The following is a 111732-nucleotide window of genomic DNA, read 5'->3' as shown; positions in this document are numbered from 1 at the left end:
CAAGAAGGCCCTTGTCGCTTCGAGGAGCGCCACCCACCGGCGCTGCTTCTTCTCCTTCGAGGACATGATCCGCGCCAACGACGCCGGCTATTTCCCCTACACGCCGGCGACGCAACTGCTGCGCGGCCTGCGCGCCTCGCTCGATCTGATCGCCGACGAAGGGCTCGACAACATTTTCGTCCGTCACCATCGCCTCGCCGAAGGCGTGCGCAAGGCGGTCGACGCCTGGGGCCTGAAGCTTTGCGCGAAGGCGCCGAAATGGCACTCCGACACCGTCAGCGCCATCCTCGTGCCGGAGGGCATCGACAGCGCCGAAATCGTCAAGCGCGCCTACCAGACGTACCGGACGTCGCTCGGCGGCGGTCTCAACAAGGTGTTCGGCAAGGTCTTCCGCATCGGCCATCTCGGTTGGCTGAACGAAGTCATGGTGCTCGCCTCGCTGTCGGCGGCGGAAATGGCGCTCCTCGATTGCGGTGTGCGGCTGGCGCCGGGCTCCGGCGTCGGCGCCGCCATCCAGCATTTTCGAGCCTCGGCCGCAGTGCCGGTCGCCGAAGCCGCATGAGGGGGAGCCGACCATGAGCCACACCATCAACCATCTGAAGAAACTGAGACTGCAGCGCAGCGAACTCGCGGTTCCCGGTTCAAGCCCGGAGATGATCGACAAGGCGGCAAACAGCGCCGCCGACTTCGTCTTCCTCGACATCGAGGACGCGGTGGCCCCGCCGGACAAGGAACGCGCCCGCAAGAACATCATCCAGGCGCTCAACGACATCGACTGGCGCGCCAAGGGCAAGACCGTTTCGGTGCGCATCAACGGCCTCGACACACACTACATGTACCGCGACGTGGTCGACGTGATGGAACAGGCCGGCGACCGGCTGGACACGATCCTGGTGCCGAAAGTCGGTGTGCCGGCCGACCTCTACATGGTCGAGGCCATGGTCAACCAGATCGAGATGGCCAAGGGCTACAAGACCCGCGTCGGCCTGGAAGCGCTCATCGAGACGGCACTCGGCATGGCCAATGTCGAGGCGATCGCCGCGACACCAGGCCGCCTGGAGGCAATGCATTTCGGCGTCGCCGACTATGCCGCGAGCTGCAAGGCGCGCACCGTCAACATTGGCGGGCTCAACCCGGACTATCCCGGCGACCAGTGGCATTTCGCTTTGTCGCGGATGACCGTAGCCTGCAGGGCCTACGGCCTGCGCGCCATTGACGGACCATTCGGCGATTTCTCCGATCCGGAAGGTTACATCGCCGGCGCCAAGCGCGCGGCTGCCCTTGGCATCGAAGGCAAATGGGCGATCCACCCCTCGCAGATCGAGCTTGCCAACAGCGTCTTCTCCCCGCCGGAAAAGGAGGTCACCCGCGCCAGGCGCATCCTCGAAGTGCTGAAGGAGGCCGAGGCGCAAGGCAAGGGAGCGGCCGCACTCGACGGCAAGATGATCGATGCCGCGTCGGAGCGCATGGCGAGGAACGTATTGGTGGTCAACGAAGCAATCGAACGCGCCGGCCAATCACGCGTCGCTACGCATTGACTGCTTAGGGAGGACAAAAATGGACATCCACGAGTATCAGGCCAAGGAACTGCTCGCCCGCCACGGGGTTCACGTCCCGCGCGGCGGCCTCGCCTACAGCCCCGAGCAGGCGACCTATCGCGCCCGCGAGATAGGCGGCGGCAAATGGGTGCTGAAGGCGCAGGTCCATTCCGGCGCCCGCGGCAAGGCCGGCGGCATCAAGCTCTGCGCCAATGACGAGGAAATCTCCGACGCGGCCGAAGCCATGCTCGGCCGCAAGCTGGTGACCCAGCAGACCGGCCCGCGCGGCAAGCTGATTTCGCGGCTCTATCTCGAGGAAGCCGTCGACATCGCCCAGGAACTGTATGTCGGCTTCGTCCTCGACCGGAAGGAGGAGCGCGTCATGATTGTGGCGTCGGCCGCCGGCGGCATGGAGATCGAGGATATCGTCGAGAGGGCGCCGGATTCCATCATCCGGACCACGGTCGATCCCGGCGTCGGCATGCAGCGCTTCCAGGCGCGAGAGATCGCCTTCGGGCTTGGCCTGGATCAGAGCCTGATCGGCAAGGCGACCGAAACCATCTTCAGCTGCTACCAGGTGTTCCGCGACTACGATGCCTCGATGCTGGAGATCAATCCGCTGGTGGTGACTCGCGATGGCAACCTCGTCGCGCTCGACGCCAAGATGTCGTTCGACGAGAACGCGTTGTACCGGCGGCCGGAAATCTCCGAACTGCGCGACAAGAGCCAGGAAGACCCGCGCGAAACCTTCGCCAGCGACCGCGGCCTCTCCTATGTCGGCCTCGATGGCAATATCGGCTGCATCATCAACGGCGCCGGCCTCGCCATGGCAACGATGGACATGATCAAGATCGCCGGCGGCGAGCCGGCGAACTTCCTGGACATCGGCGGCGGCGCCTCGCCGGAGCGGGTGGCGAAATCGTTCCGTGCCGTGCTTGGTGACAAGAATGTCGAGACCATCCTGGTCAACATCTTCGCCGGCATCAACCGATGCGACTGGGTCGCCGAGGGCGTCATCAAGGCGATCCGCGAAGTCGGCGTCAACGTACCATTGGTGGTGCGGCTTGCCGGCACCAAGGTCGAGGAAGGGCGCCGCATCCTGGCCGATTCCGGCGAGGCGGTGATCGTTGCCGAAACGCTGGCGGAAGCCGCCGAAAAGGCCGTCGCCGCCTGGCGCGCGGTGTCGCTCAAGAAAGCAAACTGAGGGAGTTCGAAATGGCAATCCTGCTCAACCGCGGTACGCGGGTCATCGTCCAGGGCTTCACCGGCAAGATCGGCAGCTTCCATGCCGAGGACATGAAGCGCTATGGCACCAAGCTCGTCGGCGGCGTGACGCCCGGCAAGGGCGGGCAGACGCATCTCGGCCTGCCCGTTTTCAACACCGTCAAGGGAGCCGTTCGCGAAACCCGCGCCGAGGCCAGCATCGTCTTCGTGCCGCCGCCTTTCGCCGCCGACTCCATCATGGAAGCCGCAGATGCTGGCATTAAGCTGTGCGTCTGCATCACCGACGGCATTCCCTCGCAGGACATGATGCAGGTCAAGCGCTATATGCGCCGCTACCGTTTTGAGGACCGCATGCGGCTGATCGGGCCTAACTGCGCCGGGGTGATTACGCCCGGACAGGCACTGATGGGCATCATGCCGGGCAGCATCTATCTCCCCGGCCGCGTCGGCATCGTCGGGCGCTCGGGCACGCTCGGCTATGAGGCCGCCTCGCAGATGAAGGCGCTTGGCATCGGCGTCTCGACCAGCGTCGGCATCGGCGGCGATCCGATCAACGGCTCGTCTTTCAAGGACATTCTGAAGCTGTTCGAGCAGGACGACGAAACCGACGCCGTGGTGATGATCGGCGAGATCGGCGGACCGCAGGAAGCGGAAGCAGCGATCTGGGCGCGCGACAACATGCGCAAGCCGCTGATCGCCTATATCGCCGGGCTTTCCGCGCCAAAAGGCCGGCGCATGGGCCATGCCGGCGCCATCATCTCGGCCTTCGGCGAATCGGCGCAGGAAAAGGTCGAAATCCTGAAAGAGGCCGGCGTCGCCATTGTGCCGACGCCATCGTCCTTCGGCGAGGTCGTGGCCGATACCCTGGCCCGGAAGAAGGCTGCCTGATTCCGATCGAGCCGGCTTTCGGGCTTACAGCTTAGTCAACAAACGAAACGGCGGCGTGGTCTGAATGACGCGCCGCCGCTGCCGTTTCGAGCCTCGAGAAGGCCGACCGCCGTGACGTGTCGCACCCGATCTCACCTCATCGACATCAAGTTCGTGATCAGACCCGCTTTGATTTCGAGCGTAGGCGCATCGACCACTGGATGGCCGATGTCCCTCAACTGATCGACGGTCAGACCTGCGATTGCTCTGCGTCGTGCAGCGGTACGCCGCCAGTTTCTGAAAGCTGCGATCGTTACTGCTATGCTTGCCGGCAGTGCCCTAAGGAGGCGACCTTTCCTCGGATAGCGACTGGCGCGAGTTCCCGTATGAGCCATTTTGGCCCTCCCATTTCCAGATTACGGCCAGAGCTTGCCATGCCTGTGCTTTGCGGCTGTTCGGCCGCGCGCGAAAAAAAGAGAAAAACCGGCCCGCCGCTGCTAAATCTGCGTTAAATCGACCGACGGAAATGCTATCCAGCCCACTGGGGTCGAAGTCTGGAGCCAATCGTGCGCATTCGGTTGCTTGGCGGTCTCGAAGTTATTTCCCTTGACGACCAGCCCGTCCGCTTCAGCACGCGCAAGTCCTCGCTTCTTTTTGCTGCTCTGGTCTTGGCAGGCCGCCGAGGACTCAGTCGAGAGCCGCTCTCCGAGGTCTTTTGGCCGGGACGGGACGGCGCGCAGGCACGCAACAGTCTACGGCAGGCGCTTGTCGACATCAGGCGGCCGTTTCCAACGCGCAGCGATGCAGCCATCTACATCGAGGGAGACCAGGAATCCGTCGCGCTGACAGCTGGTTCCGACGAAGCGGATATCTGGGTCTTCGAGCAGAAGCTCAAGCAAGGCCAAGTCATTGATCTTGCCGCCGCTGCCGACCTCTATCGCGGCGACGTCCTTGCCGGCGAAGTCATCCCGGACGAACTGGGCGAGTGGTTTGGATCGCATCAGAGCAGATATCAACGCAAAGCACGGCAATTGGTGGAACGGCTGAGCCTCGCGCCGCTCGCACCCGACTCGGCGGAAGAGGCAGCCTGCGAAGGACTTGCGGAAAGGCTGCTCGCTTCGGACCCAACCGCGGAAGAGGCCCATCGGGCGCTGATCCGGATCTATGTACATCGGGGTCACGAAAATGCAGCCCTGCGCCAGTTCGACCTTTGCCGAGCAGCCTTGACAAAGCATCTGGGCGTGGAACCCGAGGCGCAGACAGGTTCCCTTGCAGCTTCGCTGCGATCAAGGGAACGAGTCGAGTATCAGCAGACCAAGGCGGATCTTGAGGTTGCGTCGGTGCTGCAGTCCAACGGCGAGGCCGCGATAACGCTGCCGCCGCTTCCGATGAAACCGTCAGTCGCCGTGCTGCCCTTTCAGAACCTGAGCGGCGACCCCGAGCAAGACTATTTCGCGGACGGTGTCGTGGAGGACATCACCACTGCGCTGGCTCGCTTCCGCCATCTCTTTGTCATCGCGCGGAATTCGAGCTTCGCCTACAAGGGTCGAACCGCGGACGTGAAGCAGATCGGGCGCGAACTCGGCGTGCGCTACGTGGTTGAGGGCAGCGTGCGCCGAGCGGGCGATCGCCTGCGCATTGCCGGGCAGCTCATCGACACTTCGACAGGTGCCCACCTCTGGGCAGATCGCTTCGACGGAACTCTGGCGGATGTGTTCGATCTCCAGGATCAGGTCACGTCCAGCATAGTGGGCGCAATAACACCGAAAGTGGAAGAGGCTGAGATCGAGCGTGCCAAACGCAAGCCGACGGAGAGCCTCGACGCTTACGACTACTATCTCCGCGGGCTATCTGCCTTTGACCGCACGATCACCGACAGATTGGTCATCGACGATGCCTTGCGGCTCTTCATGAAGGCGATCGAGCGTGACCCGGAGTTCGCTCTGGCCCATGCCCGGGCGGCGCGGTGCTACGCCACGCGAAAGAGTAACGGCTGGATGGTCAACCGCGCGGAAGAGATTGCCGAAGCCACTCGACTGGCCAGAAGAGCAGTCGAATTCGGGAGGGACGATGCGATTGTGCTCTCCTACGCTGGATACGTCCTCGGCTACGTAGGCGGCGATCTGGAGGACAGTGCCGCCTGCATCGACCGTGCGCTCACTCTCAGCCCGAACTCGGCCATTGCCTTGGGCGTCAGCAGCTGGGTGAAGGCTTGCTTGGGCGAGCCAGACGAGGCCATCGAGCACGCCGCGCTTGCCATGCGCCTAAGCCCGCTGGATCCACGCCTGTTCGCCTGGCAGTTCAACACCGGGCTCGCTCATTTCTGTGCTGGCCACTACGATGACGCCGTCGCATGGGCGGGAAAATCGTTGCGCCTGCAGCCGAACTACCCGAGCGCTATGCGCGTGGTGGCAGCAGGTCATGCGCTTGCGGGGCGGCTTGCGGAAGCACGGGAAATGACCGCTCGCCTGTGCGAATTCGATGCTGCGCTCCGCCTTTCGAATCTCGCGGATGTGTTGCCGCCATTTCGTCGACAGGACGATCGCGCCAGGTATGTCGAAGCACTTCGGAAAGCAGGACTGCCGGAGTAATCCGGTATCACCGGCAGGCGTGTCGAGTTTGGCGTTGCCCTTGGGGCATCAAATTGGTGCGGTCGAGAAGACTCGAACTTCCACGGGTTGCCCCACAGCGACCTCAACGCTGCGCGTCTACCAATTCCGCCACGACCGCACGTGGTAGAGCCGGAACCGACCGGCTCGCGGCGTGTAGCAAATCGTTTCCGGCGAAACAAGTGCGCGACACGTAATAATCACCAGCCATTTTGGCATAACGGTCAAGAAGCTTGAAACGCCCCTCGAACTGGACGTTTTGCCCGATTGCCGCCATATGAAGGACCAGGCATGTCGTCCAAAAAGGCGCCGAGCGGTTTCGGGACTACGACATGAACAAGACAACACCCGGGGCATGTCGCATTTGAAATGACGCGCCGTGGACGAGAGCCGTGATGACAGAACGCAGCCAGATAGCCACGTCGTTCCTGCCCCTGCCCGGCTCAGCGCCGGTCGAGTGGCTGATCGAGCCCGGCCTCACCGCCTATCCCGATGCGCTTGCCTTCATGGAGGCGCGCGCCGAGGCGGTCCGCAGCGGGGCTGCCGGCGAAATGGTCTGGCTGGTCGAACATCCGCCGCTCTACACGGCCGGCACCAGCGCCCGGAGCGAGGACCTGATCGACGCCAACCGCTTCCCGGTCTTCGCGGCGGGACGCGGCGGCGAATACACCTATCATGGGCCGGGCCAGCGGGTCGCTTATGTCATGCTCGACCTGAAACGGCGGCGCGAGGATGTCCGCGCCTTTGTCGCCGCGCTCGAACAGTGGATCATCGGCACGCTCGCCGCTTTCAACGTGCAAGGCGAGCGTCGCGAGGACCGGGTCGGCGTCTGGGTGGTGCGGCCGGATCGCCCTTCACTGCCGGACGGCTCGCCGGCCGAGGACAAGATCGCGGCAATAGGCATCCGGCTGCGGCGCTGGGTGAGCTTTCACGGCATCGCCATCAATGTCGAGCCGGACCTCGACCATTTCAGCGGCATCGTGCCTTGCGGTGTGCAGGACCACGGCGTCACCAGCCTCGTCGACCTCGGCCTTCCCCTGACAATGGCCGACCTTGATCTCGCGCTGAAATCCGCCTTCGAGGACGTCTTCGGTCCCGCCACGGCCTTGCCTGCCGAAGCCGCGCGTAAGGCCGGTTGAACTTTTCGGTCCGGCAGCTGCTTGAGGTGTGTTGAGATTCAGGTCAGGCCGAGTCGAAAACGGTGGCTTCCGAGAACCGGAGCGGAGCGTACTTTTTGTACGTGAGCACAGTTCTACCGCGACGCGGTAGAACAGGGAAGCGCAGGAAGCCGCCGTTTGCAGGCCGGCATCACCTGAATCTCAACACACCTCAGATCAGCTGAGCGGAGGCCCACAAGACGCCGTATCCATGGATGGCGAACACCGCCAGCAACGCTGCCGCCATGGCCAAGCGGTCGACGGTGCGGATCGGCTTCAGCTCATGACGCGGCTTGACCCCGCTGCTCATCGTCAGCAGGCTGAGAATTGAAAACACCGCTCCTGTGGCGAGCAGGAAGTTGGAGGAAAAGCCGGCCTGCCAACCCACCGCCAGGAAGGCCGAGAGCAGGAAGAACGAGGCCAGCGCCAGCGCGACCGGCCCCGGACAGATCTGGCGCAGCACCTGGCCGCCGTCGAACTTCCACACCGGCACCAGATTGGCGAAGTTGAACAGGGCGGCGAAGCCCGCCAGTGTCGCCAGCAGCGCCGCCGCCAGCCGATGTCCATCAGCGCCGGCAAAGGTGCTGGCGGCGATAGCGATCGGCACCAGGAAGGCGGAAAAGCCGGCGCCCATCAGCGCCACGAAGGCGACCTCGAAGCGGCTGTCATAGGGCCGCCCGCCAATGGCGATGCCGCCGAGCAGCGGAATGAAGATCATTCGTGCCCTGTTGTGGCCCATCAGCCGGAACGCCGCTATGTGACCGAGTTCGTGCAGGGCCACAACCGATGTCAGGATCGCGGCCAATGCCAGCCCGCCGAAGTGAAGCCCGAAGAACGGCCACAGGATCAGCGCCGAAAGACCAGCGAAGCCGACCTGGCTGAGCGGATGCTCGAACCAGCCGCCCTTGCGATACTGCCCGGTCCGCGCCCAGCGCTGCAGCTTGGAGAGTTCGCGGCGCATGGCGAAATAGCGGAACACCAGGAAGGCAACGCCGCGGTAGCGATCGGTCTGGCTGAGCGTCACCCGCGTACCGTTGCCCTCGGAAACGAGTTCGGTGGTTTCGCCAAAATCCTTCCAGAACGAAGCGTCGAGCGCGGTGTCCTCGAGGACACGCATCGAGAAGCGGCTGCCCTCGACAATGTCTTCAAACCGCGACTTGCGCTCGATCGGCTTGCCGTCGCGTCCTTCCCAGGACAGCATGATGCGGGCCACGCCCTCGCCGTCCGGCGCCTCGGCGGAAAGGATCTCACCGGACCAGCCGGCATCGCTGCCAAGCGGCCACAGCGCCTGCCAGAGGCGCTGTCGGTCCATCGCCACCACACGGGTCAACCGGATCGTGCGCAAACCAAGCGGCACGGTCATCAAGAGAAAGATCAGCCCGAGATTGCTGGCCACGAGAATGGCCCTGACGATGGGCGACACTTGGACGTTGCTCCCTGTCTTCTATGCACCCTAACGTCGCGGCGGCAAGAAAAGCTTAACGCGGGAACGACTTTCGACCGCCAGTCCCCGCAGCGGCGAACGCCGCCAAATCACATGGCTCCGATCCAGATCGCCATGGAAACGAGAAACGTGCTCATGCAAACCAGTGAGATGACATCCTGAACCAGATCGGTCATAACTCTCTCCTGTTGTTGATATGTTCGTATTTTGTTCTAATTTTGTTCAAATGTCAAGGCGCGCAATACGGCTACGTCCGGAATTTTCGGGCGATCAAATCGGCAGGGTTAAGGAAAGGTTGACGGGCGTGCGACGGTTGCCCATCGCCCGTTGAGACTCAGGTCAGACCGGCTGAATATCGGCGTGCGTTAAAGCGGGACGACCTTGCCGTCGGCCAGCGTGACGCGCCGGTCCATGCGCGACGCCAGTTCGTGATTGTGGGTGGCGATCAGCGCCGCGAGGCCCGATTGCTTGACCAGCGCCGCCAGCGCCTCGAACACATAGGAGGCGGTGACCGGGTCGAGATTGCCGGTCGGCTCATCCGCCAGCAGCACCAGCGGCGCGTTGGCGACCGCACGGGCAATGGCGACGCGCTGCTGCTCGCCGCCGGAAAGCTCGGACGGCCGGTGCGACGCGCGCTTGCCGATCTGCATGTAGTCGAGCAGCTGTGCCGCGCGCTCGGCCGCGTCCTTGCGGCTCAGCCCTTTGATGAGCTGCGGCATCATGATGTTTTCCAGCGCCGAGAATTCCGGCAGCAGATGATGGAACTGGTAGACGAAGCCGACATCGTTGCGGCGGATCGCGGTGCGCTCGTCGTCGGAGAGCCGTCCGCAGGCACGGCCGGCGAGGATGACGTCGCCGGCGTCGGGACGCTCCAGCAGGCCGGCAGTGTGCAGCAGCGTCGACTTGCCGGTGCCCGACGGCGCCACCAGCGCCACCATCTCGCCGCGCTTCAGCGAGAAATCCGCGCCGTTGAGAATGGTGAGCTTGCGCGGCCCCTGCACATAGTGCCGCTCGACGCTCTTCAACTCGATAATGGCCTCGGCCATCACTCGTACCTCAAGGCTTCGACCGGATCGAGGCGCGCGGCCCGCCATGCTGGAAACACCGTTGCCAGGAACGACAGGCCGAGCGCCATCAGGATGACATAGGTCGTCTCGCGCGGATCCATCTTCGCCGGCAACTGGCTGAGGAAATAGAGCTCCGGGTTGAACAGCACCTTGCCGGTCATCCAGGAGAAGAACTGGCGGATGGATTCGATGTTGGTGCAGATCAGCACGCCGAGCAGCACGCCGGCGAGCGTGCCGGTCACGCCGATCGCCGCCCCCGTCATCAGGAAGATGCGCAGGATGGCGCCGCGCGACGCGCCCATGGTGCGCAGGATGGCGATGTCGTGGCCCTTGTCCTTCACCAGCATGATCAGGCCGGAGATGATGTTGAGCGCCGCCACCAGCACGATCAGGGTCAGGATCATGAACATGACATTGCGCTCGACCTGCAGGGCGGAGAAGAACGTCTCGTTGCGCTGGCGCCAGTCGACCATGTCGATCGGCCGCTGCGCCGCCGCCTCCACCTTCGGTTTCAGCGCATCGACATCGTCGGGATTGTCGACATAGATCTCGATCGTCTGCGCGCGGCCGTCCATGTTGAAATAAAGCTGCGCTTCGGAGAACGGCATGTAGACGATGGAAGTGTCATATTCCGACATGCCGACTTCGAAGATCGCCGCGATCTTGTAGCCCTTCATGCGCGGCGTCGTGCCGATCGGCGTCACGTCACCGTCCGGCGAAATCAAGGTGATGGTGTCACCAAGCGTCAAGCCGAGATTTTCGGCCATGCGCTTGCCGATGGCCACGCCCTCGCCGGTGTCGAAATCGGCGATCGAGCCCTGCTTGATGTTGCTGGCAACGATGGCGATCTTGCTGAGATCCTCGCCGCGGATGCCGCGCACCAGCGCTCCGGTTCCGCCGCCGACATTGCCTTGCGCCAGCACCTGGCCATCGATCAGCGGGATGGCATATTTGACGCCTGATACACCGTTGATGCGGTCGGCGACCTGCGCATAGTCCTCAAGCGGCGAATCGAGCGGCTGCACGATGAGGTGACCGTTGACGCCGAGGATGCGCGTCAGCAGCTCCGCTCGGAAGCCGTTCATCACCGCCATCACCACGATCAGCGTAGCGACCCCCAGCATGATGCCGAGGAAGGAGATCGAGGCGATCACCGAGATCACCGTCTCCTTGCGCCGCGAGCGCAAATAGCGCCAGGCGACCATGCGCTCGAAGATGGAAAAAGGCCCGGCGCCTGCCGATCTTGCCACCTCGCTCATGCAGCGGCACCGAAGCGTTTCTTCACGTCCGCGATCGGCAGCGTCTCGCGCTCACCGGTCCTGCGATTCTTGATCTCGATCTCGCCGGCAGCCACGCCGCGCGGTCCGACGATCACTTGCCACGGCAGGCCGATCAGGTCGGCGGTGGCGAACTTGCCGCCGGGCCGCTGGTCGGTGTCGTCATAGAGCACGTCCTTGCCGGCGGCGACGAAAGCGGCATGCAGCTCGTCGCAGACGCGGTCGCATTCGGCGTCGCCCGCCTTCATGTTGATCAGCCCGATGTCGAACGGCGCCACCGCCTCCGGCCAGATGATGCCGTTGTCGTCGTGGCTGGCTTCGATGATCGCCGCAACAAGGCGCGACGGACCGATGCCGTAGGAGCCGCCGGAGACGAAATGATCCTTGCCGTCGGGCCCGGTCACTTTGGCGCCCATCGGCTTGGAATATTTGTCACCGAAATGGAAGATGTGGCCGACCTCGATGCCGCGCGCCGAAACCTTGTCGGTGTCACCGATCTTTTCCCACGCCGCCTCGTCATGCATCTCGTCGGTGGCGGCGTAGGGCGTCGTCCATGTCTTGACGATGTCGCCGATCTCGGCGTCGTTGGCGAAGTCGGTCTTCTCTCCGGGCACATCAAGCGAAAGATAGTCGCGGTGGCAGTAGACCTGGCTCTCGCCGGTATCGGCCAGGATGATGAATTCATGGCTGAGATCGCCGCCGATCGGTCCGGTGTCGGCCCGCATCGGGATAGCTTGCAGCCCCATGCGCGTGAAAGTCCTGAGATAGGACACGAACATCCTGTTGTAGGCCGCCTTGGCGCCCTCGAAGTCGAGGTCGAATGAATAGGCGTCCTTCATCAGGAATTCCCTGCTGCGCATGACGCCGAAGCGCGGCCGCACCTCGTCGCGGAACTTCCACTGGATGTGGTAGAGATTGAGCGGCAGGTCCTTGTAGGATTTCACATAGGCGCGGACGATCTCGGTGACCACTTCCTCATTGGTCGGGCCGTAGAGCATGTCGCGGTCCTGCCGGTCCTTGATGCGCAGCATCTCCTTGCCGTAGTCGTCATAGCGGCCGCTTTCGCGCCACAGATCGGCCGACTGGATGGTCGGCATCAGGATTTCAAGCGCACCGGCGCGATTCTGCTCCTCGCGGATGATGCGGCAAACCTTGTCCAGCACCCGCTTGCCGAGCGGCAGCCAGGAGAAACTGCCCTGCCCCTGCTGGCGGATCATGCCGGCGCGCAGCATCAGCCGGTGCGAGACGATTTCAGCCTCGCGCGGATTTTCTTTGAGGATAGGCAGGAAATAGCGCGACAAACGCATGGACTGGTCCGTGAGTGAGAATGACCGCGCGGGAATCGGCGCGACGCAGGCTTGCTTGCCCCGGCTTCATAGCCATTTCATGGCGGAATGGAAACCCGGACGCACCGGCCCGAAAATCGGAAATTGATTTTCAAAAATACGGAGGCGCAGGGAGTAAAACTGTTGCAGTGTTCCTCGCGGGTCGGGCAAACGCGCGGCGTTCCAAGGCGCCGCGATTGCCCCGCGCGCCTTGCTGGTTGTTTCCCAAGCAACGCCTGCCGCACTATTGTGCAGTGCAGCACGAGAATGCCCGTTTCAAGGCAAAATTCTTCGTGACATTTTCATTCGCGTTAGGCTAATGTGCCCCGATAACCGAGAGGGTAGAAAAAAATCTGCTCTCCTACGCGGTCAAAGTCTTGGGAGGATGCGATCTAGGCGCGGTTACTCGCTGCCACCGGAAACCGGAAACAGATCGGACGCGTTTAAATTGCAAGGCCTTGTGCCTTGCATTTTTTTTGTGCAATCACCCGCTTAGCGCAACGAGTTGCCAAACCACCTTACCCTGCGTCAGCGCTCGACCAGCCGCAAAACGGCATGGCATTCCCTTCGGAAGCCGCCCAAGGTTCCAACGGACAAAAACGTCGTTGCGAGACAGTCTATTTGGCTGGCGTCTGGCCGAAATCCGGCACGATGTGTGGGATGTCGTTGAGGCTGTATCCCAGCCCATGCGTCAGGCCATAGAAAATGCCCATAAGGATCGCGGTGGCGATAGTGGTGCGGATCACGGCGCGCAGCATGTGCGGCCCGCGCGGCGCGCTCGGAACCGTGCCCAGCGTCACATCATGATCGTCATCCTGCGTCTTCACGCTGAACGGCAGCACGGCAAACAGCACCACCCACCAGGTCGCGAAAAACAGGGCGGTGAACGAAACCCAGCTCATGATTGCTCCAGTTCGATCAGCGTGCCGAAGAAATCCTTCGGATGCAGGAACAGCACCGGCTTGCCGTGCGCGCCGGTTTTCGGGTTGCCGTCTCCCAGCACGCGGGCGCCGGCAGCCTTGAGTTGATCGCGCGCGGCCAGGATGTCTTCGACTTCATAGCAAAGATGGTGCATGCCGCCCGAAGGGTTCTTCTCCAGGAAGGCAGCGATCGGCGACCCCTCGCCCAACGGCTCCAGAAGCTCGATCTTGGTGTTGCCGACATTGACGAACACCACCGTGACGCCATGCTCCGGCAGCGCCTGCGGTTCCGTCACGTCAGCGCCAAGCGTGTTGCGATAGGCGGCGACGGCAGCAGCCAGATCCGGCACGGCAAGCGCGACATGGTTCAGACGTCCGAGCATAGGGTGCTCCGAAAAATAGGGGAATAGGGGAGTAAGGCAGTATGGGAGTAGGGGAACCAAGTTGGGCGCAAAGCGAATTGCCCTTCCCCTACTGCCCTACCCCCATACTGCCCTACTCCCATACTGCCCTACTCCCTTCGTCACCTTGTGACGAATACAGTCACCAGCGGCTTCTTGCCCCAGGCTTCGTTGGCGGCGCCGCGCACGGCGCGCCTGACTGCTTCCTGCACAAGGTCGAGGTCTTTTCGGCGCTGACGGGGGATTGAGTCCACCGCGCCGATTGCCGCATCGATCATCAGGTCTTCGAGCGTCTCGCCTCGGCCGTCGGCCTCGGCGACGCCGATGGCGACCAGGTCGGGGTCACCGGCCAGCTCATATTTGTCGTCGAGCACGACATTGACCGCGACATGGCCGGCAAAGGACAATTTGCGCCGGTCGCGGATGCCCATCGCCTGATCGGTGCCGATCAGTCTGCCATCCTTGTAGACGCGGCCGAACGGCACCTGGTCGATGATGGTGGCAGGGCCAGGAGCAAGCCTGAGCATGTCGCCGTCGCGCACCTGCGCCACCTGGCCAATGCCCGACGTCGACATCAGCGATCCCTGCGCCACCAGATGCGCCGCCTCGCCATGCACGGGAACGCCGATCTGCGGACGCACCCACTCATACATCTTGCGCAATTCGCTGCGCCTCGGATGGCCGGAGACATGCACCAGCGCGTCGCCGTCCTCGATGATCTTGATGCCGAGGTCGATGAGGCGGTTCTTGATCTCGAGGATCGCCTTCTCGTTGCCCGGAATCGTGCGCGAGGAAAACACCACCGTGTCGCCGGCCGTAAATGATACCGATTTCATCTCGTCGCGCGACAGCTTGGCCAATGCAGCAAGCGGCTCACCCTGGCTGCCGGTGCAGATGATGACGAGGTTTTCGCGCGGGATGAAACCAAAATCCTCCTCGGCGATGAATTCCGGCAGCCCGTCCATGTAACCGAGTTCGCCCGCCACATCGATCACGCGCTTCAACGAGCGGCCGAGCACCAGGCACTGACGGCCGGCATCCCGAGCCGCCCTGGCGATCGAAACAATGCGTCCGACATTGGAGGAGAACGTGGTGACGGCGACGCGGCCCTTGGCAGCCTGGATGACGCCCTTGATGCCTTCGCCCACAGCCACTTCCGAAGGCGACTCGCCTTCGCGCAGCGCATTGGTCGAATCGCAGATCAGTGCCAGAACGCCCTTGTCGCCGTAGGCGCGGAAACGCCCCTCGTCGGTCTTCGGCCCGATCGTCGGCTCCGGGTCGATCTTCCAGTCACCGGTATGGATGACGGTGCCGGCCGGCGAGGTGATCGCCAGCGACATCGGCTCGGGAATGGAGTGCGCCACCGGAATGGCTTCGATCTCGAACGGACCGACGGTGAATTTCTCGCCTGCTCTGTAGATCGTCACCGGTATCTTCGGCGCCCCCTGCTCGCCTTGCCGCTTGGCTTCAAGCAGGCCGGCGCTGAACGGCGTCATCCACACCGGCGCCTTCAGCTTTGGCCAGGTGTCGAGCAACGCGCCATAATGGTCTTCATGCGCATGGGTGATGACGATGCCGCGCAGATTGGCAAGGTTCTCCTCGATGAAGCGCGTATCGGGCAAGATCAGATCGACGCCCGGATGCGCGGCATCGGGGAAGGTCACACCGACATCGATGATGATCCATTCGCGCGCGCTCGGCGGGCCGTAGCCGTAAAGAGCGAAGTTCATACCGATCTCGCCGACGCCGCCGAGTGGCACGAAGACGAGTTCGGCGTTTTCCGCTTTCGCCATGATTTTTCCCTTCCTGGCCCTCAGGCCAAGTCCATAAAGCAATTCCAGGAAAAGTGTCTAACGATTTTCCCACAGGACTTGCATGAAAACAAACACTTAGAGCCGTTAGCGAACGGCTCTAGACGCGGGCAGACGCGACCGCGCCGAAATGCACGTCGCCGGCGGCGATCGTCAGAACCGAACCTTCATCGTCGCGGATCACGAAACGGCAGTCCTCGTCAATGGTTTCAAACACCCCACGCACCACATTACCGTCAATTCTGACAGCAACCTGCCCGCCGAGCCCCGCTGCGCGAGCCAACCACCGTCGCCTGACGGCGGCAAGTCCGCGCCCTTCATCCCACAACCTGGCATTCTCGCTCCAGGCATCCGACAGCGCCAGAAACAGTGTTTCCGCATCGCATGTCGCGCCCAGCGCACGCAATGACGTTGCCGGATACGGCAAATCTTCTGGATAAGCCACCACATTGACGCCGATGCCGACTGCCACCGCGAAACGGCCGCCGTCCAGGATCGCCGATTCCAGCAGAATGCCGGCCAGCTTGGCGCCGGAGGCAAGCACGTCGTTCGGCCATTTCAGCTCGAAACGGTTCTTTCCCTCACTGCCGCCGTCGAGGCCGATGGCGATCCGGACCTTCGGCACCACGGCGTCGAGCGCATCGGCCAGCGCCAGGCCGGCGACGAAGCCCAGCGTTGCCGCAAGGCGAAGCTCGGTATTGGTGATGACGAGCAGCGTCGCCGCCAGATTGCCTTCGGGCGTTGCCCAGACGCGGCCACGCCGTCCGCGCCCGCTTTCCTGCTTCTTGGAAACGACCCACAATTTGCCGGAGTCGCCTGCCCTTGCGTGGTCCAGCGCCAGCGCATTGGTGGAGCCGACGCTGTCATGCGCCTCGAGCCGGAACCCTTCCGACGCCGAGGTTGGAGCCAGCCGAAATGCCATGCCGTCTAGAAAAACGTCTTGGCGGCGGCTTCGGCATAGGTGCCGATCGGTCCGCCGATCAGCACATAGAACAGCACGAAGGCGCCGGAGACGCCGAGCACGACACGCAATTCGCTCGCCATCGGCACGAAGCCGCCGACCGGTTCGTCGAACCACATGATCTTGATGATGCGCAGATAATAATAGGCGCCCACCACAGAGGCCAGCACGCCGATGATCGCCAGCGCGTAGAGATTGGCGTTGATGGCGGCGAGGAAGACGTACCATTTCCCCCAGAAGCCGGCGAGCGGCGGGATGCCGGCCAGTGAGAACATCAGGATGGTCAGGATCGTCGCCATGATCGGGTTGGTCGACGACAGGCCGGCCAGATCGCTGATCTGTTCGACATTACCTTCCTTGCGCCGCATGGCGAGGATGAAGGCAAAGGTGCCGAGCGTCATCACCAGGTAGATCAGCATGTAGATGGCAACGCCGCGCACGCCGGCCTGGCTGTTGGCGGCAAGGCCGACCAGCGCGTAGCCCATATGGCCGATCGAGGAATAGGCCATCAGGCGCTTGATGTTGGTCTGCCCGATCGCGGCGAAAGCGCCGAGCGCCATCGAGGCGATCGAGATGAAGACGATGATCTGCTGCCAGTCGGCGGCGATCGGCTTGAACGCGCCCATGGTGACGCGCACGATCAGCGCCATCGCCGCCATCTTGGGCGCGGCCGCCAGGAAGGCCGTCACCGGCGTCGGCGCGCCCTCATAGACGTCGGGCGTCCACATGTGGAACGGCACCGCCGAGATCTTGAAGGCAAGGCCGGCCAGCACGAAGACGAGACCGAAGACGAGGCCAAGCTGGCGCCCGCCGCTGCCCAGCGCCGAAGCGATCTCCTGGAAGCCGGTGTTGCCGGTGTAGCCATAGACCAGGCTGATGCCATAGAGCAGCATGCCCGACGACAGCGCGCCGAGGACGAAATATTTGAGGCCGGCTTCGGTCGAACGCAGATTGTCGCGGTTGATCGCGCATAGCACATAGATCGCCAGCGACTGCAGCTCGAGGCCGAGATAGAGCCCGATCATGCCGTTCGCGGAGATCATCAGCATCATGCCGAGCGTGCAAAGCAGGATCAGTACCGGGTATTCGAACTTATCGAACCGTTCCGCCTTGGCAAAGCGCATCGACATCACCAGCGTCACCGCCGAGCCGACCAGCGCCAGCACCTTCATGAAGTGGGCGAAGGTATCCTGGATGAAGGCGTTGCCATAGGCACTGCCCTGCCCGGTGTAAAAGATCAGCCAGGCGCCGGCGATCACCAGCACGGCCACCGCAAGGCCGGTCACCGTGTTGGCGGTGTTGGCGCGCGAATAGGCCCCGACCATCAGCAGCGCCAGCGCGCCGACGGCAAGGATCAGCTCTGGCGTCGAGAGCGACAGGCTGGAGAGAAGGTCCGGCGTCATGTTTCGCAAAACCTCTGGTCAGTTCGCCGCCGCGGTCTGCGCGGCGCCGATGGATGCAGTGACATTGGTGACGAGCGACTTGACCGATTCGGCCGTCGCGTCGAAGACGGGTGCGGGATAGACGCCGAAGAAGATGACCAGCACGACCAGCGGGTAGATGATCACCTTCTCGCGCGGCGACAGATCCAGCAGGTTTTTCAGGCTGTCCTTGGTCAGCGCGCCGAAGATCACCCGGCGATAGAGCCAGAGCGCGTAGGCGGCCGACAGGATCACACCGGTGGCGGCAAAGAACGCCACCCAGGTGTTGACCCGGAACACGCCGAGCATGGTCAGGAACTCGCCGACGAAACCGCTGGTGCCGGGCAGGCCGACATTGGCCATGGTGAAGATCATGAACACGGCGGCATATTTCGGCATGTTGTTAACTAGGCCGCCATAGGCGTCGATCTCACGCGTGTGCATGCGGTCGTAGATGACCCCGACGCACAGGAACAGCGCGCCGGAGACAAGGCCGTGGCTGAGCATCTGGAAGATGGCGCCCTGCACGCCTTCCTGGTTCATGGCGAAGATGCCCATGGTGACGAAGCCCATATGGGCGACGGACGAATAGGCGATCAGCTTCTTCATGTCCTCCTGCATCAGCGCCACCAGCGAGGTGTAGATGATGGCGACGACGGAGAGCACGAAGACCAGCGGCGCGAACATCTCGGACGCCAGCGGGAACATCGGCAAGGAGAAACGCAGGAACCCGTAACCGCCCATCTTCAAGAGGATAGCGGCCAGGACGACCGACCCCGCAGTCGGCGCCTCGACGTGCGCGTCCGGCAGCCAGGTGTGCACCGGCCACATCGGCATCTTCACCGCGAAGGAGGCGAAGAAGGCAAGCCATAGCCATGTCTGCATGTTGGCCGGGAAATTGTGCGTCAACAGCGTCGGGATGTCGGTCGTGCCGGACTGGTAGAACATCGCCATGATGGCGAGCAGCATCAGCACCGAGCCGGCCAGCGTGTAGAGGAAGAACTTGAACGAGGCGTAGACGCGCCGCTTGCCGCCCCAGACGCCGATGATGATGAACATCGGGATCAGACCGGCTTCGAAGAAGACGTAGAACAGCACGATATCGAGCGCGCAGAACACGCCGATCATCAATGTTTCGAGCAGCAGGAAGGCGATCATGTAGGCCTTGACGCGCTTCTCGATCGATTCCCACGACGCCAGGATGCAGAGCGGCATCAGGAAGGTCGTCAGGATGACGAACAGCATCGAAATGCCGTCGACGCCCATATGGTAGGAAATGCCGGAGTCGAGCCAGGCGGCCTTCTCGACGAACTGGAAGCCGGACTCCGAATTGTCAAAGCCGGTCCAGATGAACAGCGAGATGATGAACGTGAACGTCGTCGTCAACAGCGCGATGGCGCGGATGTTGCGGCGCGCGTTTTCACTGTCATCGTTGATGAACAGGATGAGCAGCACACCAACCAGCGGCAGGAAGGTGACCAGCGAGAGGATTGGCCAGGCGGTCATCAGAGCATCATCCAGGTGACGAGTGCGGCAACGCCGATCAGCATGGCGAAGGCATAGTGGTAGAGGTAGCCGGTCTGCAGCTTGACGACGCGGTTGGTGACATCGACGACGCGCGCCGAAATACCGTCCGGGCCGAGGCCGTCAATGACGGCGCCGTCGCCGGTCTTCCACAGGAAATGGCCGAGACGCTTGGCGGGCCGCACGAACAGGAAATCGTAGAGTTCGTCGAAATACCATTTGTTGAGCAGGAAGGCATAGAGCCCGCGATGGTGGGCAACCAGATTGACGGGCATTTCCGGCGAGCGGATGTAGAACTTCCAGGCCACCGCGAAACCGATCAGCATGGCGATGAACGGCGACAGCTCGACCCACAGCGGCAGTTCGTGGATCTCGTGCAATATGTGGTTGTCCGGCAGCGTGAACAGCGACGCCTTCCAGAACTCGGCATAGCCTTCACCGATGAAGGCCCCGTGGAAGATGATGCCGGCAAACAGCGCGCCCGCGGCCAGGATGAACAGCGGCACCAGCATAACCGGCGGCGATTCATGGACGTGGTGCATCACCTCATGGCTCGCCCGCGGCTGGCCGTGGAACGTCATGAAGATCAGCCGCCAGGAGTAGAAGGAGGTGAAGCAGGCGGCGATGACCAGAAGGATGAAGGCCATGCCGGCAACCGGATTGTGGCTGGCAAAGGCGCTCTCGATGATGGCGTCCTTGGAGAAGAAGCCGGCGGTGCCGATGACCGTCACCGGAATGCCGACGCCGGTCAGCGCCAGCGTGCCGATCACCATCATCCAGTAAGTTGTCGGAATCAGCGTCCGCAAGCCGCCCATCTTGCGCATGTCCTGCTCGTCGGAGACGGCATGGATGACCGAGCCCGAGCCGAGGAACAGCAGCGCCTTGAAGAAGGCATGCGTGAACAGATGGAAGATCGCCGCGCCATAGGCGCCGACGCCGAGCGCCACGAACATGTAGCCGAGCTGCGAACAGGTCGAATAGGCGATGACGCGCTTGATGTCGTTCTGCACGAGGCCGACCGTCGCCGCGAAAAAGGCGGTGAAGGCGCCGATGAAGGTGACAACCATCAGCGCCGAATGCGACAGTTCGAAAAGCGGCGACAGGCGCGCCAGCATGAACACGCCGGCCGTCACCATGGTGGCGGCATGGATCAGTGCCGAGACCGGTGTCGGGCCTTCCATGGCGTCCGGCAGCCAGGTGTGCAGCGGCACCTGCGCAGACTTGCCCATGGCACCCATGAACAGCAGCAGGCAGACGATCGTCATCGCCGCCTGCTTGTCCAGCGCATAGCCAAGGAAGGTCAGCACGGCGGCCCCCTGCGGCGCGCCTTCAGCCGGAATGAACGTCGCCGCATTGGCGAAGATAGTGCCGAGATTGACCGAGCCGAACAGCACGAACAGGCCGAAGATGCCGAGCGCGAAGCCGAAATCGCCGACGCGGTTGACGACGAAGGCCTTGATCGCCGCGGCATTGGCCGATGGCTTCTTGTACCAGAAGCCGATCAGTAGGTAGGAGGCGAGACCGACCCCTTCCCAGCCGAAGAACATCTGCACCAGATTGTCCGCCGTCACCAGCATCAGCATGGCGAAGGTGAACAGCGACAGATAGGCGAAGAACCGCGGCCGGTTCGGATCGTGGTGCATGTAGCCGATCGAATAGATGTGAACCAGCGCCGACACGGTGTTGACCACCACCAGCATCACCACCGTCAGCGTGTCGATGCGCAGCGCCCAGGACGCTTCCAGTCCACCCGACTGGATCCAGCGCAGCACCGGCACGGTGAACACCTCGCCATGGCCGAAGCCGACGGTGAAGAAAGCGACCCACGACAGCACGGCCGCGATCACCAGGAAACCGGAGGTGATGTATTCGGACGCCTTGGCGCCGAGCGACGTGCCGAACAGGCCGACGATCAGGAAGCCGAGCAGGGGAAGGAAGACGATGGCCTGATACATGGTGGTTCCGTCAACCCTTCATCATGTTCACGTCTTCGACCGCGATCGAGCCGCGGTTGCGGAAGAAGACGACGAGAATGGCAAGTCCGATGGCGGCTTCAGCCGCCGCGACCGTCAGCACGAACAGCGCGAACACCTGGCCGACCAGATCGCCGAGTGCTGCCGAAAAGGCGACGAAGTTGATGTTGACCGCGAGCAGGATCAGCTCGACCGACATCAGGATGACAATGACGTTCTTGCGGTTCAGGAAGATGCCGAACACGCCGAGGGTGAACAGAACAGCCGATACGGTCAGATAATGTGCGATGCCGACAACCATCTCAGAGTCCCTCGCCTGTCTTGACCTTGCGGATTTCCATGCCCGTCGCCGGCGTGCGGCCGACCTGGGCTGCTATCGACTGCCGCTTGATTCCCGGTTTGTGGCGCAGCGTCAGTACGATGGCGCCGATCATGGCAACCAGCAGGATGAGGCCCGAAATCTGGAAGTAGTAGAGGTAGTCGGTATAGAGGATGTCGCCGAGTGCGGCGGTATTTGTCCGCGCGGCGAGATCCGGGATGGGCTTCGAGACCGTCGAGGCAAGCTGCGGCGCGAATGTGTAGCCGCCGAGCACGATGATCAGCTCAGCCGCCAGGATCAGCCCGACCAGCGCGCCGATCGGCGCGTATTGCAGGGCGCCTTCCTTCATCTCGGCGAAATCGACGTCGAGCATCATGACGACGAACAGGAACAGCACCATGACCGCGCCGACATAGACGACGAGCAGGATCATCGCCAGGAATTCGGCCCCGGTCAGCATGAACAGGCCGGCGGCGTTGAAGAAGGTCAGGATCAGGAACAGCACCGAATGCACGGGGTTGCGCGACGAAATGACCATGAACGCCGACGCCACCGCGATAAAGGCGAAGAGGTAGAAAAAGGCCGCCTCTAGTCCACTCAACATGGGGTTCCCCCGGGGTTCCTGTACAAACAGGACGAACGTCCTGTTTGTTGTCTCTGGCTTCGTTCCGCCTTCGGTACCGAAGCCGCGTTGTCCTAGCCCATGTTCCGATCGGGTTGAAAGGCCCGATCGAAAGAAACATGGGCCACTCTGAATTCCGGAGGGCGATCTGGTCCGAAAGGTCTGCAACTTTTCGGGATCATCCTCTGGACGAGGCCCCTCGCCCCGTCCATGCGTCAAATATCAGCGGTAAGGCGAGTCCAGCGCGATGTTGCGCGCCAGTTCGCGCTCCCAGCGGTCGCCATTCGCCAACAGCTTGTCCTTGTCGTAGTAGAGTTCCTCGCGCGTCTCCGTCGCGAATTCGAAATTCGGCCCCTCGACGATGGCGTCGACCGGGCAGGCCTCCTGGCAAAAGCCGCAATAGATGCACTTCACCATGTCGATGTCGTAGCGCACGGTGCGGCGCGTGCCGTCATTGCGGCGCGGACCGGCCTCGATGGTGATGGCCTGCGCCGGGCAGATCGCTTCGCACAGCTTGCAGGCGATGCAGCGTTCCTCGCCATTGGGATAGCGGCGCAGCGCATGCTCGCCTCGGAAGCGCGGGCTGGTCGGCCCCTTCTCGTGCGGATAATTGATCGTCTCCTTCGGTGCGAAGAACTGGCGCATCGACAGGAAGAAAGCGCTGACGAAATCCTGCAGCAGCAGCGATTTTGCGGCTTGGGAAAGAGCGGACATCACGCAAACCCCGTGATCTTGAGGACGGCGGCGGTGGCGACCACCATGAACAGCGAAATCGGCAGGAACACCTTCCAGCCGAGCCGCATCAATTGGTCGTAGCGGTAGCGCGGCACGAAGGCCTTCACCATGGAGATGCCGAAGAAGACGAAGCAGACTTTCAGCACGAACCAGATGACGCCGGGCACCCAGGTGAACGGCGCGAAGTCGAAGGGCGGCAGCCAGCCGCCGAGGAACAGGATGGTGGCCAGCGCGCACATCAGCACGATGGCGACATACTCGCCGAGGAAGAACAGCAGGAACGGCGTCGACGAGTACTCGACCATGTGGCCGGCGACCAGTTCCGATTCGGCTTCCACCAGATCAAAAGGTGGCCGGTTCGTCTCGGCCAGCGCCGAGATGAAGAAGATGATGAACATCGGGAACAGTGCCAGCCAGTTCCAGTCGAGGAACGTATTGGGCAGGCCAAGCCGCGTACCAAGCCCGTCATGCTGCGACAGCACGATGTCGGACAGGTTGAGCGAGCCGGCGGTGAGCAGCACGGTGACGATGACAAAGCCGATCGAGACTTCGTAGGACACCATCTGAGCCGCCGAACGCAGCGCGCCGAGGAACGGATATTTCGAGTTCGACGCCCAGCCGCCCATGATCACGCCGTAGACTTCGAGCGAAGAGATGGCGAAGACATAGAGGATGCCGACATTGACGTTGGCGATCGCCCAGCCCTGGCTGACCGGGATGACCGCCCAAGCCGAGATCGCCAGCACAGCCGAGACCAGCGGCGCCAGCAGGAAGACGCCCTTGTTGGCGCCTGACGGGATCACCGGTTCCTTGAAGACGAATTTCAGCAGATCGGCGAAGGCCTGCAGCGTGCCCCAGGGGCCAACGACGTTCGGGCCACGGCGCAGCTGCACCGCCGCCCAGATCTTGCGGTCGGCGTAGAGTATGTAGGCGACGAAGATCAAAAGCACGACGATCAGCACGACTGACTTCAAGAGGATCAGCAGCGCCGGCAGCACGTAGAAGGAGAAGAAAGTGTCCATGCTTATTCCGCCGCCTGCTTGAAGCCGTTCCTGGCCAGCGCCGAGCATTCCGCCATTACGGCCGATGCCCGCGCGATCGGGTTGGTCAGGTAGAAATCCTTGACCGGCGAGGTGAAGGTGCCCTTGTTCAGCCGTCCGCCGAGCTTCGCCACCCCAGCGATGTCTTCGGCATTACCGGCCGCGACCTGATCGATGCGGGCCAGATGCGGGTATTCGCCATAGAGCTTGGCGCGCAGCTGCGGCAGCGAATCGAACGGCAGTTTCTTGCCCAGCACATCCGACAGTGCCCGCAGGATAGCCCAGTCCTCGCGGGCATCGCCCGGCGCGAAGCCGGCGCGGTTGGTCTGCTGGACGCGGCCCTCCGTGTTGACATAGGTGGCCGACTTTTCGGTATAGGCAGCCGCCGGCAGGATGACATTGGCGCGGTGCGCACCCTGGTCGCCATGCGTGCCGATATAGACGACGAAGGCGCCGCCGGTCTTGGCCATGTCGATCTCGTCGGCGCCAAGCAGGAACAACAGCTCCATGTCGCCCAGCATGCCGGCGACATTCTTGCCGCCCTCGCCCGGCACGAAGCCGAGATCGAGACCGCCGACGCGTCCGGCCGCATTATGCAGCACGGCAAAGCCGTTCCAGTCCGCGCGAGCAGCGTTCACAGCGGCGGCAAGCTTGGCCGCCTGGCCGAGCACGGCCGCGCCATCGGCGCGCGACAAAGCGCCTTGGCCAACGATGATCAGCGGATGCGTCGCCTTTTTCAGCACCTGGAAGAACTTGCCGTTGCCGTCGGCCAGATCCCTCAGCGAATCCGGCCCGGCGCCCAGCTGTTCGTAATCGTAGCGCGTATCGCCGACATCGCCGATGACGCCGACCGGCAGATTGCCGATCCGCCAGCGCTTGCGGATGCGGGCGTTGAGCACCGAGGCCTCATAGCGCGGGTTGGCGCCGATGATCAGCACCGCGTCGGCCTGCTCGATGCCTTCGATGGTCGGGTTGAAGATGTAGCTGGCGCGGCCAAGTGCCGGATCGAGTGCGGCGCCATCCTGGCGGCAGTCGGTGTTCTTCGAGCCGAGCGAAGCCATCAGCAGCTTCAGCGCGTAGATTTCCTCGACCGCGGCGAGATCGCCTGAAATGGCACCGATCTTCTCGGGTGCGGCCTTCGACACCGCGTCCTTGATCGCGGCGAACGCCTCGGCCCAGCTTGCCGGAACCAGCTTGCCGTCCTTGCGCACATAGGGGCGGTCGAGGCGCTGCGTGCGCAGGCCGTCCCAGATGAAGCGTGTCTTGTCGGAAATCCACTCCTCGTTCACCGCTTCGTTGACGCGCGGCAGGATGCGCATCACTTCGCGGCCACGGCTGTCGACGCGGATCGCCGAGCCGACGGCATCCATCACGTCGATGGATTCGGTCTTGGTCAGCTCCCACGGCCGCGCCTGGAAGGCGAAGGGTTTCGAGGTCAGCGCGCCGACCGGGCAGAGGTCGATGACATTGCCCTGAAGCTCCGAGGTCATTGCGCTTTCGAGATAGGTGGTGATCTCGGCATCCTCGCCGCGGCCGATCAGGCCGAGTTCGGAAATGCCGGCGACTTCCGTGGTGAAGCGGACGCAGCGCGTGCAATGGATGCAGCGGTTCATCACCGTCTTGACCAGCGGTCCGATATACTTGTCTTCGACCGCGCGCTTGTTCTCGTGATAGCGCGAGGAATCGACGCCGAAGGCCATCGCCTGGTCCTGCAGGTCGCATTCGCCGCCCTGGTCGCAGATCGGGCAATCCAGCGGATGGTTGATCAGCAGGAATTCCATCACGCCTTCCCTGGCCTTTTTGACCATCGGCGTGTTGGTGAAGATTTCCGGCGGCTCGCCATTCGGGCCCGGGCGCAGGTCGCGCACGCCCATGGCACAGGAAGCCTGCGGCTTGGGCGGTCCGCCCTTCACCTCGATCAGGCACATCCGGCAATTGCCGGCGATCGACAGCCGCTCATGGAAGCAGAAGCGCGGCACTTCCGCACCAGCGTCTTCCGCCGCCTGCAGCAGCGTGTAGTGGTCGGGTACAGTGATCTCTTTCCCGTCGACCTTGAGCTTTGCCATTCGCCTAAAACCCCTGCGGAGTTCCCGCAATCTCTTTTTCCGGACATGGTCGAGACCACGCCGTGCATTTCATTCACTTTTTGACGGCGAGCGCCGCCGCTTGGGCCGTCCAGTCGTCGCGGCCGATACGGCCGCCGAGCGACAGATAGTCCTCGACCCAGGCAACCTCTTGCGGCGTCCATGCCGCGATCTGGCCATACGTCCAGATACCCAGGCCGTTGAGTACCTTTTCCAGCTTGGGACCGATACCCGATATGGCCTTGAGATCCGCCGGTTTCGCCGGCTTTTCCATCGCCCTGGGCTGCCTGAAATCCTCTGGCATAAGCACATCGGCGGCGTCGCCGGCCGCTGGGACGGCATTCGCCGCCGGTGCTGCAGTGACGGCTTCCTTCGCGGCAATGTCCGTGACTTCCTGGGCAAAGGACTGCGCCTCGGCAATCATGGTTTTCGCCGTCGCCCGCGCCCTGGTGGAGGACGGGCTCGGATCGTCGAACTGCGCGACCCGCGCCTCGAAATCATCGACGATCGGCTGCAACAGCCGTTGCGAAGCCTCAGTCGCTCCCGAAAGCGCACCCAGCCAGACGCCGAAAGCGTGGTTGGCAAGCCCGAGGCTCAAGGCCGACATCGCCGCGGCACCCGCGACAGGATGCACGAGAAGGTTGACGGCACTGGCCATCTCCTTCGGCATCATCCTGGTCAGATCCTGGTTCATTTTCTCGAGCTGGTCCAAATTGGGCATCAATGGATTGGGTGTCGAATACGGCGCCATAGAGTTCTCCTGGTCGTTTCTTCGTTCGCCCGCCCCGGTTGTCTTAGATCGGGCACTTGCCCGTATCTCAAATCGGGCATTTGCCCGTATTTCCCTTCGGGCTTTCGCCCGCATTCAAGAAATTCTTCTATTCCGCCGCCACCATCACCGGTTCTGCCCGGTGCGCGTTGCGCGAAAACTCGTCGATGCGCCGCTCCACCTCGCCGCGGAAATGCCGCATCAGGCCCTGAATCGGCCATGCCGCCGCATCACCCAGCGCGCAGATCGTGTGACCCTCGACCTGCTTGGTGACGTCGAGCAGCATGTCGATCTCGCGCTTCTGTGCCTCGCCGCGCACCAGCCGCTCCATCACCCGCCACATCCAGCCGGTGCCTTCGCGGCACGGCGTGCACTGGCCGCAGCTCTCATGCTTGTAGAAGTAGGAAAGCCGCGCGATCGCCTTCACGATATCGGTCGACTTGTCCATGACGATGACAGCCGCCGTGCCAAGGCCGGATTTGAGGTCGCGCAGCGCGTCGAAATCCATCGGCGTGTCGATAATCTGCTCGGCCGGCACCAGCGGCACCGAGGCGCCGCCCGGAATGACCGCCAAAAGATTATCCCAGCCGCCGCGAATGCCGCCGCAATGCGTCTCGATCAGCTCGCGGAAAGGGATCGACATCGCCTCTTCGACCGTGCACGGGTTATTGACGTGGCCGGAGATGCAAAACAGCTTGGTGCCGACATTGTTGGGCCGGCCGAAGGACGAGAACCAGGCAGCACCGCGGCGCAGGATGGTCGGCGCGACCGCGATCGATTCGACATTGTTGACCGTGGTCGGGCAGCCATAGAGGCCGACATTGGCCGGGAATGGCGGCTTCAGCCTGGGCTGGCCCTTCTTGCCTTCGAGGCTTTCGAGCAGTGCCGTCTCCTCGCCGCAGATATAGGCGCCGGCGCCATGGTGCATGTAGATTTCGAAATCATAGCCGGAGGTGTTGTTCTTGCCGATCAGCTTGGCCTCATAGGCCTCGTCGATCGCCCGCTGCAGCGCCTCGCGCTCGCGGATGAACTCACCGCGTACATAGATGTAGGCGGCGATCGCGCCCATGGCGAAGCCGGCGAGGAATGCGCCCTCGACCAGCGTGTGCGGGTCGTTGCGCAGGATATCGCGGTCCTTGCAGGTGCCGGGCTCGGATTCGTCGGCATTGATGACGAGGTAGCTCGGCCGGCCATCGCTCTGCTTGGGCATGAACGACCATTTGAGGCCCGTCGGGAAGCCGGCGCCGCCGCGGCCGCGCAGGCCGGACGCCTTCATCTCGTTGACGATCCACTCGCGTCCCTTGGCGACGATGCCGGGTGTGTTGTCCCAGGCGCCGCGCGCCATCGCGCCGGCCAGCGACTTGTCGAAGAGGCCGTAGATGTTGGTGAAGATGCGGTCTTTGTCCTGAAGCATTTTTCGTCCCTCAGACCGGCTTCTTGCCGAAGACGCGGATGTATTCGGCGACGCCACCCTTGGCGAGCGCCTTGGCCTGCTTGACCCAGTCGTCGCGATCGATGCGGCCGTGGAAGGCGAGATAGCCGTCCACCCACTCGCGCTCGGCTTTCTTCCACGAAGCGACCTGGGCGAAAGTGAAGATGCCAAGGGAATGCAGGATGCCCTCGATCTTCGGCCCGACACCGGAAATCAGCTTGAGGTCGTCGACCAGCGCCGGTCTGTCGATGCCGGCTGGACGGTTCTTGTCTTCCAGCGACGGTTTGGCCGGCTTGGCTGGCTTCGCCGCCGGCACTTTGACTTCCGGCGATTTGAAGGCAGAAGCCGGCTCGGCCTTGTTCTTGGGGCCGCTGCGCTGCTTGGAAACCTGCTCGACCACGGGGTCCGCCTTGTTGGCATTGGCGGCCGAATGCAACGGTGCCGGAACGCTCGCCGCCTTTTCAACGGCCGGCGCCACCTTGACTGGCGAAGGCGATTTCAGCGCCGGGCTGGTTTCCGGCGCATCGGTTTTCGGCTTGCTGGCCTTCGAAGGTGCAACCGGAGCGTCGGCCGCTATCGGCGCGACCGTGGCGATGATCGCATCAGGCGCCGCCTTGGCGGCCTTGGCCGCCTCCCTGGCTTCCCTATCGCGGGTCGACTTGAGGATCGCCTTTTCGCTCTTCAGGGTTGTGAGGCCGGGGGCCGGCTCCGAGCCGGTGCGGCCGTTCTGCGGCCCGGGCGGCACCGAGGCGCCCTTGCCGGCGCCGTAGAGATCGATGATTTCGGCCAGCCGTTCCGGCGTCAGGTCTTCGAAAGTGTCCTTGAAGATCATGACCATCGGTGCGTTGACGCAGGCGCCGAGGCATTCGACCTCCTCCCATGACAAGGTGCCCTTGTCGTTGGTGTGGAACTGGTCGTGGTGGATTTTCGAGCGGCACACATCCATTAGCGCTTCCGAGCCGCGCAGCATGCAGGGCGTGGTGCCGCAGACCTGGATATGGGCCCGCGTGCCGACCGGGTTCAGCTGATACTGCGTGTAGAAGGTCGCGACCTCGAGACCACGAATCCGGGGCATGCCGAGCATGTCCGAGATCGTCTCGATGGCCGCCTTCGTCACCCAGCCTTCCTGCTCCTGTGCGATCATGAGAAGCGGGATGATCGCCGACTGTTCGCGGCCCTTGGGGTACTTCTTGATCCATTGCTTCGCAGTCGCGGCATTCGCCCGGTTGAAGGCGAAGGATGCTGGCTGGACGCTGGCTTCTGCGAGACGGCGGACTGACATTAGCGATCGACCTCACCAAACACGATGTCGAGGGAGCCGAGAACGGCGGTGACGTCGGCCAGCATGTGGCCACGACAGAGGAAATCCATGGCTTGCAGATGCGCAAAACCAGGCGCGCGCAGCTTGCAGCGGTAGGGCTTGTTCGAGCCGTCGGAGACCAGATAGACGCCGAACTCACCCTTCGGCGCTTCGACCGCCGCATAGACCTCGCCGGCCGGCACGCGATAACCCTCGGTGTAGAGCTTGAAGTGATGGATCAGCGCTTCCATCGAGCGCTTCATTGCCTGACGCTTGGGCGGCACCACCTTGCCGTCGAGGTTGGACACCGGGCCGGTGCTTTCCTTGCCGAGCAGAAGATCGACGCACTGGCGCATGATCTTCGCCGACTGGCGCATTTCTTCCATGCGCACGAGGTAGCGGTCGAAGCAGTCACCGTTCTTGCCGATCGGAATGTCGAAATCCATTTCCGAATAGCATTCATAGGGTTGCGACTTGCGCAGGTCCCAGGGCGCGCCCGAACCGCGCACCATGACGCCGGAAAAGCCCCAGGCCCAGGCGTCGGCCAATGTGACGATGCCGATATCGACATTGCGCTGCTTGAAGATGCGGTTGCCGGTCAGCAATTGATCGAGGTCGTCGATCGACTTGAGGAACGGGTCGATCCACTTGCCGATATCCTCGACCAGCTTCTGCGGCAGATCCTGGTGGACACCGCCGGGACGGAAATAGGCGGCATGCATGCGCGAACCGGAGGCGCGCTCATAGAACACCATCAGCTTTTCGCGCTCGACGAAGCCCCACAGCGGTGGCGTCAACGCGCCGACGTCCATCGCCTGCGTCGTCACATTGAGGATGTGCGACATGATGCGGCCGATTTCGCAGTAAAGCACGCGGATCAGCTGGCCGCGCTTCGGCACGTCGATACCGAGCAGGCGCTCGGCGGCCAGAGCAAAGGCGTGCTCCTGGTTCATCGGCGCGCAATAATCGAGCCGGTCGAGATAGGGGATCGCCTGCAGATAGGTCTTGGCCTCGATCAGCTTTTCCGTGCCGCGATGCAAGAGCCCGATATGCGGATCGACGCGATCGACGACTTCGCCGTCCAGCTCCAGCACGAGGCGCAAAACGCCATGCGCCGCAGGGTGTTGCGGGCCGAAATTGATGTTGAAATTGCGGACGGAGGTTTCAGCCATTTACTGCTTTGCCTTCTCGTCACCCGGCAGGACGTAATCAGTACCTTCCCACGGCGACAAAAAATCGAAATTGCGGAATTCCTGCTTGAGTTCCACAGGCTCGTAGATGACGCGCTTGGCTTCGTCGTCGTAGCGCACCTCGACGAAGCCGGTCAGCGGGAAATCCTTGCGCAGCGGGTGGCCTTCGAAACCGTAGTCGGTCAATAGGCGGCGCAGATCGGGATGGCCCGAGAACAGCACGCCGTAGAGATCGTAGGTCTCACGCTCGAACCAGTCCGCACCAGGGAACACGCCGGTGATCGACGGCACCATGGTTTCCTCGTCGGCCTGCACCTTGACGCGGATGCGCACATTCTGCTTCGGCGACAACAGATGGTAGACGACGTCGAAGCGCTTGGCGCGTGACGGATAGTCGGCGCCGCAGACGTCGATGATCGAGATGAACTGGCAGCGCGCATCGTCGCGCAGGAAGGTCATGACCTCGACCAGATCGCGCGGCTCGACGCCAATGGTAAGCTCGCCATAGGCGATATCAGCGTCATTCACGCGGTCGATCAGTTTCTCGCCGAGATAGGTCGACAGTTCGGTCAGGGATGCGGTCATGGATTTACCGTTCGATCGTGCCGGTGCGGCGGATCTTCTTCTGCAAGAGAAGAATGCCGTAAAGCAGCGCTTCGGCGCTCGGCGGGCAGCCGGGCACATAGATGTCGACCGGCACGATGCGGTCGCAGCCACGCACCACCGAATAGGAATAGTGGTAGTAGCCGCCGCCATTGGCGCAGGAGCCCATCGAGATGACGTAGCGCGGTTCCGGCATCTGGTCGTAGACCTTGCGCAACGCGGGCGCCATCTTGTTGGTCAGCGTGCCGGCGACGATCATGATGTCGGACTGGCGCGGAGACGCGCGCGGCGCGACACCGAAGCGCTCGCTGTCATAGCGCGGCATCGAGGTGTGGATCATCTCCACCGCGCAACAGGCGAGACCAAATGTCATGAACATCAGCGAACCGCTGCGTGCCCAGGTGATCAGCGCTTCCGTCGAGGTGACGAGAAAGCCCTTGTCGGCCAGCTCGTTGTTGATTTCGAGGAAGAAGGGATCGTCCTGCCCCACCGGCCTGCCGGTGTTGGGATCGATGATACCTTTGGGCTTCGGCGCGACGAGGGTGCCTGAACTGTCGTTCAATCCCATTCCAGCGCTCCTTTTTTCCATTCATAGGCAAAGCCGATGGTCAGCACCGCCAAAAATACCATCATCGACCAGAAGCCGAGCATGCCGATCTTCGAGAACGACACCGCCCACGGGAACAGGAAGGCTACTTCCAGGTCGAAGATGATGAACAGGATCGACACCAGGTAGAAGCGGATGTCGAATTTCATGCGGGCGTCGTCGAACGAGTTGAAACCGCACTCGTAGGCGGAAAGCTTTTCGGGATCGGGGTTGCGGTAAGCCACCAGGAAGGGTGCGGCCAGCAGCGCCAGGCCGACAACCAGCGCCACGCCGATGAACAGGACGATGGGCAGATACGAACTTAGAAGTGCGTTCATACTCGGCTTTCCGTTGGCGCCAATCCACGTTGATTACAGCACCGGACCCTAATGCGGAAGCGTGACAGTTTAACCGCTGAACCGTTTTAAGGGCCTATGCTGCAACGCGGCGAGGGTTAGCGCAGCACTTCCAGCGAAGCAAGTCAAACCTTGTTCAAAACACAGTGCTGGACGGCATATCGCGGCAAACTGGTCCGATCCGCTCCTGTTTGATTTCCTTCGCTTTTTACTCCACTTTTCTCTCCTGACATGGTTGCCGCCAAAACCCTGCTAGCATGAACCGGAATCACCCATCAAATCGCCCTCAGAGTGACGCCTGCATGAAGGAAAAGATCTCGCTCCCCATGGCCCGGCGCATTGCGCTTGCCGCCCAAGGGTTTCTCGATCCCCGCCCGACCGGCACACCGAACCGCCGGCACTTCGCCCGCGTATTGGCCCGCACCGGCCTGCTGCAGATCGATTCCGTCAGCGCGGTGGTGCGCGCTCATTATATGCCGCTCTATTCGCGCCTTGGCCCCTACCCGTTCGCTTTGCTCGACAATGCCGCGGTCACGCGCAAGCGCACGGTGTTCGAATATTGGGCGCACGAGGCTTCCTTTCTGCCGGTCGAGACTTACCCGCTGATGCGTTGGCGCATGCAACGCGCCGAGCGCGGCGACGAGATGTATCTGGGTCTCGCCAAATGGGGCCGCGAGCACGCAGCCTATATCGAAGAGATCTACCGCCAGGTCGCCGAGCGTGGCCCGATCGCCGCCTCCGCGCTCGAGGGCCAGAAGGGCTCGGGTGGTTGGTGGGGCTGGAGCCATGCCAAGCATGCCTTCGAATGGCTGTTCTGGGCCGGTCGCATCACCACGGCGCACCGTCGTGGTTTCGAGCGCTTCTATGACCTGCCCGAGCGCGTGCTGCCGCAGGCGATCCTCGATCTACCGATTCCCGCCGCCGAGGACGCGCACCGTGAATTGCTGCGCATTTCCGCCCGTGCCCACGGCATCGCGACATCAGGCGATTTGCGCGATTATTTCCGCCTGTCGCCGGCCGATATGAAAGGCCGGCTGGAGGAACTGGTTGAAACAGGCGAGTTGCTGCCGGTGCGCGTCGAAGGTTGGGACAAGCCGGCTTATCTTCATAGAGACGCCCGTGTGCCGCGCAAGATCGAGGCCCGCGCCCTGATGGCGCCGTTCGATCCGGTCGTCTTCGAGCGGTCGCGCACGGAGCGGCTGTTCGATTTCCACTACCGCATCGAGATCTACACGTCGGCCGACAAGCGGCAATACGGCTATTATGTCCTGCCGTTCCTGCTCGGCGACAGGATCGTGGCGCGCGTCGATCTGAAGGCCGACCGGCCTGCCGGCATCCTGCGCGTCCATGCGGCCTATGCCGAGCCCAAAGCGCCGCCACAGACTGCCGCTCAGCTCTACCAGGAACTGAAGCAGATGCAGGGCTGGCTCGGCCTCGAACGCATCGAGGTGACCCCGGCCGGTGACTTGGGTCCGGCGTTGGCCGACCTGACCGTGTCGTAAGCTCGCGTTGACACCGCCGCCTGCAAAAGCCTAAATCCGATACAGACGGTCTCTTCTCTTCAACGAGAGGAGCCAAGAGGGAATGCGGTGCGGGACGAAATCCCAAATCCGCGGCTGTCCCCGCAACTGTAAGCGAAGAGCCAAGGCCGAAAGCCACTGGGAGTTCCCGGGAAGGCGGCTACCCAAGGCGATGACCCGCGAGCCAGGAGACCTGCCGTCTGCGACTAAGAATCCGATCGCCCGGCGGGTTTCCGGGCAAGGAGCACGATCTTTGGACCATGACAGCAGTTTTTCGGCTGGCACAGCGGATGTTTCGTCCGGCCATGATGATGCGTTGGCCGGCGTCACCGTCATCGTCTGCGCCTCCTGCCGCGATGAAACCGGCTCCGACGCCCATCCCCGCGCCGGCGAACTGCTGGCGGACGACACGCGCCGCGCCGCATCGGGCGACAATATTCGCATCCGCAGCGTTGAATGCCTCGGCAATTGCAAGCGCCGTCTCAGCGCCGCCATCCTGCGCGACGGTTGCTGGAGCTACGTCTTTGGCGATCTGACCACGACCAGCGGCAGCGATCTCGTCACCGGCGCAAAACTCTTCGCCACCTCGACGGACGGTCTCATTCCATGGCGCGGCCGTCCCGATAGCCTGAAGCGCGGCCTTGTTGCCCGCATCCCTCCGCTCGACCTGTTGAAGGACTTGAAATGACCGCTCCAGATTCGTCTGCCAACCTCTCCCGCGTTCCCTGCACCGTCGTCACCGGTTTCCTCGGCGCCGGCAAGACGACGCTGGTCCGCCATCTCCTGGAAAACGCCGGCGGCAAGCGCATTGCCATCATCGTCAACGAATTCGGCGACATCGGCATCGACGGCGAGATCCTGAAAGGCTGCGGCATCGACACCTGTCCGGAGGAAAACATCGTCGAACTGGCCAATGGCTGCATCTGCTGCACCGTCGCCGATGATTTCGTCCCGGCGCTCGACCAGATCCTGTCGCTGACGCCAAAGGTCGACCACATCCTGATCGAGACTTCCGGCCTGGCTTTGCCCAAGCCGCTGGTCCAGGCTTTCCAGTGGCCGAGCGTGAAGAGCCGCGTCACCGTCGATGGCGTCATTGCCGTGGTCGACGGGCCGGCATTGGCCGAAGGACGCGTCGCCAACGACATGGACGCCTTGCAGGCGCAGCGCGCTCAGGATGAGACGCTCGACCACGACGATCCGGTCGAGGAGGTGTTCGAGGATCAGATCGCCTGCGCCGACCTGATCATCCTGTCCAAAAGCGACCTGATGGACGCCGCCGGCACTGCCCGCGCCAACGCCATCATTGGCGAACACTCCGCCCGCGCGGTGAAGATCGTGCCGACGTCGCATGGCAAGGTCGATCCTTCCGTACTGCTCGGGCTCGGTCTCGCAGTCGAGGACGACATCGAAAACCGCAAGTCCCATCATGACGGCGCCTTCGACCATGAGCATGACGACTTCGACACGTTCATCGTCGACATTGCCTCGATCGCCAATCCCGATGAGCTTGCAAAGCGCGTCGCCGCCGCCGCCGAAGAAGAGAACGTGCTGCGCGTAAAGGGCTTCGTCGAGGTCGGCGGCAAGCCGATGCGGCTCTTGCTGCAGGCCGTCGGGCCGCGCGTCAACCACTACTATGATCGCGCCTGGACGGCGCAGGACGACCGCCGCTCGCGCCTCGTTGTCATCGGCCTCAAGGGGCTGAACCGCCCGGCGATCGAGCGTATACTTGCCGGCTGATTTCGGACACGGGTTGCGATGCACATCCTAACCACGACATCCGCCTCGCTCGACGATCTCGCCGAGCCGGTCGATCTGCGGCAGACGCCGGCGGATATCGTGGCCCTGTCCTTCACCGACAGCGACCTCGCCGGCCTTGCGGCCGCGTGGAAGGCCGACGCCGGCCGGCTGCCCTCGATGCGGCTGGCCGCCCTGCGTGATCTGCGCCATCCCATGTCCGTCGACCTCTGGGTCGACAGCGTCGCCCGCCACGCCAAGATCATCCTCGTCCGCATCCTCGGCGGCTACGACTGGTGGCGCTACGGCTGCGACCAGCTTGCCTCGATCGCTCGCGAACGCGGCATAAAACTGGCTCTGCTGCCCGGCGAGAGCCATGACGAGGACCTAAGGCTGATCGAAGCCTCGACGCTGCCGCGCGAGGAGCTTGACGGCCTGCTCGATTATTTCCGCGAGGGCGGCCCGGCGAATATGAGCGCGCTGGTGCAAAGGTTGGCGCGGCTGGCGGGACAGGATGAGCCTGTCGTCGAGCCGGTCGCGGTCCCGAAGGCTGGGTTTTACGAGCCCGCACGCGGAGTCGTGGAGAAGGCGGACGCATCGAATGTTGGCGTTCCTTCACACCCCCCTCTGTCCTGCCGGACATCTCCCCCGCAAGGGGGGAGATCGGATTTCATCAAAGCCGGCGCTTCTCTCGCTGAGGCATCTACAACCTCGACAATTGGCGAAACCGCCGATGACAGAGCAATCTCCCCCCTTGCGGGGGAGATGTCCGGCAGGACAGAGGGGGGTGTGACGGAACTCGACGTTGACAACGTCAACGCCCCAGTCGTGCCCATCCTGTTCTACCGTTCGATGCTGCTGGCCGCCGATGTCGCGCCCATCGATGCGCTTTTTGAGGCGCTGCGGCAGCGTGGTCTACTCCCGGTCCCTATCTTCGTCTCCAGCCTCAAAGACCCAACGTCACTCGCCTTTGTCGAAACAGCGCTCGCCTCCCTAAAACCCGCCGCCATCATCACCGCGACCGCTTTCGCATCCGGCGCGGAGCCCGGCATCGAAACCTTGTTCGACCGCGCCGGCGTGCCTGTCTTCCAGGTCATCGTCGCCACCACCCGCCGCGATATCTGGGAAAACAACCAGCGCGGCCTGGCGCCCGCCGACCTCGCAATGCATGTCGTGCTGCCCGAGTTGGACGGCCGCATCCTCGCCGGCGCAATTTCCTTCAAGGGTGAGAGCGAGATCGACCCGGCACTTGGCCACCGCGCCTTCGCCAACCGGCCGGAAGCGGATCGTGTGGCGCAGGTGGCTGACCGTGTCGCGGCCTTCATCCGCCTGCAGCAGACGCCACGCGCGGGGCGCAAGCTCACCATCCTGATCCCGGATTATCCGAGCGCCCCCGGCCGCACCGGCTATGCCGTCGGCCTCGACGTGCCGTCCAGCGTGCTCGCGATGCTGCATGACCTGAGGGAACAGGGCTATGGTGTTGACGGGATTCCGGAGACGCCGCGTCGGTTGCTGGATTTGCTGGCGCGGAGCAATGATGGGCTGGGGCTGGATGACTATCTCGACTTCTCCAAGAGCCTGCCGGTTGCGGCTATCGCTGCCGTAGAAGCTGCATGGGGCAAGGCAGAAGAGACAGGTTTGCGCGAGGCGCCCCCCTCTGTCCTGCCGGACATCTCCCCCACTTGGGGGGAGATTGGCGGTTCAGTTGCCGGCTCCCTTCCTGCAACGTTTGAGATTGGCGAAAGCGCAGATGACCGCTCAATCTCCCTCCTTGTGGGGGAGATGTCCGGCAGGACAGAGGGGGGCGCCTCGCGCAAACCTTCGCTATCAAGCAAGAAACACTTCCCCTTCCGTGCCGCCACCTTCGGCAACGTCACCGTGGCACTTGCCCCCGATCGCGGCCGCTCCGCCGACCGCCGCGCCGACTACCACGACCCGACGCTACCGCCGCGCCATGCGCTGATCGCCTTCGGCCTATGGCTGCGCAAATTGCTGGGCATCCACGCGCTGGTCCATGTCGGCGCGCATGGCACGCTGGAATGGCTGCCGGGCAAGACGGTCGCGCTTTCGGAAAACTGCTTTCCCGAGATCGTCACCGGTCCCCTGCCCGTAATCTATCCCTTCATTGTCTCCAACCCCGGCGAAGCGGCGCAGGCCAAGCGGCGCATTGCCGCCGTCACCCTTGGCCATCTGCCGCCTCCGCTTACCGGCGCAGGGCTGGACGAGAACCAGCACAAGCTGGAACGGTTGGTCGACGAATACGCCCAGGCCGACGGGCTCGACCGCCGCCGCCGCGACCGTCTGGCCAAGCTGATCGTCGAAACCGCGCAAAAGACCGGCCTCGCTTCCGAAGCCGGCGTCGCCAGAACCGACGCGCCCGATGAAGCGTTGCGCCGCATTGACGCCTGGCTCTGCGACCTCAAGGATTTCGCCATCAAGGACGGATTGCATATCTACGGTCGCGCCCCCGATGAGGAGCCCGACGCCATGCGTCGCCAAAGCGCTGACGCCGAGAAGACGGCGCTACTTGCGGCGCTCGATGGCCGCCACATCAAGGCCGGTCCGGCAGGCGCGCCCGCGCGCGGCCGTTCCGACGTCCTGCCCACCGGCCGCAACCTCTTCACGTCGGACCCGCGCACCATGCCGACGCCGACCGCCTATGATCTCGGCAGGGTGGCGGCCGAAGAAGTCGTGCGCGGCTATATGCAGTCGCATGGCGACTGGCCGCGCTCGCTGGTCATCGACCTCTGGGGTTCGGCGTCGCTGCGCACCGGCGGCGAAGAGATCGCGCAAGGGTTGGCGCTGATGGGCTGCCGGCCGCAATGGGATTCTGCGACCGGCCGTATCACCGGCATCGAAGTTCTGCCGCCGGCCACGCTCGGCCGGCCGCGCGTCGACGTCACCTGGCGGATCTCCGGCCTGTTCCGCGACCTGTTCCCGACCCAGATCGCGCTGATCGATGCCGCCGCCAACGCCGTTGCCGCCCGCGACGAGGACGATTCGGAAAACCCGCTCGCGGCGAGGACCCGCACTGACGGCAAGGTCAGCCCGCGAATCTTCGGCACCTCGCCCGGCACGTACGGCGCCGGCGTCGAGTATCTCCTGTCCTCCGGCGACTGGGCGGCGCGCGAAGAAATCGGCCGCGCCTATCTCGACGCAACATCGCACGCCTATGGCGGCGCAGAGGGCGAAGGCGTCTCCGCGCCCGGCGCCTTCGAGGGCCGCATCGCCGAGGCCGATCTTCTCGTCCACACCGGCGACGACCCCGGCCGAGACATCCTCGAAGGCTCCGCCGACGTCGCCTTCATCGGCGGCTTTTCGGCAGCCCTGGCGGCGCTTGGCAGGAATGCCGACGTCATCGTGCTCGACACCACGGACCCGCAAAAGCCGAAGCCGCGCTCAGTCGGCGAGGCCGTATCGCGCGTGGTTCGAGCCCGCGCCGTCAATCCACGCTTCATTGCAGGCCAGATGCGCCACGGCCCGCGCGGCGCCTCCGAATTTGCCGAAACCGTCGACCGGCTGGTTGGCTTTGCCGAAACCACGCATGCGATATCGGGCACGCTGATCGAGGCCGTGCATGACGCCTATCTCGGCAATCCGGCTGTTCGCGCCTTCATCCTGCGCGAGAACCCCGCCGCTGCGAAAGTCATCGCCGAACGCTTCCTGTCCGCGCGCCGGCGTGGCCTCTGGCATCCCCTGCGCAATTCCATCGACGACGACCTCGCTGCCCTGATTGCTGAGGCAGAAGCGCTGGGGGTGGCGGCATGAACGCCTTCTCACGCCGCGGTGCCTGCCCGGCCCTGTCGGCACCGATGCAAACCGGCGATGGCCTGCTGGTGCGGCTCAACCCGGTCGCGGAAGGTCTATCTTCTGGAGGATTGTCGCCCAAGCTTCTGATCGGGATAGCCGAATCCGCTTTGCGGCATGGCAACGGCATCATGGAAGTGACAGCGCGCGGCAGCCTGCAGATACGCGGGCTGACGGCGGAAAGCGCGCCTCTGCTGGCAACAGAGGTCGACGCTCTGGGCATTGCGGTGCGCACCGGCGTGCCTGTAGAGACTGGGCCGCTGGCCGGCATCGATCCGCAGGAGGTAGCCGATCCCCGGCCGCTGGCGGAGCGGATCAGGGTGGCGGTCGAAGAGGCTGGGCTGACGGCAAGGCTGGGGCCGAAGGTTTCGGTCATTGTCGACGGCGGCGGGCAGCTTGGGCTGGATTCGGTGACGGCCGATATCAGGCTGAAGGCGGTGCGAGCCGACAACGACATCGTTTGGAGCGTATCGGTTGCCGGCGACGGCCGAAACGCGAAGGTGTTGGCAAAAGTCGATGCGGATACCGCGAGAGACATCGCCGTCGCTGCACTGAGGATGGTCGCCGAAAAAGGTCGCGAGGCGCATGCAAGGGATTTGTCGGAGAGGCAATTAATATCTCTCGAAGGTTGGCATTCTGTGGCGCCCCCCTCTGTCCTGCCGGACATCTCCCCCACAGGTGGGGAGATCGGCCGCTTCGGCGCTTCGCCCCCTCTCGCATCGTTTGAGATTGGCGAAAGCGGAGACAAGGGCGACATCTCCCCCCTTGTGGGGGAGATGTCCGGCAGGACAGAGGGGGGCGTCGTAGAGCGCAATCACCGGCCAATTGGCCTTTTCAATCTCAACGCCGCCATCGCCCTCGGCATCGCCCTCCCCTACGGCAGCATGCCGGCAGAGAAGATCATCGACCTCGCCCAAAGCGCTCTCGCTCTCGGCACAGCCGAAATCCGCCTCGCCCCCGGCCGCGCCTTGCTTCTCCTCGGCCAACCAGCAGCTGCCAGCCAGCCCCTCCAAGACGCCGCCGCCACCCTCGGCTTCGTCACCTCCTCCGCCGACCCACGCACGCGCATTGCCGCTTGTCCTGGCACGCCGGCCTGCGCCTCCGGGCGGATCGCCACGCGCGACATTGCCGAGACGATCGCCGCTGAAAACGCTGACATCCTCGACTTCACCCTGCACGTTTCCGGCTGCGCCAAGGGCTGCGCCCATCCAGGCAAGGCAGCCCTCACTCTGGTCGGCGGCGAAAACGGAGCCGGACTTGTCGTGAACGCGACGGCAAAGGCCCTTCCTGCCGGCTACAGGCCGGGCTATGACGCCGCGCGCGGCATCGGCCGCGTCGCGGCAATGATCCGCAGCGCACGATATCAAGGCGAAACCGCCGCCGCTTGCCTGACAAGGCTCGGGCCGGTCGCTATCGCCGAAGCTTACCGACAGGCCCGAACTTACCAACAGGCCCGAACTTACCAACAGGAATGAGCATGGCCGCCTACGACTATATCCATGACGGCACGGCGATCTACGAACGCTCCTTCGCCATCATCCGCGCCGAAGCTGATCTGTCGCGCTTCTCCGAAGCCGAGGCCGATGTCGCCGTCCGCATGATCCATGCCTGCGGCCAGGTCGAAGCATCAAGCCATTTCGTCTTCTCCGCCAATTTCGTTGCCGCCGCGCGCGCCGCTTTGGCGGCTGGCGCACCGATTTTCTGCGACGCGGAAATGGTCTCGCATGGCGTCACCCGCGCCCGGTTGCCGGCCGGCAACGAGGTGATCTGCACCTTGCGCAACCCGCGCACGCACGACATCGCCAAGGAGATCGGAAACACCCGTTCGGCCGCCGCGATCGAGCTGTGGGGCGACCGCATGGCTGGTTCGGTGGTCGCCATTGGCAATGCACCGACCGCACTGTTTTATCTCCTGGAAAAACTGCGCGACGGCGCGCCGAAGCCGGCGGCCATCATAGGCATGCCGGTCGGCTTCGTCGGTGCGGCCGAATCCAAGGATGCTTTGGCCGAGAATTCCTATGGCGTGCCCTACGCCATCGTCCGCGGCCGGCTTGGCGGCAGCGCCATGACTGCCGCAGCGCTCAATTCATTGGCGAGGCCGGGCCTGTGAACGCGCTTGTCAAAGGTCGTCTCTTCGGCGTCGGCACCGGTCCCGGCGACCCCGAACTGCTGACCCTGAAGGCCGCGCGGGCCTTGGCCGAGGCCGATGTCGTGGCCTATTTCGCCAAGCGCGGCAACAACAGCAACGCGCGCGCCATCGTCGAAGCGCAGTTTCGGCCCGAAATGACGGAGCTGCCGCTGCTCTATCCCGTCACCACCGAAATCGACAAGGATCATGACGACTACCGGTCGCAGATCACGGCCTTCTACGAGGAGTCCGCCGCGAAGGTCGCCGAACACCTTCAGGCAGGCAAAATGGTTGCCGTGCTGTCGGAAGGCGACCCGCTTTTCTACGGCTCCTACATGCATCTGCATGTGCGACTGGCTCATCGCTTCCCGACCGAAGTCATTCCCGGAATCACCGCCATGTCCGGCTGCTGGTCGCAGACTGGTGTTCCGATCGTCCAGGGCGACGACGTGCTGACGGTTCTGCCGGGCACGATGAGCGAGTTCGAGCTGACACGCCGGCTGGCCGACACCGATGCCGCCGTCATCATGAAGGTCGGCCGCAACCTGCCCAAGATCAGGCGGGCGCTGGAAGCGACCGGCAAGCTGACGCGCGCCGTCTACGTGGAGCGCGGCACCATGGCTGGCAGTGTGTCCATGAAGCTTGCCGACAAACAAGACGACAAGGCGCCCTATTTCGCCATCGTACTGGTCGCCGGCTGGTCGGGCCGCCCCGGCATCTTGGGAGGCGAAGCATGAGTGGCCGTCTCACCGTCATCGGCCTTGGCCCTGGCAATGCCGATCAGGTCACGCTGGAAGCCAGCCGCGCTATCGCCGAGGCCAAATTCTTCTACGGCTACAAACCCTATCTCGACCGGCTCGAGCTACGGCCGGACCAGACCCGCGTCGCTTCCGACAATCGCGAGGAACTTGCCCGCTCCAAGGACGCACTGGCCAAAGCCGCCGAAGGCCACGATGTCGCCGTCGTCTCTGGTGGCGATCCCGGCGTGTTCGCCATGGCGGCCGCCGTCTGCGAGGCGATCGAGGCCGGCCCGTCCGAATGGCGCACGGTCGATGTCGCTGTCGTGCCCGGCATCACCGCCATGCTGGCTGTCGCCGCCCGCATCGGCGCGCCGCTCGGCCATGATTTCTGTGCCATCTCGCTGTCCGACAATCTGAAGCCGTGGGAACTGATCGAATTGCGCCTGCTGGCGGCGGCCGGCGCCGGCTTCGTCATCGCGCTCTACAACCCGATCAGCAAGGCACGGCCCTGGCAGCTCGGCCGCGCCTTTGAATGCCTGACCGCGATCCTGCCGGGAACCACACCGGTGATTTTCGGCCGCGCCGCCGGCCGCCCGGACGAGCGTATCGAGGTCTACCTGCTGGCAGACGTCGACGCGCAAAAGGCCGACATGGCCACTTGTATCATCATCGGTTCGCCGGAAACCCGGATCATCAGGCGCGCAGAAAAGCCGGCGCTGGTCTACACGCCGCGTTCGGCAGCGGGCTCGACAAAATGATCGACCCCAAATTGATCGACAATCGCGGCGAGCTGTTCGACGGTTTCAGCCGAAGGCACATCCGGCAGATCAGGTCGTCGGATCATGACCACCTCGATGCCAAGTGCCCGCGCCGCGGCGATCTTGCCGTAGGTGGCCGCGCCGCCGCTGTTCTTGGACACGACGACATCGATGCGATGCTTTTCGAGCAGCGCGCGCTCATCGGGCTCGCGAAACGGGCCACGGGCCAACAGATATTCGGCATCAGGCACGGCCAGCGTGGGCTCGACCGGATCGACACTGCGAATGAGATAGTGGTGCTGGGGTGCGGCTTCGAAAGCCGCGACCTCTTGCCGGCCGAGCGCCAGAAAAACGCGGCGCGGCGCGGATCCAAGCGCTTGCGCGGCATCGCCAAACGTATCGACCAGCGTCCAGCGGTCGCCTTCGACAGGCTCCCAGCCAGGGCGCCGCAGGGCAAGGATCGGCACGCCGGCAACGCGCGCGGCTTGCGCGGCATTGGCGGATATCTGCGCCGCATAGGGGTGCGTGGCGTCGATCAGCAGGTCGGTGCCCGTCTCCCGCAGGTAAGCAGCCAGCCCGTCGGCGCCGCCAAAGCCTCCGGTTCGCACCGGCACGCCCTGTGCGACCGGGCTTTCGGTGCGCCCGGCCAGCGACAGCGTGATCGACAGATCGGCGCGCGCGGTCAGTTTTCCAGCCAGTTGCCGGGCTTCCGTGGTACCGCCGAGGATCAGAATGCGGTGGGTCATCATGCCTGCTAAGGGTCCGCGCGGCGCCAAGCTCACCTCAAGATGGCTCACCATCGTCGGCATCGGCGAGGACGGTTTAGCGGGTCTCGGCGACGAGGCCAAGCAGCGGATTGCGCAGGCGGAGATCATCTTCGGCGGCAAGCGGCACCTGGCGCTTGTTGCTTCCTTCGCCAAGGGCGAAGCGCGCCCCTGGCCGGTTCCATTCGATGCCGAGATGGCCGACGTGCTGGCACTCGCCGGCAGGCGCGTCTGCGTGCTGGCTTCCGGCGATCCCTTCTTCCACGGCGTCGGCGCCACCCTCGCCCGCAAGGTCAAGCCACAGGAGATGCATGTCATTCCCGCCCCGTCGGCCGTTTCACTGGCGGCCGCGCGGCTTGGCTGGGCGCTGCAGGACATCGAGATCGTGTCGCTGCATGGCCGGTCGATCGACCTGATCCGCCCGCTATTGCAGCCGAACGCCCGTATCCTGGCGTTGACCTCGGATGCCGAAGCCCCTGCGGCAATCGCCCGCCTGCTGACGGAACTCGACTTCGGCGCGTCGCGGCTGACTGTCCTGGAGGCGCTGGGCGGGCCAAACGAGAATCGGCGCACGGCCCACGCCGACGCCTTCGACCTCGAAAACATCAATCCGCTCAATGTTCTTGCGATCGAAATTGATCCTAGCCCACAAGCGCGCGTGCTGCCGCTCACATCAGGCCTTGCCGATCATATGTTCGACCATGACGGCCAGATCACCAAGCGCGAAATCCGTGCGATCACCCTGTCGGCGCTGGCTCCGAGGCGTGGCGAATTGCTGTGGGACATCGGCGCCGGCTCCGGGTCCATCGGCATCGAATGGATGCTGGCCCACCCTTCTATGCGCACCATTGCCATCGAGGCCGACCCGATCCGCGCCGCCCGCATTGGCCGCAACGCCACCGCCTGTGGCGTTCCCGGTCTCGTCGTGGTCGAAGGCAGCGCGCCCAAGGCGCTTGCCAGGCTGGACACGCCTGACGCGATCTTCATCGGCGGCGGCGGCAGCGATGCCGGCGTGTTGAACGCTGCCATCAAGGCCCTGCGCGCCGGCGGCCGCCTCGTTGCCAATGCGGTGACGTTGGAGATGGAAGCCCTGCTTCTCGCCCGCCATGTCTCGCTCGGCGGCGACCTTACCCGGATCGCGATATCCCGCGCGTCGCCCGTCGGCTCGATGCAGGCATGGCGGCCGGCCATGCCGGTCACCCAATGGAGCTGGGTCAAGCCATGATGGTCGCGGGCATCGGCAGCCGAAAAGGCGTGAGCGTCGGGGACGTGCTTGCCGCGATAGAAACCGCCCTGGAAGCGCATGGGCTGGCGATGACGGCTCTTTCGGCGCTGGCGACTGCCACGCTGAAGAAGAATGAAGAAGCGATCCCTGCCGCTGGCCGCGCGCTGCGTCTTCCAGTCATTGTCGTCGATGACTCAGCGCTCCAGGCCGCCTCGCCGGATACGCTCAGCCATTCCGACCTCTCGCAGGACCTGGCCGGCACGCCATCGGTTTCCGAGGCATCCGCTCTTGCCGTCGCCGGCAAAGGCGCCAGACTGCTCGGCCCCCGCACGGTGCTCGGCTCCGTCACCTGCGCCATCGCTGTCAGCGGAGATGCGCCATGACCGTCCATTTCATCGGTGCCGGTCCAGGTGCGGCCGACCTCATCACGCTGCGCGGCGCGAGGCTTTTGGCAAGTTGCCCGGTCTGCCTTCATGCCGGCTCGATCGTCGCGCCCGAATTGCTGCAGCACTGTGCGCCGGGGACGAAACTGATCGACACCGCGCCGATGTCACTCGACGAGATCGAAGCCGAGTATGTCGCGGCGCACAAGGCCGGCCATGATGTCGCCCGCCTGCATTCCGGCGACCTTTCGGTGTGGAGCGCCGTGGCCGAGCAGATCCGCCGGCTGGAAAAGCATGGCATCCCCTACACGCTGACACCGGGCGTCCCCTCCTTCGCCGCCGCTGCCGCCGCACTTCGCCGCGAACTGACAATTCCCGAAGTCGCGCAAAGCCTGGTGCTGACCCGCATCTCCGGCCGCGCCTCGAAGATGCCGCCCGGCGAAACGCTGGCCGGCTTCGGCCGCACCGGCGCCACGCTCGCCATTCATCTGGCCATCCACGCCATCGATCGCGTCGTCGCCGAACTGACGCCGCATTATGGCGGCGATTGCCCGGTGGCGATCGTCTTTCGCGCCTCCTGGCCGGACGAGCGCGTGCTGACCGGCACGCTGGAGACCATCGAAGCGCTGCTCGCTGCCAATCCGATGGAGCGCACGGCGATCATCTTCGTCGGCCGCTCGCTGGCGGCGGAAGGTTTTGGCGAAAGTTCATTGTACGACGCCCATTACCAGCGGCGTTTTCGCGGACGGGACGGATTGTGAGCGGCAGCACCAAAAATACCGGCGAAAATGCCACGCTCGAAAAGGCTTTGTCCCGGCTGAATTTCAAGCCGCGCCGGCTCGAGCCAGGCCATGTCTGGCTGGCTGGGGCCGGCCCCGGCGACCCCGGCTGCCTGACCCTGGAAGTGCTGGCTGCGTTGGCCGAGGCGGATGCTCTGGTCTACGATGCGCTGGTCTCATCAGATATCGTCGCCGTTGCCGAAAATGCCGAGCTTTTCTTTGCCGGCAAGCGCGGCGGCAAACCGTCGATGAAACAGGACGACATCACCGCCCTTTTGGTGCGGCTGGCGCGCGACGGCCGCCGCGTCGTCAGGCTGAAGGGCGGCGATCCCTATATTTTCGGCCGTGGCGGCGAAGAGGCTTTGGCGCTGGCGCGCGAAGCCATCCCGTTCCGTGTCCTGCCCGGCCTGACATCGGGCCTCAGCGCGCTGGCCGCCACCGGCATTCCGGCCACCATGCGCGGCATCAACAAGGCTGTGATCCTGGCCACTGGCCACGCCGCCGGCACCGATGACGATCTCGACTGGGCGGCAATCGCCCGCACCGGCCAGCCTGTCGTCGTCTATATGGGCATGGCCAATCTGCCGCTGATCGCCGCAGCGCTGCTCGATGGCGGGCTGGCCCCGTCGACGCCGGCGGCGGTGATCGTCGCCGCAACGACACCGCAGGAGCGAACTGTCGTCGCCACGCTCGCCACCATTGCCGAGGAAGCAGCCGCCGCCAGCCTTGCCTCGCCGGCGCTGAGCGTCGTCGGCGGCATCGTCGCCATGCGCGCGGCACTGGCGGGGAACGCATGACGGCTCGCGCGATCATCATTGGCGCGCCGCGCTCCGGCTCCGGCAAGACCAGCGTCACCATCGGCATCCTGCGCGCGTTGACCCGGCGCGGCCTGAAAGTGCGCGGCGCCAAATCCGGCCCCGACTATATCGACCCCGGCTTCCACACCGCAGCCACGGGACTGTCCGGCATCAATCTCGACAGCTGGGCGATGCCGCCGTCGCTGCTCAATGCGCTTGCCTCGCAAGCAGCTGACGATACCGATTTCGTCATCCTTGAAAGCGCCATGGGCCTGTTCGACGGCATTCCGGCCTCGCCGGGGCGCACCGGTTCGGCGGCCGACCTGGCGCGGCTCTACGGCCTCCCGGTGCTGCTGGTGCTCGACGTCTCCGGCCAGTCGACCACGGCAGCAGCTGTTGCCAAGGGTTTTGCCACCTATGATCCGGACGTGCGCATGGCGGGCGTCGTGCTCAACCGGCTGGGCAGCGAGCGGCACCGCCGGCTGTCCGGCGACGCCATCGAGGCGATCGGCCTGCCAGTCGTCGGCGCCATCCTGCGCGACCCCACGCTGAACCTGCCCGAGCGACATCTCGGCCTCGTCCAGGCCGGCGAATATGACGACCTGATGGCGCATCTCGACCGGCTTGCCGATATGGCGGAAAAGTCGCTCGATCTCGATGCCATCATGGCCCTGGCGACACCACTCACCCCGGCGCCCGGCGGCTTCGCCGACGCGCTGGCACCGCCCGGTCAACGCATCGCGCTGGCCGAGGATGCCGCCTTCACGTTCCTCTATCCGCATGTCGCCGCTTACTGGCGCAAGGCGGGTGCCGAAATCGTCCCGTTCTCGCCGCTCGCCGACGAAGCACCCGATGAGGATTGCGACGTCTGCTGGCTGCCCGGCGGCTATCCCGAGCTTCACGCTGGCCGGCTTGCTGCAGCGGAGACTTTCAAAGCCGGAATGGCAAGATTCGCAGCGACAAAGCCAATCCATGGCGAGTGCGGTGGCTTCATGGTGCTTGGCGACGCTTTGGAGGATGCCTCCGGCGAAACGCATGCGATGCTCGGCCTGCTCGGCCATTCCACCAGCTTCGCCAAGCGCAAGATGAACCTCGGCTATCGCGAAGCGCGGCTGCGTGCCGATTGTCCGCTGGGCGCACAGGGCGCCCTGATCCGTGGCCACGAATTCCACTATGCTCAGATGCTTGCTGCCGGTAACGACGAGCCGCTGGCCGACCTAGCCGACGGCCAAGGCAATCCGATCGGCGCCTCGGGCTATCGACGCGGCCATGTCAGCGGCACCTTCTTCCACGCCATTGCGAGGGGCTAGAGCATGAAGCTCAAGAACTTGATCCTTTCGCCCCGTCAGGTCGTCGACGACATCGCACTTTGTCTGGTCTTTTTCACCAGGCTGCCGCTGCCTGCCTTCGATTTTCGCGGCCGCAGCCTTGCCGCGGCGATCTGGGCCGCACCGGTCGCCGGCCTCGTCGTCGGCCTGATCGGCGCCATCGTCTTTGCCACGGCGGAACGGCTTGGCCTTGCCATGGGGCCGGCTGCCGCCCTTGCCCTGGTGGCTACCCTGCTCACCACCGGCTGCCTGCATGAAGATGGGCTGTCCGACGTCGCCGACGGCTTTGGCGGCGGCAAGTCGCGCGGCAAGAAACTCGAGATCATGCGCGACAGCCGCATCGGCGCCTATGGTGCCGCGGCGCTGGCTCTGTCGCTGCTGATCCGCTGGAGCGTCCTTTCGCAACTCGTCGACCCCACACAGGCGCTCTTCGCCCTCGTGGCCGCACACGCGGCCTCACGCGGTCTGCTCGGCGCCTTCATGCATCTCTTGCCGCCGGCGCGGATCGACGGCCTGTCGGCCGACGCTGGCACGGTTTCGCAGGAAACCGCCATCGCCGGCGCCGTGCTCGGCGCGATCCCGCTGCTCCTGCTCGGGCTGGGAGGTGCCGTTTTCGCGCTGATCCTGCTTGGCCTGCTGTTTGCCGCTTTTCGCGCCCTTTGCCTCAACCAGATCGGTGGCCAGACCGGCGACACGATCGGCGCCTTGCAGCAGGCGGGCGAAATCGCGGTGCTGCTCGTCGCTTCCGTAGCCCTCTCCTGACCCTTTTGGCCTGATTCCTTTTCGGAGACTTTGCCCCATGCCCTTCAAATTGCTCGATGAATTGCGCGTCGCCTGCCTCGACCTCCCGGCCGGCAGCGATGCCGCTGCCAATGCGGTCGCCCGTCGTCAGGACACGCTGACCAAGCCGCAGGGCAGCCTCGGGCGGCTGGAGACGATCGCAGCATGGCTGGCGCGCTGGCAGGGCCGCGACATGCCGAAGCTCGACCGCGTAAAAGTCTTCGTCTTCGCCGGCAACCACGGCGTCACCGCGCAAGGCGTGTCGGCCTATCCTTCTGAGGTCACCGTGCAGATGGTGGCGAATTTCGCCGGAGGAGGCGCCGCCATCAACCAGCTTGCCCGCATCGCCGGCGCCGAACTCGATGTCATTCCGCTCGATCTCGACCATCCGACCGGCGACTTCACGCAAGGCCCAGCGATGGACGAGAAGGCCTTCCTGACGGCAGTCTCGGCCGGCTATGACGCGGTGACGAAAGACCTCGATCTTATCTGCTTCGGCGAGATGGGCATCGGCAACACCACGCCAGCCGCCGCCATTTCAGCCGCGCTGTTCGGCGGTGGCGCGGAAAAATGGACCGGGCGCGGTACCGGCGTCGACGACGCCGGCCTCAAGCGCAAGGTGGTCGCCATCGAAGCCGGCCTGAAGCGCCATGCCTCCGCCCTTGCCGATCCGCTTGCTATCGCTGCCGCGCTTGGCGGACGCGAACTCGCCGCCATCTTCGGCGCCACGCTGGCCGCCCGCCATCTGGGCATACCTGTGCTGCTCGACGGCTTCGTCTGCACCGCCGCCGTAGCTCCGCTGGCCAAGCTGCATCCGACCGGGCTCGCCCACACAATTGCCGCGCACGTTTCGGCAGAATCCGGCCACCGTGGCCTGCTCGAAGCCCTCGGCCTGCCGCCGCTGCTCGATCTCGGCATGCGGCTCGGCGAAGGCTCCGGCGCCTGCCTCGCCGTCAACATCGTCCGTTCAGCACTGGAGTGCCATACCCGTATGGCGAGCTTTGCCGAGGCGGGTGTTTCGGAGAAGTAATCGTCGAATTCCCTGCTCAAGGCATACAAGCCACGGGAAAAGTAGCGTCGCCGGCGTCTTCCAATGGCCAGGATTCTCAAATATATCTTGCGGATGAAGAAACTTCATCCTGCCGCAGCTGCAGTGTTTATCGCCGGGGCGGTCGCCGCTGTACTCCGTCACAGCAGCTATTCAAGTCATGGCCCGATCGATACCGGCATTTTCGTTGTCTTCCTGGTCTTCTTCTGGTGGCTCATCAGCGATTTCTCAGGCGGGGAAAGTGGAGTTGATGTCAACGAAACTGCAAGCGCGAAAGAAAGTATTGCGTTTCGATTCGGCAGGTTTCTGAGCCGCATTTCTCGACGCGGTTAGATCGCTCGAGGCCCACCATTGCTGGTTAAACATCGAGGCCAGACCATTGGCCCGAGACGCGCCAAACGCATCCCGCCTTCAGGGTCTTTCCACCAAGTCTTTGAAGAATTTGGTGGGTGCGCACAGGATTGAACTGTGGACCCGCTGATTAAGAGTCAGCTGCTCTACCAACTGAGCTACGCACCCACTCGGCCGGCAAAAACCGGCGTTGGCGGGCATATAGCCGCCACCATCCGTCCTGTCCAGCCCTGCCGGAGTCATTTCCCGACAAATCGCCTGGAGCCTCGCTTTGGGCGTTGACGCAGGACGAAACCTTACGTTCTTTTGGCGGGACAGCGCCCCCCTCTGCCCTGCCGGGCATCTCCCCCTCCAGGGGGGAGATCGGAAGCTTCGTCGTCCCGCCTCTCCTTCTGCATTCGAGGTTTGGCGAAATCCGAAGTTACGGCCAATCTCCCCACTTGAGGGGGAGATGTCCGGCAGGACAGAGGGGGGCGGTCAAAGATCGCTAACAGCGACGGTCTTCCTCGATACATTAAGGCGCGATCAGACGAAAAGCCTGCCTTCCGCCACCTTAACCGCATTGCCGCCAATGCGCGCCGAGGCCAGTTTTCCGCCTTCCACGGTCAGTTCGAGGCGGATGCGCGATGGCCGGCCCATCTCCAGCCCCTGCTCGATCCACAGCTGCGAAACGCCGTCGGTCGGCGCGTCGAAATGCATGATGGCGCCGGCAAAGGCTGCTGCTGCCGAGCCGGTCGCCGGATCCTCATAGGAAGGCGTGCCGGGCACGATCATGCGCACGTGGAAGGCGCTCTCATGGTTCACCGTCTCGCGGCAATAGACATAGGGACTGGCGAAGGCCCAGTCGCTCTTGCGCGGCGCCAGTTCCGACCAGGCCTGGTTGTCCAGCCGGATTCGCCCCGCCGCCTCGAGATTGGCAACCGGAATGGTGACGTAGGGCACGCCAGCCGACCAAAACGAGACGCGGTGATTCTCGAAGCCGATCTCGTGCGGCGCCAGGCCAAGGGCAGCTCCAATCGCCTCCGGATCGGCCTCGAGCTTCAGCGGCTCCGGCAGCTTTGCCAGGTCGAACTCGGCAAAGGTCGCGCCATCGTGCTTGCTGACCGCGCAACGCACCGGGCCGATGTTTTCCTCCAGCACGAAGATGCCGGCGCCGCCCTCTTCCGCCAGTTCGGCCAGCGCGATCGCCGAACCGACTGTTGGGTGGCCAGCGAACGGCATTTCATAGTCGGGCGTGAAGATACGGATACGGTTTTTATGCTTGGGATTGTCCGGCGGCAGCACGAAAACCGATTCCGACAGGTTGAATTCGCGCGCGATGGCCTGCATCGCGGCCGTGTCCAATCCCTTGCTGTCCAGCACGACGGCCAAAGGATTGCCGGCCAGACGCTCGGTCGTAAACACATCGTAAAGCAAGTAATTCCTGGTTTTCATTCCTGCCTCAATCCCAACATGGGCGAAATTTAATTTGATATTTGAACCAGTAAGCCTGATCTGTGCACAGATAGGGACATTACGCATTATAGGGGTCCAGCGTGGACCAGATTGTCAATCTGCCAAAGACGGAATCGGATTCCGCCATCGAGACGGCGCTCGGGCTCGACAAGACGGGTCTGCGCAAGTCGCGTCGTCGCGGCTGGCTCTATGCGTTGCTGGCGCTGATCGTGCTCGCCGCCGGGCTTGGCGCCTATCAGTGGTATGCCGGCTCGCCGGCCAAGATTGATTACACCACAGTGCCTGCCGCCAGGGCCGACCTCACCGTCGCGGTGTCGGCGACCGGCACGCTGCAGCCGCTCACCCAGGTCGACATCTCCAGCCAGCTCTCCGGCATAATCCGTTCGGTGTCTGTCGAGGAGAACCAGCAGGTCAAGAAGGGCGACGTTCTGGCAGCCCTCGACACCGCCAAGCTGCAGGTCCAGATCGAACGCGCGGAGGCATCCGCAAAGGCAGCGGCCGCCAATGTCGAGGACGCCACGGTGACGCTCGCCGAAAACGAAAAGGCGCTTGTCCGCGCGGCGGCTTTGACCAAGCGCGGCATGGCGACCGACCAGTCGCTCGAAGCTGCGACCGCGACCCGCGACCGTTCCAAGGCGGCACTCGACAGCGCCACCGCCAATCTCGCCATCGCCAATGCCGATCTGAAAACGCAGCAGACCGACCTTGCCAACAGCACCATCTATGCGCCGATCGACGGCATCGTGCTGACGCGCTCGGTCGATCCCGGCCAGACGGTCGCCTCTTCCCTGCAGGCGCCGGTACTGTTCATCATCGCCGCCGATCTCAGAAACATGGAACTGGTGGCGGCAGTCGACGAGGCCGACATCGGCGCGGTCAAATCCGGCCAGCATGCCCGCTTCACGGTGGATGCCTTCCCCGAGCGGCCGTTCGATGCCGAGATCCGCGACATCTCCTATGCCTCGGTCACCACCGACGGCGTCGTCACCTACAATGCGCGGCTTGAGGTCGACAATAACGAGCTGTTGCTGCGGCCCGGCATGACCGCCACCGTTTCGGTCGTCACCAAACAGGCCAAGGGTGTGCTCACCGTGCCGGCCACAGCCTTCCGCTATCGGCCCACGTCGCCTGCCGCACGCGCGTGGAGCCTGAGCGACCTGTTCACCGGCCGCATGGGCCGCCCCGGCGGCAACCGCCAGCGCCAGGCCGCTACAGTGCCCACCGATGGCTCGCGCACGCTGTACGTGCTGGAGAACGGCCGTCCGCACCCGGTCAACGTCAAGATCGGTTCCACCGATGGCGAGCTGACCGAGATCATTTCGGGCCTGGATGAAGGTGCAGAGGTCATCACCGCGTCACAGCAGCGGAGCTGATACCGTGGCTGCGGGCGCGACCCTCATCACCTTCGACAAGGTCTGGAAAAGCTATGGCCAGGGCGAAGCCAAGGTGCATGCGCTGGCCGGCGTCGACCTTGCCATCCGCCGCGGCGAATTCGTCGCCATCATGGGACCGTCCGGCTCCGGCAAATCGACTGCGATGAACATCATCGGCTGCCTCGACACGCCGACGGCCGGAACCTATTCCTTCATGGGCATCGACGCCGGGCGGCTCGACCGCAACCGCCGCGCCATGCTGCGCAACCTCTATGTCGGTTTTGTCTTCCAGGGCTACAATCTGCTGGCCCGCACCACGGCGGCCGAAAACGTCGAACTGCCGCTGATTTATCGTGGCGTCGCCGCCCGCGAACGCCGCGACCTTGCCATGCAGGCGCTGGCAGAGGTCGGCCTTGTCGGCCGCGAGCACCACACGCCGGCCGAACTGTCCGGCGGCCAGCAGCAGCGCGTGGCGATCGCGCGCGCCATCGTCACCCGCCCGACCCTGCTCGTCGCTGACGAGCCGACCGGCAATCTCGACACCGCACGCACGCACGAGATCATGGAGTTGCTGACCCGGCTGAACACCCAGCTTGGCCTGACCATCGCCATGGTGACGCATGAGGCAGACGTCGCCGGCTATGCCGAACGCACCATCCGTTTCCTCGACGGTCATGTCGCCTCCGACACGATGAAGCTGGAGACGACGCAACCATGATCTGGGAAACCGTCCGCCTCTCGCTCCGCTCGATCCGGCGCAACGTGCTGCGCTCGTTCCTGACCTTGCTCGGCATCGTCATCGGCGTTGCCGCCGTCATTGCCATGCTCACCATTGGCTCCGGCACCACGCAAAAGGTCAAGGCCGACATCTCCAAGCTCGGCAGCAACCTGCTGGTCGTGCGCTCCGGCCGCCCGGCCGGTCCCGGCGGTCCGGGCGGGCTCGACCAGGTGGCGCGTCCGCTGGCCGAAAAGGACCTGGCCGCACTCGTTGCGCACCTGACCGGCGCGCGCGCCATTTCGCCGGCCTCGCAAAAACAGGTGCGTGTCATCTTCGGTACCGAGAGCCTGACTTCGGGCGTCACCGGCACCGACAGCGCCTATCTCGATGCGCGCGACTGGAAACTGGTGTCTGGCCGCCCGTTCAGCGATTCCGAAACCCGCTCGGGCACCGGCGTATGCCTGATCGGCGAGACGGTGCGCCAGCAATTCTTCGGCGCCGGCGACCCGGAGGGCGAGATCATCCGCGTCAACCGCACCTCCTGCAAGATCATCGGCCTGCTCGAGCCCAAGGGCTATACCGGCTTCGGCCAGGACCAGGACAATGTCGTGCTGATGCCGCTGCATGCCTATCAACGCCGCATCGCCGGCAACCGCGACATCGACAACATCTACATCGCCGCCGACGACCGCACGCCGACCAGCGAATTGCAGCCGCGCGTCGAGGACATCTTGCGCGACGCGCGCCGCATCACGCCGGACCGCGAAAGCGATTTCGCCATCCGCGACATGACCCAGATCGCCGACGCCATGGCCAGCGCCACCACCACCATGACCGGCATGCTGGGCGCGGTCGCCGGTGTCAGCCTGCTGGTCGGCGGCATCGGCATCATGAACATCATGCTGGTCTCGGTCACCGAGCGCACCCGCGAGATCGGCATCAGGCTTGCCATCGGCGCGCATGAAAAGCACATCCTCATCCAGTTCCTGGTCGAGGCGACGGTGCTGTCGCTGCTCGGCGGCATCATCGGCATCCTGATCGGCCTGGCGCTGGCCGGCCTCGCCGCGGTGACGCTGACCATCCCCTTCGCACCAAGCCCGGCGGTCATCCTGCTCGCCGTCGGCTTCTCAGCGCTGATCGGCATGGTGTTCGGCTTCTTCCCGGCGCTGCGCGGCGCCAGGCTCGACCCGATCGACGCGCTGCGGCACGAATAGGGCAACCCAGTCGGAAACGCGTCCAGCACTCAGACCGTTTTGCACAGCCTTCGACATTTCCACCCGGCCCACCACTGTCTCCGCACCGTTCGCGATGCTAGGGGAATTCACCTTGGGCGGAGGAATTGCGGATGAGCAAGAAGGCGCGACTGATCCTGGCGATGGTCATCATCGAGGCCTTCCTTGCAGGCATCTGGTGGTATCTCGCCCGCTATGGCATGGCCAATCCCGACCGCGTCACCTCAGATTTCCAGGCAGTCGTCGGCCAGACGATGGGAATGGCGATGGGCGGCTTGCTGGGCATCGGCATTATCCTGTTCCTCGTCGCCGCCCGCAACGATCGCAAGGCGGCACCGGACAAGACGCGCCCTTAATCCATGTTTGCGAAATGCCACTCGATCAGCGGTTTCATGTGCGGTGACAGCCCCTCCGGCAGGTCGACGGCATGACGGATGATCACCGGCCCCTCAATCTCCGGATCGGTCTCGGTGGCGACGAAGGCTGAGATGCGCCGGGCGAGTTCGTCGGCGGGCGCCGTCGCTTGGTAGCGGCGGAAGATCACCGTGCCGCTGTTGGTCGACAGGGCGTGCCAGCGCTTGCCCCGTTCGGCACCTGTCAGGTCGAGGCCGGTTTCCTCTCGCACCTCGCGGATCATGTTGAAATCAACATCGACCAGCCCGTCGCGAAAATCGAGCGGCTCGAATGAGCCGGCGGCGAAATAGACGCGGCCGGCGTTGACCGTGCGCGGTCCCATGCGGATCGCCACCAGCGCATTGTCGCCGGCCACCAGCATGGCATGCGCATAGGCGTGCTCGGCGCCCGAATTCTCGCGCCGTTTTCGCCATAGCATGAAAGTCGAATAGGTGACCGCATGACACCGGCCGACGAGACGGTTGTAGCGGTACGCGAGTTGCGACAGCAGCACCACCGTGCCGTCGAACAGCGCCGGATTGGCGGCGATTTCGCGTTGCCAGTTCTCGGCGATCGCCTCTGCGTTGTTCAAGGCGAACGGGTGCGGGTCAGGATCGAGCCGGACGTCGATAGCGTCGACCGGCAGGATGACATTGCGTGGCAGGTCGAAACTCATGTCGCTCAGGCCATGTCCAGCGTGATCGCCACCGGGCAATGGTCCGATGCCTTCGGCCGGTCCCAGCCGGCGCGCGGAAAGCGCTCGACCTCCTGGCCGGGCGGGAAAATGGTCCGCCAGGGCTGGCCGTTGCGGATGATGTCGGGAACCGCCGTCGCGTTGCTGGCGGCAAGCCCCTTCGACAGCAGGATGTAGTCGAGCTGGCACAGATGCCGCTCTTCCGGTCCGCGTGTGTGATAAAAACTCCAGCGGTTCATCTCCGGCCGCCGCTCGACGACGTTTTCGCAGAAGCCGCCTTCTGTCAGCACATTGATGCAGGACAAGGCCTCGTCGACCACCTCGAAGCGGTAGCCGTCGATCGCGTCGCCGGCTATCTTCACGCGCTGCCGGTAGTCGTTCATGTCGCCGCAGATCACCCAGCGTTTGTCCGCGGCGTGCTCCCCACCGAAACGCTCCTCGATGATGCGCCGCACGGCCTGCGCCTCCGCGATGCGCACCGGCATCGTCGCCTCGCGTCCGTCGAGCCCGTTGCGGGGCGAGCCCATCGATTTGAAATGCACGAGGTAAAGCGTCAGCGGCACGCCGCCCACGGTGAGGTCTATTTCCAGGCAGTCGCGCCGGAAGATGCGCTCATTGGCTTGATTGCCGAGTGCCGCCAACTCCGTCGTGTGCAGCCCGAACTGTTCATAGGTGACATAGGCGTGGCTGGTCATGCGCACGAATTCGATCGGCTGGCCTTTCGCGGTTTCGTTGCGCATCATCACGGCAACGTCGATGCCGCGCGAATCATTGCCTGATGTGGTGTATTTCTGCCGGTAACCCTGACCCACCATCTTGAACAGATAGCCGTGTTCGAAGGCCTTCAGCGCTTCGATGTTGTCGACCTCCTGCATACAGATGATATCGGCGCGGGTGGCCGCGATCGCCAACGCCGTCAACTGGCGCGTGTCATCGGACTGGGCGATGGCGCGGGCCTGCTCCAGCATCTTGTATTCCGCCTCGCTCTGGATATCGAACAGCGCCAGCGTTCGATCCTCGTTGAGCTGGTTGCGGTAACCGGAAAAATCGAACCTGTTCATCAGGTTCTCGACATTGAAGGTGGCAAGGCGCAGCGACATGCCATGACCTTTGCCCGCAAGTGCCGCAGAAAACAAGCAGGCAGGACCACCAGCGGAGATCGGTTGGTCCTCAGGCATTCGCGCCATGGTTGACGGAACCTTTCCGTTCATCCGCCGTTCAGATGCAAACATTCACATTAGGCCCATTCCTCGGGTAGGCGTGGGGCCTGTATCTCTTGGAGAGTGCAATGAATTCGCTCTTTTCTTCCACGGTAAAATCCGGGCTGATAGCCCTCGGTATCCTCTCCGGCATCACGGCACCGTCCGCTGCCGGCCCGATCATGCAGCCGACACTGTCGATTCCCACCAGCACGGCGGCGCCGACAGTCAGCCCGGTCCGCGACAGCTGGGCGGGCGGTAATGACCGGCGGTTCAATAATGACAATTGGAGGTGGCGCCGCCATGACGGGCGTCGCAATTGGAACCGCGGCAACTGGAATGGCGGAGATGACTGGCGTTGGCGTCAAGGTCGCCGCCATGGCCGCCATCACAATGATGGAGCGGCCGCACTCCTGGGCCTTGGGCTGGGGCTTGGCATCGGCAGCATGTACAACAACTACAACTACTACGATGCACCGCCGCCGCGCCGCTACTACCGTGCCGGCCGGCTTTCGAGCGCCCATGTCCAATGGTGCTACAACCGTTATCGGTCGTACCGGGCCTACGACAACACGTTCCAGCCCTACAACGGCCCACGTCAGCAGTGCTATTCGCCCTATTGATGAGCTAGGCTGTCGTTGAGTTCAGACGTGAAAAACGGCGCCACTTGGCGCCGTTTTTTGATTTTGATTTTTCGAGGCTGCGCGCCTTCGAACGTATAGGCTTCGTTCAGTTCTTGGCCTTGTCGACCAGCTTGTTCTTCGAAATCCAAGGCATCATCGCGCGTAGCTTGGCGCCGACTTCCTCGATCTGGTGGCTGTCATTGTTGCGGCGGATGCCCTTAAAGCGGGACATGCCGGCGCGGTATTCCTGCATCCATTCCGACGTGAACTTGCCGGTCTGGATGTCCTTCAGCACCCGCTTCATCTCGGCCTTGGTCTCGGCGGTGATGATGCGCGGACCCGAGACATACTCGCCCCATTCGGCGGTGTTCGAGATCGAGTAGTTCATGTTGGCGATACCGCCCTCATAGATCAGGTCGACGATCAGCTTGACCTCGTGCAGGCACTCGAAATAGGCCATCTCAGGCGCGTAGCCGGCTTCCACCAGCGTCTCGAAACCGGCACGGATCAGCTCGACCAGGCCGCCGCAAAGCACCACCTGCTCGCCGAACAGATCGGTCTCGCATTCCTCGCGGAAATTAGTCTCGATGATGCCGGAACGGCCCCCGCCGACGCCGCAGGCGTAGGACAGCGCCAGGTCGAGCGCATTGCCCGAAGCGTCCTGGTTGACGGCGACCAGGCACGGCACGCCGCCGCCCTTCTGGTATTCGCCGCGCACCGTGTGACCGGGGCCCTTCGGCGCGATCATGACGACGTCGACCGTCGACTTCGGCTCGATCAGGCCGAAATGCACATTGAGGCCGTGTGCGAAAGCGATTGCAGCGCCATCGCGGATGTTCGGCGCGATCTCGTTTTTGTAGATGTCGGCCTGCAGTTCGTCTGGCGTTGCCATCATCATCAGGTCGGCCCATTTGGCTGCGTCCGCCACGCTCATCACCTTGAGCCCATCGGCTTCGACCTTCTTGGCGGTCGCCGACCCGGCCTTGAGACCGATAGCGATCTCCTTGGCGCCGGAATCCTTGAGGTTGAGCGCATGCGCCCTGCCCTGGCTGCCATAGCCGATGATGGCGACCTTCTTGCCCTTGATCAGATTGAGATCGGCATCACGATCGTAATAGACGCGCATTTTGTCTTCCTTCCCGTTATGAATCAGAGGCCTTGCGGCCGGTTGTTGCTCCATGAAGAGCGAGAAACTGCTGCGTCGCCCGCGCGGCATCGCCGCCGATCGCCGCCTCAGTCAATTCCAGCCGGTCGCCGAGCAGCAGACGGATCTGCACGTCGCGGGCGACCAGCCCGAAAAAGGTGCGGAACGCCGTTTCGGCATCCGCAAAGTCGAGCAGCCCGGCCTGCCGACCGGCCTCGAGCACCGGCTTCAGGCGTTTGGCCAGTGCAAAGCGGCCATTCTCCAGCACGACGGCGCCGAGATCGTCCTTGCCCGAACCCGCGTGGCCGACCGCAACCCGGTTGAGCGCGATCGAGGTATCGCTGGAGATAACCTGGAGCCAGTCCGAGGCGAAGCGTTCGAGGCTGGCCGTCAGCGAGACAAGGTCGAGCCCCTTGCCGTCGACCTGCGCCACCCGCACTTTCGAGGCCTGCCATTGCACCGTCGCCGTCAGCAGCCCATCACGATCGCCGAACCATTTGTAGAGCGTTTCCTTGGAGCAGCTCGCCCGGCGCGCCACGGCGGTCATGGTCAGCTGATCGCCCTCCTCGACCAGCAGCCGCAACGCCGCGTCGAGCACGGCCTTCTGCCGCTCTGTCAGCGCTTCGCTGGTGTCGATCTCGGGCACGCTGTGCAACACGCTCTTCTCTCGGCAGGCAAGGCCGGCCGGTATTCCGGCAAGCCGTACCGTACGTTACGGTTCGCCTGATCTATGGCGTATTGTTTTGGGCCTTGCAAGTCCTATTTCTTTCTGGACGGCGGCGGCGCCGCACGGCTTGCGCGGGGAAAGAAGATGCTGATCGGATTGCTCGCCTTGACGGTTGCCGCCGCATTCTCCGGCGCCGCGATCTATGTCAGTGTCGCCGAGCAACCGGCGCGGCTTCGTCTCGACGACAAGGCACTGCTGCAGGAATGGCAGCCTTCCTACAAACGCGGCGCCGCCATGCAGGCGTCGATTGCCATTGTCGCCTGCGTTCTTGGTCTGGTTGCCTGGTGGCAGGCCGGCGGTCTCGCCTTTCTGGTTGGCGCGGTATTGATCATCCTGCCCTGGCCGTGGACGCTGATCGCCATGATGCCGACCAACAGAGTGCTGCAGGCGATGGACGCAAGCGCCGGCAATCCGCAAGCCAGGTCCCTGATCATCAAGTGGGGCAATCTGCATCTGGTTCGAACCGCACTTGGCGTACTGGCGACGCTGGCGTTTCTCTGGGGCAGCCATCTGGCCTGACCTCGCCAAGCCGGCTCAGCGCCATGGCGTCAGTCCGCGACGGGCGGATGACGTAACCGTCCGAGCAGTGCCGAGACCATGGTCAATTCATCCGCCGAGAGTTTGGCGCCAACCAGTTCGGCGATCGACCGTCCATAGACAGCCCACATCTGACGGCGCGTCTCGCGGCCCTTGAGGGTGATGCGGATGGTCTGGCCACGACCGTCATCGGCCGCCGGCAGCTTCTCCACCAGCCCATCGGCCTCGAGCCGCGCCAGCAGCCGCGATATGTTGTATTGCGCAAACAGTGTGCGCTCGATCAGCTGAAACGGCCGCAGCCCGCCCTCGCCCGCCTCGGCGAGCTCATGCAGCACGTCATACCAGGCAAGCGGCGGCAGGCCAGCGGCCTTCAACGCCTCTTCAGCGCTTTCCATCAGCTGGCGCGAAACCCGCATCAGGCGGGCCCAAGCCTTGATGGCTTCGGGCGAAGGCATGGCTTTCTCGGTCATGGCTCAGCATAGGCAATAGATGCAATTGCATCAAGCTTGACGATGGATGCACATGCATCTACATAGATGCAAGTGCATTAACTATGGAAAGCCAATCCGATGAAAACACGCCTTGAGTCTCGGGGAACCGAGATGACCGACAAACTCATTCTCGTCAGCCACCATCTCTGCCCCTATGTGCAGCGCGCGGCGATTTCGCTGGCCGAAAAGGGCGTGCCGTTCGAACGCGTCGACATCGACCTCGCCAACAAGCCGGACTGGTTCAATGCGATCTCGCCGCTCGGCAAGGTGCCGCTGCTGCGCGTGCTGCGAAATGGCGAGGAAACGGTAGTCTTCGAGTCGGCCGTCATCCTCGAATTCCTCGAAGAGACGCAGGCCAACCCCCTCCACCCCGCCGACCCCTATGCCCGCGCACGGCATCGTGCCTGGATAGAGTTCGGCTCGGCAACCCTCAACGCCATCGGCCGGTTCTATTCAGCATCGACCGAGGCCGGCTTCCTTGCCGAATCCAGCGCGCTGTCTGCCATGTTCGATCGACTCGAGGCCGAGCTGGCGGACGAGCCTGGCGGACGCTGGTTCGCCAGCGAGCACTTTTCGCTGGTCGACGCCGTTTACGGTCCGGTCTTCCGCTATCTGGACGCCTTCGACCGGATCGGTGATTTCGGCATTCTGGACGGCAAACCGCTCGTTCGGGCCTGGCGCAAGGCGTTAAGTGAACGGGCGTCGATCAAGCACGCCGTGGCGCCGGACTACCCACAAGGCCTGCATGCCTTCCTGCAAGCGAAGGGATCTTACCTTTCGAGCCTCATTGGCCGAAGCGAGCCGGCCACTTCGCCTCCGCAAGCCCGATCCGCCTGAACGGGTCGATCACGGTTCCGGCCACCATCGAGGCGAGGAATTGCGGCGCCGGCGGGATCTTTGCCACTGTCGCCACCAGCCTGTCGCGGATGAAGGGCAGCGCCACCGAATCTGACTGGTAGAACGGCGTGAATGCCAGCGACAGCGCCTGGAAGATCCGGACATGCCAGCGCCGTGCGCTCGCATAGGCTTCCAGTGCCGCTTCGACACTCGCCGTCCGTGCCAACGCATGGCTGAGCGCCGCGGCGTCAAGCAGCGCCATGTTGGCCCCTTGCCCGAGCTGCGGGCTGGTCGAGTGCGCCGCATCGCCGATGATGGCCAGCCGCCGCCCTGCTGGCCATTTCATCGTGTGGTGGTCATAGCGCGCCAGCGAGAACTGGTCGAAACTGTCGATCTGGCTGGTGAACGCCTCGCTCTCGGGCCACAGCCGAACCACCCTCTCCTTCCAGGCGTCGAGACCCACTGCCCGCAGCCGCTCGACATCAGCCGGTTTGAGGCTCCAGAAGAATGCCGCCATCTTTTCAGCGCCCGGCTCCGGCCGGCCGATCGGCAGCACGCCGATCATCACGCTCGCTTTGTCGTAGCGTTGCAGCAGCGCGTGCTCGTCGAAACCTTCGCCGCGCCAGCCGAGCGAGGCCCAGAACGCGCCATAGGTGAGTGGTCGTGGCGAGCCAGGATTACCCACGCCCTGCCGCAGTTTCGAGCGCGAACCGCTGGCGTCGACAACTAGATCGAATGGCCTTGCCTTTCGTCCGTTGCCACAGATCAGCGTCGCTTGTTCGCCGGCCTCCAGAGCCTCGATCTCGACGCCGGTTTCGATGGTGATTGCCTCGCGTTGCGCGGCGCGAAGAAGCACGCCGAACAAGGCCGCCCGGTGCACCGCCAGCCCGAAGCGGCCACCGCGTTGCGCATCATAGCGGACATCGAGCACGGTGCGGCCGGTGCGGGCGTCGGCGCCATGCAGCCGGTCGATGCGGCTGCCCAGAGCCAGGATGTCGTCGAGCAGTCCAAGATCGGCCAAAACCGTCAGCCCGGTCGGCTGCAGGATAAGCCCGGACCCGACCGGCTTCGGCTCCTCGAAGCGCTCGAACACGATGACCCGATGCCCGGCGCGCTTGAGATAGAGCGCCATGGCCAGCCCCGCCGGCCCGGCGCCCGCAATTGCGATATCGTAGGAAATGCCAATGCCCCCAAAGCCGAACTGGCCGGGACAATCCTTCAGCGGCCGGACGAAATCAAGCCGCCGCGTCAGGCTTTGGCCAGCTCACGGACCGGCTCACCCTTGGGCGGCATCAAAACCGGCGCGCGCGTCGCGCACCGCGTCATGATTGAGTTCGGCCCACAGGATCAGCTGATGCAAGGCGCCGAACATCGAACGTCCGAGGTCTGTCAGGCTGTATTCAACGCTCGGCGGCTTGGTCGGAAACACTTCGCGATGCACATAGCCGTCGCGCTGCAAATCGTAGAGCGTTTGCGTCAGCATGCGCTGTGAAATGTCGGGCACCAGCCGCCGCAACTCGCCGAAGCGATAGGGTTGCTCGGCCAGCGCCATCATCAGCAGCGAACTCCATTTGCCGCTTACCCCCTGGATGACATCGCGGACCGGACAATTGGCAAAATTGCCGCCGCCGGAGATCGCCCTGTAGACCTCCATCTTCGATCTCAGATTGACGATCTTGCTGTCCACCGCTGGTTCCCTGCGCGTGCCTACCTCCCGAAAAACTGCCTTCTTTACGGCAACAGGTCAATTCCTATTTTAGTGCTGGTCTCTTTTCGAGACCGGCACTCGAACCGCGCTTCCGGCGCAATGTCAGGACCCTCCATGACCGCAACCCTTCTCGTCACCGGCGCTTCCGGCCAACTCGGCCGCAGCGTCATCAACCACCTGCTGGACACATACAAGGTTCCGCCGGAGCACATCATTGCCACCACCCGCACACCGGCCAATCTGGCCGATCTGGCAGCGCGCGGTGTCACCATCCGCGAGGCCGATTTCAACAATAGGACGTTACTGGAGACCGCGTTCCAGGGCGTCGACAGACTGCTGATCATCTCGACAGGCGAACTGGACCTGAAGGACGGTCGGCGCCTGAAGCAGCACGAGACGGCGGTGGCCGCGGCGAAGAGCGCCGGCGTCGGCCATCTTCTCTACACCTCGATGCCAAATCCCGAGCCGGTTTCGCCGGTGCTGTTTGCCAACGATCACTACGGCACCGAGCAGGCGATCAAGGCAAGCGGCATTGCCTACACCATCTTCCGCAACGGCTGGTACCAGGAAAACCTGTTCATGGCATTGCCGCAGGCCATCGCCTCGGGACACTGGTATACGTCCGCCGGCGAAGGCCGCATCGCCCATGGTGCACGCGATGACATGGCAGCGGCGATCGCCGCCGGCCTCGCTGGCGTTTCGAACGAAAGCAAGACCTACACCTTGACCGGCCCGCAGGCCTACACCACGGCCGAGATCGCCGCCCTGGTAAGCGAGGTCACCGGCAAGCCGCTCAATGTCGTGCAGGTTCCGGATGAAGCCTTGACCGAAGGCGTGAAGGCGGCCGGCGTTCCCGAGGACTTCGCCCGCATCATCGTCTCCTTCGACGCCAACACGCGCGCCGGCCGCATCGCCATGGTGACGGACACGGTCGAGACGCTTTCCGGCCGAAAGTCGAAAACGCTGAAGCAGTTCCTCGAGGCGAACAAAGCCGCTCTGGCCGGTTGAAGCGGAGTGACACGGACTGTGCCGTGAGGCACAGTCCATTCGCCGATCCGCCAGGACATGCCTAAATCGCCACCTGCGTGCCGATCTCCACCACGCGTCCGGTCGGGATCTGGAAATACTCGGTCGCGTCGGCCGCCATGCGCGCCAGGCCGATGAACAGCCGGTCCTGCCACACCGGCATGCCGGAATTGGGCGAGGCCTTGAGCGAACGCCGCGACAGGAAGAACGAGGTCGTCATGATGTCGAACTTCCAGCCCTGCTTGCGGCAGATCGCCAGCGCACGCGGGATGTTTGGCTGCTCCATGTAGCCGAAGGTCAGCGTCACCCGCATGAACAGCTCGTTGACCGTCTCCATCTTGACCCGGTCGCTGTCGGGCACCACCGGCTGCGGCGCGGTCACCACTGAAAGGATGACGTTCTGCTCGTGCAGCACCTTGTAGTGCTTCAGGCTGTGCATTAGCGCGGTAGGCGCGCTGAGCGGATCGCTGGTCAGGAACACGGCGGTGCCGGACACCAGTTGCGGCTTTTTCTTCAAGAGATTGCCGGCGAGGAAATCGAGCGGGATCTCGTTGCGGCGGGTCTTGTCGAACAGATAGCGGCTGCCGCGCACCCACGTCCACATGGCCAGCACAACGGTGAAGGCCACCGCCAGCGATGCCCAGCCGCCCTCGAACACCTTGACGATGTTGGAGGCAAAGAAGCCGACGTCGATAAAGGCAAACAGCGCCGTCATGGCGACCGCCACCCACAGCCGCCATTTCCAGATGCGCGTCATGACAACATAGAGCAGCACCGTCGTCACCAGCATGTTGCCGGTCACCGAAATACCATAGGCCGACGCCAGCCTGCTGGACTCGCCGAAGCCGACGACCAGCATCATCACCACCAGCGCCAGCAGGAGATTGACGCGCGGCATGTAGATCTGGCCGGACTGTTTCTCCGACGTGTGCAGGATTTCCAGGCGCGGCAGCATGTTGAGCTGCACTGCCTGCCTGGTCAGCGAAAAGGCGCCCGATATCACCGCCTGGCTGGCGATGACCGTGGCGGCGGTCGCCAGCACGACCATCGGGATCAGCGTCCAGCCTTCGTTCATCTCGAAGAACGGATGGCCGACGACGCCGTTCTTGGCCAGCACGAAGGCACCTTGCCCGGCATAGTTGAGCAGCAGACAGGGAAACACGATCGCCAGCCAGGCGAGCACGATCGGCTTGCGGCCGAAATGGCCAAGATCGGCATAGAGCGCTTCGGCGCCGGTGACGGCCAGGAAAATGGCGCCGATGGTCACGAAAGCGACGTCGGGCGAATTGATCAGAAAGGCGACGATGTAGTGCGGGCTCACGGCCCACAGGATTTCCGGATCGGCGATGATGTGGTTGAGCCCGGAGAGGCCAATGGCCAGGAACCATACCGCGGTCACCGGGCCGAACACCAATCCCACCCCGCCAGTGCCAAAGCGCTGCACCGCGAACACCATGGCAAGGATGACCAGCGTCAGCGGCACCACATAGGGCTGGAAGGTCGGCGTGACGACATTCATGCCCTCAACCGCCGACAGCACTGAAATCGCCGGTGTGATGACGGCGTCACCGAAGAAAAGCGATGCTCCGACGATGCCGATGCCGAGCATCAGCGCCGAGCGCTTGGGGAAACTGCCGCGCGCCAGCGCCATCAGCGACAGCACGCCGCCCTCGCCGCGGTTGTCGGCGCGCAGCACGAACATGATGTATTTGATGGTGACGATGATCGTCAGTGACCAGATGATCAGCGACAGCACGCCGAGAATATCGCCGCGCTGGGCGACATTGCCGCCCGAAGACGCCACCAGCGCCTCGCGAAAGGCGTAGATCGGGCTGGTGCCGATATCTCCATAGACCACACCGAGCGCGCCCAGCATCAGAACCTTGGTGCTGTGCTGTTCGACTTCCGAATGGCTCGATTGTTCGATGGGTTCTGCCTCACTACCAGTATTGGTAAGGGCCATGGACGACACTCCGATAAGCGCGCGGTGCTCTACGCTTGCTGCGATGCAATATCAAGTGCCGTCGCGTGATGGCTGCCATGCCTGCCGCGCGAGGCTGCCATCGCTACCATCCGCAGGCCTTGAGGAACCGACCCACCGTCCCGGCCATGCCATACTCCAACGCGTCGGCTGTCAACCCATGTCCGATCGACACTTCGGCCAATGCCGGAATGCGCTTGGCAAGCGCCGGCAGATTGCCGACCACCAGATCGTGCCCGGCATTGACCTGAAGCCCGGCAGCGAGCGCGGCGTCGGCGGTTTTTCCCAATCTTTCCAACTCATTGGCCGCTTTGGCGGAATCGGAATGATAACTGCCGTAGGGACCCGTATAGAGCTCGATGCGGTCGGCGCCGGTATCGCGTGCGGCCGTCACGCAATCGGGGTCCGGATCGGAAAACAGCGACACGCGAAAGCCCCCCTTCTTCAGACGTTTGACGATCGGAGAGAGGAACGCGGCCTGGGTCGCGAAGTTCCAGCCGTGGTCCGATGTCGCCTGGGCCGGGTCGTCCGGCACCAAAGTCACCTGTTCGGGCTGATGCTTTTCCACAAGCAGCAGGAACTCCTCGGTCGGATAGCCCTCGATGTTGAATTCCGCGCGCGGAAACTCGTCGTCGATCAGCGACCGGATCTCGGGCAGATCGGAGTGCCTTGTGTGCCGCTCGTCGGGACGTGGATGCACAGTCAGCCCATGCGCCCCGGCCGCGAGCGCAATGCGGCCGAGACCGATAACGCTCGGCCACGGCAGGTCGCGCCGGTTGCGCAGCATGGCGACGGCGTTGAGATTGACGGAGAGCTTTGCGGGCATGCGGTTGGCCTCAAAATCATTCGATGCGCCACCTATAATGCCTTTGGCGGGAACAGTAATGCCTTTGGTGGGAACAGACTGGGGGTTTCGGGTGTTCCAAGCTTGATGAATTCAGTCCGGGAAAGGAGGCGCCCATGAATTTTCTCGATTCCGTGCCGGCGATCCGCCGTATCGAGACCAGCCGTGACGATCTTTTCGCTATCGATGTCGTTGGGCACGTCGCCGCGGCAGACGGCGAAAACCTTTTCGGGCTGATGGAGGCAGCCTATGCGTTGCACCCGCGCATCGATGTGCTGGTGCGCCTTGTCGACCACGATGGCGTCGACTGGGCCCATATCGCGGACGACACCCTGAAGCAGGGCGCCGTCCATGCCTTGGAACATGTCGGCCGTTGCGCGACGATCGGCGAACCGGACTGGATAGCGGACGCACAAGGCTTTCTGCCGCCCTCGCCGCCCATCGAATTCAGACACTTCAACGTGGAAGACGAGGCCGCCGCCTGGCAATGGCTCGACGCCAGCCCGATTGGCGCGCGATAGCTTGCTGCAGAACGGTATTGTCTACCGCTTCTTCCAAAGCCAGTTGAGCATTCCAATCAACTCGTCGGCATTCAGCGGATTTGAGTTCCTGAAAAACATCCTTTTGCCGAGCCGATAGAATTTCAGGCCGATACGCCTTCCAAGTGGTGGCTCGATCGAGAATGGGGCAAAATGCTCGCGCCACACATCATAGTCACCCCGCCAATCGTCGCTTCTGTCTCCTTCTGGCGGCGCCAGCAACAGGAAGTCCCGGCCGGGAGCCGCTTTTTCGAGAAGTATCGACAGTTCATCCATGTCCCGCCCGGTCACCGGCAAACCAAGGACGAAAAGCGTCGAATGACCATTTCGGATCAGTGCCCTCGTCGTCTTGCACCATCGGTCATGTTTTTTTCGAACGGCCGGGTAGCGCGCGTCGAGCACCGCTTCGGTAACACCATCCGGGAACAGATGCTTGTAACTGGTGCCGAACCGTCGGTTGGAGACCTTGCCGTCGGCGACTTGCAAATCATCGCGCTCGAACATCCCGACAAAATCGCTCCGCATATAGTCCATCACCACCGCGGGCGGCGTGCCTTGCCAGTCGAAAACACCGCGCCTGCCGCTGACCCTGCCAAACCGCTCCCGGATCTGATGGATTGTCCGGCAATCGGGGCCAAGGCTGACGATTTGTTGGAAAACGCGTGCCATGACTGAAAAACTAACCCAACCGTCCAGCAGAACGCAACGTCACGCAGAGCCCGCTCGGACGCCTGCTACCTGACGATCGTCAGCCGCTCTGCCGCCCGCGTGATCGCCGTGTAGAGCCAGCGCTGGCGGGTTTCCTTGAAGGCCCAGCTTTCATCGAACAGCACGATCTCGTTCCACTGCGAGCCCTGTGCCTTGTGCACGGTCAGCGCATAACCATAGTCGAAATCGTCGAAGCGCTTCTTCTGCTGCCACGGAATATCGGCGTCGGGATCCTCGAACGCCGCCTTGAGCAGCTTGATTTTGGCGACGCCGCGATCCGGATCGTCCTCTTCCGGCGACACCAGAAGGTTGATGCCGGGCTTCACCGTCTCGCGCGACGAGGTCATCACCTTCCACAGCGAGCCGTTGAGCAGCCCTTTGGCCGGATCGTTGCGCAGGCAGACCAGCTTGTCGCCGGCCTGCGGATAGTCGGCATTGAACCCCTTGAGTTCGCGCAGCCGCTGATTGTAGCGGCGCCGCGTGCGGTTGGTGCCGACCAGCACCTGGTCGGCTTTGCACACCAGCGCCATGCTAACGTCTTCCTTGCCGATCACCTGCGCCGTGCCATAGTCGCCACGCATGAATTCACGGCCCTCGCGCACGTCGAGAGCCAGCCGCAGGATCGGGTTGTCGCGCGCCTGCCGATGGATTTCGGTGAGCAGGAAGTCCGGCTCGTGGTCGGTGAAGAAGCCGCCGCCCGAGATCGGCGGCAACTGGCCGGGGTCGCCGAGCACCAGGATCGGCGTGCCGAAACTCATCAGGTCGCGACCGAGCTGCTCGTCGACCATCGAACATTCGTCGATGACGACCAGTTTCGCCCGCGAGATCGGGCTCTGCCGGTTGAGCGAGAAGGTCGGCGACATCGAGGTCTTGCCGGTGACCTCGTCGGCCACCGATTCCTCGCCTTTGGGCCTATAGATCAGCGAATGGATTGTGCGCGCATTGACCGCGCCCTTGGAGCGCAGAACCTGTGCGGCCTTGCCGGTGAAGGCGGCGAACTGCACCTGACCGTCGACATGTTCAGCAAAATAGCGCGCCAGCGTCGTCTTGCCGGTGCCGGCATAGCCGAACAGCCGGAACAGCTGCGGCTTGCCGGTTTTCAGCCAGCGGGCAACCGCTTGCAGCGCCTCGTCCTGTTGGGGAGAGAATTCCATCAGCGCGAGAGACCGGATTCGCAAGGGAAAGACAAGATAGCCGCCACCACCATCGATGCGCCGGGACGTCTCAGTGCCGCCGACAGGGCCAGGCTATCAGGGGCAATCAAGAACGTAAAGGGAACAAAATAGTGAGCCACCGCGACCTATCGGGCCGGGCCGCCACGACCTCGGAACGGGCTGCTACGACCTGCGGTCGAGCTGGGGATCGTTCTCCAGCAGAATCGGCTTGCCGTGCGGCGTGGCATGTGCGGCGCGCTCCCAGGCCTCAGCCATAGCGTCGACATCCGACTTGGCGGCCAGCCCTTTCGAGACAAGCAGGTTTTCCAGCGCCGCCAGCCAATGTTCGTAATAGTCGTGGCCGTCAGCCGCGGCACCGGGCTTCTTCACTTCGGTCGACAGCGACTGCGCCCATTCGCTCCACGAAAACAGCCCCTTGTCGTGCAGCGCCACCGTCATGGCGAAGGCTTCGGCCTGCCATGGCTCGGCAAACACCGGTTCGTCGAAAACCGCCGGCAGTTCTTCACGCCGGCTCAAGATAGCTCTCCCAGGCATCGATCGAAACGCTCAGGGTCGGGTCGGCCCCCTCGCCCCAGATTTCAGGCCCTTCGAAAACCACGGTGTAGACCCATTGCGGGTTTTCGCCGTGCCCATGCGCGTTGCTGTCCGGAAAGACAAAGCCATCGCGCACGGCCTCGATTGTACCCTGCTTGCCACGCGCATAACGCGGGAGCCTCGTGTGGCCGGTCGGGTTGAAGTTCTTGGTCCGCACGGGGTCGCCGGCCTTGAACCGCGCTGGCTGTGCCACTGGCCGGTCGCAAGGCCCGCCCTTGGCCAGCACATCAGGTACGTTTTCGGCCTTCAGCACCCTTTTCGGTGCCGCTGCCGGATCGACCGCCCGGCCCTCGGCCAGATCGCGCTCGCTGACAAACCCATGGCGCTTGAGCAGCACCTCCAGCGCCTTGATCCAGATCTCGTAGTAGCTGGAGGCATAATAATCGGCGGGATGCAGCGATTCCCGCGCATGCCGGCTCTCATCGATGTTCCACGCGCCCATGGCGCCGGCAGTCAGCGTCACGCCGAGCGCCCGCCTTTCCCAGGCGGCATGAAAATACGGCTCGTCCTTTTCGGGCGCGACCGGGCCGAACCCCATCTGCCCGCCGAGATCCTGCGGCCCGTTCATGCCGGCTGCCTCGCCATGCCGGTGCCGATCATCGCGTCGCGGCTCACCAGATCGGCCAGCCGCTCCTCACTCCAGCCCTCGGTGCCCTCAGGCCGCATCGGCACGACGAGATAGCGCAGTTCGGCGGTGGAATCCCAGACGCGGATCTTCTTGTCCGCCGGCAGCGTCAGCCCGAATTCCTCAAGCACTCCGCGCGGATCAATGACGGCGCGCGAGCGATAGGGCGGCGCCTTGTACCAGACCGGCGGCAGGCCAAGCACCGACCACGGATAGCAGGAGCACAGCGTGCAGACGACGAGGTTGTGCGTGTCCTCGGTGTTGAAGACGGCCTGCATGTGTTCGCCTTGCCGGCCGGTGTAGCTCAGCGATTCGATCGCCGCCGTCGCGTCGCGCTTGAGCCATGCGGCGAATGCCGGCTCGGCCCAGGCCTTTGCCACCACCTTGGCGCCGTTGCGCGGACCGATTTTTGTTTCGTAAGTATCGACGATGACGTCGATCGCGGCCGGATCGATCAGCCCCTTCTGGGTGAGGATGGTTTCCAGCGCGCGCACGCGGGCGGCAAACGGATCGAGTTCGTTGTCGTGGTCATGATCGTGTGACATGGCATAACGTTAGAATCACCCGCATCGCGCGGCAAGCGCCAGGCCTTGGGCCAGCGGCCGGCTATTCGGCCGCTGCCTTTTGCGGTTCGATAACCCGGTCTTCGTCGGAATCGAACAAAGAGGGTTGTTCGCCGGCGTCCACCGCCCGCAAGCTCGGCCGGCCCTTCTTCGAGAACAAGCCAAGCAGCCAGCCCGAGAAATTCTCCATGTAGACATAGATAACCGGCGTCACGAACAGGGTCAGCGCCTGCGAGGCGAGCAGACCGCCGACAACGGCAACGCCCAGCGGCTGGCGCAGCTCGGCGCTGGCGCCGGTGCCGAGCGCGATCGGGAACGTGCCCATCAGCGCCGCCAGCGTCGTCATCATGATCGGCCGGAAGCGCATCAGGCAGGCCTTGTGGATAGACTCGGTCGCCGACATGCCTTCTCGTCGCAACTCGAGCGCGACATCGACCATCATGATGCCGTTCTTCTTGACGATGCCGATCAGCATCAGGATGCCGATCACCGCGATGACAGACAGATCCATGCCGGCAAAGCGCAAGGCAACAACCGCCCCTAGCACCGCCGAAGGCAGGCCGGTGAGGATGGTCAGCGGATGGATGAAGCTCTCATACAGGATGCCGAGCACGATATAGATGGTCAGGATCGCACCGCCGATCAGCATGCCCTGGTTGGCGAGCGAATCCTGGAAGGTCTTGGCCGTGCCGGCAAAGGTGGTCGAGATCGCCGTCGGCATGCCGATCTGCTCTTTGAGCGCCTCGATGCGCGTCACGCTGTCGCCCAGCGCCACGCCTTGCGGCAGGTTGTAGGAGATGGTCACGGCCGGAAGCTGGCCGAGTTGGTTGACCGTCAAGGCGCCGGCTGTGCGGTCGACCCGGGCGAAGGCGCCAAGCGGAACCAGACTGCCGCTCGCCGTCCTCATCTGGATGGCGAGCATCCGCTCGGGCGACCATTCGATCTTAGGATCGAGTTCGGTGATGACTTCGTAGCTGTCGGCCGAACCGAAGATCGTCGAAACCTGGTCGGTGCCGAATCCGCCATAGAGGGCGGAGCGCAGCGTGTCGGTGTCGATGCCGAGCTGGGCGGCTTTATCGCGATCCACCACCAGCGTCGCCTGCAGCGCATTGTTCTGCAGATCGCTGGTGACATCGGTGAAGTTCGTATGGTCGGCCGCCATCGCGTCATTCAGTTTCTGCGCCCAGATATCGGTCAGGCCGGTATCGAGCCCCTGAACCACCAGTTGGTAGGCGCTGGCCGACGACCGCGAACCCAGCCTCAGGTTCTGCACCGGCTGCATGTAGGTCTCGATGCCCGCCACGCCGGCCAGTTGCTTGCGCAGATCCGAAAGCACCTTGTCGATATCGGGACGCTGATCCTTGCCCTTGAGCTGGACGAAGAGTTGCCCTTGGTTGAGCGCATTGTTGCCGCTGCCCGCCGACCACGCCACATGGTCGACATAGGGCGAATGCGAGAAGACGCTGGCGACCTGCCCTTGCAGCTTGGCCATGGCGTCAAATGAGATGTCCTGGCGCGCGATGGTCGTCACCGATATCTGGCCGATATCCTCCTGCGGGAAAAAACCCTTCGGCGAGACCTGGATCAGCCACACCGAGGCTGCCGCGGTTCCGATGAAGACGAGGAACACCAGGAAGGTATGCCTCAGGCAGAAACTCAAGATCCGATCGTAGCCGCGCGTAACAAAATCGCGCTTGTGGCCAGGGCCATGCGCGTCGCGATCAGCCTTGGTCACCGATAGCAGCCGCGAGCACAGCATCGGCGTCAGCGTCAGCGACACGAACATCGACGCCAGGATGGCGACCGTCACCACGACGGCGAACTCGTTGAAGATGCGCCCGATAACGCCGCCCATCAGCAGCACCGGGATGAACACCGCCACCAGCGAGATCGAGATCGAGATGATGGTGAAGCCGATTTCGCGCGCGCCCTTCAGCGACGCATCGAAGGCCGACAATCCATCCTCCTCCATGTGGCGGAAGATGTTTTCCAGCATCACGATAGCGTCGTCCACGACGAGGCCGACCGCCAGCGTCAAGCCCATCAGCGAGATGTTGTCGATGGAAAAGCCGAACAGGAACATCGCGCCAAGCGTGGCAATCAGCGAAATCGGCACCGCCACGGCCGGAATGATGGTCGCCGTCACCCGGCGCAGGAACACGAAGATCACCATCACCACCAGCGCGATGGTCAACAGCAGCGTGAACTGCACGTCATCGACGGCCTGGCGGATCGAGGACGAACGGTCGTTGAGCAGCTTGATCGAGGCAGCTGCCGGCATCTGGTCCTGGAAGGACGGCAGCATCGCCTTGACCTTGTCGACGACATGGACCGTGTTGGCGTCGGGCTGGCGCTGCACCGCCATGATGATCGCGCGGGTACCATCGTACCAGCTGGCCGTCGTCGTGGTCTGCACCGAATCGACGACGCGGGTCACCTCGCCCAATCGTACCGGGTGACCGTTCTTGGTGGCGATGATCAGGTTGGAGAAGCCGGCCGCGTCGGTCAGCTGCGTGTTGGCGGTGATGGTGAGCTGCTGCTTGTCGTTCTGGAGCACGCCGAGCGGCGTGTTGCTGTTGGCGGACGCGATCGCCGCCTGCAGCTGATCGATCGAGATGCCGCGCGCGGCAAGCGCGGTCGGGTCGATCTGGATGCGCACGGCGTATTTCTGCTGGCCGAAGATCGAGACCTGAGCCACCCCGTCGATGGTCGACAGCGACGGCGAGATGACGTTTTCCGCGAAAGCATCGAGATCGGTCAATGGAACCGTGTCGCTGACCAGCGACATCAAAAGAATGGGCGCGTCGGCAGGGTTGACCTTGCGATAGCTCGGCGGCGCCGTCATCTGCGGCGGCAATGATTTCTGCGTACGCGCAATCGCTGCCTGCACGTCCGCGGCTGCGGCGTCGATATCCCGGTTGAGCACGAACTGGATGGCGATCGAGGTCTGGCCGAGCGAGTTGGTGGTCGAGATCGAATCGATGCCGGCAATGGTGGCGAACTGCTTGATCAGCGGCGTCGCCACCGAGGTCGCCATGGTTTCCGGTGAGGCGCCCGGCAGCGAGGCCGAGACATTGACCACCGGAAATTCGGCGCTCGGCAGGGCTGCCACCGGCAGGAACTTGTAGGCAAACAGCCCGCCCAGCACGAGGGCGAACGACATCAGAAGGGTGGCGACCGGCCTGCGTATGCAGAATTCGGAGATCATTGGGCCGCCTCGCCGGCATTGGTCGCCTCGGCCACCTTGGGCGCGGCAGCACCCGCAGTGGCCTTGCCTTCATGCACGGCGGCGCCGTCCTTCAGCCTTGTCTGGCCTTCGGTGACAACTTTCTCACCGCTTTTCAGCCCCTGGCTGATGGCGCTGTTCTCGCCTTCGGTCAGCGCCACCTGCACCGGCCGCATCTCGACGGTGTTGTCCGGCTTGACCACATAGACGAACGGCCCCTTCTGGCTCGGCTGGACCGCGACAGTCGGAACCGACGTCATCTGCGGCATGATGCCGGCGTCCAGTACGACGTTCACATACTGGCCGGGCCATAGCGAAAGGTCGGCATTCGGAATGCTTGCCCGCGTGGCAATCGTGCCCGACGCGGTGTCGACGCTGGAATCGACGAAATCGAGCGTGCCCTTGCCGATTGGCGTTGGGTCGCCGTCCTTGGTCAGCGTCACCGCGCCTTGCTGCGGATTTGCGAGTGCCTTGTGCAGCAGCGCCAGGTCGCTTTCCGGCAGATTGAAATTAACCTGCAGCGGGTCCATCTGCGTGATGGTCACCAGCGGCGTCGCCGTGCTGCTGTTGCCATTGCTGGTGGTGACGAGGTCGCCGACGGCGACGCTGACCGCACCCAGCCTGCCGGCAATCGGCGCCGTGATCGTTGCAAAACCAAGCTGGACATTGTCGGCGTCGATTGTCGCCTTGTCGGCATCGACAGTCGCTGCGGCAGCCTTCGCCGCGGCGACGGCCTGGTCATAGGTCTGCTGCGTGCCGGCCTGCTTGGCGACCAGATCCTTGGCGCGCTGGAGATCGGACTGCGAGCTGGCGAGCATTGCCTGGTCCTTGGCGAGCGCCGCCTGGTCCTTGGCAAGCTGCGCCTTCAGCGCCCGGTCATCGAGCGAAAACAGAACGTCACCAACCCTGACCATCTGCCCGTCCTTGACGTCGATCGAGACGATCTGGCTGGAGACCCGCGCGTTGATGCTGACGACGGCTGGAGAGGAGACGAAGCCGATCGCGTAACGCCGGATCGGGAAATCGGCGGTCGAGGCGACGGCCGAGAGGATCGAGGCCGAGCGAGCGCCACCGCCGCCGCCTGCCGACTTGTCCCCCGCCGCCGGCTTGTCGGTTGCCGGTTTGTCCGCCGCCGCGACCTGCTTTGCGCCGATAAGCTGTTGAACCCTGCCTAGCGTGTCCGGAGACAGATAGAGCCAGGCCGCGCCGACACAGGCGACCGCAAGCAATGAAAGAATGACTTTTCCACGCATCGACAAAAGGCCCTCTCTGTCCGACACGCCATAGCCAGGTGGTCGTATTCTAGCGCAATTCACGGCTCATTGCCGCGATTTCGCCGAATAGATAGGACACGCCTTTGTCGGAAAAGGGCCAAAACACGGCATTACGAAGATTTAATGTGCACTGCACAATGGATGTGCAACACGGGTCGGATCCCAATCCGAACGGCCCGCCGAGCGTTCGGATCCCGTCTTTAGACGATCGGACCGAACCCCACGGCCTACTTCAGCATCGGCCAAAGCGTCGCCGCCAAGAGCACGCCCATGGCGATGTTGAACCATTTCAGCCGCACCGGGTCCGACAGGAAACCGCGTAGCGCGGTGCCGAACCCCGCCCACACCGAGACGCTCGGCAAATTGACGATGGTGAAGGCTATCGAGATCAACACCACCGACAGGAACGGATGCTCCGGATTGGTGTAGACGGCCATGGCGGTGATCGCCATCACCCACGCCTTGGGATTGACCCACTGGAATGCCGCCGCATCGATGAAGCGCATCGGCTGCGCCTTCGTCTCGCCTTTGCCGGTCAACGTGCGCGACATGGCGATCTTCCAGGCGAGATAGAGCAGATAGGCGCCGCCGGCGATCTTCAATCCGGTGTGCAGCGCCGGGAAAGCCGTCAGCACCGCACCCAGGCCAAGACCCACGGCGACCAGCAGCACCAGGAAACCGATGCTGATGCCCAGCATATGCGGAACCGATCTGACGAGGCCGAAATTCACTCCCGATGCCAGAAGCATGAGATTGTTCGGCCCCGGCGTGATCGAGGTCACCAAGGCGTAGACAAGCAGGGCAAGGAACGCGTCAAGCGACATGATATCCTCCCAGATATGTCAGCATTATTGTCACTTCGTGATGGCTGCGCAAAGGCCAGCGGCCGGCTCATGGCAGAACCAGGCCTTCAACCCCTGCTGAAACTGTCGATCGGTGCGGCGGACTTACATCGCCTGCGGACCGCGATTCAACGCGGCCACGCCGGTGCGGCAGATTTCGACCAGGCCGAGCGGCTTCATGATGGCGATGAACTGGTCGATCTTGGACCCCTTGCCGGTGATCTCGAAGATAAAATGCTCGGTGTTGGCGTCGATGACGCTGGCGCGGAAGGCGTCGGCCAGCCGCAGTGCCTCGACCCGGGCCTCGCCGGTGCCAGCAACCTTGACCAGTGCCAGCTCGCGCTCCAGCGGCCGCTCCTGGCCGGATTCGTGCGAGCGCACGGTCAGATCGACGACGCGGTGCACCGGCACGATCCGCTCCAGCTGATGCTTGATCTGCTCCAGCACATGCGGCGTGCCGCGCGTCACGATGGTGATGCGCGACAGGTGCTTCTCATGCTCGGTCTCGGAAACGGTCAGGCTCTCGATGTTGTAGCCCCGCCCGGAAAACAGGCCGATGACCCGGGCAAGCACGCCCGGCTCGTTGTCGACCAGCACGGAAAGTGTGTGGTTCTCCGGCTTTTCCGTTTCCTTGGCGATGAAATAGGCGGAACCGGTCGGCTGTAGCTGTGCGTTCATGACATGAATCTCGATTTCAAGCTCTTGATCTAACTCTTTGTTTGGGCACGGCTTTCTTGCGACAGCCCTGCCTTGGCTCTGCCGGCTACACCAGTTCCCTGCCCTTGGCGTCGATGGCGTTGGCCACCGCCTCGTCGGTCGCCTCGTCGGGGAGCAGCATCTCGTTGTGTGCCTTGCCCGATGGGATCATCGGGAAGCAGTTGGCGAGCGTCGCCACGCGGCAATCGAACAGCACCGGCTTCTTCACCGAGATCATCTCCTTGATCGCATCGTCCAGCTCGTCCGGCTTCTCGCAGCGAATGCCGTGGCCGCCATAGGCCTCGGCCAGCTTGACGAAGTCCGGCATCGCCTCGGTGTAGGAATGCGACAGCCGGTTGCCATGCAGCAGCTGCTGCCACTGCCGCACCATGCCCATATACTGGTTGTTCAGGATGAAGATCTTGATCGGCGCGTCATGCTGCACCGCCGCGCTCATCTCCTGCATCGTCATCTGCACCGAGGCATCGCCGGCGATGTCGACGACCAGTGCGTCGGGATGCGCGATCTGCACGCCGAGTGCCGCCGGCAGGCCGTAGCCCATCGTGCCCAGTCCGCCTGACGTCATCCAGCGGTTCGGCTTCTCGAAATGATAGTGCTGCGCCGCCCACATCTGGTGCTGGCCGACCTCGGTGGTGATGTAGGTGTCCATGCCCTTGGTCAGTTCGTAGAGCCGCTCGATGGCATATTGCGGCATGATCACGTCGTTGTTCATCCTGTAGGCGAGCGAGTCGCGTGCGCGCCATTTGGCGATCTGCTCCCACCAGGGATAGAGCGCCTTCTTGTCGGCCTTGGCGCTCGCCCGCCACAGCCGCACCATATCCTCCAGCACCCGGCCGACATCGCCGATGATCGGCACCTCTGTGTGGACGTTCTTGTTGATCGACGACGGATCGATGTCGATGTGGATCTTCTTCGAGTTCGGCGAAAACGCGGTCAGCCTGCCGGTGATGCGGTCGTCGAACCGCGCGCCGATGCAGATCATCACGTCGCAATCATGCATGGCCATATTGGCTTCATAGGTGCCGTGCATGCCCAGCATTCCCATCCAGTTCTTGCCCGATGCCGGATAGGCACCGAGGCCCATCAGCGTCGAGGTGATCGGAAAACCGGTGAGATCGACCAGCTCGCGCAGCAGGTGGCTTGCTTCGGGGCCGGAATTGATGACGCCGCCGCCGCTATAGATGATCGGCTTCTTGGCACCGGCCATCAGCTCGACCGCCGCCTTGATCTTTTCCAGGTCGCCCTGGACCTTGGGCTGGTAGCTGGTGCGCGGCGCGATCTGCGGCGGGACGTAGAACCCCTTGGCGAACTGCACATCCTTCGGGATGTCGACGACGACCGGGCCGGGACGGCCGGTGGTCGCGACATGGAAAGCCTCGTGGATGGTCGCGGCGAGCTCGTTGACGTCCTTCACCAGCCAGTTGTGCTTGGTGCAGGGACGCGTGATGCCGACCGTATCGCATTCCTGAAAAGCGTCGGAGCCGATCAGCGAGGTCGGCACCTGCCCGGTCAGGCAGACCAGCGGGATCGAATCCATCAAGGCGTCCTGCAGCGGCGTCACCGCATTGGTGGCGCCGGGTCCCGACGTCACCAGCATCACGCCGGCCTTGCCGGTCGAGCGCGCATAGCCTTCAGCCGCATGGCCGGCACCCTGCTCGTGGCGCACCAGGATGTGCTCGACATCGTCCTGCTGAAAGATCTCGTCATAGATCGGAAGGACAGCGCCGCCCGGATAGCCGAAGACATGCTTGACGCCATTGTCCTTCAGCGCCTGCACCACCATTTCGGCACCTGTCATCTCGCGCCGCTCGTTCTGTCCGTTGCTCATCGGTCTGGTCCCGTACTGTCGCCATTTGGGCGTTGCTGGTCGTTTAGTCGTGTTTCAGGCAATAAAAAAGGCCCCCGAGGGAGCCTGTGTCTTGCGCATGGGGGGATTTCGCCCGGCGGTTACACCGCCTTGCCCACGCGCTTTCCTACGAGAATGAGTGCCGTTTTCATGGTGGCGGACACTAAGGGCGGGAAAGGCAGCCTGTCAACGGGAAAAATCGCGCCGGCAATGAAGGCGTTCAATGGCTCGGCGCCACGACGGACGGTGGGTACTGTATTTGCTGCCGCCGTTTCTGAGGCATGAGCTTTGTTCAACCGCCGCCGTAACGAATTTTGGAAATCGCGGCTTCTGGTAAACCATTGGAACCGCTAAAAACTATGGTGGGGCGTGACGAGGGCCGCCATCTCTGCCGATACTTGATCGTCCGGCTTTGGCAAGTCCGGCGGAAACATCATGACGATCTGGATTTCACGGGAGGAAACCTGATGCTCGACAAGGCCCCTAGCAAGAAACTGTCCGACCTGCTCGATCAATTCGGCGCCGCCCTGGCCGCCAATGACATCGAAAAAGCGGTCGATTGCTTTCAGGAGGATTGCTACTGGCGCGACCTCGTCACCTTCACCTGGAACATCAAGACCATGGAAGGCCGCGACCAGGTCCGCGACATGCTGAAAAGCCAGTTGTCGAAGACCAGGCCGTCACACTTTGCCATCGCCAAGGGCGAGGACGCGACCGAGAGCGGCGGGTTGATCGAGGGCTGGATCAGCTTCGAGACCGAGGCGGCACGCGGCTTCGGTCACATCAGGCTGAAGGACGGCAAGATCTGGACGCTGCTGACCACCATGGTCGAATTGAAAGGCCACGAGGAACCGGCGGGTTTCGCGCGGCCGATGGGCGCCAAACATGGCTCGGGCAAGAACCGTCCGACATGGAAGGAAGAACGCGAGAAGGAAGCCGCCGAACTCGGCTTCAAGACGCAGCCCTATACGGTCATCATCGGCGGCGGCCAGGGCGGCATCGCGCTCGGCGCGCGGCTGCGGCAACTCGGTGTGCCGACGATCATCATCGAGAAGAACGAGCGGGCCGGCGACAGCTGGCGCAAGCGCTACAAGTCGCTCTGCCTGCACGACCCGGTCTGGTACGACCATCTGCCCTATATCGATTTCCCGAAGAACTGGCCGGTCTTCTCGCCCAAGGACAAGATCGGCGACTGGCTGGAAATGTACACCAAGGTGATGGAGTTGAATTACTGGTCCTCGACCGAGGCCAAAAGCGCTTCCTATGATGACAAGAAGAAGGAATGGACCGTCGTCGTCCACCGCGATGGCAAGGACATCACGCTGAGGCCGAAGCAACTGGTGCTGGCGACCGGACAGTCCGGCAAGGCCAATCTGCCGAAATTCAAGGGCATGGAGACCTTCAAGGGGGATCAGCATCACTCCTCGAAGCATCCCGGGCCCGACGCCTATGTCGGCAAAAAGGCGGTTGTCATCGGATCCAACAATTCCGCCCATGACATCGCCGCGGCACTTTGGGAGGCCGGTGCCGACGTCACCATGGTGCAGCGCTCGAGTACCCATATCTCCAGGTCCGACACGTTGATGGAAATCGGACTGGGTTCGCTCTATTCGGAGCAGGCGCTGCAGAACGGCATCACCACGGCCAAGGCCGACCTGATCTTTGCTTCGCTGCCCTACAAGATCCTGCACGAGTTCCAGATCCCAGCCTATGCCGAGATGAAGAAACGCGACGCGGCGTTCTACAAGGGACTGGAAAACGCCGGTTTCATGCTCGATTGGGGCGACGACGAGTCCGGCCTGTTCATGAAGTACCTCAGGCGCGGCTCTGGCTATTATATCGATGTTGGCGCCTCGCAGCTGGTCATCGATGGTTCGATCAAGCTGAAGAGCGGCGTCGACGTCAAGGAGATCAAGCAGCACTCGGTTCTGCTCAGCGACGGGTCGGAATTGCCTGCGGACCTCATCGTCTACGCCACCGGCTACGGCTCTATGAACGGCTGGGCCGCTGATCTGATATCTCGCGAAACCGCCGACAAGGTCGGCAAATGCTGGGGCCTCGGCTCGAGCACCACCAAGGATCCCGGCCCCTGGGAAGGCGAGTTGCGCAACATGTGGAAGCCGACGCAGCAGGAAGCGCTGTGGTTCCATGGCGGCAATCTGCACCAGTCACGCCACTATTCGCAGTTCCTGTCGCTGCAGTTGAAGGCGCGGCACGAAGGCATCGCTACGCCGGTCTACGGGCTCCAGCAGGTCCACCATAAGGGATAGGCGACCGCCATTCCGGCTGAGCAACATGAAGGAGGCATGGCTTGCACCCTGCCTCCTTGCCAGGATGAACTGACTACGCCGGCCTATCCGCCGCGAACTGCGTCACCACGCGCTGCAGCAGCGGCACGTAATCGCGAAACGTCCGTGTCTTCATGTTGGCGATCTTGCTGCTCTCGTCCCAGATGCGGACCCGGACCGCTTCCTCGTGAAAGGGGTTCTTACGGAACTCGGCGACCTCATCGGCGTTCATCGGTCCACCTTGCAGCGACAGCGTATGGACCGAGGCCGGCGAAAGCTTACCGAAATAGGTCGGGTCGGTGGCGCAGAGATAGCGCTTGGCTGAGACATGCAGCCTGACGCATTCGACGATGACAGGCGGAAGGAACGGCGCCAGCACCTCGCCGCCAGCTTCATCATGATGCTTGTCCTCGACATCCTCCGGCGAATAGGTGCCGAACTCGCTGGTGTAGTGGCCGATGTCATGCAGCAGCGCCGCCGCCACCAGTTCGTCCGGCGCGCCGTCCTGCTCGGCGAACCAGGCGCCCTGCAGCATGTGCTCGGACATGGTGACGGGTTCGCCGAGATAGGATTCGGCACCTCGGCGCTCGAAAATGTCGGCGATGAATTCAACGATAGTGTCGGCATTCAGGTTCTGGCCGCTCATTCCGCGGCCTCCTCGAAACCGTGCTCGATCGCCGCAAGCGTCGACAGCAGGCCATCCTTGTCGGCGTAGCAACCCTGCAGCCAGCGCTTGCCGGTGCCGGAAAATGCCTTGCGCGCATGCATGACGCGCGTGTTGTCGACGATGAAAGCCTGCCCCGCTTCGAGCTTGAACGTCACTTCGAAGGACGGATCCTCGATCAGTTCGGCAAACCGGCGATAGGCGGCGTAGTACCTCTCCATGTCGGCGAACGGCACATCGACCGTCGGCGCCAGCGAGCGGTTGTTGAAGCGGATACAGATCAGCTCCCCATCCGGTCCGAGTTCGACCATCGGCCGCTTCGCTTGCAGCCGCACGCCGGACGAACCGGCATATTCGAAGCGCGCCGGGCGTGAACTCAACAGCCGGAAGCCTTCCGGGTTCTCAGCCTGCAGCGCGGCCGCGACGGCAAATCCGTCGACGACGCTGGACTCACCACCGTCCACCGTATTCTCGATGCAGGACAGGATCTGCAGTGTCGGCACCGGGTCGCGATAGGGATTGTCGGTGTGCGCCTGCAGGCCAAGATTGGTGTAGGCGAGATTGTTCGGATTGACCTCGGCGCGCACTTCGAACCAGCGTCCGTAATTGGTTTCCCTGATATAGCCGAACAGATCGGACACCTTGCAAAGCGCCCCGGATTCAGCCGGCAGATCGTCCATCACCGCGAAGCCATAGGCTTTCACCGCCGACAGCCATTGCCGCAAGATATCGCGGTCGCGGCTGGCGGCTGGGTAGCCGGCGCGCGGGACCGAATTCTGCATGGTGGCCTTGGTCCATCGCACGATGCCCTCGCCTGTCCAGCCGGGCTGGCGGGCCGCGTCGCGATCATAGGCATTGGCGTGCAGCCATGCCGCCGGGAAACTCACCGTTTTTTGCTCCGGCATGAAGCTGACCTCCAGGGCGTCGCCCTTGATCGACGCGGCGCCAATTTTCGTGTCTGCGGGAATATCGAGAATGGTGATGAGCCGCTGGCCATTGCCGGTGCTGCGCGTCCTGTCATCCAGCGCATTGTCGCGCAGCCACATGGCGTGGAAGCGGGTGCGCGTCCCATCCTGCCAGCCAAGGTCGATTGTTCTGCCTTCATCGCCAATCAGCGCGTGGGTGAGCATGGAGATCCGTTCCTGTCCGCTACGCCCCACGGCTAAGTCCGCAGGTCTCGATTGCATGTTGATCGCGCGATAGGCATAACTCAAATTATCATTTTTTGGCCAATGACCATAATCTGCTAATGGCTCAGACAAACCCGCCTTTGCCGCCACTCGACTGGCTGCGCAGCTTCGAGGCCGCGGCGCGGCTGTCCAATTTCACGGCGGCGGCAACGGAGCTTGGCCTTACCCAAGCCGCCGTCAGCCAGCACATCCGGTTTCTCGAAGAACGGCTGAAGACGCGTTTGTTCTCGCGGCTGGCGCGCGGCGTCGCGCTGTCGCCGGAGGGCGCGGCCTACCTGCCCCACATCCAGTCGGCCTTCGCCACGATCGGCAACAGCACCGCGGAACTGTTTGAGCCGCGCGCCGTCCAGACCGTGACCATTCGGGCACCGATCTCCTTTGCCTTGCTGATGCTCGCCCCGGCGCTGCCCGATCTGGCGAAGGCGCTGCCGCGCATCCAGCTCGACCTGGTGACGATCCATCGCCCTGCTGACTACGACCTGCCGGGCTCCGCGCTCGACATCCGTTTCGGCAACGGATCCTTTCCCGGCCGCGAAGCCGACAGGCTGAGCGCAGAACGGCTCGTGCCGGTGGCGGCGCCAGTACTCGCCGGCAACGCCGACTGGACCTCGCTGCCGCTGCTTCTGGTCGCCGGCGCGCGCGAAATGTGGGCGGAATGGTTCGCGGCCGCCGGGCTGGCTGGCCACCCCAGGCGATCGCACCGCTTCGACAGCTTCGTCGCCGCATTGGAAGCGGCGCGCGCCGGCGCCGGTGTGCTGCTGGGCTCGCGGCCCCTGGTCGATGCGGCGCTCGACAGCAAGACGCTGGTCAGGCTCTCCGACTTCGAACTCTCCAGCACATCGGGGCATTTCCTGACCAAGTCGTCCACCGCCCGCTTGACCGGTGCCGAACAGGATTTCCGCCAGTGGCTGCTGTCGCGCCTATCCGGCTCCGCGCCGGCATGACATGAGACTAGCCTGATCCGCTTCCAGTAGATGAGCGTGCCGGTCAGCCCGCCATGCGGCTTCAACGCATAGTCCGGTATCTCACCGGCCAGCTTGAACCCCAACCGCTCATAGAGGCCGGAAGCGCCCTCGTCAGCGGCCGTATCGAGAACCAGCAGCGTGCGGCCCTTCTCGACCGCAAGGCTCTCGGCAGCCCGCATCAGGCGCGTTCCCACACCCCTGCCCCGGTAGTCGACGCGTGTCATCAGCTTGGCGATCTCGGCCCGGTGCGGCTGGTTGGGCGGACAGTCGAGCAGCAAGGTTACGGTGCCGACCAGGACCTTGCCGCCCCAGGCGCCAAGCACCGCTCTTTCCCCTCTTGCCGCCGCGGCCAGCGATTTCTCCCAGAATGCCCTTGCAGCTTCCGGCGCCAGCGGATGCATGAAGCTCACCGATCCGCCGGCCGCCACCGTTGCGACCAGCAATTCGGCCAGCATGTCCTGCGTCTCGACAGACGGGTTCAGGGTTCCGATCTCGATCGAGTTCATGCTCATGATGTCCTGTGACTTTGCGATAGATGCGAGCGCATTCCTCAGTCCAGATGACGCACGCGGCGTCGCTTTCGCGCCGCCTTGATGGCGCTGATGCGTTCGGCGTCTTCGTGGCCGAGATGCCGGCCGCGCTCGAGAATCTCGAGCGTGTACTCCTCATAGGTCAGGCCCAGCCGCTCGGCCTTGTCGATGCGCAGCAGCATGACCTCGCGGCTCGGCGCCTTCCACGCCTTGGCATGGGCGGCCTGCCACGCAAGGAAGATGTAGGGATCGCCTTTACCCCATGGCGGCCCCTTGTATTCATCGAGAGGCGGACCCCCATTATGGGAGCGCTTTGGTCTTCTCGCCATGATGTCAGCCCCTGACCAGCGCGACGAGATAGTCGGCACCGGGCTCCAGGGCATGGAAGATGCAGTCCGACGGCGCCCCGAGCGCCAGGCAATCGCCTGGCTCAAGCCGGTGCACCGCCTCACCTTCGACGAATTCGAGCCGCCCGGAAATCAGCCATATCTGCTGCTTGATGAAGGCGTAGGAGGCGGCCGGAAAGCTGACTTTGGCGCCCGCCGGCAGCTGCACCCTGATGAGTTCGAGCGGCATGTCGCCAGCCGGCGAAAGGTGCCGTCTGACATAGCCGGTATCGGGATCGCGCCACACCGGTTGGTCGGCCTCGCGCAGCAGCCCGCCGCCTTGCAATTCCGCGCGCGCAATCAAGGTCGACAGCGTCATGCCGAAGGCCGCCGCGATGCGCACCAGAAGGGCCGCCGTCGGGCTGGTCTTGCCGCGCTCGATCGTGCTCAGCATCGCCTTCGAGACGCCGGAACGCTCCGCCAGCTCGGCCAGGGACCAGTCCCGCACGATCCTTTCGACGTGTATCCTTCGGCCGATTGTCGAGGAAATATCGTTCGCTATATCGTTCATGCGTCCATTATAGCGAAATATCGATGTGGGAAAAGAGCCGCCTCGCGACAATTTTCATGGGGCCCTTAATCCTCTCTACACCATCCGACCTCATCGGGCCTTAACCCCATTCCTGTAGGATCGATGCTCCAGGGGAAATGGGGATTGGCCTGTCCATGTATGTCGAACGCGAAGCTTCTGTTGGAGAACCGACATCGCAGGAGCGCCGTGACGCCGAGCAGAACGACAGGCGCATTCTGGGCAATGTCGTGCAATGCGACGGCGCACGCGCCACCATCAGCGCCTATGCGGACGAGGTCGACGGCGCGGTGACGGGCCTGTGGACGGTCGGCAAGATGATTTCCATCAATCTTGGATCCACGCGAACCGTCGGCCTGGTCTACGGGATCGGCAAGTCGGATCGCACCTGGAGCAAGGAGGGCCAAAACGCCATCGAGGTCAGCATCGAGCTGATCGGCGAAGTGCGCGACGGAGCAGAGCCCGGCGCCAAGCCGGTCTTCGATCGCGGCATCACCACATATCCGCATATCGGCGCCGTTGCGCACCGCATCCGCACCCGCGACCTGCAGGCGGTCTATGATCTCGCCGGGCGTCATTCGATCACCATCGGCACACTCGCGCAGGACGAGGCGATTGCCGCCAACATCGCCATCGACGATACGCTGGCACGTCACTTCGCCATTGTCGGCACCACCGGTGTCGGTAAATCCACCGCCGTCTCGCTGCTGCTGCGCAAGTCGATCGCGGCACGGCCCGATCTGCGCATCCTGATCCTCGACCCGCACAACGAGTTCGCGGCGTCGCTGCCCGAATACTGCGTCAGGGTCGATTCCAAAACCTTGGATCTTCCGTTCTGGATGTTCACGCTGGAGGAATTCGCCGAGGTGCTGTTCCGGGGCCGCGAAACCGAGCCGGAAGAAATCGATGCCTTGCGCGACCTCATTCCGGCCGCCAAGAACCTTTACCGCAATCCGAATTCCGGCGCCTATATCCGGCGCGGCAGCGATGCGCTAACCGCCGATACACCGGTTCCTTACCGCATCGCCGACCTCCTCAAGCAGATCGACGAGCGCATGGGCATGCTCGAAAGCAAGACCGATCGCCCGACGCTCAGATCGCTGAAGACACGCATCGAATCGGCGGCTGCCGACCCGCGCTACCGCTTCATGTTCAACTCGCGGCTGATCGAGGACACCATCCACGAGACGATCGGCAACATCTTCCGCGTGCCGCATCATGGCCGCCCGGTAACCTGCTTCGAGATGGCGGGCATGCCGTCCGAAGTGGTCAATTCCGTCTGTTCGGTGCTGGCGCGCCTGGCCTTCGACCTTGCTTTGTGGAGCGAGGGCAAACTGCAGCTTCTGTTTTTGTGCGAAGAAGCGCACCGCTATATGCCGGCCGATCCGCGTCTCGGCTTCGCGCCGACCAGGCACGCGCTGTCGCGCATTGCCAAGGAAGGCCGCAAATATGGCTGCTATCTCGGCGTCGTCACCCAGCGCCCTGGCGAACTCGACCCGACCATTCTGTCGCAATGCTCGACCTTCTTCGCCATGCGGCTTGCCAATGAGCAGGACCAGGCGATCATCCGCTCGGCGATTGCCGACTCTTCCGCCTCCACGCTTGCGTTCCTGTCCTCCATGGGCCAGCGCGAAGCCATAGCCTTCGGCGAAGGCGTGGCGACGACCATGCGGCTGAAGTTCGAAAAGCTGCCGAGCCATCTGCTCCCCGGCACGGCCAAGCGCGAAGAGGCCGCCGCGTCGAAAACCGGCGACGATGTCGACCTGGTGGCGATCGTCGAACGCCTGCGTAACGTACCGAAACCAACGCAGCAGTCGATGGCCTTCGCCGAAGTCGTCGATTCTGGCCGCCAGGCCGGCGATCCCGACTACCGCAAGCCGCCGGCCACCCGCGTGCAATCGGACGACGATTTCGACATGCGCTACGGTCTCAAGCCGGCGACCTTCGGCCTGCGCCCGCAAAACGATTGAGTTTGCGGGCTTACGCCATTCTGCCAACCGATTGAGAAGCTGCATTGAGCTTCCAAGAAGCTCTGCTTCGTTGGCCAACTTGGGTAAATCCCGAAAGAGAATTCATCAGGCTGAGTTGCATGACGTGACTTTCGAGAAGCCGGAGCGGAACGGACATTTAGTCCGTGAGCACCGGAAGTCGAGAAAGCCGCGTCAGGCGACCGGCCTCATGAATTCCTCTTCGGGATTTTAGGCGCAGACGCGGTTGCGGCCTTGCCTCTTCGCCTCGTAGAGCTGGCGGTCGGCGCGGCGATAGAACTCCTCCGCCGTTTCCTTGCGGTCCCAGACGGCAAGCCCGACGCTGGTGGTGATCTTGAGGCGGACATTGCCTGACAGCACCGACATGTTGGCGATAGCCTTGCGGATGCGCTCGGCAAACTTGCCCAGAAGATCGGCGTCCATATTGGGCGTGACCACCGCGAACTCCTCGCCGCCTAAGCGCGCCACCACATCGTGGTAGCGTGTCATATCCTTGAGGCAGCTCGCGACGGCCTTGAGCACCTCGTCGCCGACATCATGGCCGTGGGTGTCGTTGACCTGCTTGAAATGGTCGAGATCGAGGATCATCAGCCCGACGGGCTTTTCGATGCGCCGGAACTCCTCGAGATACTCCTTCAGCGCATCATCGAAATAGCGCCGGTTCTGCATGCCGGTCAGGCCGTCGGTCAGCGCCGCATGCTCGAGTGTTTCCGAACGCGCGCTGAGCGAGACCGTCATGGCGCGCAGCTTACCTTCTTCCGTCGCCTGTTTTCGGATCAGCGGATAGATGAAGAAAATACCGAAGAACAGCGCGGTGGCCAAAAGCACGCCGGTCGCGAACAAAAGCTTGTTGAGATAGATGACCTTGTCCAGACCCGAAGCCGTATGCAGCTCGGTGGCGAAGGATTGCAGAAGCCCATAGGCATGCAGCGTCACCAGGCCAGCGGCCAGGATCACGAAGATAAAGACGAAAAATGCTGATTCCGCCTTGTGGAAACGCATCTGCTCCCCGTTGGAAAAGTGCCCGCTGACCTTATGGCATGGGCGGGCTTACGGAGGGTTAATTTGGACAACCGCAACGAGAACCTTTCCTTGCAAGTAAACTTTTCAGGTTGCAATGGAAATAAGCAATCAGATCGTGGTTTCCACATCATCACCGGGGCGCACTCTTTGCCATTCCGGCCCCAGCTGATGCCTGAACCAGGTCGTCTGCCGCTTGGAATATTGCCGGGTCGCGATCTTGGCGCGTTCGATCGCCTCGGGAAAGCCAATCTCTCCGGCCATCGCGGCCTGCAATTCACGAACGCCGATCGCCTTCATCGCCGGCAATTCGGGATCTAGGCCAAGCGCCGATAGAAGCTTGACCTCGTCCAGCGCGCCCTTGTCCAGCATCTGGTCGAAGCGTTTTTCGATGCGGCCGACCAGCGCCGCCCGGTCCGGCTCGATCACGAAGAAATGCGCGGTCTGCCTGTCGATGAGCGGATGGCCGCGTTCTGCTTGCCATTCCCGGATCGAACGGCCCGACGCGTCGAGCACTTCCAGTGCCCGCACGATGCGCTGGCTGTCGGTTGGCTTGAGCATCATGGCGGCCGCCGAATCCTCACGCAGCAGCAGGCTGTGCAGCTTGACGGCACCCTGCTCCTTCAATTCGTAGCGCCAGCGGTCCCGGATCCCCTGCGGAATGTCGGGCATTTCCGAAATGCCCTCGGCCAGCGCGCGGAAGTAAAGCCCGGTGCCGCCGACAAAAATTACGGGCCGTTCGGAGAGCGCACCGTCGTCGATCAGCTTCATCACGTCGCGCAGCCAGGCGCCGGTGGAATAGGTTGTGGACGGGTGGACGTGGCCGTAGAGAAAATGCGGCGCGCGGGCGAGGTCGGCCGCCTCCGGCCGGGCGGTCAGCACGTCGAGAACAGAATAGCCCTGCATGGAATCGGTGTTGACGATCACGCCACCCCTGCGCTCGGCCAGATCGAGCGCCAGCGCCGACTTGCCGCTGGCGGTCGGCCCGGCTATCAGGATCGCGTTCTTCACGCGGCCCTCGCCCGCCTGTTCGCCGGAATGTTCCATGCCGCTCATCGCCACGCTTGTTTCCCGTCCCGCCGACCGCGCTTTGTCGCTGTCGCTTGCGAATATGGCGTCACGGTCGGTCGGCGCAAGCGCTGTTGTCTGGCTGGCCGAAGGGATAGCCTGCGATCTTGTCCTGCCGGAGGCAGCCGACGACGCCGAAACGAGTGCCGCCTTGCACGCAGCGCTTGCCGACGATCCGGTCGACGTAATCGTCCAGCAGGCCGAGACCCGCCGCAAAAAGATCCTGATGGCCGACATGGACTCAACCATGATCGAGCAGGAATGCATCGACGAGCTGGCCGACGAGATCGGCGTCAAGGATCGTGTCGCCACCATCACCGCGCGATCGATGAACGGCGAGATCGCTTTCGAACCGGCTCTGCGCGAGCGGGTGGCACTGCTGAAAGCCCTCGACGCCGCCGTGGTCGACCGCATCGTCGCCAATCGTCTGACGCTGGCCTCAGGCGGCCGCGCGCTGGTTCAGACAATGCGGGCCAATGGCGCCTGGACGGCACTCGTGTCCGGCGGCTTCGAGGTCTTCACGACGCGAATCGCGGCCATGCTTGGCTTCCACGAGAACCGCGCCAACCGCCTGCTCGAACAGGATGGCCGCTTCACCGGGCTGGTCGGTGAACCGATCCTCGGCCGCGCCGCCAAGGCCGAAGCGCTGATCGAAATTTCAGCGCGCCTTGGTTTGACGCCCTTTGACGTCATCGCCGTCGGCGACGGCGCCAATGATCTCGACATGATCCGCCTGGCCGGCACCGGTGTCGCGCTTCATGCCAAGCCGGCGGTGGCGGCGCAGGCAAAGGTTCGCATCGACCATGGCGACCTGACCGCATTGCTCTATTTGCAAGGCTACAGTCAGGAAGAGTTTGTGCAATGAAACCAATGCATACCGAGCGCCTGATCCTGCGCAACTGGGAGGATCGCGACCGCGCGCTGTTTCACCGGATCAATTCCGATGAACAGGTGATGGAGTTCTTTCCGTTCCGCCGCGACCGTGCCGCCACAGACGCCAAAATGGACGAGTTCCGGACCTGGATCGCTAAGGATGGCTACGGTTTCACCGCCGCCGAGATTGTCGCCACCGGAGAATGCATCGGCTTCATCGGCCTCTTCGACACAGATCATTTGCCGTTCCTTCCGGCTGGCACCGTCGAGATCGGCTGGCGACTGGCCCCTGAATTCTGGGGCAAGGGCTATGTCACCGAAGCGGCGGAGGCATGGCTTGCCTATGGTTTCGAAACGCTTGGCCTCGGCGAGATTATTTCCTTCGCCGTCGCCGACAACAGGCGCTCGATCGCCGTCATGGAACGCCTCGGCATGACCGCCGACCCGTCCGCCGATTTCGACCACCCCGGCATTCCCGACAGCCATCCCGCGCTCAAGCGACATGTGTTGTACCGGCTGACTGCCAAGAATTGGCGAAAGAAACGTCGCTGATCAATGTCGATCAGGCGGAAGCTCATCGCCAGGTTGCGGAGGTCCGGCAGCAACCCGCTCAAGCAGCTTTCCAAAATCGTCAGCGGACGCATCGCCTGTCCGACGACGCAGGAACTCGGCCGCTGTTTCCATTGCCCCAACTTTCTGCGCCACGGCCGAAGCGATCCACTGATTGAGCGACACGCCATCGGCCTTTGCCAAGCGCGTGGCCGCCTCCTTGACCGAAAGCGGGAGTTTCAACGGATAAGTCGCTTTGCTCATGTTCGAAATCCTTCCAGGAACTCAGCCGCTGGCTGCTGACTTCAGTCCATTCGGATCGTCACGAACCTGAGTTCACCGGTCTTCGATGCCAGCATCAAGAGCGCATTCTTGCGCCCCTGTTCCTTCAAGGCGCCGATCCGGTCCATGACATCCTTGGGCGTGGCGACCGATTCCTGTGCGATCTCGGTGATCACCTCACCAGTCTGAATGCCGCGCTCGGCGGCAGCAGAGTCCTTGGTGACATCGGTGATGACGACGCCGGAAACATCGGCCGCAATGCTGAACTTCTTGCGCGTCTCGTCGTTCAGTTCGCCGACCGTCATGCCGAGCACCGAAGCCGTGGAAACGTCCGGCGCCTTGTCACCCTTGTCCTGGTCGGTATTGCCACCCTCCTCGCCGCTGGTGAGCTTCTCGCCATCCTCGAGCCGGCCGAGCGTCACTTTCACGGTCTGCTCGACGCCCTTGCGCACGATGAGCACATCGACCGCCTTGCCGACCGGGCTTTCGGCGACAACGCGCGGCAGGTCGCGCATTTCATGAATGTCCTTGCCGTCGAATTTCAGGATGACGTCGCCGGCCTGAACTGTGCCATTGTCGACCGGACCCCCCTTGATGACGCCGGCAACCAGCGCGCCCTTGGCAGTCGCCATGCCGAGGCTCTCGGCGATGTCGTCCGTCACCGGCTGGATACGCACGCCGAGCCAGCCGCGCCGCGTCTCGCCGAACTGGCGCAACTGGTCGACCACGCCCGAGGCGAGCTGCGAAGGAATGGAGAAGCCGATGCCGATCGAGCCGCCAGACGGCGAAATGATGGCGGTGTTGATGCCGATGACCTCGCCGGCGCTGTTGAACAGCGGGCCGCCGGAATTGCCGCGATTGATCGCGGCATCGGTCTGGATGAAATCGTCATAGGGGCCGGAATTGATATCGCGGTTGCGAGCCGAGACGATACCGACCGTCACCGTGCCGCCGAGGCCGAACGGATTGCCGATCGCCATCACCCAGTCGCCGACACGCAGCTTGGTGGAATCGCCAAACTTCACCGCCGTCAGCTTGTGTCCTTTCGGATCGACCTTCAGCACCGCGACATCTGTCTTGGTGTCGGTGCCGACCAGCGTTGCCTTCAAGGTAATGCCGTCGGAGAAATTGACTTCGATGTCGTCGGCGTCGGCGATCACGTGGTTGTTGGTGACGACGATGCCTTGTTCGGCATCGACGACGAACCCGGAACCCAGCGACTGCACCTTCTGCCCGCTATTGTCCTTGTCGCCGCCGCGGTTCTTGAAGAAATCGTCGAAGAAGTCCTGGAAGGGCGACCCCTCTGGCAGCTGCGGCATCGGCACGGCACCCGGACCTTCGGTACCCTTCACCGTCTGCGAGGTCGAGATGTTGACCACCGCGCCGAGCAGGCCTTGCGCCAGATCGGCGACCGAAGCAGGTCCGTCAGCGGCAAATGTCGGTGTCACGAAGGACGGGACAGCGACGGCGCTGACAAGAAGTGCCGCAGCGCCCGCGACGAACGTCCGCCGTGCCGCGCGCAAAATTATGTTGGATGTCATCGAGAAGCCTCCCGGTATTCCTGAAAAGAAAAGCGCTTCGACGAAAACGCCGCGTCGCGCCATGTTGGCAAAAAATACGGCACGTTTGCGGCTATGACTATCGGCAGAGGATAAATCATCCGTTATCCCGGATCGAAGCTCGTATTCCGGATCGAAGCACGTATCCAGGGATCGAAGCTCGCCGTCGTCATGTACCTCGTACCAGCCAGACGATGCCGACGCCGATGGCGATCGCCGCCAGCCCGGCAATCCGCAACGCGTTCTCGGGCAGCGACAGCACTTCGGTGGCAAGCTTCCTGGCAAGGCCGGGAAAGCCGCCATAGACCAGACCTTCTATGACAAGGACGAGGCCCATGGCGGCAAGAAAATCCTGCACCGGCCGCTACTGGCCGGTGCTTGGCTGTGCCGCCGGCGCGGCAGGTGCCGTCGCCGGAGCGGTTGGGGCCGGCGCCTCGCTGCCGTCGGGATTGCGGAAGAAGCGGAAGAACTCCGAGTTTGGCGACAGCACCATCGTCGTTCCGGTGTTGTCCAGTGCCGTGCCATACGCATTCATCGACCGGTAGAAGTCGAAGAAGGCCGGATCGCGCTGATACGCTTCCGCGAAGGTGGCACTGCGCTGGGCTTCGCCCTCGCCGCGCAGGATTTCCGACTCTTTCTGCGCTTCGGCAACGATCTCGACCACTTCGCGATCGGCGCGGGCCGTAATGCGTTGTGCCGCTTCATTGCCGCGTGCCCTCAACCGTGCAGCTTCTGCCAGGCGTTCCGCCTTCATGCGGTCGAAGGTCTGCTGTGAAACCTCGGCCGTAAGATCGGTGCGGCGGATACGAACATCCTCGATCTGCAGGCCGAGCGACGTGGCGTCGGGCCTGAGCTGATCGCGGACTTCGCGCATCATCACGGCGCGCTGTTCGGACAGTGCAGCCTCGAAATCGCGCAGACCGTAGACGCGGCGCAAGGCAGCGTCGAGACGCGTCCTGAGCCGCGCTTCGGCCAGTTCGATCTGACCGGACACGGCGGAGCGGAAGACCCGTGGATCCGAGATGCGATAGGCGATGAAGGCGTCGACCTCATAGAACTTGCCGCCCGACACCTGGACGCGGATGTTGTCGAGATCGAAGCGCAGCACCCGGTTCTCGATCAGTTGCACCGTATCGGCGTCGAAGAACGAGAACGGCGCCTTGAAGTAGATGCCGGGCTCGCTCTTGACGTCGACGATCTCGCCGAACCTGAGCACCAGCGCCTGCTGGCGCGCATTGACCACGAAGACCGACGAATAGAGCAGGAACAGGATGACCACTGCTGCGACGACGATGATGGGAAGACGGTTGGCCATCACTGGTTACCTCCCGTAACGCCACCAGGGGCGGTCGGTGCCGGCGCTTTCGGCTGCAATGCCGGCAGCGGCAGATAGGGAAGGACCCCTTGCCCGTTGCCCTGCTCGACGATGACCTTGCTAGAATCCTTCAGAACCCTCTCCATGGTTTCCAGGTAGAGGCGCTTGCGTGTCACATCGGGCGCCTTGGCATATTCGTCATAGACCGAGATGAAGCGCTGCGCCTCACCTTCGGCTTCCTGCACGACCCGGTTCTTGTAGGCGGCCGCGTCTTCGCGGACCTGTGCGGCCTCGCCGCGCGCCTGGCCGAGCTTCTGGTTGGAGTACTGGTTGGCCTGCTCGACGAATTTGTCTTCGTCCTGCTCGGCGCGCTGCACCTCGTCGAACGCATCGGCCACTTCGCGTGGCGGTGCCGCATCCTCGATCGAGACGGCGTTGACGTTGAGACCGGCCTTGTAGCCGTCCAGCGTCGTCTGGATGATTTCACGCACCGAGGCGGCAATGCCCTGGCGGTCGTCGCGGAAGATGTCCTGCGCCGGCCGGCGACCGACGGCTTCACGCATGGCGCTTTCGGCAACCTGCCGCAGCATGCCATCGGGATCGGACACGTCGAACAGATACGCGCTCGGGTCGGAGACCTGATAGGCCACCGAGAACTGGACGTTGACGATGTTCTGGTCGCCGGTAAGCATCAGCCCGGACGTGTTGCCACTCGTCGCGCCACCGCCGCCAATGTCGACGAGCTGCTCGGAAATCTTGGCCGTTTCGACGGTTTCAAGCGGCCACCAATGGAAATGCAGGCCGGGCTGCGACAGCTCGGTCTTCGGCTTGCCGAAGCGCAGTTCGACCGCAACCTCGTCGGGCTGCACGGTGTAAACCGCCTTGAACGCCCACAGCACTACAAGTGCCGCGGCGATCAGCGCGAAAATGGCCGGGCTTGCGCCACCGCCACCCGGCAGAGCGCGCCGCAGCCGGTCCTGGCCGCGGCGGATGATGTCCTCAAGATCGGGAGGCGAGCCCTGTGGGCCGCTCGGACCCTTGGGTCCCTGCCCCCAGGGTCCCTGATTGTTGCCGCCGCCGCCCCATGGGCCGCCGCCACCGCCGCTTTTGTCGTTCCAGGGCATGAATGTCCTTTCGCTTGGAATTCCCTCAAGCGCCGGTATTACGGCGCAAAATCCAGTGTTGTTCTTCTATAGGGACGCCACGAGGCGCTTTCAACGCGATGCGTTGCCGAGTTCGTCCGATTTGGTCCGTTCGCGACCCTTTGTCTTCCTTCCAATGCCCTTTTTTGTCGTTCAATGTCTCGCGAGGCGGCGCTCGTAAACCGAATAGCGCGTCGCGTGGCTGTCCTTTTCCCCGGCCGGAACCTCCTGTGAGCTGACGACGCGCCAGGAATCCGGATCGATCGGCGGGAAATGCGCATCGCCGTCGACCGTTGCTAGTATATGGGTGACATGCAGCCGGTCGGCCAGCGGCAGCGCCTGGGCATAGATTTCGCCGCCGCCGATGATGCAGACCTCGTCCACACCGACCATGCCGCGTCCGCGCACCGTTGCCAGATGGATCGCGGCCTCGAGCGAATGCGCGACCTCGACGCCCTCGGCGCGCCAGGCCTTGTCGCGGGTGACCACTATGTTCAACCGGCCCGGCAGCGGTCGGCCGATGCCTTCATAGGTCTTGCGACCCATGATGATGGGTTTGCCCATCGTATCGGCCTTGAAGCGCTTGAGATCGGTGGACAGCCGCCAGGGCAACCCTCCGTCCCGCCCGATGACTCCGTTTTCTGCAATGGCGACGTAGATTGCGACGTGCATCAGTTGGCATTTTCCCCATTTCCGTCAGACGGCACCAGCAGCAGGATGTCGATGTCGTGCTCGGGATAGAAATCCTGCGCCGTCATCTCGAATGTCGTCGGCCCGACCTTTTTGACATTGTCGCCGCAGAACGAAACCAGGGTCTTCGGATTGCCCTTGTCGACCGTCAGCTTGAACTTGCCGATCGTACCCGCCGCCCAGTTGCCGCCTGTGGTCAGAATGTAGGCGATCCGGCTTTCATAATATCTAGAATAGCCGTCGGGATCGTCCTTGGCTGCCTTGCGCACTGCATTCTCGAATGTGTCGTCCATGCAATAGCGGGTCTTGTAGGTCGCGTACTGCCCCTGGAACTTGCCGTCGTAGAAGAAGCTCACCGAAGACGTGCCGCCGACGCTCGGCTTGTAGCGGTGGGAAACGCGAACGTCTTTGTTGGCCGGAAACGTCGAGCGCCACCAATAGGTCGAACGCAATTGCCAGAATGGCGTGTAGACCTTCTTCGCCTCCGTACCGTCGCTGCCGGTGTCTTCGATGATGATGCCGCGGTTGACCCAGTCATCGGTAACCGCTTGAGGCAGCTTGGCCAGCGCCGCCTTCGCCGCATCGCCGAAAGGATAGAATGGCACATTCTGCGCCTGCAGATCGGCGCCGATGTCGATGCCGAGCGCGAACACCTTCTGCTCAAGCTGCGGCTTTGCCGGTGCGCCATCGACCGTCACCTCAAAGCCGAGGAAATTATCGCTCTGGTCGTTGGGAAGTGCCGGCCTCTCTTCAGGATCGCCTTCGATGTCGGGCATCGGGAAGGCGACGATGGCGTCGACATCCCGATCGGTGTTGTTGTGGAAGACGTAGTCGACCGTGACCTTTTCCGGCGAGATGAAGAGATCCTCGCTTTGCATCGCCACGGCATCGCTACGCGACAGGATCAGGCCGCCGGTGCCAAGTTCGGCAATCGAATCATTGGCGAATGCGGGCGCAGCCAGCAGGGCCAGCGCAGCAGTCAGAACATATCGCAACATGAAAGCCTCCTCGGCTGGAATGCTCACAGACCCTAGCCGTTTCACCGTAGCGTTTCAAAGCCCTTCCGTATCCGCGGGTAAGCCCAAACGGTCTGGACTAACAGGTTCCGATCGGGCAAGAGTTCGCTCCATGCGCAAGCTTCTCGTCATCGGCATCGGCGCCGGCAATCCCGACCATATGACCATTCAGGCGATAGACGGCCTGAACCGGGCGGACGTCCTGTTTATTCCCGACAAGGGCGCAAGGAAGAATGACCTTGTCGAGCTGCGCCGCCAGATCTGCGACCGCTTCGTCACCAACCCGAAGTCACGCCGCGTCGAATTCGACGTGCCGGTGCGCGACCTGCCAGTAGAAGATGGGCCAGTAGAAGATGGGCCGGCGCCGTCCTATCGCTCGACCGTCGATGATTGGCATGAAGCCATCGCCGCCATCTACGAGAGCCTGATCCGCGATGAGATCGCCGGGGATGGCTGCGGCGCCTTCCTGATCTGGGGCGATCCCTCGCTCTATGACAGCGCCTTGCGCATCCTCGAGCGCGTGCGCCTGAGAGGCAATGTCGCGTTCGAGCTGGAGGTCATACCCGGCATCACCGCTGTCCAGGCGCTCGCCGCCAGCCATAAGATGGCGCTGAACAGGATCGGCGATTCGGTGCTGATCACCACCGGTCGGCGCCTGACGCGGGAAGGCCTGGCCGACAATGCCGGCAGCACCGTCGTCCTGCTCGACGGCAAATGTGCCTTCAACACGCTGGACGACAAAGATGTCGTCATCCATTGGGGTGCCTATCTCGGTACGCCGGACGAGATCGTCATCTCGGGCCGTCTCGGTGATGTCGGTGCCGAGATTGAGAGAACCCGTGAAGAGGCCCGCCGGAAAAAGGGCTGGATCATGGACACCTACCTGCTGCGCAAGCCTGGTGAACAGGACTAGGCCCTACTGCCTTCCCCTCACCCGGCATCAATTTCCGCCTGTAACGCCTCCATATGCGTCGCGGCCGCTGCAGCCGCCGCACGCTCGATGGCGCGGAAGCGGCTGACCACGGCGAGACCCGCGGCCGTCAGTTGCGCGCCGCCGCCCTTGCGGCCACCAGTCTGTGCCGCCACCAGCGGCTTGCCGAACACCCGGTTCATGTCCTCGACCAGGTCCCAGGCGTGCTTGTAGGACATTTCCATGCCGCGCGCGGCGGCCGAGATCGAGCCGAAGGCGGCGATCTGCTCCAGGAGGTCGATCTTGCCCGGTCCGATGCGCCCGTCGGGATCGAGATTTATCCGCAAGCTCAGCGACGGCATTTTTGCTCCTCCGCGGTCACGCCCGATCCCATACTAGAGACTTTCCGGCGAAACCGCTATTCCAAAAAGACATAGCGATGATCATCCACCCGCCTCGGCGGGCAGCCCGACGCCGGTGTTGGCCCTGTCGAAGCTCACGGTCTTGACCACCGCGAAAACCTTGCCGCCGAGATGAAGCTTCAGCGTCTGCCGCGACTGTTCGGTGATGCGGGCAAGCACGGTTGCGCCGTTGCAGTCGATACCGACCTCGACCGCCGGGCCCTCACCGGGGCTTATCGCGGTAATGGTTCCCGCCAGGATGTTGAGCGCGCTGAGGCCTGCCGGATGTTCGGTGGCAATCATCACATCTCGGGCACGGATACGGATGCGCACCCTCGCGCCTGTCTTCATCGCCAGCCGCGGCACCCGGATCTCACCGGCGGCCGAGCCGAGCACGGTCATGTCGAAAGTCTCGTCGTGACGCAGCACCTCGGTGTCCAGCACGGCGCCGCCCTCGCCGCGCTCCTCCGCCGGCAGCAGGTCGAGCCTTTGCATCACCGCCTCGGTCGGTCCGCTGGTGATGACATGGCCTTGCGCCAGCATCACCACGTCGCTGGCCAGCCGCGCCACCTCGGCGACGGAATGGCTGACATAGACGATCGGGATTTTCGTCTCGTCGCGCAGCCGTTCGACATAGGGCAGGATTTCGGCCTTGCGCGCCTCGTCGAGCGAGGCCAGCGGTTCGTCCATGAGCAGCAATCGTGGGCTGGCCAGCAACGCCCGGCCGATCGCCACGCGCTGCTTTTCGCCGCCCGACAGCTTCGCCGGTCGCCTGTCCATGAGCGGGCCGATGCCGAGCAGGTCGACAACTGCATCCATATCAGCATAGCGCTCCGCTGGCGGCGTGAACCAGCGGCCGTAACGCAGATTGCCGGCAACACTCATATGCGGAAACAGCCGCGCATCCTGGAACACCATCCCGATGCGGCGCTTGTACTTCGGCACGAAAATGCCAGCACTCGTATCGACCAGCACGCGGCCGTCGACTTCGATGCGTCCCTTGTCGGGCCGGATCAGCCCGGCGATCATGTTGATCAGCGTCGTCTTGCCTGACCCCGAGGGTCCGAACAGCGCCGTCAGCCGCCCGGCACTTTTGAAGCGGGCGTCGACGGCGAAACCGCCCAGCCGATGGCTGATGTCGACGAGAACGCTCATTCGATGTCCATCCGCCGGCCGACACGCCGCGCCAACACTTCCGAAGCAACCAGTGCTGCCATGGAAATGACGATGGAAATCAATGTCAGACGGAGCGCCCCTTCATCGCCACCGGGTACCTGCGTGAAAGTGTAGATCGCCGACGGCAATGTCTGCGTCTCGTTGGGAATGTTGGAGACGAAGGTGATGGTCGCGCCGAACTCGCCCATCGCCTTGGCGAAGGCCAGGATGGCGCCGGCGATCAGCCCAGGCAGGATCAGCGGCAAAGTGATGGTTGCGAAGACCCACAGAGGATTGGCGCCGAGCGTTCCCGCCGCCGCCTCCATCTTGCGGTCCACCGCCTCGATCGACAGCCGGATCGCCCGCACCATCAGGGGAAAACCCATGACGCCGCAGGCCAGTGCCGCACCCGTCCAGCGGAAGGAGAAAACAATGCCGAAATGCTCGGCCAGGAAGGCGCCGGCCGGGCCACGCCGGCCGAAGGTGAGCAGCAGCAGATAACCGGTCACCACGGGCGGCAGGATCAGCGGCAGATGCACCAGCCCATTGAGAAGGGTCTTGCCCCAGAACTGTCCTCGGGCAAGCAGCAGCGCGATCAGTATGCCTGGCGGCAGGCTGGCGAGCATCGCCACCGTTGCCACCTTGATCGACAGCCGGACCGCATTCCATTCGTCGGGAGTGAGGTCCAGCAGCCAGTTCATAGTGCGAGATGAAGCCCCTTGGAACTCAGTTGCTCGGCGCGAGCACGGTAAAACCCTGATCCTTGAACAGCGCGCCGGCCTTTGCCGACTGCAGGCATTTCAGGAAAGCCGGCGTATCCTTGTCCTTCGAATCGGCGGTCTGGGCAACCGGATAGATGATCGGCGGATGCGAATCCTCAGGAAAGGTGCCGATCACCTTGACGCCCTTTTCGGCATGCGCGTCGGTGGCGTAGACGATGCCGAGGGCGGCCTCACCTGTTGAAACCAGCTTGAGCGCCGCACGGACATTCTCGGCCTGCGCCACCTTGCCCTCGACCGAGGACCAGACGCCGAGCGATTCAAGCGCGGCCTTGCCGTATTTGCCGGCCGGCACCGCCTTGAAGTCGCCCATGGCGAGCCTGCCGTCGCCGATCAGCTTGGCGAGGTCAAAACCTTTCTCGATCTTGGTTTCAACCACCGAGTCCTTCGGCGCCACCAGCACGATCTCGTTGCCGAGCAGCTTCACTTCGGTGTCCGGCTTGGTGAGCTTCTTGTCGGAGAGATATTTCATCCAGTCGAGGTCGGCCGAGATGAAGACGTCGGCCGGTGCCCCGCCCTCGATCTGCTTGGCCAGCGCCGAGCTTGCGGCATAGGAGACGGTCGCTGCCTCGCCGACATCGGCCTCGCAGGCCTTGTTCACCGCATCGAGCGCATCCTTGAGGCTGGCGGCGGCAAACACCAAGACCTTGTCTTCCGCGTGTGCTGCCGGCACTGCCGCCATCAACGTCGCCGCTAAACCGCCAATGGCGATCGCCCTCGATCCAAAACCTTTGCGCGTCATGGAAACTCTCCCTGGTTCGAACCCGATCGCCTAGAAGCCCGCCAACCGATATATCCGCATGGATATAACAAGGGAAGGCCTGGAGCCACCACTTCGCACGTCCGGATCGACATCGGCCAGCGCCGTCGTCGCCGCCTCGATGACCAAGAGGCCTCGCCGATCCCAAGCTGGAAAAAGGCAAGCAGGCCTATGCAGTGGTCAAGGCCTCGGATGTGATGGTCGGGATCGACTGACTGATCGGCGCCTGATTTCAGGGTTGAGTAAGGCGCAGGGGCTCAGACGGCGATCGGCGCCTTGATGCTTGCGTCGGCGATGTAGTTTTCTAGCCGGAAATCCTCGAAGCGGAAGGCGAAGAGGTCCTTCACCTCCGGATTGATCCACATCGTCGGCAGCGCCCTCGGCGTGCGCCGCAGCTGTTCGCGCGCCTGCTCGAAATGGTTGGAATAGAGATGCGCGTCACCGAGCGTATGAACGAAATCGCCAGGCTTCAGCCCGGTCACCTGCGCCACCATCAGCGTCAGCAAGGCGTAGGACGCGATGTTGAACGGCACGCCGAGGAAGATGTCGGCCGAACGCTGGTAGAGTTGGCAGGAAAGCCGGCCTTCCGAGACGTAAAACTGGAAAAGACAGTGGCAGGGCGGCAGCGCCATCCCTTCCACCTCGGCCGGATTCCAGGCCGAAACGATCAGTCGCCGCGATTGAGGGTTTTTGCGTATCTCCCTGAGAAGATTTGCAATCTGGTCGATCGAACCGCCATGGCCGTCCGGCCAGGAGCGCCATTGCTTGCCGTAGACCGGGCCGAGATCGCCATTCTCGTCGGCCCATTCGTCCCAGATCGAAACGCCATGGTCGGTGAGGTATTTGATGTTGGTGTCGCCGGCCAGGAACCACAGAAGTTCATGGATGATCGACTTGAGATGCAGCTTCTTGGTGGTGGTGACAGGGAAGCCGCGCGTCAGGTCGAAACGCATCTGGTAGCCAAAGACTGAGCGTGTTCCGGTGCCGGTGCGGTCGCCGCGATCGGCACCGTTGTTCAGCACATGCTGCAGGAGGTCGAGATACTGGCGCATCGGTTCCGGCTCGATTCGTTTGTCCAGCCATCATAGCTGACGGACAGGCGGCCGAACACCACAAAGCAGCGCAAACCCTGCTCGAAAGTCACCCGTCCCCAACAACATCATCGGCTGGCGCATAGCGCATAAACCGCGCCAGCCTCCGCAAATTGACGCGCGATCGTCAGAGGGAGCCGAGCTTGCCCAGGTCCTTCGCGACGAGGTAGTAAAAAGTCACCCGGCTCTTGGTGTTGTCGGCAGACATTGCCTTGCAGGTCTTTTCGATGGCGGCATCGGCCTTGCCGGCATCGGCGATGCCGAGTTTCTTGGCGACCCAGTTGGTCCTGACGCGCTCGAGTTCCTTCGGGTCGGTGCAGGACACCAGCGAGGAATCGCGGTTCCTGAGCGCGATGCCCAGATGCTTTACGATCTTTTCGACCGCATCCGCACTGGCGCCAGCGTCGTATTTCTTCACGTCTGCAAGATAGTCGGCCATCAAAATTCCCCTCGTCGGCGCCACGGATCCGATCGATGAGGGCTGTGGCGCGCTGCCGCAACTTGTGCGCTAGGTCGGTTACTCCTCACCGTAGCAAAGCTTCGGTTGAGACCGCGCCCAAGTCAACCCTTTGGAGATGTGGTTTTGACACGCAGACAAAGTGCCAGCGCGGCCTTCCATTTCTTGCGATGGCACCCTATATTCAGTCTGTCGGCTTGACCGACTATGGCGATAAATGGGCGATGAAATAAGCCGTTCGGACCCGGGGGCGGTACCCGGCGCCTCCACCAAAAGCCGCTGTCGGCGACAGAGCGGTTTTTGCTGGGGGCGAAATAGGATCGACGAAGGTGTAAAGATCGTACTTTTGCCCGGCATGGTACCACCGTCATCGGGCTAAACCTGTAGTTGCAAATGACAACTATGCGGAAGCACGTCTCGCCGCGTAAGCGGTGCGATAGCTTCAATTCAAGCCCTAGAGGTTCGCACTTCTAGGCGGGGTTCGGAGGTACCTGGCAACAGAAACCTCCACTTCTCCCCCCTCCTCCTTCGATATGCGTCACGCGCAACGGCAGTTCCCATTAGGCAAATCCTTGTGTGACCTGTCAGCCGCCAAGGCGCGGCACCGCGCGCCTCTCCATGGACGAAACATGCAAAACGTTTCCGATCGATTCTTCGTGCTGACCGGCGGTCCCGGCTCCGGCAAGACCAGCCTGATCGAAGCCCTGCGCCGGGCAGGCTTCGCCACCTCCGTCGAAGCCGGCCGCGGCATCATTCGCGATCAGTCGGATATAGGCGGACCCGCTTTACCCTGGCACGATCGTGCACTGTTTGCCGAACTGATGCTGTCGTGGGAGATGCGCTCGTATCAAATTGCGCAAGAACAGACCGGGCGCCCTGTTTTCTTCGATCGCGGCGTGCCGGACACGCTTGGCTATCTCAAGTTGAGCGGCCTGCCGGTGCCCCAGCATGTCAGCTCCGCGGCGAAACGTTTCCGCTACAACCCCCGCGTCTTCGTCGCCCCGCCCTGGCCTGACATTTTCGAGCAGGATAAAGAACGCAAGCAGACGCTTGACGAGGCCGAGCGCACCTATCATGCGCTGGCCGGCGCCTATATGGGACTGGGCTACGAGCTGGTACCGTTGCCCCTGGCGCCGGTCGAGACCCGGCTGCGTTTCGTACTGGCCGAGACAGGATTGATATGAAAAAGGCCGGGGAGAACCCGGCCTTTTGTCTGGGATGGCGAATGCTTATTCCGCCGGCGCCTCAACAGCCTCGCGCGAACGGCCGAGCGTGACCTTGGCCAGCGTGAACGAAATCACCGCGCAGAGCGTGATGCCGGCCACCATCGGCAGCGGCGTGCCGTCGAAGAACACCCCGGCGACGCCCATGGCGAGTGCGCCGATGGCGAAGTGCAGCGTGCCCATCAGCGCCGAAGCCGTGCCGGCGATCTCGCCATGTTCTTCCATCGCCAGCACCGAAGTGGTCGGGATGACCAGGCCGAGGAAGCCGTAGCCGACGAACAGCAGGGCCGCCATCACATCGAGCCTGTCGACGCCCGTCGCCATGATCGCCAGCAGCACCACCATCGTCGAGGCATAGCCGGTTACCGCGACGCGCACCACGCGTCGCAGCCCGAAACGCTCGGCCAGCAATCCCGTCAGCTGCGACATGCCGATGAACGCCACCGCGTTGATCGAGAAGAACACGCTGTAGACCGAAGGCGACAGCCCGTAATGGTCGATCAGGATGAAGGACGAACTCGACAGATAGACGAAGAAGCTCGCAATGCCGAAACCGGCGATCGCCACAAGGCCAAGGAAGTTGCGGTCGCCCATCAGGAAGCGGTAGCCGGCAAGCGCGGTGCCGAAGGAGGAACCGACGCGTTCTTCCGCCGGCCGCGTCTCCTTGAGGGAGGTTGCCAGAAGGATGGTGGCCAGCAGTGCCGCACCCGTCACCGTCCAGAACACGGCGCGCCAGCCGAAATTCTCGATGATCTGGCTGCCGGTCAGCGGCGCCAGGATCGGCGACACCGAAAACACCAGCATCAGCAACGACATCAGCTTGGCGGCCTCATTGCCGGTGTGCAAGTCGCGCACGATGGCGCGCGGAACGGCCATTCCGGCGCTGGCGCCAAGCCCTTGCAGGAAGCGGAAAGCGATCAGCCATTCGATGGTCGGCGCCATTGCCGAACCGATGCCGCCAACCATGAACAGCGCAAGGCCGCCATAAAGCGGCAGCTTGCGGCCGACCATGTCGGAGATCGGCCCGACGACGATCTGGCCGAAGCCCATCGACAGGAAGAAAATCAACAGGCTCATCTGCACGGCGGCGGTGCTGGCGTGCAGGTCCGCGCCGATTGACGGCAACGCAGGCAGATACATGTCGATGGCGAACGGGCCGATGGCGGACAACAGGCCGAGCACGACCGCGATGCGGAGGAATTTAGGACTCATGATAAAGGCTTCTTTCAAATCTGGTTTGCCGCCGCCGGGCGACGTCTAACCTAGGACGTTCCATCCCATGAGATTCCGACACCTCAAGAGTGAATTCCATTCGTCTCTCTCGAGCGAAATCTCTTTATCTCGTGTCCACAAATTTAGACACTCTTGTCTAATTCGTCAATCACCTCTATATAGATTTCTATGAAGCTGCACGTTTCTCCTGACACTTTCCCGCCACGCGGCCATGAGGCCAAGCGCCTGTCGATCGTCGATTCCGCAGCTGCCGTGTTTTGCCGCGAAGGTTTCGCCGGCGCCAACATCGATCTGATCGCTGCCGAAGCCGGCGTCTCGCGCCAGACCATCTACAACCATCATGGCGACAAGGAGAAATTGTTCGTCGCGGTGGTTCGCGATCTGACCGAACGCTGCAATGCCGGCATCTTCGCCACCATTGCCACCTTCCCCGACCAGCCCAAGGATCTCGAAGCGGATCTGATCGGCTTTGCCGTGCGCCTGAACCAGAACTGCATCTGCAACCGTGACGGAAAATTCCTGCGCAAGCTGATCCAGACCGAAGGCGAGCGCTATCCCGAACTGTTTGCGGAGTGGCGCGAACAGGGCCCGGGCAGGACATGGCCGGCGATCGCCGCCCGCTTCGCCCGCCTCGCCTATGGCGGCTATCTCACGATCGAGGACCCCGATGTGGCGGCACGTCAGTTTCTTGGTCTCGTCAATGCCGAACTGCAGACCACCTTCATGCTTGGCGGCTCGCCACGCGAGGACGAGGTGGTGCAATCCGCGACGAATGGCGTGCGCACCTTCCTGCGCGCCTTTGGCAAGCGCCGCTCCGCAACCCCAGCGGAAAAACAAAGCGCGCTCGCCAGCGCCTGAGCGATCAAATCGCTGGCAATAGTCTTCGCTTCCGCGCGAGGGTGATCTATATGCGGTTTACGCCGCGCTCAAGCTTGATTACAGCTATGCGGACGATTCAACGGAACCCGACCGCCACATGGCCGACGACCACATCCGCTACGACATTCTGGCCCAGGAGGCGTTGCGCGGCGTCATGCGCAAGGTCCTGGCCGAAGTCGCGCGCACCGGCCTCCCCGGCAACCACCACTTCTTCATCACCTTCCTGACCGGCGCGCCGGGCGTTCGCGTGTCTTCGCGGCTGCGCGAGCGCTATCCCGAGCAGATGACCATCGTCATCCAGTTCCAGTATTGGGACCTGAAGGTGACAGACACCGGCTTCGAGGTCGGGCTGTCCTTCTCCGACGTGCCGGAAAAGCTCGAAATTCCATTCTCGGCCGTACGCGGCTTCTATGATCCCTCGGTCAATTTCGAACTCGAATTCGACGTCAAGACGGATGAGGCGGCAGCCGAGGAACCGGCTGCGCCAACTTCGGAGCCGCTGACCATCGTCTCCGAGAAAAAGCCGAAGGCCGAGAAGAAGGCCGCCGCCGAGGCGGAGAAGAAGCCGGCAGCGGCGGATGCCGCCACCAAGGGCGCCGAAGTGGTCTCGCTCGACGCCTTCCGCAAAAAGTAGCCACAGCTCGCGCCATGGCCGACATCGTCAATCTCCGCCAGGCCCGCAAGCAGAAGGCGCGGGACGAAAAGGTGCGCGTCGCCGAACAGAACCGGGCCTTGCATGGCCGTTCCAAAGGTGAGAAGCAACGCGACCGCCTGATCGCCGACAAGGCCGAGAACTTCGTCGCTGGTCACCGCCGCGAGCCATCCGGCGGCGAAAACGAACAATGAGCGCTCTGCCGTGAGCGCGGTCGAAAAGCGCTCGGTGACCATTCGGGGCCACCGCACCAGCTACTCGCTCGAAAAGCCGTTCTACGACGACCTCGTCGCGATCGCTGCCGCGCGGCAATTGACGCTCGCCGCTCTCGTCGCCGAAGTCGATGAGACGCGGCAGCGGGACACCAACCTGTCCTCGGCGCTGAGGCTCCATGTCCTTGAGTGGGCGAAGCGCGGAACGAGTTCCTAGAGGCCCTTGATCGCCGCTTCCTTTTTGCTGCGTCTTGTGCCGAAGCCGAGCATTGTCGAGCGATCGCGTTCCTCGGCCTGCCTCCTTGACCGCACGCGCATCAGATCCTTCCAGCCGACATAGCCGACCAGTCGCAGGCCTTCGCGGGTGACGACGGGCAGATGGGACACGTTGGCCATCAGCAGCTTGTCGGAAAGGCCTTCCAGATACTCATCCGGATAGGCCAGCGTCACCTTGCTGCCAGCCAGCAACTCGCCAAGCGTCGTGGTGCGGTGCGTGCCGGCGCGTCGCCAGCGCAGGATCGCCGGTGGGTCGATGAGACCTAGCACATGCCCGTTCTCGTCGACCACCGGAAAACTCGGATGCCGTGTTTCCGGTGCGGTCAGGAAGGCTGCTGCGCCATGCAGCGTCATCGTCGCCGGCACGCTTTCGACCTCCGAGGTCATCACCTCGCGCACCCTGGTCAAGGCGAAGGGATCGACGCGGTATTCGCGAACCAGATGATGTCCCCTTCTGGCGATCTTCTCGGTCAGGATCGACCGCTTCATCAGGAGCACGGTAACGGCGTGCGCTGCGGCGCAAGCCGTGATCAGCGGCACCAGCATATGCGTGTTGCCGGTCAGTTCGACGGCAAAGAAGGTCGCGGTCAGCGGCGCCCGCATCGTGCCGCCCATGGTGGCGGCCATTGCGAGCAGCGCCCAGACACCCGGATCCGCGGCAGGCAGAACGCCGGCGAGCACCGCCCCCATCGCCCCGCCCATGATCAAGAGCGGCGCCAGCACGCCTCCGGATGTCCCCGAGCCGAGCGCAACCGACCAGATGATGGCCTTGACCACCAGCAGGAGCAGTGCCGCGGTCGCGATCGTGCGGCCGTCCAGCATATTGGCGATGTTGTCATAGCCGACGCCGAGTGCCTGCGGCTCGATCAGCCCGCCTATGCCGACCACCAGGCCACCCAGCATCGGCCACCACATCCAGTGGATCGGTAGCTTCTGAAAACCGTCCTCACAGGCATAGACCATCTGCGTCAGCAGTCCCGACAACAGGCCGGCCGCAACCCCGATCGCGACCCAGCCGGCTAGGCCGACAAAGGACACATCCATACCGCCCTGAAACGGAAAGATCGGTCCGGGCAGATGCAGCATGGTGCGCTCGACCTCGGCAATGATCGCCGCCACCGCCACGGGAATGAAGCTGCGCGGGGTCCATTCGAAGAGCAGCAATTCGACCGCCAGCATGATGGCGGCGATCGGTGTCCCGAAGACCGTGGTCATGCCCGCCGCCGCACCGGCTACCAGCAGCGTCTTGCGTTCGTTGTCGCTGACCGGCAGCATCTGCGCGATCAGCGAGCCGATCGCGCCGCCGGTCATGATGATCGGGCCCTCGGCGCCGAACGGTCCGCCGGAGCCGATCGAGATCGCCGACGACAGCGGCTTCAGGATCGCTACCTTGGCATCGAGCCTGGAACGTCCGAGCAGGATCGCCTCAATGGCCTCGGGGATGCCGTGCCCGCGAATCTTCTCGCTGCCATAGCGCGCCATCAGGCCGATGATCAGTGCACCGATCACCGGGACGATGACGGAGGCAAGACCAAGCGGTGTGTCCTCGAGTTTCAGATCGGCGAGCGTGAACTGACCGAAATAGGCGATGTTGGTGGCAAGCCGGATCAACTTCAACAGCGCGATGCCGGCAAACAGCCCCGCTGTCGCCACCACCACGGCAATGGCTGCGACAAGCAGCACCCTGGCATCCGTGGTGAAATCACGCAGATGCTCCGGGTTTGAGTGATGCGTCTTCATGGCAAATTTGCTTCCTGGCGGCGGGCCGTATGTCGGATATGCGGCACGGCCGATAAGGCCAGCCGGGTTTGTCGATGGCTATGTATCGTAACACGATATATCTGTTCAAGCCGATTTCGCCCAAAATCCGTTTGAGCTTTCGTCGGAAAACGAACAAATGTCTGATATGCCGCAGCCTAGGAAATCACGCCCTGCCATCAGCCAAGCCGACTACCAGCGGCTGTCCGAGTTTCGCTACCTGATCCGGCGCTTCCTCGAATTCAGCCAGATCCAGGCGGAGGACGCCGGCCTGACCCCGCGCCAGCATCAGGCCCTGCTGGCGATCAAGGGATTTCCCGGTGGCGTTCCGGTGACGGTTGGCGACCTGGCGGAGCGCCTGCGCATCCGCCACCATAGCGCTGTCGAGCTGGTGAACCGTCTCAGCGAGGCAGGGCTGGTCGCAAGGGATCAGGACAAGGACGACCACCGCCGCGTGCTGCTGCAGCTGACCGAGCGCGCCGACGATTGTCTGGCCGAGCTGTCGGCGGCACATCTCGACGAGCTGTCACGCATCGAACCGATGCTGCGGCGCCTGCTCGATCGGGACCATGCGTGAAGCGCATCGAACAATTATCCCGGCACCCCGAATCCTTTGGCTTCGCCGCAACGTCTCGGACATGAGCGCAAGGCAACGAAGAGGAACAATTGCGATGAAACGCCACCTGATACGTTACAAGACGAAACCGGAACGGACCGACGAGAATGAACGGCTGGTCAAGGCCGTGTTCCAGGAGTTGCGGGAAAAATCGCCGGACGGCGTTCGCTACATGACGTGGCGGTCCGAAGACGGAACCTTTGTCCATCTGGTCGAGACGGAAACCGAGGCCCATGCCGACATCATCACCGGGCTGGCGGCATTCGAGGCCTTTCAGAATGGCATCAGGGATCGCTTGATCGAGCGTCCGCACCGCGAGGAAATGACTGTGGTCGGCAGCTACCGTATGCTCGACCCGTAACGGCGAACAGAGGCGCATGAACATTCCTGGCGAGATCCGCGAGCCTTTTGACCGCCTGTTCGGTGAGATGCGCCCCAAGCTGCACCGCTACTGCGCCCGAATGACGGGCTCGGTCATCGACGGTGAGGACGTGCTGCAGGAAGCCCTGACCAAGGCGTTCGAGGCGCTGCCCGATGCCGGACCGATCGCCAACCCGGAGGGCTGGCTGTTCCGCACCGCCCACAATGCGGCACTGGACTTCCTGCGCCGGCGAGCCCGTGAAAAGTCCTTTTCCGATGAGGACCCGGACATGATCGTCGACCCGGCAAATCCTACCGTCGACCGTCAGGCCGCCGCGGCCGGCCTGCATACCTTCATGCGCCTCCCTGTCGCGCAGCGAAGCAGCGTCATCATGATGGACGTTCTGGGCTATTCGCTGCAGGAGATCGGCGCCATGCTCGACGCGAGCATTCCCGCCGTCAAGGCGGCGCTGCATCGTGGTCGTCATCGGCTGCGCGATCTTGCGGACGAACCGGACGACCGCCCTGTTCCAAGATTGAGCGGCGCAGAGCGTCTGCTGCTTGATGCTTACATCGATCGCTTCAACGCCCGCGACTTCGACGCGGTGCGCGACATGCTGGCCGACGAAGTGCGGCTGGAACTGGTGGCCAGGGCGCGGCTGAATGGCCGCAAGGAAGTGGCCACCTACTTCCATAACTATTCCCAGGTGAAGGATTGGCGTTTCGTGCCGGGCTTCGTCGAAGACAGGCCGGCAGTCCTCGTCCGCGATGGCGATGATCCGGCGGCGCGGCCATCCTATTTCATCCTGCTGGCCTGGCAGGACGGCAAACTCTTGACCGTCCGAGATTTCCGCCACGCCCGCTACGTCACCGACGGCGCCGAACTGCTCGTTCTCTGAGAGTATCTCAGGACGGGAAAAGCTGCCTACTGACTACTGCCTACTGCAGCGATTTCAGCAGATTGTCGATCGTGAACGGATTGGACTTCGGCTTGGCCGGCGGCGGATTGTCGCGAGCCTCCGGTAGCGGCGCACGCGCCACCTTCGGCGCCGGCTGCACGGCCTTGCGTTCGCCCTCGAGCCTTGCCTTTTCCTGCGAGGCGATGCGCATCGCCTCTCAGGAAAAGGC

General features: G+C 63.3%; 111 protein-coding genes, 2 tRNA genes, 1 other RNA gene, 2 pseudogenes and 1 riboswitch (1 of these 117 only partly in view). Of the genes and pseudogenes, 47 read left to right on the top strand and 69 right to left on the bottom strand.

Annotated features, from left to right (window positions below; genetic code table 11):
- From NKJ06_RS04460 to NKJ06_RS04440, 5 genes are all read left to right on the top strand, one after another.
- Nucleotides 1-562, top strand: the 3' portion of a protein-coding gene (locus tag NKJ06_RS04460; protein WP_352632440.1) for an aminotransferase class V-fold PLP-dependent enzyme. It extends 629 nt beyond the left edge of the window; only the last 562 of its 1191 coding nucleotides appear in the window; its start codon lies beyond the left edge, outside the window; its stop codon occupies nt 560-562.
- Between the two features lie 13 nt (nt 563-575).
- Nucleotides 576-1538 (top strand): HpcH/HpaI aldolase/citrate lyase family protein, encoded by a 963-nt coding sequence (locus tag NKJ06_RS04455; RefSeq protein WP_352632442.1) that lies wholly within the window; start codon nt 576-578, stop codon nt 1536-1538.
- A gap of 19 nt (nt 1539-1557) precedes the next feature.
- Nucleotides 1558-2742, top strand: coding sequence for a malate--CoA ligase subunit beta (locus tag NKJ06_RS04450; protein WP_352632444.1), 1185 nt, complete (start codon nt 1558-1560; stop codon nt 2740-2742).
- A gap of 11 nt (nt 2743-2753) precedes the next feature.
- Entirely contained in the window at nt 2754-3650 is an 897-nt protein-coding gene (gene sucD, locus NKJ06_RS04445) for a succinate--CoA ligase subunit alpha (RefSeq protein ID WP_352632446.1), read from the top strand.
- 545 nt (nt 3651-4195) lie between these two features.
- On the top strand, nt 4196-6220 hold the full coding sequence (locus NKJ06_RS04440; RefSeq protein WP_352632448.1) for a BTAD domain-containing putative transcriptional regulator: 2025 nt from the start codon (nt 4196-4198) through the stop codon (nt 6218-6220).
- 54 nt (nt 6221-6274) lie between these two features.
- Here NKJ06_RS04440 and NKJ06_RS04435 read toward each other — a convergent pair.
- A tRNA-Leu gene (locus NKJ06_RS04435) sits at nt 6275-6359 on the bottom strand.
- 274 nt (nt 6360-6633) lie between these two features.
- Between NKJ06_RS04435 and lipB the strand changes: the two genes are divergently transcribed.
- Nucleotides 6634-7377 (top strand): lipoyl(octanoyl) transferase LipB, encoded by a 744-nt coding sequence (gene lipB, locus NKJ06_RS04430; RefSeq protein ID WP_352632450.1) that lies wholly within the window; start codon nt 6634-6636, stop codon nt 7375-7377.
- 190 nt (nt 7378-7567) lie between these two features.
- Here lipB and NKJ06_RS04425 read toward each other — a convergent pair whose 3' ends face one another.
- The 23 genes from NKJ06_RS04425 to NKJ06_RS04315 form a co-directional block, all read right to left on the bottom strand.
- Nucleotides 7568-8818 (bottom strand): site-2 protease family protein, encoded by a 1251-nt coding sequence (locus tag NKJ06_RS04425; RefSeq protein WP_352632452.1) that lies wholly within the window; start codon nt 8816-8818, stop codon nt 7568-7570.
- A 386-nt stretch (nt 8819-9204) separates the two neighbouring features.
- Complete coding sequence (locus NKJ06_RS04420) at nt 9205-9888, bottom strand: ABC transporter ATP-binding protein (RefSeq protein ID WP_181956525.1); 684 nt, start codon at nt 9886-9888, stop codon at nt 9205-9207.
- Nucleotides 9885-11165 carry a lipoprotein-releasing ABC transporter permease subunit gene (locus NKJ06_RS04415; RefSeq protein WP_352632454.1) on the bottom strand — a complete coding sequence of 427 codons (1281 nt, stop codon included), beginning with the start codon at nt 11163-11165 and terminating at the stop codon, nt 9885-9887. Before NKJ06_RS04415 ends, NKJ06_RS04420 begins: the two co-directional genes overlap by 4 nt.
- The gene (gene proS / locus NKJ06_RS04410; protein ID WP_352632456.1) at nt 11162-12490 is read right to left on the bottom strand and encodes a proline--tRNA ligase; all 1329 of its coding nucleotides are present in this window, start codon (nt 12488-12490) and stop codon (nt 11162-11164) included. Before proS ends, NKJ06_RS04415 begins: the two co-directional genes overlap by 4 nt.
- Before the next feature lie 635 nt (nt 12491-13125).
- A complete protein-coding gene (locus NKJ06_RS04405) occupies nt 13126-13410 on the bottom strand; it encodes a DUF1467 family protein (protein WP_127276486.1) in 285 nt (94 codons plus the stop codon).
- Entirely contained in the window at nt 13407-13811 is a 405-nt protein-coding gene (gene mce / locus NKJ06_RS04400) for a methylmalonyl-CoA epimerase (RefSeq protein WP_352632458.1), read from the bottom strand. Before mce ends, NKJ06_RS04405 begins: the two co-directional genes overlap by 4 nt.
- Before the next feature lie 140 nt (nt 13812-13951).
- Nucleotides 13952-15622, bottom strand: a complete 1671-nt coding sequence (locus NKJ06_RS04395; protein WP_352632460.1) for a ribonuclease J — start codon at nt 15620-15622, stop codon at nt 13952-13954.
- Nucleotides 15623-15740: 118 nt separating this feature from the next.
- Nucleotides 15741-16562: a biotin--[acetyl-CoA-carboxylase] ligase gene (locus NKJ06_RS04390; protein ID WP_352632462.1), complete on the bottom strand. Its 822-nt coding sequence runs from the start codon at nt 16560-16562 to the stop codon at nt 15741-15743.
- Nucleotides 16563-16567: 5 nt separating this feature from the next.
- Nucleotides 16568-18004 (bottom strand): NADH-quinone oxidoreductase subunit NuoN, encoded by a 1437-nt coding sequence (gene nuoN / locus NKJ06_RS04385; RefSeq protein ID WP_352632464.1) that lies wholly within the window; start codon nt 18002-18004, stop codon nt 16568-16570.
- An 18-nt stretch (nt 18005-18022) separates the two neighbouring features.
- Entirely contained in the window at nt 18023-19528 is a 1506-nt protein-coding gene (locus NKJ06_RS04380) for an NADH-quinone oxidoreductase subunit M (RefSeq protein WP_352632466.1), read from the bottom strand.
- Nucleotides 19528-21501 (bottom strand): NADH-quinone oxidoreductase subunit L, encoded by a 1974-nt coding sequence (nuoL, locus tag NKJ06_RS04375; protein WP_352632468.1) that lies wholly within the window; start codon nt 21499-21501, stop codon nt 19528-19530. The genes NKJ06_RS04380 and nuoL overlap by 1 nt, the downstream gene beginning before the upstream one ends.
- A gap of 10 nt (nt 21502-21511) precedes the next feature.
- A complete protein-coding gene (gene nuoK, locus NKJ06_RS04370; RefSeq protein WP_010910101.1) occupies nt 21512-21820 on the bottom strand; it encodes an NADH-quinone oxidoreductase subunit NuoK in 309 nt (102 codons plus the stop codon).
- Nucleotide 21821: 1 nt separating this feature from the next.
- Nucleotides 21822-22442, bottom strand: a complete 621-nt coding sequence (locus NKJ06_RS04365) for an NADH-quinone oxidoreductase subunit J (protein WP_352632470.1) — start codon at nt 22440-22442, stop codon at nt 21822-21824.
- Between the two features lie 240 nt (nt 22443-22682).
- The gene (gene nuoI / locus NKJ06_RS04360) at nt 22683-23174 is read right to left on the bottom strand and encodes an NADH-quinone oxidoreductase subunit NuoI (RefSeq protein WP_352632472.1); all 492 of its coding nucleotides are present in this window, start codon (nt 23172-23174) and stop codon (nt 22683-22685) included.
- Nucleotides 23174-24217, bottom strand: a complete 1044-nt coding sequence (gene nuoH / locus NKJ06_RS04355; protein WP_352632474.1) for an NADH-quinone oxidoreductase subunit NuoH — start codon at nt 24215-24217, stop codon at nt 23174-23176. The genes nuoI and nuoH overlap by 1 nt, the downstream gene beginning before the upstream one ends.
- 2 nt (nt 24218-24219) lie before the next feature.
- Complete coding sequence (gene nuoG, locus NKJ06_RS04350) at nt 24220-26301, bottom strand: NADH-quinone oxidoreductase subunit NuoG (RefSeq protein ID WP_352632476.1); 2082 nt, start codon at nt 26299-26301, stop codon at nt 24220-24222.
- A gap of 73 nt (nt 26302-26374) precedes the next feature.
- Complete coding sequence (locus tag NKJ06_RS04345; protein WP_352632478.1) at nt 26375-27070, bottom strand: helix-hairpin-helix domain-containing protein; 696 nt, start codon at nt 27068-27070, stop codon at nt 26375-26377.
- A 127-nt stretch (nt 27071-27197) separates the two neighbouring features.
- A complete protein-coding gene (gene nuoF / locus NKJ06_RS04340) occupies nt 27198-28502 on the bottom strand; it encodes an NADH-quinone oxidoreductase subunit NuoF (protein WP_352632480.1) in 1305 nt (434 codons plus the stop codon).
- 10 nt (nt 28503-28512) lie between these two features.
- Nucleotides 28513-29802 carry an NADH-quinone oxidoreductase subunit E gene (locus NKJ06_RS04335; protein ID WP_352632482.1) on the bottom strand — a complete coding sequence of 430 codons (1290 nt, stop codon included), beginning with the start codon at nt 29800-29802 and terminating at the stop codon, nt 28513-28515.
- The gene (locus NKJ06_RS04330) at nt 29802-30992 is read right to left on the bottom strand and encodes an NADH-quinone oxidoreductase subunit D (RefSeq protein WP_352632484.1); all 1191 of its coding nucleotides are present in this window, start codon (nt 30990-30992) and stop codon (nt 29802-29804) included. Before NKJ06_RS04330 ends, NKJ06_RS04335 begins: the two co-directional genes overlap by 1 nt.
- Nucleotides 30993-31595 (bottom strand): NADH-quinone oxidoreductase subunit C, encoded by a 603-nt coding sequence (locus tag NKJ06_RS04325; protein WP_352632486.1) that lies wholly within the window; start codon nt 31593-31595, stop codon nt 30993-30995.
- 4 nt (nt 31596-31599) lie between these two features.
- Entirely contained in the window at nt 31600-32181 is a 582-nt protein-coding gene (locus tag NKJ06_RS04320) for a NuoB/complex I 20 kDa subunit family protein (protein ID WP_352632488.1), read from the bottom strand.
- Entirely contained in the window at nt 32172-32537 is a 366-nt protein-coding gene (locus NKJ06_RS04315; RefSeq protein WP_010910112.1) for an NADH-quinone oxidoreductase subunit A, read from the bottom strand. The genes NKJ06_RS04320 and NKJ06_RS04315 overlap by 10 nt, the downstream gene beginning before the upstream one ends.
- 320 nt (nt 32538-32857) lie before the next feature.
- Between NKJ06_RS04315 and NKJ06_RS04310 the strand changes: the two genes are divergently transcribed.
- From NKJ06_RS04310 to NKJ06_RS04275, 8 genes are all read left to right on the top strand, one after another.
- Nucleotides 32858-34057, top strand: coding sequence for a winged helix-turn-helix domain-containing protein (locus NKJ06_RS04310; protein WP_352632490.1), 1200 nt, complete (start codon nt 32858-32860; stop codon nt 34055-34057).
- Nucleotides 34058-34086: 29 nt separating this feature from the next.
- Nucleotides 34087-34290, top strand: a riboswitch (cobalamin riboswitch).
- A 38-nt stretch (nt 34291-34328) separates the two neighbouring features.
- Nucleotides 34329-34763 carry a DUF1636 family protein gene (locus tag NKJ06_RS04305; RefSeq protein ID WP_352632492.1) on the top strand — a complete coding sequence of 145 codons (435 nt, stop codon included), beginning with the start codon at nt 34329-34331 and terminating at the stop codon, nt 34761-34763.
- Nucleotides 34760-35812, top strand: coding sequence for a cobalamin biosynthesis protein CobW (gene cobW, locus NKJ06_RS04300; protein ID WP_352632494.1), 1053 nt, complete (start codon nt 34760-34762; stop codon nt 35810-35812). Before NKJ06_RS04305 ends, cobW begins: the two co-directional genes overlap by 4 nt.
- An 18-nt stretch (nt 35813-35830) precedes the next feature.
- Nucleotides 35831-39577 carry a cobaltochelatase subunit CobN gene (locus NKJ06_RS04295; RefSeq protein ID WP_352809228.1) on the top strand — a complete coding sequence of 1249 codons (3747 nt, stop codon included), beginning with the start codon at nt 35831-35833 and terminating at the stop codon, nt 39575-39577.
- Nucleotides 39574-41091: a precorrin-3B synthase gene (cobG, locus tag NKJ06_RS04290; protein WP_352632497.1), complete on the top strand. Its 1518-nt coding sequence runs from the start codon at nt 39574-39576 to the stop codon at nt 41089-41091. The genes NKJ06_RS04295 and cobG overlap by 4 nt, the downstream gene beginning before the upstream one ends.
- Nucleotides 41092-41093: 2 nt before the next feature.
- Nucleotides 41094-41726, top strand: coding sequence for a precorrin-8X methylmutase (locus tag NKJ06_RS04285; RefSeq protein WP_352632499.1), 633 nt, complete (start codon nt 41094-41096; stop codon nt 41724-41726).
- Nucleotides 41723-42481, top strand: a complete 759-nt coding sequence (locus tag NKJ06_RS04280; RefSeq protein ID WP_352632501.1) for a precorrin-2 C(20)-methyltransferase — start codon at nt 41723-41725, stop codon at nt 42479-42481. The genes NKJ06_RS04285 and NKJ06_RS04280 overlap by 4 nt, the downstream gene beginning before the upstream one ends.
- Nucleotides 42478-43242, top strand: coding sequence for a precorrin-3B C(17)-methyltransferase (locus tag NKJ06_RS04275; RefSeq protein WP_352632502.1), 765 nt, complete (start codon nt 42478-42480; stop codon nt 43240-43242). The genes NKJ06_RS04280 and NKJ06_RS04275 overlap by 4 nt, the downstream gene beginning before the upstream one ends.
- Here NKJ06_RS04275 and NKJ06_RS04270 read toward each other — a convergent pair.
- A complete protein-coding gene (locus NKJ06_RS04270; RefSeq protein WP_352632504.1) occupies nt 43206-43988 on the bottom strand; it encodes a cobalt-precorrin-6A reductase in 783 nt (260 codons plus the stop codon). The two genes, NKJ06_RS04275 and NKJ06_RS04270, sit on opposite strands and share 37 nt — an antisense overlap.
- Before the next feature lies 1 nt (nt 43989).
- Here NKJ06_RS04270 and cbiE point away from each other — a divergent pair, with 1 nt between their 5' ends.
- The 8 genes from cbiE (at nt 43990) to NKJ06_RS04230 (ending at nt 50679) form a co-directional block, all read left to right on the top strand.
- Nucleotides 43990-45231, top strand: coding sequence for a precorrin-6y C5,15-methyltransferase (decarboxylating) subunit CbiE (gene cbiE / locus NKJ06_RS04265; protein WP_352632506.1), 1242 nt, complete (start codon nt 43990-43992; stop codon nt 45229-45231).
- Nucleotides 45228-45614, top strand: coding sequence for a cobalamin biosynthesis protein (locus NKJ06_RS04260; RefSeq protein WP_352632508.1), 387 nt, complete (start codon nt 45228-45230; stop codon nt 45612-45614). Before cbiE ends, NKJ06_RS04260 begins: the two co-directional genes overlap by 4 nt.
- Nucleotides 45611-46375, top strand: coding sequence for a precorrin-4 C(11)-methyltransferase (gene cobM / locus NKJ06_RS04255; protein WP_352632510.1), 765 nt, complete (start codon nt 45611-45613; stop codon nt 46373-46375). Before NKJ06_RS04260 ends, cobM begins: the two co-directional genes overlap by 4 nt.
- Nucleotides 46372-47190 (top strand): uroporphyrinogen-III C-methyltransferase, encoded by an 819-nt coding sequence (gene cobA, locus NKJ06_RS04250; RefSeq protein WP_352809224.1) that lies wholly within the window; start codon nt 46372-46374, stop codon nt 47188-47190. Before cobM ends, cobA begins: the two co-directional genes overlap by 4 nt.
- Nucleotides 47187-48500, top strand: a complete 1314-nt coding sequence (locus tag NKJ06_RS04245; RefSeq protein ID WP_352632514.1) for a cobyrinic acid a,c-diamide synthase CobB — start codon at nt 47187-47189, stop codon at nt 48498-48500. Before cobA ends, NKJ06_RS04245 begins: the two co-directional genes overlap by 4 nt.
- Nucleotides 48501-48503: 3 nt before the next feature.
- Nucleotides 48504-49280, top strand: a complete 777-nt coding sequence (gene cobS, locus NKJ06_RS04240) for an adenosylcobinamide-GDP ribazoletransferase (protein WP_352632516.1) — start codon at nt 48504-48506, stop codon at nt 49278-49280.
- A gap of 37 nt (nt 49281-49317) precedes the next feature.
- Nucleotides 49318-50328 (top strand): nicotinate-nucleotide--dimethylbenzimidazole phosphoribosyltransferase, encoded by a 1011-nt coding sequence (cobT, locus tag NKJ06_RS04235; RefSeq protein WP_352632518.1) that lies wholly within the window; start codon nt 49318-49320, stop codon nt 50326-50328.
- Nucleotides 50329-50391: 63 nt separating this feature from the next.
- A complete protein-coding gene (locus NKJ06_RS04230; RefSeq protein WP_352809221.1) occupies nt 50392-50679 on the top strand; it encodes a hypothetical protein in 288 nt (95 codons plus the stop codon).
- A gap of 110 nt (nt 50680-50789) precedes the next feature.
- Here NKJ06_RS04230 and NKJ06_RS04225 read toward each other — a convergent pair.
- Together NKJ06_RS04225 and NKJ06_RS04220 are read right to left on the bottom strand one after the other, a co-directional pair.
- Nucleotides 50790-50865, bottom strand: a tRNA-Lys gene (locus NKJ06_RS04225).
- 357 nt (nt 50866-51222) lie between these two features.
- Nucleotides 51223-52131 carry a PhzF family phenazine biosynthesis protein gene (locus NKJ06_RS04220; protein WP_352632522.1) on the bottom strand — a complete coding sequence of 303 codons (909 nt, stop codon included), beginning with the start codon at nt 52129-52131 and terminating at the stop codon, nt 51223-51225.
- A 101-nt stretch (nt 52132-52232) separates the two neighbouring features.
- On the opposite strand from NKJ06_RS04220, the gene NKJ06_RS04215 reads away from it, so the two are divergent.
- The 4 genes from NKJ06_RS04215 to NKJ06_RS04200 all read left to right on the top strand — a co-directional run bounded on the left by NKJ06_RS04215 (nt 52233) and on the right by NKJ06_RS04200 (nt 55831).
- The gene (locus NKJ06_RS04215) at nt 52233-53525 is read left to right on the top strand and encodes an efflux RND transporter periplasmic adaptor subunit (protein ID WP_352632524.1); all 1293 of its coding nucleotides are present in this window, start codon (nt 52233-52235) and stop codon (nt 53523-53525) included.
- A gap of 4 nt (nt 53526-53529) precedes the next feature.
- Nucleotides 53530-54243, top strand: coding sequence for an ABC transporter ATP-binding protein (locus NKJ06_RS04210; protein WP_352632526.1), 714 nt, complete (start codon nt 53530-53532; stop codon nt 54241-54243).
- A complete protein-coding gene (locus NKJ06_RS04205) occupies nt 54240-55457 on the top strand; it encodes an ABC transporter permease (protein ID WP_352632528.1) in 1218 nt (405 codons plus the stop codon). The genes NKJ06_RS04210 and NKJ06_RS04205 overlap by 4 nt, the downstream gene beginning before the upstream one ends.
- Nucleotides 55458-55588: 131 nt before the next feature.
- The gene (locus NKJ06_RS04200; RefSeq protein WP_352632530.1) at nt 55589-55831 is read left to right on the top strand and encodes a hypothetical protein; all 243 of its coding nucleotides are present in this window, start codon (nt 55589-55591) and stop codon (nt 55829-55831) included.
- Here NKJ06_RS04200 and NKJ06_RS04195 read toward each other — a convergent pair.
- Both NKJ06_RS04195 and NKJ06_RS04190 read right to left on the bottom strand, forming a co-directional pair.
- Nucleotides 55828-56544: a hypothetical protein gene (locus tag NKJ06_RS04195; RefSeq protein WP_352809220.1), complete on the bottom strand. Its 717-nt coding sequence runs from the start codon at nt 56542-56544 to the stop codon at nt 55828-55830. The genes NKJ06_RS04200 and NKJ06_RS04195 overlap by 4 nt on opposite strands.
- Nucleotides 56545-56549: 5 nt before the next feature.
- Nucleotides 56550-57662: an endonuclease/exonuclease/phosphatase family protein gene (locus tag NKJ06_RS04190; protein WP_352632534.1), complete on the bottom strand. Its 1113-nt coding sequence runs from the start codon at nt 57660-57662 to the stop codon at nt 56550-56552.
- 188 nt (nt 57663-57850) lie between these two features.
- On the opposite strand from NKJ06_RS04190, the gene NKJ06_RS04185 reads away from it, so the two are divergent.
- Nucleotides 57851-58384, top strand: a complete 534-nt coding sequence (locus tag NKJ06_RS04185) for a BA14K family protein (protein WP_352632536.1) — start codon at nt 57851-57853, stop codon at nt 58382-58384.
- A gap of 106 nt (nt 58385-58490) precedes the next feature.
- On the opposite strand, the gene ilvC is transcribed toward NKJ06_RS04185, so the two are convergent.
- On the bottom strand, nt 58491-59510 hold the full coding sequence (gene ilvC / locus NKJ06_RS04180) for a ketol-acid reductoisomerase (protein ID WP_013531065.1): 1020 nt from the start codon (nt 59508-59510) through the stop codon (nt 58491-58493).
- Between the two features lie 16 nt (nt 59511-59526).
- Nucleotides 59527-60186: a TetR/AcrR family transcriptional regulator gene (locus NKJ06_RS04175; RefSeq protein WP_352632539.1), complete on the bottom strand. Its 660-nt coding sequence runs from the start codon at nt 60184-60186 to the stop codon at nt 59527-59529.
- Between the two features lie 153 nt (nt 60187-60339).
- On the opposite strand from NKJ06_RS04175, the gene NKJ06_RS04170 reads away from it, so the two are divergent.
- Entirely contained in the window at nt 60340-60774 is a 435-nt protein-coding gene (locus NKJ06_RS04170) for an anthrone oxygenase family protein (protein ID WP_502905585.1), read from the top strand.
- A 29-nt stretch (nt 60775-60803) separates the two neighbouring features.
- Here the strand turns inward: NKJ06_RS04170 and NKJ06_RS04165 are convergent, their stop codons facing one another.
- Nucleotides 60804-61262 (bottom strand): MarR family winged helix-turn-helix transcriptional regulator, encoded by a 459-nt coding sequence (locus tag NKJ06_RS04165; RefSeq protein ID WP_352632541.1) that lies wholly within the window; start codon nt 61260-61262, stop codon nt 60804-60806.
- 132 nt (nt 61263-61394) lie between these two features.
- Here NKJ06_RS04165 and NKJ06_RS04160 point away from each other — a divergent pair, with 132 nt between their 5' ends.
- Entirely contained in the window at nt 61395-62120 is a 726-nt protein-coding gene (locus NKJ06_RS04160; protein ID WP_352632543.1) for a glutathione S-transferase family protein, read from the top strand.
- Here the strand turns inward: NKJ06_RS04160 and NKJ06_RS04155 are convergent.
- Together NKJ06_RS04155 and NKJ06_RS04150 are read right to left on the bottom strand one after the other, a co-directional pair.
- Complete coding sequence (locus tag NKJ06_RS04155; RefSeq protein ID WP_352632545.1) at nt 62068-63252, bottom strand: FAD-dependent oxidoreductase; 1185 nt, start codon at nt 63250-63252, stop codon at nt 62068-62070. The two genes, NKJ06_RS04160 and NKJ06_RS04155, sit on opposite strands and share 53 nt — an antisense overlap.
- 144 nt (nt 63253-63396) lie before the next feature.
- Nucleotides 63397-63807 (bottom strand): winged helix-turn-helix transcriptional regulator, encoded by a 411-nt coding sequence (locus tag NKJ06_RS04150; RefSeq protein ID WP_352632547.1) that lies wholly within the window; start codon nt 63805-63807, stop codon nt 63397-63399.
- A 135-nt stretch (nt 63808-63942) separates the two neighbouring features.
- On the opposite strand from NKJ06_RS04150, the gene NKJ06_RS04145 reads away from it, so the two are divergent.
- Complete coding sequence (locus NKJ06_RS04145; RefSeq protein ID WP_352632549.1) at nt 63943-64836, top strand: SDR family oxidoreductase; 894 nt, start codon at nt 63943-63945, stop codon at nt 64834-64836.
- 61 nt (nt 64837-64897) lie between these two features.
- Here the strand turns inward: NKJ06_RS04145 and NKJ06_RS04140 are convergent, their stop codons facing one another.
- Both NKJ06_RS04140 and NKJ06_RS04135 read right to left on the bottom strand, forming a co-directional pair.
- Nucleotides 64898-66817: a potassium transporter Kup gene (locus NKJ06_RS04140; protein ID WP_352632551.1), complete on the bottom strand. Its 1920-nt coding sequence runs from the start codon at nt 66815-66817 to the stop codon at nt 64898-64900.
- A 103-nt stretch (nt 66818-66920) separates the two neighbouring features.
- Nucleotides 66921-67661 carry a pyridoxine 5'-phosphate synthase gene (locus NKJ06_RS04135; protein ID WP_352809216.1) on the bottom strand — a complete coding sequence of 247 codons (741 nt, stop codon included), beginning with the start codon at nt 67659-67661 and terminating at the stop codon, nt 66921-66923.
- A gap of 134 nt (nt 67662-67795) precedes the next feature.
- Between NKJ06_RS04135 and NKJ06_RS04130 the strand changes: the two genes are divergently transcribed.
- Nucleotides 67796-68200, top strand: coding sequence for a SpoIIAA family protein (locus tag NKJ06_RS04130; protein ID WP_352632555.1), 405 nt, complete (start codon nt 67796-67798; stop codon nt 68198-68200).
- A gap of 21 nt (nt 68201-68221) precedes the next feature.
- On the opposite strand, the gene NKJ06_RS04125 is transcribed toward NKJ06_RS04130, so the two are convergent.
- The 10 genes from NKJ06_RS04125 to NKJ06_RS04080 all read right to left on the bottom strand — a co-directional run bounded on the left by NKJ06_RS04125 (nt 68222) and on the right by NKJ06_RS04080 (nt 79770).
- Nucleotides 68222-68752 (bottom strand): hypothetical protein, encoded by a 531-nt coding sequence (locus NKJ06_RS04125; protein ID WP_352809214.1) that lies wholly within the window; start codon nt 68750-68752, stop codon nt 68222-68224.
- Nucleotides 68753-68952: 200 nt separating this feature from the next.
- Nucleotides 68953-70080, bottom strand: coding sequence for an ATP-dependent DNA helicase (locus tag NKJ06_RS04120; RefSeq protein ID WP_352809212.1), 1128 nt, complete (start codon nt 70078-70080; stop codon nt 68953-68955).
- 183 nt (nt 70081-70263) lie between these two features.
- The gene (locus tag NKJ06_RS04115) at nt 70264-70635 is read right to left on the bottom strand and encodes a nitrile hydratase accessory protein (protein WP_502905584.1); all 372 of its coding nucleotides are present in this window, start codon (nt 70633-70635) and stop codon (nt 70264-70266) included.
- Complete coding sequence (gene nthB / locus NKJ06_RS04110) at nt 70604-71263, bottom strand: nitrile hydratase subunit beta (protein ID WP_352632561.1); 660 nt, start codon at nt 71261-71263, stop codon at nt 70604-70606. The genes NKJ06_RS04115 and nthB overlap by 32 nt, the downstream gene beginning before the upstream one ends.
- Entirely contained in the window at nt 71260-71865 is a 606-nt protein-coding gene (nthA, locus tag NKJ06_RS04105; RefSeq protein WP_352632563.1) for a nitrile hydratase subunit alpha, read from the bottom strand. Before nthA ends, nthB begins: the two co-directional genes overlap by 4 nt.
- Nucleotides 71866-71926: 61 nt before the next feature.
- Nucleotides 71927-75091 carry an efflux RND transporter permease subunit gene (locus NKJ06_RS04100; protein ID WP_352809209.1) on the bottom strand — a complete coding sequence of 1055 codons (3165 nt, stop codon included), beginning with the start codon at nt 75089-75091 and terminating at the stop codon, nt 71927-71929.
- Nucleotides 75088-76362, bottom strand: coding sequence for an efflux RND transporter periplasmic adaptor subunit (locus NKJ06_RS04095; protein ID WP_352809207.1), 1275 nt, complete (start codon nt 76360-76362; stop codon nt 75088-75090). The genes NKJ06_RS04100 and NKJ06_RS04095 overlap by 4 nt, the downstream gene beginning before the upstream one ends.
- A 248-nt stretch (nt 76363-76610) precedes the next feature.
- Nucleotides 76611-77207, bottom strand: coding sequence for a LysE family translocator (locus NKJ06_RS04090; RefSeq protein ID WP_352809205.1), 597 nt, complete (start codon nt 77205-77207; stop codon nt 76611-76613).
- A gap of 123 nt (nt 77208-77330) precedes the next feature.
- Complete coding sequence (gene ilvN, locus NKJ06_RS04085; protein ID WP_023757090.1) at nt 77331-77903, bottom strand: acetolactate synthase small subunit; 573 nt, start codon at nt 77901-77903, stop codon at nt 77331-77333.
- 85 nt (nt 77904-77988) lie between these two features.
- Nucleotides 77989-79770 carry an acetolactate synthase 3 large subunit gene (locus NKJ06_RS04080; protein WP_352809203.1) on the bottom strand — a complete coding sequence of 594 codons (1782 nt, stop codon included), beginning with the start codon at nt 79768-79770 and terminating at the stop codon, nt 77989-77991.
- A 485-nt stretch (nt 79771-80255) separates the two neighbouring features.
- On the opposite strand from NKJ06_RS04080, the gene NKJ06_RS04075 reads away from it, so the two are divergent.
- Nucleotides 80256-82058 carry an NAD(P)-binding domain-containing protein gene (locus NKJ06_RS04075; RefSeq protein WP_352809201.1) on the top strand — a complete coding sequence of 601 codons (1803 nt, stop codon included), beginning with the start codon at nt 80256-80258 and terminating at the stop codon, nt 82056-82058.
- Nucleotides 82059-82131: 73 nt separating this feature from the next.
- On the opposite strand, the gene tmpB is transcribed toward NKJ06_RS04075, so the two are convergent.
- Nucleotides 82132-82722: a (R)-1-hydroxy-2-trimethylaminoethylphosphonate oxygenase gene (gene tmpB, locus NKJ06_RS04070; RefSeq protein WP_352809199.1), complete on the bottom strand. Its 591-nt coding sequence runs from the start codon at nt 82720-82722 to the stop codon at nt 82132-82134.
- Nucleotides 82719-83870, bottom strand: coding sequence for a 2-trimethylaminoethylphosphonate dioxygenase (gene tmpA, locus NKJ06_RS04065; RefSeq protein WP_352809197.1), 1152 nt, complete (start codon nt 83868-83870; stop codon nt 82719-82721). Before tmpA ends, tmpB begins: the two co-directional genes overlap by 4 nt.
- Before the next feature lie 119 nt (nt 83871-83989).
- Between tmpA and NKJ06_RS04060 the strand changes: the two genes are divergently transcribed.
- Nucleotides 83990-84874: a LysR family transcriptional regulator gene (locus NKJ06_RS04060; RefSeq protein WP_352809195.1), complete on the top strand. Its 885-nt coding sequence runs from the start codon at nt 83990-83992 to the stop codon at nt 84872-84874.
- A gap of 14 nt (nt 84875-84888) precedes the next feature.
- On the opposite strand, the pseudogene NKJ06_RS04055 reads toward NKJ06_RS04060, so the two are convergent.
- The 3 genes and pseudogenes from NKJ06_RS04055 to NKJ06_RS04045 all read right to left on the bottom strand — a co-directional run.
- Nucleotides 84889-85401 (bottom strand): annotated as a pseudogene (locus tag NKJ06_RS04055) (GNAT family N-acetyltransferase); the annotation flags it as partial.
- Between the two features lie 44 nt (nt 85402-85445).
- Nucleotides 85446-85754, bottom strand: coding sequence for a hypothetical protein (locus NKJ06_RS04050; protein ID WP_352809194.1), 309 nt, complete (start codon nt 85752-85754; stop codon nt 85446-85448).
- Between the two features lie 4 nt (nt 85755-85758).
- On the bottom strand, nt 85759-86322 hold the full coding sequence (locus NKJ06_RS04045; protein ID WP_352809192.1) for a helix-turn-helix domain-containing protein: 564 nt from the start codon (nt 86320-86322) through the stop codon (nt 85759-85761).
- A 155-nt stretch (nt 86323-86477) separates the two neighbouring features.
- Between NKJ06_RS04045 and NKJ06_RS04040 the strand changes: the two genes are divergently transcribed.
- A complete protein-coding gene (locus NKJ06_RS04040; RefSeq protein WP_352809191.1) occupies nt 86478-88310 on the top strand; it encodes an ATP-binding protein in 1833 nt (610 codons plus the stop codon).
- A 228-nt stretch (nt 88311-88538) separates the two neighbouring features.
- Here NKJ06_RS04040 and NKJ06_RS04035 read toward each other — a convergent pair whose 3' ends face one another.
- Together NKJ06_RS04035 and miaA are read right to left on the bottom strand one after the other, a co-directional pair.
- On the bottom strand, nt 88539-89330 hold the full coding sequence (locus tag NKJ06_RS04035; RefSeq protein WP_292176943.1) for a GGDEF domain-containing protein: 792 nt from the start codon (nt 89328-89330) through the stop codon (nt 88539-88541).
- 129 nt (nt 89331-89459) lie between these two features.
- The gene (gene miaA, locus NKJ06_RS04030; protein WP_352809189.1) at nt 89460-90404 is read right to left on the bottom strand and encodes a tRNA (adenosine(37)-N6)-dimethylallyltransferase MiaA; all 945 of its coding nucleotides are present in this window, start codon (nt 90402-90404) and stop codon (nt 89460-89462) included.
- Here miaA and serB point away from each other — a divergent pair.
- The gene (serB, locus tag NKJ06_RS04025) at nt 90394-91281 is read left to right on the top strand and encodes a phosphoserine phosphatase SerB (protein WP_352809187.1); all 888 of its coding nucleotides are present in this window, start codon (nt 90394-90396) and stop codon (nt 91279-91281) included. The genes miaA and serB overlap by 11 nt on opposite strands.
- Complete coding sequence (locus tag NKJ06_RS04020) at nt 91278-91841, top strand: GNAT family N-acetyltransferase (protein ID WP_352809185.1); 564 nt, start codon at nt 91278-91280, stop codon at nt 91839-91841. Before serB ends, NKJ06_RS04020 begins: the two co-directional genes overlap by 4 nt.
- Here NKJ06_RS04020 and NKJ06_RS04015 read toward each other — a convergent pair whose 3' ends face one another.
- From NKJ06_RS04015 to NKJ06_RS03985, 7 genes are all read right to left on the bottom strand, one after another.
- On the bottom strand, nt 91842-92102 hold the full coding sequence (locus tag NKJ06_RS04015) for a pilus assembly protein HicB (protein ID WP_352633684.1): 261 nt from the start codon (nt 92100-92102) through the stop codon (nt 91842-91844). It lies immediately after the preceding gene.
- A 41-nt stretch (nt 92103-92143) separates the two neighbouring features.
- Complete coding sequence (locus NKJ06_RS04010; RefSeq protein WP_352809183.1) at nt 92144-93661, bottom strand: DegQ family serine endoprotease; 1518 nt, start codon at nt 93659-93661, stop codon at nt 92144-92146.
- Nucleotides 93662-93848: 187 nt separating this feature from the next.
- On the bottom strand, nt 93849-94037 hold the full coding sequence (locus NKJ06_RS04005; protein ID WP_352809181.1) for a DUF2065 domain-containing protein: 189 nt from the start codon (nt 94035-94037) through the stop codon (nt 93849-93851).
- Nucleotides 94038-94043: 6 nt separating this feature from the next.
- On the bottom strand, nt 94044-94994 hold the full coding sequence (hflC, locus tag NKJ06_RS04000) for a protease modulator HflC (protein WP_352809179.1): 951 nt from the start codon (nt 94992-94994) through the stop codon (nt 94044-94046).
- Nucleotides 94994-96118 (bottom strand): FtsH protease activity modulator HflK, encoded by a 1125-nt coding sequence (gene hflK / locus NKJ06_RS03995; protein WP_352633678.1) that lies wholly within the window; start codon nt 96116-96118, stop codon nt 94994-94996. The genes hflC and hflK overlap by 1 nt, the downstream gene beginning before the upstream one ends.
- A gap of 171 nt (nt 96119-96289) precedes the next feature.
- Entirely contained in the window at nt 96290-96808 is a 519-nt protein-coding gene (locus tag NKJ06_RS03990) for a dihydrofolate reductase (protein ID WP_352809177.1), read from the bottom strand.
- Nucleotides 96808-97824: a DUF4424 domain-containing protein gene (locus NKJ06_RS03985; protein WP_352809176.1), complete on the bottom strand. Its 1017-nt coding sequence runs from the start codon at nt 97822-97824 to the stop codon at nt 96808-96810. Before NKJ06_RS03985 ends, NKJ06_RS03990 begins: the two co-directional genes overlap by 1 nt.
- A 130-nt stretch (nt 97825-97954) precedes the next feature.
- Here NKJ06_RS03985 and cobF point away from each other — a divergent pair, with 130 nt between their 5' ends.
- Nucleotides 97955-98755, top strand: a complete 801-nt coding sequence (gene cobF / locus NKJ06_RS03980; protein ID WP_352633673.1) for a precorrin-6A synthase (deacetylating) — start codon at nt 97955-97957, stop codon at nt 98753-98755.
- Nucleotides 98756-98772: 17 nt separating this feature from the next.
- Here the strand turns inward: cobF and NKJ06_RS03975 are convergent, their stop codons facing one another.
- The 4 genes from NKJ06_RS03975 to modA form a co-directional block, all read right to left on the bottom strand.
- The gene (locus NKJ06_RS03975; protein ID WP_352633672.1) at nt 98773-99114 is read right to left on the bottom strand and encodes a winged helix-turn-helix domain-containing protein; all 342 of its coding nucleotides are present in this window, start codon (nt 99112-99114) and stop codon (nt 98773-98775) included.
- Between the two features lie 81 nt (nt 99115-99195).
- The gene (gene modC, locus NKJ06_RS03970; protein WP_352633670.1) at nt 99196-100308 is read right to left on the bottom strand and encodes a molybdenum ABC transporter ATP-binding protein; all 1113 of its coding nucleotides are present in this window, start codon (nt 100306-100308) and stop codon (nt 99196-99198) included.
- The gene (gene modB / locus NKJ06_RS03965; protein WP_292190770.1) at nt 100305-101009 is read right to left on the bottom strand and encodes a molybdate ABC transporter permease subunit; all 705 of its coding nucleotides are present in this window, start codon (nt 101007-101009) and stop codon (nt 100305-100307) included. The genes modC and modB overlap by 4 nt, the downstream gene beginning before the upstream one ends.
- Nucleotides 101010-101034: 25 nt before the next feature.
- Nucleotides 101035-101829 carry a molybdate ABC transporter substrate-binding protein gene (gene modA, locus NKJ06_RS03960; RefSeq protein WP_352633668.1) on the bottom strand — a complete coding sequence of 265 codons (795 nt, stop codon included), beginning with the start codon at nt 101827-101829 and terminating at the stop codon, nt 101035-101037.
- 81 nt (nt 101830-101910) lie between these two features.
- Here modA and NKJ06_RS35785 point away from each other — a divergent pair.
- Nucleotides 101911-102062 (top strand): annotated as a pseudogene (locus tag NKJ06_RS35785) (TOBE domain-containing protein); the annotation flags it as partial.
- A 42-nt stretch (nt 102063-102104) separates the two neighbouring features.
- On the opposite strand, the gene NKJ06_RS03955 reads toward NKJ06_RS35785, so the two are convergent.
- Together NKJ06_RS03955 and NKJ06_RS03950 are read right to left on the bottom strand one after the other, a co-directional pair.
- Nucleotides 102105-102899 (bottom strand): thymidylate synthase, encoded by a 795-nt coding sequence (locus NKJ06_RS03955; RefSeq protein WP_352633667.1) that lies wholly within the window; start codon nt 102897-102899, stop codon nt 102105-102107.
- 166 nt (nt 102900-103065) lie between these two features.
- Nucleotides 103066-103377, bottom strand: coding sequence for a DUF2853 family protein (locus tag NKJ06_RS03950; protein ID WP_352633665.1), 312 nt, complete (start codon nt 103375-103377; stop codon nt 103066-103068).
- 170 nt (nt 103378-103547) lie between these two features.
- On the opposite strand from NKJ06_RS03950, the gene ssrA reads away from it, so the two are divergent.
- Nucleotides 103548-103907: a transfer-messenger RNA gene (gene ssrA, locus NKJ06_RS03945) on the top strand.
- 117 nt (nt 103908-104024) lie between these two features.
- The gene (locus NKJ06_RS03940) at nt 104025-104579 is read left to right on the top strand and encodes an AAA family ATPase (protein ID WP_352633663.1); all 555 of its coding nucleotides are present in this window, start codon (nt 104025-104027) and stop codon (nt 104577-104579) included.
- Nucleotides 104580-104624: 45 nt separating this feature from the next.
- On the opposite strand, the gene NKJ06_RS03935 is transcribed toward NKJ06_RS03940, so the two are convergent.
- The gene (locus NKJ06_RS03935; protein ID WP_352633662.1) at nt 104625-105830 is read right to left on the bottom strand and encodes a multidrug effflux MFS transporter; all 1206 of its coding nucleotides are present in this window, start codon (nt 105828-105830) and stop codon (nt 104625-104627) included.
- 189 nt (nt 105831-106019) lie between these two features.
- Between NKJ06_RS03935 and NKJ06_RS03930 the strand changes: the two genes are divergently transcribed.
- The 4 genes from NKJ06_RS03930 to NKJ06_RS03915 all read left to right on the top strand — a co-directional run bounded on the left by NKJ06_RS03930 (nt 106020) and on the right by NKJ06_RS03915 (nt 107811).
- Nucleotides 106020-106709 carry a TetR/AcrR family transcriptional regulator gene (locus NKJ06_RS03930; protein WP_352633660.1) on the top strand — a complete coding sequence of 230 codons (690 nt, stop codon included), beginning with the start codon at nt 106020-106022 and terminating at the stop codon, nt 106707-106709.
- 118 nt (nt 106710-106827) lie between these two features.
- Nucleotides 106828-107364: an SspB family protein gene (locus tag NKJ06_RS03925; RefSeq protein WP_352633658.1), complete on the top strand. Its 537-nt coding sequence runs from the start codon at nt 106828-106830 to the stop codon at nt 107362-107364.
- 14 nt (nt 107365-107378) lie between these two features.
- Nucleotides 107379-107576: a DUF4169 family protein gene (locus tag NKJ06_RS03920; RefSeq protein WP_352633656.1), complete on the top strand. Its 198-nt coding sequence runs from the start codon at nt 107379-107381 to the stop codon at nt 107574-107576.
- Between the two features lie 10 nt (nt 107577-107586).
- Nucleotides 107587-107811: a ribbon-helix-helix domain-containing protein gene (locus NKJ06_RS03915; protein WP_352633654.1), complete on the top strand. Its 225-nt coding sequence runs from the start codon at nt 107587-107589 to the stop codon at nt 107809-107811.
- Here the strand turns inward: NKJ06_RS03915 and NKJ06_RS03910 are convergent.
- Nucleotides 107808-109610: a chloride channel protein gene (locus NKJ06_RS03910; RefSeq protein ID WP_352633652.1), complete on the bottom strand. Its 1803-nt coding sequence runs from the start codon at nt 109608-109610 to the stop codon at nt 107808-107810. The genes NKJ06_RS03915 and NKJ06_RS03910 overlap by 4 nt on opposite strands.
- 157 nt (nt 109611-109767) lie before the next feature.
- On the opposite strand from NKJ06_RS03910, the gene NKJ06_RS03905 reads away from it, so the two are divergent.
- From NKJ06_RS03905 to NKJ06_RS03895, 3 genes are all read left to right on the top strand, one after another.
- Complete coding sequence (locus tag NKJ06_RS03905; RefSeq protein ID WP_352633651.1) at nt 109768-110205, top strand: MarR family winged helix-turn-helix transcriptional regulator; 438 nt, start codon at nt 109768-109770, stop codon at nt 110203-110205.
- A 94-nt stretch (nt 110206-110299) separates the two neighbouring features.
- Complete coding sequence (locus NKJ06_RS03900) at nt 110300-110605, top strand: hypothetical protein (protein WP_352809170.1); 306 nt, start codon at nt 110300-110302, stop codon at nt 110603-110605.
- Between the two features lie 16 nt (nt 110606-110621).
- Nucleotides 110622-111503: a sigma-70 family RNA polymerase sigma factor gene (locus tag NKJ06_RS03895; RefSeq protein ID WP_352809169.1), complete on the top strand. Its 882-nt coding sequence runs from the start codon at nt 110622-110624 to the stop codon at nt 111501-111503.
- A 40-nt stretch (nt 111504-111543) separates the two neighbouring features.
- Here NKJ06_RS03895 and NKJ06_RS03890 read toward each other — a convergent pair whose 3' ends face one another.
- The gene (locus NKJ06_RS03890) at nt 111544-111714 is read right to left on the bottom strand and encodes a hypothetical protein (protein WP_352809167.1); all 171 of its coding nucleotides are present in this window, start codon (nt 111712-111714) and stop codon (nt 111544-111546) included.
- Nucleotides 111715-111732 lie beyond the last annotated feature (18 nt).

This window comes from Mesorhizobium sp. M0293 (genome assembly GCF_040321735.1).
In the GTDB taxonomy this organism is placed as follows: Bacteria; Pseudomonadota; Alphaproteobacteria; order Rhizobiales; family Rhizobiaceae; genus Mesorhizobium.
Note: the sequence above shows the minus strand (reverse complement) of the source record. Positions and strands in the feature narration are given on the sequence as shown.

Excerpts from the sequence above, each read along its gene's own strand:
- NKJ06_RS04455 (WP_352632442.1), top strand. The coding sequence starts at position 576 with ATGAGCCACACCATCAACCATCTGAAGAAACTGAGACTGCAGCGCAGC.
- NKJ06_RS04450 (WP_352632444.1), top strand. The coding sequence starts at position 1,558 with ATGGACATCCACGAGTATCAGGCCAAGGAACTGCTCGCCCGCCACGGG.
- sucD (WP_352632446.1), top strand. The coding sequence starts at position 2,754 with ATGGCAATCCTGCTCAACCGCGGTACGCGGGTCATCGTCCAGGGCTTC.
- lipB (WP_352632450.1), top strand. The coding sequence starts at position 6,634 with ATGACAGAACGCAGCCAGATAGCCACGTCGTTCCTGCCCCTGCCCGGC.
- NKJ06_RS04415 (WP_352632454.1), bottom strand. The coding sequence starts at position 11,165 with ATGAGCGAGGTGGCAAGATCGGCAGGCGCCGGGCCTTTTTCCATCTTC.
- proS (WP_352632456.1), bottom strand. The coding sequence starts at position 12,490 with ATGCGTTTGTCGCGCTATTTCCTGCCTATCCTCAAAGAAAATCCGCGC.
- NKJ06_RS04405 (WP_127276486.1), bottom strand. The coding sequence starts at position 13,410 with ATGAGCTGGGTTTCGTTCACCGCCCTGTTTTTCGCGACCTGGTGGGTG.
- mce (WP_352632458.1), bottom strand. The coding sequence starts at position 13,811 with ATGCTCGGACGTCTGAACCATGTCGCGCTTGCCGTGCCGGATCTGGCT.
- NKJ06_RS04395 (WP_352632460.1), bottom strand. The coding sequence starts at position 15,622 with ATGGCGAAAGCGGAAAACGCCGAACTCGTCTTCGTGCCACTCGGCGGC.
- NKJ06_RS04390 (WP_352632462.1), bottom strand. The coding sequence starts at position 16,562 with ATGGCATTTCGGCTGGCTCCAACCTCGGCGTCGGAAGGGTTCCGGCTC.
- nuoN (WP_352632464.1), bottom strand. The coding sequence starts at position 18,004 with ATGACGCCGGACCTTCTCTCCAGCCTGTCGCTCTCGACGCCAGAGCTG.
- NKJ06_RS04380 (WP_352632466.1), bottom strand. The coding sequence starts at position 19,528 with ATGACCGCCTGGCCAATCCTCTCGCTGGTCACCTTCCTGCCGCTGGTT.
- nuoL (WP_352632468.1), bottom strand. The coding sequence starts at position 21,501 with ATGTATCAGGCCATCGTCTTCCTTCCCCTGCTCGGCTTCCTGATCGTC.
- nuoK (WP_010910101.1), bottom strand. The coding sequence starts at position 21,820 with ATGGTTGTCGGCATCGCACATTATCTGACCGTATCGGCTGTTCTGTTC.
- NKJ06_RS04365 (WP_352632470.1), bottom strand. The coding sequence starts at position 22,442 with ATGTTGAGTGGACTAGAGGCGGCCTTTTTCTACCTCTTCGCCTTTATC.
- nuoI (WP_352632472.1), bottom strand. The coding sequence starts at position 23,174 with ATGTCCGCTCTTTCCCAAGCCGCAAAATCGCTGCTGCTGCAGGATTTC.
- nuoH (WP_352632474.1), bottom strand. The coding sequence starts at position 24,217 with ATGGACACTTTCTTCTCCTTCTACGTGCTGCCGGCGCTGCTGATCCTC.
- nuoG (WP_352632476.1), bottom strand. The coding sequence starts at position 26,301 with ATGGCAAAGCTCAAGGTCGACGGGAAAGAGATCACTGTACCCGACCAC.
- NKJ06_RS04345 (WP_352632478.1), bottom strand. The coding sequence starts at position 27,070 with ATGGCGCCGTATTCGACACCCAATCCATTGATGCCCAATTTGGACCAG.
- nuoF (WP_352632480.1), bottom strand. The coding sequence starts at position 28,502 with ATGCTTCAGGACAAAGACCGCATCTTCACCAACATCTACGGCCTCTTC.
- NKJ06_RS04335 (WP_352632482.1), bottom strand. The coding sequence starts at position 29,802 with ATGTCAGTCCGCCGTCTCGCAGAAGCCAGCGTCCAGCCAGCATCCTTC.
- NKJ06_RS04330 (WP_352632484.1), bottom strand. The coding sequence starts at position 30,992 with ATGGCTGAAACCTCCGTCCGCAATTTCAACATCAATTTCGGCCCGCAA.
- NKJ06_RS04325 (WP_352632486.1), bottom strand. The coding sequence starts at position 31,595 with ATGACCGCATCCCTGACCGAACTGTCGACCTATCTCGGCGAGAAACTG.
- NKJ06_RS04320 (WP_352632488.1), bottom strand. The coding sequence starts at position 32,181 with ATGGGATTGAACGACAGTTCAGGCACCCTCGTCGCGCCGAAGCCCAAA.
- NKJ06_RS04315 (WP_010910112.1), bottom strand. The coding sequence starts at position 32,537 with ATGAACGCACTTCTAAGTTCGTATCTGCCCATCGTCCTGTTCATCGGC.
- NKJ06_RS04310 (WP_352632490.1), top strand. The coding sequence starts at position 32,858 with ATGAAGGAAAAGATCTCGCTCCCCATGGCCCGGCGCATTGCGCTTGCC.
- cobW (WP_352632494.1), top strand. The coding sequence starts at position 34,760 with ATGACCGCTCCAGATTCGTCTGCCAACCTCTCCCGCGTTCCCTGCACC.
- NKJ06_RS04295 (WP_352809228.1), top strand. The coding sequence starts at position 35,831 with ATGCACATCCTAACCACGACATCCGCCTCGCTCGACGATCTCGCCGAG.
- cobG (WP_352632497.1), top strand. The coding sequence starts at position 39,574 with ATGAACGCCTTCTCACGCCGCGGTGCCTGCCCGGCCCTGTCGGCACCG.
- NKJ06_RS04285 (WP_352632499.1), top strand. The coding sequence starts at position 41,094 with ATGGCCGCCTACGACTATATCCATGACGGCACGGCGATCTACGAACGC.
- NKJ06_RS04275 (WP_352632502.1), top strand. The coding sequence starts at position 42,478 with ATGAGTGGCCGTCTCACCGTCATCGGCCTTGGCCCTGGCAATGCCGAT.
- NKJ06_RS04270 (WP_352632504.1), bottom strand. The coding sequence starts at position 43,988 with ATGACCCACCGCATTCTGATCCTCGGCGGTACCACGGAAGCCCGGCAA.
- cbiE (WP_352632506.1), top strand. The coding sequence starts at position 43,990 with ATGCCTGCTAAGGGTCCGCGCGGCGCCAAGCTCACCTCAAGATGGCTC.
- NKJ06_RS04260 (WP_352632508.1), top strand. The coding sequence starts at position 45,228 with ATGATGGTCGCGGGCATCGGCAGCCGAAAAGGCGTGAGCGTCGGGGAC.
- cobM (WP_352632510.1), top strand. The coding sequence starts at position 45,611 with ATGACCGTCCATTTCATCGGTGCCGGTCCAGGTGCGGCCGACCTCATC.
- NKJ06_RS04245 (WP_352632514.1), top strand. The coding sequence starts at position 47,187 with ATGACGGCTCGCGCGATCATCATTGGCGCGCCGCGCTCCGGCTCCGGC.
- cobS (WP_352632516.1), top strand. The coding sequence starts at position 48,504 with ATGAAGCTCAAGAACTTGATCCTTTCGCCCCGTCAGGTCGTCGACGAC.
- cobT (WP_352632518.1), top strand. The coding sequence starts at position 49,318 with ATGCCCTTCAAATTGCTCGATGAATTGCGCGTCGCCTGCCTCGACCTC.
- NKJ06_RS04230 (WP_352809221.1), top strand. The coding sequence starts at position 50,392 with ATGGCCAGGATTCTCAAATATATCTTGCGGATGAAGAAACTTCATCCT.
- NKJ06_RS04220 (WP_352632522.1), bottom strand. The coding sequence starts at position 52,131 with ATGAAAACCAGGAATTACTTGCTTTACGATGTGTTTACGACCGAGCGT.
- NKJ06_RS04205 (WP_352632528.1), top strand. The coding sequence starts at position 54,240 with ATGATCTGGGAAACCGTCCGCCTCTCGCTCCGCTCGATCCGGCGCAAC.
- NKJ06_RS04200 (WP_352632530.1), top strand. The coding sequence starts at position 55,589 with ATGAGCAAGAAGGCGCGACTGATCCTGGCGATGGTCATCATCGAGGCC.
- NKJ06_RS04195 (WP_352809220.1), bottom strand. The coding sequence starts at position 56,544 with ATGAGTTTCGACCTGCCACGCAATGTCATCCTGCCGGTCGACGCTATC.
- NKJ06_RS04190 (WP_352632534.1), bottom strand. The coding sequence starts at position 57,662 with ATGTCGCTGCGCCTTGCCACCTTCAATGTCGAGAACCTGATGAACAGG.
- NKJ06_RS04185 (WP_352632536.1), top strand. The coding sequence starts at position 57,851 with ATGAATTCGCTCTTTTCTTCCACGGTAAAATCCGGGCTGATAGCCCTC.
- ilvC (WP_013531065.1), bottom strand. The coding sequence starts at position 59,510 with ATGCGCGTCTATTACGATCGTGATGCCGATCTCAATCTGATCAAGGGC.
- NKJ06_RS04170 (WP_502905585.1), top strand. The coding sequence starts at position 60,340 with ATGCTGATCGGATTGCTCGCCTTGACGGTTGCCGCCGCATTCTCCGGC.
- NKJ06_RS04165 (WP_352632541.1), bottom strand. The coding sequence starts at position 61,262 with ATGACCGAGAAAGCCATGCCTTCGCCCGAAGCCATCAAGGCTTGGGCC.
- NKJ06_RS04160 (WP_352632543.1), top strand. The coding sequence starts at position 61,395 with ATGACCGACAAACTCATTCTCGTCAGCCACCATCTCTGCCCCTATGTG.
- NKJ06_RS04155 (WP_352632545.1), bottom strand. The coding sequence starts at position 63,252 with ATGGCGCTCTATCTCAAGCGCGCCGGGCATCGGGTCATCGTGTTCGAG.
- NKJ06_RS04145 (WP_352632549.1), top strand. The coding sequence starts at position 63,943 with ATGACCGCAACCCTTCTCGTCACCGGCGCTTCCGGCCAACTCGGCCGC.
- NKJ06_RS04140 (WP_352632551.1), bottom strand. The coding sequence starts at position 66,817 with ATGGCCCTTACCAATACTGGTAGTGAGGCAGAACCCATCGAACAATCG.
- NKJ06_RS04135 (WP_352809216.1), bottom strand. The coding sequence starts at position 67,661 with ATGCCCGCAAAGCTCTCCGTCAATCTCAACGCCGTCGCCATGCTGCGC.
- NKJ06_RS04130 (WP_352632555.1), top strand. The coding sequence starts at position 67,796 with ATGAATTTTCTCGATTCCGTGCCGGCGATCCGCCGTATCGAGACCAGC.
- NKJ06_RS04125 (WP_352809214.1), bottom strand. The coding sequence starts at position 68,752 with ATGGACTATATGCGGAGCGATTTTGTCGGGATGTTCGAGCGCGATGAT.
- NKJ06_RS04120 (WP_352809212.1), bottom strand. The coding sequence starts at position 70,080 with ATGGAATTCTCTCCCCAACAGGACGAGGCGCTGCAAGCGGTTGCCCGC.
- NKJ06_RS04115 (WP_502905584.1), bottom strand. The coding sequence starts at position 70,635 with ATGCCTGGGAGAGCTATCTTGAGCCGGCGTGAAGAACTGCCGGCGGTT.
- nthB (WP_352632561.1), bottom strand. The coding sequence starts at position 71,263 with ATGAACGGGCCGCAGGATCTCGGCGGGCAGATGGGGTTCGGCCCGGTC.
- nthA (WP_352632563.1), bottom strand. The coding sequence starts at position 71,865 with ATGTCACACGATCATGACCACGACAACGAACTCGATCCGTTTGCCGCC.
- NKJ06_RS04100 (WP_352809209.1), bottom strand. The coding sequence starts at position 75,091 with ATGATCTCCGAATTCTGCATACGCAGGCCGGTCGCCACCCTTCTGATG.
- NKJ06_RS04095 (WP_352809207.1), bottom strand. The coding sequence starts at position 76,362 with ATGCGTGGAAAAGTCATTCTTTCATTGCTTGCGGTCGCCTGTGTCGGC.
- NKJ06_RS04090 (WP_352809205.1), bottom strand. The coding sequence starts at position 77,207 with ATGTCGCTTGACGCGTTCCTTGCCCTGCTTGTCTACGCCTTGGTGACC.
- ilvN (WP_023757090.1), bottom strand. The coding sequence starts at position 77,903 with ATGAACGCACAGCTACAGCCGACCGGTTCCGCCTATTTCATCGCCAAG.
- NKJ06_RS04080 (WP_352809203.1), bottom strand. The coding sequence starts at position 79,770 with ATGAGCAACGGACAGAACGAGCGGCGCGAGATGACAGGTGCCGAAATG.
- NKJ06_RS04075 (WP_352809201.1), top strand. The coding sequence starts at position 80,256 with ATGCTCGACAAGGCCCCTAGCAAGAAACTGTCCGACCTGCTCGATCAA.
- tmpB (WP_352809199.1), bottom strand. The coding sequence starts at position 82,722 with ATGAGCGGCCAGAACCTGAATGCCGACACTATCGTTGAATTCATCGCC.
- tmpA (WP_352809197.1), bottom strand. The coding sequence starts at position 83,870 with ATGCTCACCCACGCGCTGATTGGCGATGAAGGCAGAACAATCGACCTT.
- NKJ06_RS04060 (WP_352809195.1), top strand. The coding sequence starts at position 83,990 with ATGGCTCAGACAAACCCGCCTTTGCCGCCACTCGACTGGCTGCGCAGC.
- NKJ06_RS04050 (WP_352809194.1), bottom strand. The coding sequence starts at position 85,754 with ATGGCGAGAAGACCAAAGCGCTCCCATAATGGGGGTCCGCCTCTCGAT.
- NKJ06_RS04045 (WP_352809192.1), bottom strand. The coding sequence starts at position 86,322 with ATGAACGATATAGCGAACGATATTTCCTCGACAATCGGCCGAAGGATA.
- NKJ06_RS04040 (WP_352809191.1), top strand. The coding sequence starts at position 86,478 with ATGTATGTCGAACGCGAAGCTTCTGTTGGAGAACCGACATCGCAGGAG.
- NKJ06_RS04035 (WP_292176943.1), bottom strand. The coding sequence starts at position 89,330 with ATGCGTTTCCACAAGGCGGAATCAGCATTTTTCGTCTTTATCTTCGTG.
- serB (WP_352809187.1), top strand. The coding sequence starts at position 90,394 with ATGCCGCTCATCGCCACGCTTGTTTCCCGTCCCGCCGACCGCGCTTTG.
- miaA (WP_352809189.1), bottom strand. The coding sequence starts at position 90,404 with ATGAGCGGCATGGAACATTCCGGCGAACAGGCGGGCGAGGGCCGCGTG.
- NKJ06_RS04020 (WP_352809185.1), top strand. The coding sequence starts at position 91,278 with ATGAAACCAATGCATACCGAGCGCCTGATCCTGCGCAACTGGGAGGAT.
- NKJ06_RS04015 (WP_352633684.1), bottom strand. The coding sequence starts at position 92,102 with ATGAGCAAAGCGACTTATCCGTTGAAACTCCCGCTTTCGGTCAAGGAG.
- NKJ06_RS04010 (WP_352809183.1), bottom strand. The coding sequence starts at position 93,661 with ATGACATCCAACATAATTTTGCGCGCGGCACGGCGGACGTTCGTCGCG.
- hflC (WP_352809179.1), bottom strand. The coding sequence starts at position 94,994 with ATGGCCAACCGTCTTCCCATCATCGTCGTCGCAGCAGTGGTCATCCTG.
- hflK (WP_352633678.1), bottom strand. The coding sequence starts at position 96,118 with ATGCCCTGGAACGACAAAAGCGGCGGTGGCGGCGGCCCATGGGGCGGC.
- NKJ06_RS03990 (WP_352809177.1), bottom strand. The coding sequence starts at position 96,808 with ATGCACGTCGCAATCTACGTCGCCATTGCAGAAAACGGAGTCATCGGG.
- NKJ06_RS03985 (WP_352809176.1), bottom strand. The coding sequence starts at position 97,824 with ATGTTGCGATATGTTCTGACTGCTGCGCTGGCCCTGCTGGCTGCGCCC.
- cobF (WP_352633673.1), top strand. The coding sequence starts at position 97,955 with ATGCGCAAGCTTCTCGTCATCGGCATCGGCGCCGGCAATCCCGACCAT.
- NKJ06_RS03975 (WP_352633672.1), bottom strand. The coding sequence starts at position 99,114 with ATGCCGTCGCTGAGCTTGCGGATAAATCTCGATCCCGACGGGCGCATC.
- modC (WP_352633670.1), bottom strand. The coding sequence starts at position 100,308 with ATGAGCGTTCTCGTCGACATCAGCCATCGGCTGGGCGGTTTCGCCGTC.
- modB (WP_292190770.1), bottom strand. The coding sequence starts at position 101,009 with ATGAACTGGCTGCTGGACCTCACTCCCGACGAATGGAATGCGGTCCGG.
- modA (WP_352633668.1), bottom strand. The coding sequence starts at position 101,829 with ATGACGCGCAAAGGTTTTGGATCGAGGGCGATCGCCATTGGCGGTTTA.
- NKJ06_RS03955 (WP_352633667.1), bottom strand. The coding sequence starts at position 102,899 with ATGCGCCAGTATCTCGACCTCCTGCAGCATGTGCTGAACAACGGTGCC.
- NKJ06_RS03950 (WP_352633665.1), bottom strand. The coding sequence starts at position 103,377 with ATGGCCGACTATCTTGCAGACGTGAAGAAATACGACGCTGGCGCCAGT.
- NKJ06_RS03940 (WP_352633663.1), top strand. The coding sequence starts at position 104,025 with ATGCAAAACGTTTCCGATCGATTCTTCGTGCTGACCGGCGGTCCCGGC.
- NKJ06_RS03935 (WP_352633662.1), bottom strand. The coding sequence starts at position 105,830 with ATGAGTCCTAAATTCCTCCGCATCGCGGTCGTGCTCGGCCTGTTGTCC.
- NKJ06_RS03930 (WP_352633660.1), top strand. The coding sequence starts at position 106,020 with ATGAAGCTGCACGTTTCTCCTGACACTTTCCCGCCACGCGGCCATGAG.
- NKJ06_RS03925 (WP_352633658.1), top strand. The coding sequence starts at position 106,828 with ATGGCCGACGACCACATCCGCTACGACATTCTGGCCCAGGAGGCGTTG.
- NKJ06_RS03920 (WP_352633656.1), top strand. The coding sequence starts at position 107,379 with ATGGCCGACATCGTCAATCTCCGCCAGGCCCGCAAGCAGAAGGCGCGG.
- NKJ06_RS03910 (WP_352633652.1), bottom strand. The coding sequence starts at position 109,610 with ATGAAGACGCATCACTCAAACCCGGAGCATCTGCGTGATTTCACCACG.
- NKJ06_RS03905 (WP_352633651.1), top strand. The coding sequence starts at position 109,768 with ATGTCTGATATGCCGCAGCCTAGGAAATCACGCCCTGCCATCAGCCAA.
- NKJ06_RS03900 (WP_352809170.1), top strand. The coding sequence starts at position 110,300 with ATGAAACGCCACCTGATACGTTACAAGACGAAACCGGAACGGACCGAC.
- NKJ06_RS03895 (WP_352809169.1), top strand. The coding sequence starts at position 110,622 with ATGAACATTCCTGGCGAGATCCGCGAGCCTTTTGACCGCCTGTTCGGT.
- NKJ06_RS03890 (WP_352809167.1), bottom strand. The coding sequence starts at position 111,714 with ATGCGCATCGCCTCGCAGGAAAAGGCAAGGCTCGAGGGCGAACGCAAG.